The organism is Bartonella bennetti, assembly GCF_045945445.1.
Taxonomy (GTDB): Bacteria; Pseudomonadota; Alphaproteobacteria; order Rhizobiales; family Rhizobiaceae; genus Bartonella.
The window spans coordinates 1,260,001-1,375,061 of record NZ_CP174576.1 but is presented as its reverse complement, the minus strand read 5'-3'; the positions used below and the strand labels follow the sequence as shown (position 1 = coordinate 1,375,061).

The 115,061-nt window shown below is 38.9% G+C and carries 113 protein-coding genes, 2 tRNA genes, 1 other RNA gene and 2 pseudogenes (2 of these 118 only partly in view); 70 read left to right on the top strand and 48 right to left on the bottom strand.

The window, feature by feature from the left end; all coding sequences use genetic code 11:
• Both leuS and ACJTDF_RS06205 read left to right on the top strand, forming a co-directional pair.
• A protein-coding gene (gene leuS / locus ACJTDF_RS06210) for a leucine--tRNA ligase (RefSeq protein WP_407965421.1) crosses the window boundary here: on the top strand, positions 1-764 show its 3' end. It extends 1,861 nt beyond the left edge of the window; 764 of the gene's 2,625 nt are visible here — the last part of the coding sequence; its start codon lies off the left edge, out of view; the stop codon is at positions 762-764.
• On the top strand, positions 751-1,341 hold the full coding sequence (locus tag ACJTDF_RS06205) for a hypothetical protein (RefSeq protein ID WP_407965420.1): 591 nt from the start codon (positions 751-753) through the stop codon (positions 1,339-1,341). The genes leuS and ACJTDF_RS06205 overlap by 14 nt, the downstream gene beginning before the upstream one ends.
• Positions 1,342-1,524: 183 nt before the next feature.
• Here the strand turns inward: ACJTDF_RS06205 and fsa are convergent, their stop codons facing one another.
• Positions 1,525-2,178: a fructose-6-phosphate aldolase gene (gene fsa, locus ACJTDF_RS06200; RefSeq protein WP_407965419.1), complete on the bottom strand. Its 654-nt coding sequence runs from the start codon at positions 2,176-2,178 to the stop codon at positions 1,525-1,527.
• Positions 2,179-2,470: 292 nt separating this feature from the next.
• Between fsa and ACJTDF_RS06195 the strand changes: the two genes are divergently transcribed.
• The 9 genes from ACJTDF_RS06195 to ACJTDF_RS06155 all read left to right on the top strand — a co-directional run bounded on the left by ACJTDF_RS06195 (position 2,471) and on the right by ACJTDF_RS06155 (position 13,396).
• The gene (locus ACJTDF_RS06195; RefSeq protein ID WP_407965418.1) at positions 2,471-4,699 is read left to right on the top strand and encodes a primosomal protein N'; all 2,229 of its coding nucleotides are present in this window, start codon (positions 2,471-2,473) and stop codon (positions 4,697-4,699) included.
• 61 nt (positions 4,700-4,760) lie between these two features.
• A complete protein-coding gene (locus tag ACJTDF_RS06190) occupies positions 4,761-5,390 on the top strand; it encodes a hypothetical protein (protein ID WP_407965417.1) in 630 nt (209 codons plus the stop codon).
• 185 nt (positions 5,391-5,575) lie between these two features.
• Positions 5,576-6,160 carry an ATP synthase F1 subunit delta gene (gene atpH, locus ACJTDF_RS06185; protein ID WP_407965416.1) on the top strand — a complete coding sequence of 195 codons (585 nt, stop codon included), beginning with the start codon at positions 5,576-5,578 and terminating at the stop codon, positions 6,158-6,160.
• Positions 6,160-7,695: a F0F1 ATP synthase subunit alpha gene (gene atpA, locus ACJTDF_RS06180; protein ID WP_407965415.1), complete on the top strand. Its 1,536-nt coding sequence runs from the start codon at positions 6,160-6,162 to the stop codon at positions 7,693-7,695. The genes atpH and atpA overlap by 1 nt, the downstream gene beginning before the upstream one ends.
• A gap of 20 nt (positions 7,696-7,715) precedes the next feature.
• Entirely contained in the window at positions 7,716-8,627 is a 912-nt protein-coding gene (locus ACJTDF_RS06175; RefSeq protein WP_407965414.1) for a F0F1 ATP synthase subunit gamma, read from the top strand.
• Positions 8,628-8,646: 19 nt separating this feature from the next.
• A complete protein-coding gene (gene atpD / locus ACJTDF_RS06170; protein WP_407965413.1) occupies positions 8,647-10,239 on the top strand; it encodes a F0F1 ATP synthase subunit beta in 1,593 nt (530 codons plus the stop codon).
• Positions 10,240-10,286: 47 nt separating this feature from the next.
• Positions 10,287-10,703, top strand: coding sequence for an ATP synthase F1 subunit epsilon (atpC, locus tag ACJTDF_RS06165; RefSeq protein WP_407965412.1), 417 nt, complete (start codon positions 10,287-10,289; stop codon positions 10,701-10,703).
• A 23-nt stretch (positions 10,704-10,726) separates the two neighbouring features.
• Positions 10,727-12,385, top strand: coding sequence for an MFS transporter (locus ACJTDF_RS06160; RefSeq protein WP_407965411.1), 1,659 nt, complete (start codon positions 10,727-10,729; stop codon positions 12,383-12,385).
• Positions 12,386-12,391: 6 nt separating this feature from the next.
• A complete protein-coding gene (locus ACJTDF_RS06155; RefSeq protein WP_407965410.1) occupies positions 12,392-13,396 on the top strand; it encodes an HlyD family secretion protein in 1,005 nt (334 codons plus the stop codon).
• Positions 13,397-13,563: 167 nt separating this feature from the next.
• Here ACJTDF_RS06155 and ACJTDF_RS06150 read toward each other — a convergent pair whose 3' ends face one another.
• Complete coding sequence (locus ACJTDF_RS06150; RefSeq protein ID WP_407965409.1) at positions 13,564-13,851, bottom strand: hypothetical protein; 288 nt, start codon at positions 13,849-13,851, stop codon at positions 13,564-13,566.
• Between the two features lie 256 nt (positions 13,852-14,107).
• Here ACJTDF_RS06150 and ispG point away from each other — a divergent pair, with 256 nt between their 5' ends.
• Positions 14,108-15,346 carry a flavodoxin-dependent (E)-4-hydroxy-3-methylbut-2-enyl-diphosphate synthase gene (ispG, locus tag ACJTDF_RS06145; protein ID WP_407965408.1) on the top strand — a complete coding sequence of 413 codons (1,239 nt, stop codon included), beginning with the start codon at positions 14,108-14,110 and terminating at the stop codon, positions 15,344-15,346.
• 169 nt (positions 15,347-15,515) lie between these two features.
• On the opposite strand, the gene ACJTDF_RS06140 is transcribed toward ispG, so the two are convergent.
• A complete protein-coding gene (locus tag ACJTDF_RS06140; protein WP_407966234.1) occupies positions 15,516-16,418 on the bottom strand; it encodes a polyprenyl synthetase family protein in 903 nt (300 codons plus the stop codon).
• A gap of 118 nt (positions 16,419-16,536) precedes the next feature.
• Between ACJTDF_RS06140 and mtgA the strand changes: the two genes are divergently transcribed.
• The 3 genes from mtgA to ACJTDF_RS06125 all read left to right on the top strand — a co-directional run bounded on the left by mtgA (position 16,537) and on the right by ACJTDF_RS06125 (position 17,849).
• A complete protein-coding gene (gene mtgA, locus ACJTDF_RS06135) occupies positions 16,537-17,205 on the top strand; it encodes a monofunctional biosynthetic peptidoglycan transglycosylase (protein ID WP_407965407.1) in 669 nt (222 codons plus the stop codon).
• A gap of 163 nt (positions 17,206-17,368) precedes the next feature.
• Positions 17,369-17,548, top strand: coding sequence for a 50S ribosomal protein L32 (rpmF, locus tag ACJTDF_RS06130; RefSeq protein ID WP_035006774.1), 180 nt, complete (start codon positions 17,369-17,371; stop codon positions 17,546-17,548).
• A 97-nt stretch (positions 17,549-17,645) separates the two neighbouring features.
• Positions 17,646-17,849 carry a hypothetical protein gene (locus ACJTDF_RS06125; protein ID WP_407965406.1) on the top strand — a complete coding sequence of 68 codons (204 nt, stop codon included), beginning with the start codon at positions 17,646-17,648 and terminating at the stop codon, positions 17,847-17,849.
• 274 nt (positions 17,850-18,123) lie between these two features.
• Here ACJTDF_RS06125 and ACJTDF_RS06120 read toward each other — a convergent pair whose 3' ends face one another.
• From ACJTDF_RS06120 to ACJTDF_RS06110, 3 genes are all read right to left on the bottom strand, one after another.
• Positions 18,124-18,699 carry a CarD family transcriptional regulator gene (locus ACJTDF_RS06120; RefSeq protein ID WP_407965405.1) on the bottom strand — a complete coding sequence of 192 codons (576 nt, stop codon included), beginning with the start codon at positions 18,697-18,699 and terminating at the stop codon, positions 18,124-18,126.
• Between the two features lie 278 nt (positions 18,700-18,977).
• Entirely contained in the window at positions 18,978-19,316 is a 339-nt protein-coding gene (gene fdxA, locus ACJTDF_RS06115; RefSeq protein ID WP_407965404.1) for a ferredoxin FdxA, read from the bottom strand.
• A gap of 40 nt (positions 19,317-19,356) precedes the next feature.
• Positions 19,357-20,886 carry a hypothetical protein gene (locus ACJTDF_RS06110; protein ID WP_407965403.1) on the bottom strand — a complete coding sequence of 510 codons (1,530 nt, stop codon included), beginning with the start codon at positions 20,884-20,886 and terminating at the stop codon, positions 19,357-19,359.
• Positions 20,887-21,451: 565 nt separating this feature from the next.
• Between ACJTDF_RS06110 and ACJTDF_RS06105 the strand changes: the two genes are divergently transcribed.
• Positions 21,452-22,363, top strand: a complete 912-nt coding sequence (locus ACJTDF_RS06105) for an RNA polymerase factor sigma-32 (RefSeq protein ID WP_407965402.1) — start codon at positions 21,452-21,454, stop codon at positions 22,361-22,363.
• Between the two features lie 70 nt (positions 22,364-22,433).
• On the opposite strand, the gene ACJTDF_RS06100 is transcribed toward ACJTDF_RS06105, so the two are convergent.
• Positions 22,434-23,858, bottom strand: coding sequence for a M48 family metalloprotease (locus ACJTDF_RS06100; RefSeq protein ID WP_407965401.1), 1,425 nt, complete (start codon positions 23,856-23,858; stop codon positions 22,434-22,436).
• 228 nt (positions 23,859-24,086) lie between these two features.
• Between ACJTDF_RS06100 and ACJTDF_RS06095 the strand changes: the two genes are divergently transcribed.
• The 3 genes from ACJTDF_RS06095 (at position 24,087) to ACJTDF_RS06085 (ending at position 27,075) form a co-directional block, all read left to right on the top strand.
• Entirely contained in the window at positions 24,087-24,722 is a 636-nt protein-coding gene (locus ACJTDF_RS06095; RefSeq protein WP_407965400.1) for a thiamine diphosphokinase, read from the top strand.
• 128 nt (positions 24,723-24,850) lie between these two features.
• On the top strand, positions 24,851-25,243 hold the full coding sequence (locus tag ACJTDF_RS06090; RefSeq protein ID WP_407965399.1) for a hypothetical protein: 393 nt from the start codon (positions 24,851-24,853) through the stop codon (positions 25,241-25,243).
• Between the two features lie 8 nt (positions 25,244-25,251).
• Positions 25,252-27,075, top strand: coding sequence for an ABC-F family ATP-binding cassette domain-containing protein (locus ACJTDF_RS06085; RefSeq protein WP_407965398.1), 1,824 nt, complete (start codon positions 25,252-25,254; stop codon positions 27,073-27,075).
• Here the strand turns inward: ACJTDF_RS06085 and ACJTDF_RS06080 are convergent.
• The gene (locus ACJTDF_RS06080) at positions 27,072-27,329 is read right to left on the bottom strand and encodes a DUF2312 domain-containing protein (protein ID WP_078680721.1); all 258 of its coding nucleotides are present in this window, start codon (positions 27,327-27,329) and stop codon (positions 27,072-27,074) included. The two genes, ACJTDF_RS06085 and ACJTDF_RS06080, sit on opposite strands and share 4 nt — an antisense overlap.
• 297 nt (positions 27,330-27,626) lie before the next feature.
• Between ACJTDF_RS06080 and ACJTDF_RS06075 the strand changes: the two genes are divergently transcribed.
• Positions 27,627-28,181: a DUF1036 domain-containing protein gene (locus tag ACJTDF_RS06075; RefSeq protein ID WP_407965397.1), complete on the top strand. Its 555-nt coding sequence runs from the start codon at positions 27,627-27,629 to the stop codon at positions 28,179-28,181.
• 253 nt (positions 28,182-28,434) lie between these two features.
• On the opposite strand, the gene ACJTDF_RS06070 is transcribed toward ACJTDF_RS06075, so the two are convergent.
• Both ACJTDF_RS06070 and ACJTDF_RS06065 read right to left on the bottom strand, forming a co-directional pair.
• Positions 28,435-28,800 carry a cell division protein ZapA gene (locus ACJTDF_RS06070; RefSeq protein WP_407965396.1) on the bottom strand — a complete coding sequence of 122 codons (366 nt, stop codon included), beginning with the start codon at positions 28,798-28,800 and terminating at the stop codon, positions 28,435-28,437.
• Between the two features lie 12 nt (positions 28,801-28,812).
• Positions 28,813-29,088: a DUF4164 domain-containing protein gene (locus tag ACJTDF_RS06065; RefSeq protein WP_407965395.1), complete on the bottom strand. Its 276-nt coding sequence runs from the start codon at positions 29,086-29,088 to the stop codon at positions 28,813-28,815.
• A 310-nt stretch (positions 29,089-29,398) separates the two neighbouring features.
• Between ACJTDF_RS06065 and tkt the strand changes: the two genes are divergently transcribed.
• From tkt to ACJTDF_RS06045, 4 genes are all read left to right on the top strand, one after another.
• Complete coding sequence (tkt, locus tag ACJTDF_RS06060) at positions 29,399-31,405, top strand: transketolase (protein ID WP_407965394.1); 2,007 nt, start codon at positions 29,399-29,401, stop codon at positions 31,403-31,405.
• Positions 31,402-32,409, top strand: coding sequence for a type I glyceraldehyde-3-phosphate dehydrogenase (gap, locus tag ACJTDF_RS06055; RefSeq protein ID WP_407965393.1), 1,008 nt, complete (start codon positions 31,402-31,404; stop codon positions 32,407-32,409). Before tkt ends, gap begins: the two co-directional genes overlap by 4 nt.
• A 227-nt stretch (positions 32,410-32,636) precedes the next feature.
• On the top strand, positions 32,637-33,830 hold the full coding sequence (locus ACJTDF_RS06050; RefSeq protein ID WP_407965392.1) for a phosphoglycerate kinase: 1,194 nt from the start codon (positions 32,637-32,639) through the stop codon (positions 33,828-33,830).
• Positions 33,831-33,910: 80 nt separating this feature from the next.
• Entirely contained in the window at positions 33,911-34,942 is a 1,032-nt protein-coding gene (locus ACJTDF_RS06045; RefSeq protein WP_407965391.1) for a class I fructose-bisphosphate aldolase, read from the top strand.
• 274 nt (positions 34,943-35,216) lie between these two features.
• Here the strand turns inward: ACJTDF_RS06045 and tolB are convergent, their stop codons facing one another.
• From tolB to ACJTDF_RS05995, 10 genes are all read right to left on the bottom strand, one after another.
• Complete coding sequence (gene tolB / locus ACJTDF_RS06040; RefSeq protein WP_407965390.1) at positions 35,217-36,539, bottom strand: Tol-Pal system beta propeller repeat protein TolB; 1,323 nt, start codon at positions 36,537-36,539, stop codon at positions 35,217-35,219.
• Positions 36,540-36,580: 41 nt separating this feature from the next.
• Positions 36,581-37,732 carry a cell envelope biogenesis protein TolA gene (locus ACJTDF_RS06035; RefSeq protein ID WP_407965389.1) on the bottom strand — a complete coding sequence of 384 codons (1,152 nt, stop codon included), beginning with the start codon at positions 37,730-37,732 and terminating at the stop codon, positions 36,581-36,583.
• Positions 37,733-37,807: 75 nt separating this feature from the next.
• The gene (gene tolR, locus ACJTDF_RS06030) at positions 37,808-38,260 is read right to left on the bottom strand and encodes a protein TolR (protein ID WP_407965388.1); all 453 of its coding nucleotides are present in this window, start codon (positions 38,258-38,260) and stop codon (positions 37,808-37,810) included.
• An 11-nt stretch (positions 38,261-38,271) separates the two neighbouring features.
• A complete protein-coding gene (gene tolQ / locus ACJTDF_RS06025) occupies positions 38,272-38,985 on the bottom strand; it encodes a protein TolQ (protein ID WP_407965387.1) in 714 nt (237 codons plus the stop codon).
• A 186-nt stretch (positions 38,986-39,171) separates the two neighbouring features.
• A complete protein-coding gene (ybgC, locus tag ACJTDF_RS06020) occupies positions 39,172-39,609 on the bottom strand; it encodes a tol-pal system-associated acyl-CoA thioesterase (protein ID WP_407965386.1) in 438 nt (145 codons plus the stop codon).
• Positions 39,602-40,684 carry a Holliday junction branch migration DNA helicase RuvB gene (ruvB, locus tag ACJTDF_RS06015; protein ID WP_407965385.1) on the bottom strand — a complete coding sequence of 361 codons (1,083 nt, stop codon included), beginning with the start codon at positions 40,682-40,684 and terminating at the stop codon, positions 39,602-39,604. Before ruvB ends, ybgC begins: the two co-directional genes overlap by 8 nt.
• A complete protein-coding gene (gene ruvA / locus ACJTDF_RS06010) occupies positions 40,684-41,328 on the bottom strand; it encodes a Holliday junction branch migration protein RuvA (protein WP_407965384.1) in 645 nt (214 codons plus the stop codon). Before ruvA ends, ruvB begins: the two co-directional genes overlap by 1 nt.
• The gene (gene ruvC, locus ACJTDF_RS06005; protein ID WP_407965383.1) at positions 41,325-41,834 is read right to left on the bottom strand and encodes a crossover junction endodeoxyribonuclease RuvC; all 510 of its coding nucleotides are present in this window, start codon (positions 41,832-41,834) and stop codon (positions 41,325-41,327) included. Before ruvC ends, ruvA begins: the two co-directional genes overlap by 4 nt.
• Positions 41,835-42,054: 220 nt before the next feature.
• Positions 42,055-42,573 carry a DUF1465 family protein gene (locus ACJTDF_RS06000; protein WP_407966233.1) on the bottom strand — a complete coding sequence of 173 codons (519 nt, stop codon included), beginning with the start codon at positions 42,571-42,573 and terminating at the stop codon, positions 42,055-42,057.
• 191 nt (positions 42,574-42,764) lie between these two features.
• Complete coding sequence (locus ACJTDF_RS05995) at positions 42,765-43,874, bottom strand: OpgC family protein (RefSeq protein WP_407965382.1); 1,110 nt, start codon at positions 43,872-43,874, stop codon at positions 42,765-42,767.
• A gap of 123 nt (positions 43,875-43,997) precedes the next feature.
• Between ACJTDF_RS05995 and ACJTDF_RS05990 the strand changes: the two genes are divergently transcribed.
• From ACJTDF_RS05990 to ACJTDF_RS05975, 4 genes are all read left to right on the top strand, one after another.
• Positions 43,998-44,672 carry a thiamine phosphate synthase gene (locus tag ACJTDF_RS05990; RefSeq protein WP_407965381.1) on the top strand — a complete coding sequence of 225 codons (675 nt, stop codon included), beginning with the start codon at positions 43,998-44,000 and terminating at the stop codon, positions 44,670-44,672.
• Between the two features lie 5 nt (positions 44,673-44,677).
• The gene (locus ACJTDF_RS05985; RefSeq protein ID WP_407965380.1) at positions 44,678-45,730 is read left to right on the top strand and encodes a tetratricopeptide repeat protein; all 1,053 of its coding nucleotides are present in this window, start codon (positions 44,678-44,680) and stop codon (positions 45,728-45,730) included.
• Positions 45,731-45,863: 133 nt separating this feature from the next.
• Positions 45,864-46,436: an elongation factor P gene (gene efp / locus ACJTDF_RS05980; protein ID WP_249674557.1), complete on the top strand. Its 573-nt coding sequence runs from the start codon at positions 45,864-45,866 to the stop codon at positions 46,434-46,436.
• A gap of 18 nt (positions 46,437-46,454) precedes the next feature.
• Positions 46,455-47,246 (top strand): inositol monophosphatase family protein, encoded by a 792-nt coding sequence (locus tag ACJTDF_RS05975; RefSeq protein ID WP_407965379.1) that lies wholly within the window; start codon positions 46,455-46,457, stop codon positions 47,244-47,246.
• A 191-nt stretch (positions 47,247-47,437) separates the two neighbouring features.
• Here ACJTDF_RS05975 and ACJTDF_RS05970 read toward each other — a convergent pair whose 3' ends face one another.
• On the bottom strand, positions 47,438-49,285 hold the full coding sequence (locus ACJTDF_RS05970; protein ID WP_407965378.1) for an ABC transporter transmembrane domain-containing protein: 1,848 nt from the start codon (positions 49,283-49,285) through the stop codon (positions 47,438-47,440).
• Between the two features lie 188 nt (positions 49,286-49,473).
• Here ACJTDF_RS05970 and rpmE point away from each other — a divergent pair, with 188 nt between their 5' ends.
• A complete protein-coding gene (gene rpmE, locus ACJTDF_RS05965; protein WP_407965377.1) occupies positions 49,474-49,695 on the top strand; it encodes a 50S ribosomal protein L31 in 222 nt (73 codons plus the stop codon).
• Between the two features lie 453 nt (positions 49,696-50,148).
• Here rpmE and ACJTDF_RS05960 read toward each other — a convergent pair whose 3' ends face one another.
• Positions 50,149-50,895 (bottom strand): YebC/PmpR family DNA-binding transcriptional regulator, encoded by a 747-nt coding sequence (locus tag ACJTDF_RS05960; RefSeq protein ID WP_407965376.1) that lies wholly within the window; start codon positions 50,893-50,895, stop codon positions 50,149-50,151.
• Between the two features lie 335 nt (positions 50,896-51,230).
• On the opposite strand from ACJTDF_RS05960, the gene ACJTDF_RS05955 reads away from it, so the two are divergent.
• The 5 genes from ACJTDF_RS05955 to glmM all read left to right on the top strand — a co-directional run bounded on the left by ACJTDF_RS05955 (position 51,231) and on the right by glmM (position 59,082).
• Entirely contained in the window at positions 51,231-51,926 is a 696-nt protein-coding gene (locus tag ACJTDF_RS05955) for a DUF1013 domain-containing protein (RefSeq protein ID WP_407965375.1), read from the top strand.
• A 211-nt stretch (positions 51,927-52,137) separates the two neighbouring features.
• Positions 52,138-52,644 carry a peptidoglycan-associated lipoprotein Pal gene (gene pal, locus ACJTDF_RS05950; RefSeq protein WP_407965374.1) on the top strand — a complete coding sequence of 169 codons (507 nt, stop codon included), beginning with the start codon at positions 52,138-52,140 and terminating at the stop codon, positions 52,642-52,644.
• Positions 52,645-53,634: 990 nt separating this feature from the next.
• Positions 53,635-55,092: a tRNA lysidine(34) synthetase TilS gene (gene tilS / locus ACJTDF_RS05945; protein WP_407965373.1), complete on the top strand. Its 1,458-nt coding sequence runs from the start codon at positions 53,635-53,637 to the stop codon at positions 55,090-55,092.
• A gap of 153 nt (positions 55,093-55,245) precedes the next feature.
• Positions 55,246-57,336, top strand: a complete 2,091-nt coding sequence (ftsH, locus tag ACJTDF_RS05940) for an ATP-dependent zinc metalloprotease FtsH (RefSeq protein WP_407965372.1) — start codon at positions 55,246-55,248, stop codon at positions 57,334-57,336.
• A 384-nt stretch (positions 57,337-57,720) separates the two neighbouring features.
• Positions 57,721-59,082 (top strand): phosphoglucosamine mutase, encoded by a 1,362-nt coding sequence (gene glmM / locus ACJTDF_RS05935; protein WP_407965371.1) that lies wholly within the window; start codon positions 57,721-57,723, stop codon positions 59,080-59,082.
• A 669-nt stretch (positions 59,083-59,751) separates the two neighbouring features.
• Here the strand turns inward: glmM and ACJTDF_RS05930 are convergent.
• Together ACJTDF_RS05930 and ACJTDF_RS05925 are read right to left on the bottom strand one after the other, a co-directional pair.
• Positions 59,752-60,174, bottom strand: coding sequence for a hypothetical protein (locus ACJTDF_RS05930; protein ID WP_407965370.1), 423 nt, complete (start codon positions 60,172-60,174; stop codon positions 59,752-59,754).
• A 3-nt stretch (positions 60,175-60,177) separates the two neighbouring features.
• Positions 60,178-60,498, bottom strand: a complete 321-nt coding sequence (locus ACJTDF_RS05925) for a YqjD family protein (protein ID WP_407965369.1) — start codon at positions 60,496-60,498, stop codon at positions 60,178-60,180.
• Positions 60,499-60,728: 230 nt separating this feature from the next.
• Here ACJTDF_RS05925 and ACJTDF_RS05920 point away from each other — a divergent pair, with 230 nt between their 5' ends.
• The 4 genes from ACJTDF_RS05920 to ACJTDF_RS05905 all read left to right on the top strand — a co-directional run bounded on the left by ACJTDF_RS05920 (position 60,729) and on the right by ACJTDF_RS05905 (position 62,593).
• Positions 60,729-60,980: a hypothetical protein gene (locus tag ACJTDF_RS05920; protein WP_407965368.1), complete on the top strand. Its 252-nt coding sequence runs from the start codon at positions 60,729-60,731 to the stop codon at positions 60,978-60,980.
• A gap of 178 nt (positions 60,981-61,158) precedes the next feature.
• Positions 61,159-61,983 carry a tonB-system energizer ExbB gene (gene exbB, locus ACJTDF_RS05915; protein ID WP_407965367.1) on the top strand — a complete coding sequence of 275 codons (825 nt, stop codon included), beginning with the start codon at positions 61,159-61,161 and terminating at the stop codon, positions 61,981-61,983.
• Entirely contained in the window at positions 61,964-62,446 is a 483-nt protein-coding gene (locus tag ACJTDF_RS05910; RefSeq protein ID WP_407965366.1) for a biopolymer transporter ExbD, read from the top strand. Before exbB ends, ACJTDF_RS05910 begins: the two co-directional genes overlap by 20 nt.
• Positions 62,447-62,593 carry a hypothetical protein gene (locus tag ACJTDF_RS05905; RefSeq protein ID WP_407965365.1) on the top strand — a complete coding sequence of 49 codons (147 nt, stop codon included), beginning with the start codon at positions 62,447-62,449 and terminating at the stop codon, positions 62,591-62,593.
• A 52-nt stretch (positions 62,594-62,645) separates the two neighbouring features.
• On the opposite strand, the gene dut is transcribed toward ACJTDF_RS05905, so the two are convergent.
• The 4 genes from dut to ACJTDF_RS05885 form a co-directional block, all read right to left on the bottom strand.
• A complete protein-coding gene (dut, locus tag ACJTDF_RS05900; protein ID WP_407965364.1) occupies positions 62,646-63,197 on the bottom strand; it encodes a dUTP diphosphatase in 552 nt (183 codons plus the stop codon).
• Positions 63,198-63,303: 106 nt separating this feature from the next.
• Positions 63,304-64,110, bottom strand: a complete 807-nt coding sequence (locus ACJTDF_RS05895) for a hypothetical protein (RefSeq protein ID WP_407965363.1) — start codon at positions 64,108-64,110, stop codon at positions 63,304-63,306.
• A gap of 839 nt (positions 64,111-64,949) precedes the next feature.
• Positions 64,950-65,513 carry a disulfide bond formation protein B gene (locus ACJTDF_RS05890; protein WP_407965362.1) on the bottom strand — a complete coding sequence of 188 codons (564 nt, stop codon included), beginning with the start codon at positions 65,511-65,513 and terminating at the stop codon, positions 64,950-64,952.
• 12 nt (positions 65,514-65,525) lie between these two features.
• Positions 65,526-66,134, bottom strand: coding sequence for a YqaA family protein (locus tag ACJTDF_RS05885; protein WP_407965361.1), 609 nt, complete (start codon positions 66,132-66,134; stop codon positions 65,526-65,528).
• Between the two features lie 172 nt (positions 66,135-66,306).
• On the opposite strand from ACJTDF_RS05885, the gene ACJTDF_RS05880 reads away from it, so the two are divergent.
• A tRNA-Leu gene (locus ACJTDF_RS05880) sits at positions 66,307-66,391 on the top strand.
• Positions 66,392-66,804: 413 nt separating this feature from the next.
• On the opposite strand, the gene ACJTDF_RS05875 is transcribed toward ACJTDF_RS05880, so the two are convergent.
• The 3 genes from ACJTDF_RS05875 to ACJTDF_RS05865 all read right to left on the bottom strand — a co-directional run bounded on the left by ACJTDF_RS05875 (position 66,805) and on the right by ACJTDF_RS05865 (position 70,382).
• Positions 66,805-67,410, bottom strand: coding sequence for a hypothetical protein (locus ACJTDF_RS05875; protein ID WP_407965360.1), 606 nt, complete (start codon positions 67,408-67,410; stop codon positions 66,805-66,807).
• Positions 67,411-67,528: 118 nt separating this feature from the next.
• The gene (locus ACJTDF_RS05870) at positions 67,529-69,496 is read right to left on the bottom strand and encodes a toprim domain-containing protein (RefSeq protein WP_407965359.1); all 1,968 of its coding nucleotides are present in this window, start codon (positions 69,494-69,496) and stop codon (positions 67,529-67,531) included.
• A gap of 13 nt (positions 69,497-69,509) precedes the next feature.
• Positions 69,510-70,382, bottom strand: a complete 873-nt coding sequence (locus tag ACJTDF_RS05865; RefSeq protein WP_407965358.1) for a YdaU family protein — start codon at positions 70,380-70,382, stop codon at positions 69,510-69,512.
• Positions 70,383-70,838: 456 nt separating this feature from the next.
• On the opposite strand from ACJTDF_RS05865, the gene ACJTDF_RS05860 reads away from it, so the two are divergent.
• The 5 genes from ACJTDF_RS05860 (at position 70,839) to ACJTDF_RS05840 (ending at position 73,166) form a co-directional block, all read left to right on the top strand.
• Positions 70,839-71,159 (top strand): XRE family transcriptional regulator, encoded by a 321-nt coding sequence (locus ACJTDF_RS05860; protein ID WP_407965357.1) that lies wholly within the window; start codon positions 70,839-70,841, stop codon positions 71,157-71,159.
• A gap of 306 nt (positions 71,160-71,465) precedes the next feature.
• Entirely contained in the window at positions 71,466-71,852 is a 387-nt protein-coding gene (locus ACJTDF_RS05855) for a hypothetical protein (protein ID WP_407965356.1), read from the top strand.
• A 10-nt stretch (positions 71,853-71,862) separates the two neighbouring features.
• Positions 71,863-72,054 carry a hypothetical protein gene (locus tag ACJTDF_RS05850; RefSeq protein WP_407965355.1) on the top strand — a complete coding sequence of 64 codons (192 nt, stop codon included), beginning with the start codon at positions 71,863-71,865 and terminating at the stop codon, positions 72,052-72,054.
• A gap of 254 nt (positions 72,055-72,308) precedes the next feature.
• Positions 72,309-72,455 carry a hypothetical protein gene (locus tag ACJTDF_RS05845; protein WP_407965354.1) on the top strand — a complete coding sequence of 49 codons (147 nt, stop codon included), beginning with the start codon at positions 72,309-72,311 and terminating at the stop codon, positions 72,453-72,455.
• Between the two features lie 93 nt (positions 72,456-72,548).
• The gene (locus ACJTDF_RS05840) at positions 72,549-73,166 is read left to right on the top strand and encodes a lambda exonuclease family protein (protein WP_407965353.1); all 618 of its coding nucleotides are present in this window, start codon (positions 72,549-72,551) and stop codon (positions 73,164-73,166) included.
• A gap of 210 nt (positions 73,167-73,376) precedes the next feature.
• Here the strand turns inward: ACJTDF_RS05840 and ACJTDF_RS05835 are convergent.
• Positions 73,377-73,451: transfer RNA gene (locus ACJTDF_RS05835), tRNA-Thr, on the bottom strand.
• Between the two features lie 334 nt (positions 73,452-73,785).
• On the opposite strand from ACJTDF_RS05835, the gene ACJTDF_RS05830 reads away from it, so the two are divergent.
• Both ACJTDF_RS05830 and murA read left to right on the top strand, forming a co-directional pair.
• On the top strand, positions 73,786-73,938 hold the full coding sequence (locus ACJTDF_RS05830) for a hypothetical protein (protein WP_198934328.1): 153 nt from the start codon (positions 73,786-73,788) through the stop codon (positions 73,936-73,938).
• 175 nt (positions 73,939-74,113) lie between these two features.
• Entirely contained in the window at positions 74,114-75,406 is a 1,293-nt protein-coding gene (gene murA, locus ACJTDF_RS05825) for a UDP-N-acetylglucosamine 1-carboxyvinyltransferase (protein WP_407965352.1), read from the top strand.
• A gap of 586 nt (positions 75,407-75,992) precedes the next feature.
• Here murA and ACJTDF_RS05820 read toward each other — a convergent pair.
• From ACJTDF_RS05820 to ykgO, 5 genes are all read right to left on the bottom strand, one after another.
• A complete protein-coding gene (locus tag ACJTDF_RS05820; protein WP_407965351.1) occupies positions 75,993-76,862 on the bottom strand; it encodes a TIGR00282 family metallophosphoesterase in 870 nt (289 codons plus the stop codon).
• Between the two features lie 3 nt (positions 76,863-76,865).
• Positions 76,866-77,423 (bottom strand): 5-formyltetrahydrofolate cyclo-ligase, encoded by a 558-nt coding sequence (locus ACJTDF_RS05815; protein ID WP_407965350.1) that lies wholly within the window; start codon positions 77,421-77,423, stop codon positions 76,866-76,868.
• A gap of 123 nt (positions 77,424-77,546) precedes the next feature.
• Positions 77,547-77,707, bottom strand: a non-coding RNA gene (gene ssrS / locus ACJTDF_RS05810) — 6S RNA.
• A 62-nt stretch (positions 77,708-77,769) separates the two neighbouring features.
• Positions 77,770-78,624 carry a tetratricopeptide repeat protein gene (locus tag ACJTDF_RS05805; protein WP_407965349.1) on the bottom strand — a complete coding sequence of 285 codons (855 nt, stop codon included), beginning with the start codon at positions 78,622-78,624 and terminating at the stop codon, positions 77,770-77,772.
• Positions 78,624-78,749, bottom strand: coding sequence for a type B 50S ribosomal protein L36 (ykgO, locus tag ACJTDF_RS05800; RefSeq protein WP_013545486.1), 126 nt, complete (start codon positions 78,747-78,749; stop codon positions 78,624-78,626). Before ykgO ends, ACJTDF_RS05805 begins: the two co-directional genes overlap by 1 nt.
• 512 nt (positions 78,750-79,261) lie before the next feature.
• Here ykgO and ACJTDF_RS05795 point away from each other — a divergent pair.
• Both ACJTDF_RS05795 and ACJTDF_RS05790 read left to right on the top strand, forming a co-directional pair.
• Positions 79,262-79,378 (top strand): annotated as a pseudogene (locus tag ACJTDF_RS05795) (transcriptional regulator); the annotation flags it as partial.
• A complete protein-coding gene (locus ACJTDF_RS05790) occupies positions 79,374-79,499 on the top strand; it encodes a hypothetical protein (RefSeq protein ID WP_407965348.1) in 126 nt (41 codons plus the stop codon). The pseudogene ACJTDF_RS05795 and the gene ACJTDF_RS05790, both read left to right, overlap by 5 nt.
• On the opposite strand, the gene ACJTDF_RS05785 is transcribed toward ACJTDF_RS05790, so the two are convergent.
• The 5 genes from ACJTDF_RS05785 to purE all read right to left on the bottom strand — a co-directional run bounded on the left by ACJTDF_RS05785 (position 79,482) and on the right by purE (position 83,156).
• On the bottom strand, positions 79,482-79,760 hold the full coding sequence (locus tag ACJTDF_RS05785) for a hypothetical protein (RefSeq protein ID WP_407965347.1): 279 nt from the start codon (positions 79,758-79,760) through the stop codon (positions 79,482-79,484). The two genes, ACJTDF_RS05790 and ACJTDF_RS05785, sit on opposite strands and share 18 nt — an antisense overlap.
• 222 nt (positions 79,761-79,982) lie before the next feature.
• Positions 79,983-80,570 (bottom strand): EexN family lipoprotein, encoded by a 588-nt coding sequence (locus tag ACJTDF_RS05780; RefSeq protein WP_407965346.1) that lies wholly within the window; start codon positions 80,568-80,570, stop codon positions 79,983-79,985.
• A 94-nt stretch (positions 80,571-80,664) separates the two neighbouring features.
• Positions 80,665-80,928 carry an EexN family lipoprotein gene (locus tag ACJTDF_RS05775; RefSeq protein ID WP_407965345.1) on the bottom strand — a complete coding sequence of 88 codons (264 nt, stop codon included), beginning with the start codon at positions 80,926-80,928 and terminating at the stop codon, positions 80,665-80,667.
• A 506-nt stretch (positions 80,929-81,434) separates the two neighbouring features.
• Positions 81,435-82,550 carry a 5-(carboxyamino)imidazole ribonucleotide synthase gene (locus tag ACJTDF_RS05770; protein WP_407965344.1) on the bottom strand — a complete coding sequence of 372 codons (1,116 nt, stop codon included), beginning with the start codon at positions 82,548-82,550 and terminating at the stop codon, positions 81,435-81,437.
• A gap of 96 nt (positions 82,551-82,646) precedes the next feature.
• Complete coding sequence (gene purE / locus ACJTDF_RS05765; RefSeq protein WP_407965343.1) at positions 82,647-83,156, bottom strand: 5-(carboxyamino)imidazole ribonucleotide mutase; 510 nt, start codon at positions 83,154-83,156, stop codon at positions 82,647-82,649.
• 502 nt (positions 83,157-83,658) lie between these two features.
• Between purE and infA the strand changes: the two genes are divergently transcribed.
• The 18 genes and pseudogenes from infA (at position 83,659) to ACJTDF_RS05675 (ending at position 104,957) form a co-directional block, all read left to right on the top strand.
• On the top strand, positions 83,659-83,877 hold the full coding sequence (gene infA, locus ACJTDF_RS05760) for a translation initiation factor IF-1 (protein ID WP_013545481.1): 219 nt from the start codon (positions 83,659-83,661) through the stop codon (positions 83,875-83,877).
• Between the two features lie 236 nt (positions 83,878-84,113).
• Entirely contained in the window at positions 84,114-84,743 is a 630-nt protein-coding gene (locus ACJTDF_RS05755) for a Maf family nucleotide pyrophosphatase (RefSeq protein WP_407965342.1), read from the top strand.
• A 78-nt stretch (positions 84,744-84,821) separates the two neighbouring features.
• Positions 84,822-85,046: a DNA gyrase inhibitor YacG gene (gene yacG, locus ACJTDF_RS05750; protein WP_407965341.1), complete on the top strand. Its 225-nt coding sequence runs from the start codon at positions 84,822-84,824 to the stop codon at positions 85,044-85,046.
• A 735-nt stretch (positions 85,047-85,781) separates the two neighbouring features.
• Positions 85,782-88,373 (top strand): ATP-dependent chaperone ClpB, encoded by a 2,592-nt coding sequence (gene clpB / locus ACJTDF_RS05745; protein ID WP_407965340.1) that lies wholly within the window; start codon positions 85,782-85,784, stop codon positions 88,371-88,373.
• A gap of 1,067 nt (positions 88,374-89,440) precedes the next feature.
• Positions 89,441-89,749: a hypothetical protein gene (locus ACJTDF_RS05740; RefSeq protein WP_407966232.1), complete on the top strand. Its 309-nt coding sequence runs from the start codon at positions 89,441-89,443 to the stop codon at positions 89,747-89,749.
• A gap of 1,523 nt (positions 89,750-91,272) precedes the next feature.
• The gene (locus tag ACJTDF_RS05735; RefSeq protein WP_407965339.1) at positions 91,273-92,604 is read left to right on the top strand and encodes a PBSX family phage terminase large subunit; all 1,332 of its coding nucleotides are present in this window, start codon (positions 91,273-91,275) and stop codon (positions 92,602-92,604) included.
• Positions 92,589-94,424, top strand: a complete 1,836-nt coding sequence (locus ACJTDF_RS05730; RefSeq protein WP_407965338.1) for a portal protein — start codon at positions 92,589-92,591, stop codon at positions 94,422-94,424. Before ACJTDF_RS05735 ends, ACJTDF_RS05730 begins: the two co-directional genes overlap by 16 nt.
• 314 nt (positions 94,425-94,738) lie before the next feature.
• Positions 94,739-95,632, top strand: a complete 894-nt coding sequence (locus tag ACJTDF_RS05725; protein ID WP_407965337.1) for a hypothetical protein — start codon at positions 94,739-94,741, stop codon at positions 95,630-95,632.
• 128 nt (positions 95,633-95,760) lie between these two features.
• Complete coding sequence (locus ACJTDF_RS05720) at positions 95,761-96,891, top strand: N4-gp56 family major capsid protein (protein WP_407965336.1); 1,131 nt, start codon at positions 95,761-95,763, stop codon at positions 96,889-96,891.
• A 67-nt stretch (positions 96,892-96,958) separates the two neighbouring features.
• On the top strand, positions 96,959-97,675 hold the full coding sequence (locus ACJTDF_RS05715; RefSeq protein WP_407965335.1) for a hypothetical protein: 717 nt from the start codon (positions 96,959-96,961) through the stop codon (positions 97,673-97,675).
• On the top strand, positions 97,676-99,139 hold the full coding sequence (locus ACJTDF_RS05710) for a hypothetical protein (RefSeq protein ID WP_407965334.1): 1,464 nt from the start codon (positions 97,676-97,678) through the stop codon (positions 99,137-99,139).
• A gap of 427 nt (positions 99,140-99,566) precedes the next feature.
• Positions 99,567-100,043: pseudogene (locus ACJTDF_RS05705) on the top strand (hypothetical protein); the annotation flags it as partial.
• Positions 100,044-100,047: 4 nt separating this feature from the next.
• Positions 100,048-101,175, top strand: coding sequence for a tail fiber domain-containing protein (locus tag ACJTDF_RS05700; protein ID WP_407965333.1), 1,128 nt, complete (start codon positions 100,048-100,050; stop codon positions 101,173-101,175).
• Positions 101,176-101,180: 5 nt separating this feature from the next.
• Positions 101,181-102,170: a phage tail protein gene (locus ACJTDF_RS05695; protein ID WP_407965332.1), complete on the top strand. Its 990-nt coding sequence runs from the start codon at positions 101,181-101,183 to the stop codon at positions 102,168-102,170.
• A gap of 593 nt (positions 102,171-102,763) precedes the next feature.
• The gene (locus ACJTDF_RS05690; RefSeq protein ID WP_407965331.1) at positions 102,764-103,042 is read left to right on the top strand and encodes a hypothetical protein; all 279 of its coding nucleotides are present in this window, start codon (positions 102,764-102,766) and stop codon (positions 103,040-103,042) included.
• Between the two features lie 85 nt (positions 103,043-103,127).
• Entirely contained in the window at positions 103,128-103,787 is a 660-nt protein-coding gene (locus ACJTDF_RS05685) for a lysozyme (protein ID WP_407965330.1), read from the top strand.
• Positions 103,787-104,038, top strand: a complete 252-nt coding sequence (locus ACJTDF_RS05680) for a hypothetical protein (protein ID WP_407965329.1) — start codon at positions 103,787-103,789, stop codon at positions 104,036-104,038. Before ACJTDF_RS05685 ends, ACJTDF_RS05680 begins: the two co-directional genes overlap by 1 nt.
• 469 nt (positions 104,039-104,507) lie before the next feature.
• A complete protein-coding gene (locus ACJTDF_RS05675) occupies positions 104,508-104,957 on the top strand; it encodes a hypothetical protein (RefSeq protein WP_407965328.1) in 450 nt (149 codons plus the stop codon).
• Positions 104,958-105,186: 229 nt separating this feature from the next.
• Here the strand turns inward: ACJTDF_RS05675 and ACJTDF_RS05670 are convergent, their stop codons facing one another.
• A complete protein-coding gene (locus ACJTDF_RS05670; protein WP_407965327.1) occupies positions 105,187-106,110 on the bottom strand; it encodes a formate dehydrogenase accessory protein FdhE in 924 nt (307 codons plus the stop codon).
• A gap of 649 nt (positions 106,111-106,759) precedes the next feature.
• On the opposite strand from ACJTDF_RS05670, the gene ACJTDF_RS05665 reads away from it, so the two are divergent.
• Complete coding sequence (locus ACJTDF_RS05665; protein WP_407965326.1) at positions 106,760-107,494, top strand: DUF4167 domain-containing protein; 735 nt, start codon at positions 106,760-106,762, stop codon at positions 107,492-107,494.
• Positions 107,495-107,563: 69 nt separating this feature from the next.
• Here the strand turns inward: ACJTDF_RS05665 and ACJTDF_RS05660 are convergent, their stop codons facing one another.
• The 4 genes from ACJTDF_RS05660 to ACJTDF_RS05645 form a co-directional block, all read right to left on the bottom strand.
• Positions 107,564-107,971, bottom strand: coding sequence for a hypothetical protein (locus ACJTDF_RS05660; RefSeq protein WP_407965325.1), 408 nt, complete (start codon positions 107,969-107,971; stop codon positions 107,564-107,566).
• Between the two features lie 126 nt (positions 107,972-108,097).
• Positions 108,098-108,391 (bottom strand): hypothetical protein, encoded by a 294-nt coding sequence (locus ACJTDF_RS05655; RefSeq protein ID WP_407965324.1) that lies wholly within the window; start codon positions 108,389-108,391, stop codon positions 108,098-108,100.
• Positions 108,392-108,620: 229 nt separating this feature from the next.
• Positions 108,621-109,634 (bottom strand): sensor histidine kinase, encoded by a 1,014-nt coding sequence (locus ACJTDF_RS05650; RefSeq protein ID WP_407965323.1) that lies wholly within the window; start codon positions 109,632-109,634, stop codon positions 108,621-108,623.
• Between the two features lie 15 nt (positions 109,635-109,649).
• On the bottom strand, positions 109,650-110,444 hold the full coding sequence (locus ACJTDF_RS05645) for a response regulator (protein ID WP_407965322.1): 795 nt from the start codon (positions 110,442-110,444) through the stop codon (positions 109,650-109,652).
• Positions 110,445-110,607: 163 nt separating this feature from the next.
• On the opposite strand from ACJTDF_RS05645, the gene ACJTDF_RS05640 reads away from it, so the two are divergent.
• The 3 genes from ACJTDF_RS05640 to ACJTDF_RS05630 all read left to right on the top strand — a co-directional run bounded on the left by ACJTDF_RS05640 (position 110,608) and on the right by ACJTDF_RS05630 (position 113,013).
• Positions 110,608-110,823, top strand: coding sequence for a NepR family anti-sigma factor (locus ACJTDF_RS05640; RefSeq protein WP_407965321.1), 216 nt, complete (start codon positions 110,608-110,610; stop codon positions 110,821-110,823).
• Entirely contained in the window at positions 110,820-111,374 is a 555-nt protein-coding gene (locus tag ACJTDF_RS05635; RefSeq protein ID WP_249674852.1) for an RNA polymerase sigma factor, read from the top strand. The genes ACJTDF_RS05640 and ACJTDF_RS05635 overlap by 4 nt, the downstream gene beginning before the upstream one ends.
• Positions 111,375-111,594: 220 nt before the next feature.
• Positions 111,595-113,013, top strand: coding sequence for a sensor histidine kinase (locus ACJTDF_RS05630; protein ID WP_407965320.1), 1,419 nt, complete (start codon positions 111,595-111,597; stop codon positions 113,011-113,013).
• 281 nt (positions 113,014-113,294) lie between these two features.
• Here ACJTDF_RS05630 and ACJTDF_RS05625 read toward each other — a convergent pair whose 3' ends face one another.
• Positions 113,295-115,061, bottom strand: the 3' portion of a protein-coding gene (locus ACJTDF_RS05625; RefSeq protein WP_407965319.1) for a M23 family metallopeptidase. It continues 222 nt past the right edge of the window; the window shows 1,767 of its 1,989 coding nt (coding positions 223-1,989); its start codon lies off the right edge, out of view — the gene reads right to left on this strand; the stop codon is at positions 113,295-113,297.

Here is a 115,061-nt window from a genome sequence, read left to right as displayed (position 1 = left end):
ATCAAAGTGAAGTGATGATTGGTTCAATTGAAAAAATGTCAAAATCAAAAAAGAATGTCGTTGATCCTGATGATATTATTGCTTCCTATGGAGCGGATACTGTACGCTGGTTTATGTTGTCAGACTCTCCTCCTGAGCGTGATGTCATTTGGACGGAATCTGGAATTGAAGGTGCGCACCGTTTTGTGCAGCGTGTTTGGCGTTTAGTGGCTTTAAGTTCTCCGGTTTTAAAGGAGGTAAAGCCATGTGCAGGACAGCAAGGAGCTGCTTTAGAGCTTTCCAAAGCAGCCCATCGCACACTTTGTGCTGTAGAAGATGATTTAGAAAAACTTGCCTTTAATCGAGCTGTTGCACGCCTTTATGAATTATTGAATGTGATAGCTTCCTCTCTAAATAATATAGAAAATGCTGAAGATGAAATGAAGTCTGCACTGCGTCAAGCAGTGGATTTTTTCATTGCAATGATTGCCCCTATGATGCCTCATTTAGCAGAAGAATGTCATGCTGCTTTGGGCGGGAATACACTGATGTCGCAGTGTCCTTGGCCTTCTTATGATTCTGCATTAACGGTTGAAGAATATATTACTTTACCGGTGCAAATTAATGGTAAAAAGCGGGGTAATGTAACTCTTGCTGCGGTCGCTGATAATGTGGCAATTGAAGAAGCGGTTTGTGCTCTTGATTTTGTGCAAGCACACTTAGTTGGAAAATCTATTAAGAAAATGATTATTGTTCCAAAAAGGATTGTTAATGTCATTATTTAATGGATTTATTGCTGCTGTTTTTTCTTGTTTGTTTGCTTTTCTTAGTGGATGTACCATTGAACCACTTTATCGTCAGGTTTCACAGGGATCGACATCTACGATTTCTCTTTTGCACGTTGGAACATCAGAAAAGATTTCTAGAGGACTTTCTGAGAAATTTGCAGCTATTGTGATTGAAGAACCCTCTGATCATTTCAGTCAAATGGTGCGTAATCATTTATTGTTTCTTCTCTATGGGCGTGGAGGAAAGCCTTCCATGCCAATTTACCAATTGTCATTGCAAACATCGGTTTTTACACGAACATCTTTCGAAATAGACAGTGACCTGGAAGAGGATGGAATAGGATACCCTTCTGTTGGAACAATCGTGAGTAAAGCTTCTTATATTTTAAAAAATATGAAAAATGAACTTATTGCGAAAGGGACAGGAACAATGAGTGCTTCTTTTGATCGACTTCGTCAAGAATATGCAACAGTGCAAGCTGAAAAAAATGCGCAAAAACGCGTTGCAGAAGAATTGGCTGAACGCATTTTTATGTTGCTTGCAAAAGATCTTGCAAAAATTTCTCCTTTTTAAAAGCTCATATTCTTCGAATATTAAAATAAGTTGCATATTTTTATGAAGAAGTTTTGGACACGATATGGCTCAGTTAGAGTAAAATTTTATTTTATTAAATTTATATCTCTTATCCGTTTAAAAACATTTTAGTTGAGATGTTTGAAGAAGAAGTACACTATTTGTAGGGTTTTTAAATGCTTTTTAAGCGATATTTTGTCCCGTTTTTGCCCAGTCTGCCGCAAATGTCTCTAAGCCTTGGTCAGTTAGAGGATGTTTAACTAGATTTTTTAAGATTGCTGGGGGAATAGTTGCAACATCTGCACCACTCAATGCTGCTTCTTTAACATGATTGACAGAGCGGATGGAGGCAGCCAAAATTTGAGTCTTGAAATTATATTGGTCATAAAGAGTGCGAATTTCGTGGAGAAGTTCGATACCATTGTATCCACAATCATCGATTCTTCCGATAAAAGGTGAAATAAATGTTGCATGCGCTTTTGCAGCTAACAAAGCTTGATTAGCTGAAAAACAAAGGGTAAGGTTTGTTTTTAGCCCTTGTTCAGTGAGGGCTTTACAAGCTTTTAATCCATCAAGTGTTAAGGGGAGCTTGATGCAAATATTGTCAGCAATTTTTGCTAAAACAGCCGCTTCTTTCATCATATTATTGAAGTCAGTTGCAACAACTTCAGCGGACACTGGTCCGTTGACGAGAGCACAAATTTCTTTGATGGTTTCCAGAATATTACGTCCAGATTTGAGAATGAGAGAAGGATTGGTTGTGACACCATCGACCAATCCTAAATTTTGTAATTCTTGGATATCTTCTTTATGCGCACTATCCACAAAAAATTTCATTTCAAATCTCCTTGGGCTTTTAAAAGTTTGTTGTTTAATACTTCTCTTGGTTCTTCTTGTATATGTTATGCGCTATTCTTTATAGCAAAAGCAAGGGGCCGATTGATGGATAGAGGAGTGATACAAAACGTCTTTAGAAGAAGGCAAGTAAATGAAAAAAGTATATTATCACATTGTTTCATTCTGGGATAATTATTGTATTGGTTATATAAAGAACAGGTCAGAGAAAAAATAGGGTACAAGAATAGAAAAATACAAACAATAAGACCAAAGCACTATCGATAAAAAGGTGATGTCAATTGTGACAGAAATGCAAATTGTTTCGGTTGTGGTACCGATCCCAGTTTTTCAGGCTTATAGCTATGGGGTAGAGCCGCATATAGAGATAAAAGTTGGCTCTTTTGTGCGTGTTCCTGTTGCAGGACGCGAGATTTGTGGTTTTGTGGTTGCTATTGGTGAGCCGATATCTGAGGAAGAACAAAGGGAGAGTTTAAAGAGAGTAACCGATGTTCTTGTGGCGCGTGATAAATTGCGCTTTGTGACGCATGTTTTTGATTGTCCGCCATTAAAAGCTGAGATGATCGCATTTTTGCGTTTTTTCAGTCAGTATACTATGACGCCTTTCGGTCTTGTTGCAGGGTTGGTTTTACGTGTGCCGACAGCTTTAGATCCAGAAGAGAAGATGGTGGGGTTGCGTTATTGTGGAGGGAACGTAGAACGGTTAACACCAGCGCGATCGCGTGTTTTAGACTTGGCACGTGATGGAATGATTCGGACTCGTTCTGATCTTGCTCATGCCGCGAGAACTTCTCCTTCAGTGGTAGATCTTTTAAAATCACTTGGGGTTTTTGAAGAGGTTGTGGTTCCAGTACAGGCAGTGGTTGCTCTGCCTGATCCTGATTTTTGTCCACCTGTTTTAGAAGGAGCACAGAAATCGGCAGCAAATTTGTTGCGAGAAGGCGTTTTATCTTCTCAATTTCAGGTTTTTTTGCTTGATGGAGTCACGGGGTCTGGAAAAACAGAAGTCTATTTTGAGGCGGTTGCGCAAGCGCTAAGGGGCAACAAACAGGTTTTGATTTTATTGCCAGAAATTGCTTTAACACAGCAATTTTTAGACCGTTTTCATGCACGTTTTGGAGTTTCAGCAGCTGAATGGCATTCTGATTTAACACCACGTCGTCGTGAACGTGTATGGCGGCAAGTTGTAGAAGGAAAAGTGCGGGTTGTTGCAGGAGCACGTTCAGCGCTTTTTTTACCTTTTCTGGATCTTGGATTAATTGTCGTTGATGAAGAGCATGATGGTGCTTATAAACAAGAAGAACGTATTTTTTATCATGCCCGGGATATGGCTGTAGCGCGGGGATCTTTTGAGCGTTGTCCTGTTATTTTATCGTCAGCGACTCCTTCAATTGAAAGTCAGGTGAATGTTCTATGGGGGCGTTATCAGCGGGTGCATTTGCCTTCACGGTTTCAAGCAGTAGCGTTGCCGCATTTGCGCGTGATTGATATGCGTAAAGGGGGTGTAGAAAAAGGACGCTTTATTTCTTGTGTTCTTGAACAGGCTTTGAGAAAAACTTTAGAAAAGGGTGAGCAGGCGCTTTTGTTTCTCAATCGGCGTGGATATGCGCCTTTAACACTTTGTCGGGTGTGTGGACATCGCTTTCATTGTACGGATTGTTCGAGTTGGTTGGTTGAGCATCGTTTGCGAGGACAGCTTAAATGTCATCATTGTGGTTATTATGAGCCTCTTCCAGAAGCTTGTCCAGAATGTGGGACATTGGATCATTTAGTGGCTTGTGGGCCAGGGGTGGAAAGAATTGCCGAGGAAACACAGATACTTTTTCCACAGGCACGGTTGCTTATTCTATCTACTGATTTAAAAGGAAGAATTAGTCAATTACGACGAGAATTAGAAGCAATTGCAAGGGGGGATGTAGATATTGTTATTGGAACACAGTTAGTTGCTAAGGGGCATCATTTCCCTAGATTGTCTTTGGTTGGGGTGATTGATGCTGATTTGGGTCTTGCCAATGGTGATTTACGTGCAAGTGAACGCACTTTTCAGCTTTTGTCTCAAGTCACAGGGCGAGCCGGGCGTATGGGATTAGAAAGTTTAGGATTGTTGCAAACTTATCAACCAGATCATCCGGTTATAAAAGCTTTACTTTCACAACAGCGTGAGGATTTTTATGAGCGTGAGATTGCAATGCGCCAGCATGACGTTTTGCCTCCTTATGGACGATTTGCAGCTTTGATTGTTTCTTCGGAAAAACGTCAAGTTGCAGAAAATTATGCCCGTGCATTGCGCCGAGTTGCACCATCGGTGAAAGGTGTATCGGTGATGGGACCTGCAGAAGCACAGTTGGCACTTGTGCGGGGTCGTTATCGTTTTCGGCTGTTATTTCATGGGCAGCGCTCTTTTGATTTGCAAGGGTTTATTCGTGTCATCCTATCTCGTGCACCAAAGAAGCCTAGTTCGGTTCGGGTTCAGATTGATATTGATCCGCAAAGTTTTCTCTGAAAAGGCAATGAAAAGGCAAATAGAGACATTTGTTTGTTATAAAGCATATTTTAAAAGGGGAGTGGTTTTGAAAAAGATTGGATTTATAATTTTTATTTTTACCTGGTTTATCGGGACAGGAGCACAAGCATCGATTTCTGATGTGATTAAAAACAATGAAAAAAAGGAAATGCAAAGCATCGATGCGACTGTTTTTATTTTTACTTATCGCTTAATGAGAGAAGTGGAAAAAGTTTTTCAGCCAATCATTGCTTCTCCACAACAAGCAATGCGGTCTCTTTGTGGTTTTCCAGTTACGCATTCCCGTCAGTTGATTTATGCTTATGCAGTCTTTTATGATGATATAATTTTGCAAGATATTATGGCCTTTAATAAGTCATTGAATATTTATCATAGGACTGTTGTTGGACCATTGACAGCACAAATTTTGCGGCATTTACAAAATCATCGCAAATTGATGGAAAAAGCACGTATATTGGATCTTTCGGTAGATGTTGTGGAAGCTCTTTTGATGGATGAAAGTTTTAAAATGGATATTTTATTATCTAAAGTTGGAAAAGAAGTTTCCTCTTCAGTGTTCGATACATTTCATGAAGGGGATATGGAAAAATTAAATCAGGTATCAGCTAATATCAAAAATGGACTCAAAAAAAATTGTGTTCCTCATCCGTCAATTAAAAAGTCATTTTAGTTATTTTATCTAAAAATTTTCAAAAAGCATTGCTTTGTGGTGTTGCGAGTCGATGATGTCTATGCTAGAGATTGGGAAATTTTTTGTTCTGAGTTTCAAGAAAAAGATTTTTGGAATTTGAAATATGTGGTCCATTTTTTCTGATCAATATCAGAGAATCTCTTAAGGAAAAGAGGCGGTATTTCGTGTCAGATTCAGTTTCTCTTGTCCCATTGCCGCTAGTGAGCCAGCGTTATGCAAAGGCATTTTTTGATTTGGTTCAAGAAGCAGGTTGTATTGAACATGTTGAAAAGGAAGTGGCGTCTTTCTTGAATATTTTGGAGCAAAATGAAGATTTAAAATATTTTGTGCATAGTCCGTTTTTTTCAGTAAAAGAACAGAAGAAAGCATTAAATGCTCTTTGTGAAAGTATAGAGTTTGTTCATGGAGAGGCAGGCCGCATTTTTCGCAATTTTTTAGGTGTTATTGCAGCTAATCGTAGGCTTTTTGCATTACCCAGTATTTTACGTGCTTTTCAGCGTCATCTTGTTCTTTTCCGTAGAGAGTTTTTTGTGCAAATTATTTCTGCACATCCGTTAAATGCTTCTCAGAAAGAAATGTTGCGCACGGCATTGGAGAGTGTTGTCAGAGGAAAAATTATGTTACAACTTTCCGTTGATCCAACAATTCTTGGTGGTTTTATCATTCGTTTAGGGTCATGCCAAATTGATGCGTCCCTTATAACAAAATTATCTTCACTTAAGCTTTCATTGAAAAAAGAGGTCAGCTGATGGATATTAGACCGTCTGAAATTTCAAAAATCCTAAAGAAACAAATCAAAGACTTTGATCAAAAAGCTGAAGTTTCAGAAGTTGGTTGGGTTTTATCTGTGGGTGATGGAATTGCTCGCGTTTATGGTTTGGATAATGTCCAGGCAGGTGAAATGGTCGCGTTTTCCAATGGTGTGCAGGGAATGGCACTGAATTTGGAAACGGATAATGTTGGGATTGTGATTTTTGGATCAGATCGTGATATTCGTGAAGGCGATACCGTTAAACGGCTCGGGGCTATTGTGGATGTCCCTGTAGGACCTGCTTTGCTTGGTCGTGTTGTAGATGCACTAGGTAATCCCATTGATGGAAAAGGTCCTATTAAGGCAAAAGAGCGTCGTCGTGTTGATGTCAAGGCTCCTGGTATTATTCCACGTCAATCTGTGCATGAGCCAATGTCAACTGGATTAAAGGTTATTGATGCCTTAATTCCCATTGGACGTGGACAGCGTGAATTGGTGATTGGTGATCGTCAAACAGGAAAAACAGCGATTTTGCTCGATACATTTTTAAATCAGAAGCGTTTTCATGAAAATGCTACTGGGCAAGATCAAGACAAAATATATTGTATCTATGTGGCAATCGGTCAAAAACGTTCAACGGTTGCGCAATTTGTTAAAATTTTGGAAGAACGTGGAGCACTTGACTATTCAATTATTGTTGCAGCTACAGCGTCTGATCCTGCTCCGATGCAATTTATTGCTCCCCTTGCTGGTTGTGCAATGGGAGAATATTTTCGTGATAATGGTCAACATGCGTTGATTGGTTATGATGATCTTTCCAAACAGGCTGTTGCTTATCGTCAAATGTCTCTTTTGTTGCGTCGTCCTCCTGGTCGTGAAGCTTATCCAGGAGATGTTTTTTATCTGCACTCTCGTCTTTTGGAGCGGGCTGCAAAGCTTAATGCTGATAATGGTTCTGGATCTTTAACAGCACTGCCAGTGATTGAAACACAAGCCAATGATGTCTCTGCTTATATTCCAACCAATGTGATTTCGATTACCGATGGTCAGATTTTTCTGGAAACAAATTTATTCTATCAAGGGATTCGCCCTGCAGTGAATGTTGGTCTTTCTGTTTCACGTGTTGGTTCTGCTGCCCAAATTAAGGCAATGAAGCAAGTTGCTGGTTCTATCAAGGGTGAATTAGCTCAATATCGAGAAATGGCAGCTTTTGCGCAATTTGGTTCAGATTTAGATGCGTCAACGCAGCATCTTTTAAATCGTGGCGCACGTTTGACAGAGCTTTTAAAGCAGCTACAATTCTCACCACTTAAAGTAGAAGAACAAGTTGTTGTTATTTTTGCTGGTGTAAATGGTTATCTTGATTCATTAGCTGTTTCTGATGTTGGGCGATTTGAACAAGGGCTTTTAACACTCCTACGCAGTCATCATGAAGAGCTCTTAAATGCGATCGCTGAACAGAAACAAATAACGGATCAAATTAAAACTCAAATGGTTGTTGTTCTTGATAATTATGCAAAGAATTTTTCTTAATTGATTGGTGGAATGCGTAAATGGCGTCGCTAAAGGATCTTAGAGACCGTATTGCCTCGGTTAAGGCAACGCAGAAGATTACCAAAGCTATGCAAATGGTTGCAGCAGCGAAGTTGCACCGTGCGCAAGAAGCAGCTAAATCTGCGCGACCTTATGCTCAGCATATGGCTACTCTTTTAGCGCATGTGTCTGCTGATCTTGATCCAGTGGACGCGCCGCCTTTAATGTGCGGTACAGGGCGAGATGATAAGCATCTTTTGGTTGTTTGTACAGCTGAACGTGGTTTGTGTGGTGCTTTTAATACGCAGATTGTTCGTCGTGCACGTGAACATATTAATGGCCTTCTTTCTGCAGGTAAAACGGTTAAAATTTTAACTGTTGGAAAAAAGGGAGCAGATATTTTACTTCGTGATTTTAAAGCTCTGATGATTGATCATATTGATTTGCGCTCTGTGAAACAGATCAGTTTTGCAGAAGCAGCTAAAGTAAGTCAGTGTATTATTGATCTTTTCAATGAAGGAGTGTTTGATGTTTGTACGCTTTTTTATTCTGAATTTGTATCAGTCGTTAATCAGTGTCCAAAGGCTATCAATTTAATTCCAGTAGATACTCAAAAGGAGTTTTCTGATGAGATTGGTGGTATTCCAAAAGGAAAAAAAAGTGAGATTGTACAATCGGCTGTTTATGATTATGAACCGGATGCAGTTTCTCTCGTGGATGAACTTGTTTCGCGTAATCTCTCTATACAAGTCTTCCATGCTTTGCTTGAAAATGTTGCAGGTGAAATGGGCGCAAAAATGAGCGCTATGGATAATGCATCACGTAATGCCGGTGAAATGATTAATAAATTGACTGTAAGCTATAATCGTCAGCGTCAGGCACAGATTACAACGGAATTGATTGAAATTATTGCGGGCGCTGAAGCGCTTTAAAGTGAGAAGGTAAAGATTAATGATGAAAGCAGAAACGTCCAAAAAAAGAGCAGCAAAAGGTGAAGAAAAAAAATCAGTTGCTCGTTCAGGCGTAAAAAAGATTTCCTCAGCAAAGTCGGCAAAAGGTAGCCAAAAATCTTCTAGTTTTGCGGATGTTGATTCTAAGACTATTCGTTCAAAGGGATCTGTTGGTGAAATTAGGCAAGTTATAGGAGCTGTTGTTGATGTGCATTTTGAAGGAGAATTACCTAATATTCTTAATGCGTTGGAAACAGAAAATTTGGGAAATCGACTTGTTCTAGAAGTCGCTCAACATTTGGGTGAAAATACAGTTCGTACCATTGCGATGGATACAACAGAGGGTCTTGTTCGTGGTCAAAAGGTTTATGATACGGGGGCGCAAATTTGTGTGCCTGTTGGAGAAGCAACTCTAGGTCGTATTATGAATGTGATTGGGGAACCTGTTGACGAATTTGGGCCAATTATGGCGACTAAAAAACGTTCAATTCATCAAGAAGCTCCTACATATATAGAACAATCAACCGAATCAGAAATTCTTGTTACAGGAATTAAAGTGATTGATTTACTCGCACCTTATTCTAAGGGAGGAAAGGTTGGTTTGTTTGGAGGAGCTGGTGTCGGTAAGACCGTTTTAATTATGGAGCTTATCAACAATATCGCAAAAGCACATGGAGGTTATTCAGTGTTTGCTGGTGTAGGAGAGCGTACACGTGAAGGGAATGATTTATATTATGAAATGATTGAAAGCCGTGTGAATGTGGATCCGAGAGAACATGATTCAACTGCAGGCTCAAAATGTGCACTTGTTTATGGACAGATGAATGAGCCACCAGGGGCACGTGCACGTGTAGCGCTTTCAGGTTTGACGATTGCAGAAAGTTTTCGTGATGAAGGGCAAGATGTGCTTTTCTTTGTGGATAATATTTTTCGTTTTACACAAGCTGGTGCGGAAGTTTCAGCTCTTTTGGGACGTATTCCTTCTGCTGTGGGGTATCAACCAACCTTGGCCACGGATATGGGAGCTTTGCAAGAACGTATTACAAGTACCAAAACGGGCTCTATCACGTCTGTTCAAGCTATTTATGTTCCCGCTGATGATTTAACTGATCCAGCGCCTGCTACGTCTTTTGCGCATTTAGATGCCACAACTGTTCTTTCTCGTTCAATCGCGGAGAAGGGAATTTATCCAGCAGTTGATCCACTCGATTCTTTTTCGCGAATGCTGGATCCATTGATCGTGGGTGAAGAGCATTATGCTGTTGCTTGTCAGGTTCAAAGTATTTTGCAACGTTATAAATCTTTGCAGGATATTATCGCTATCCTTGGTATGGATGAATTATCTGAAGAAGATAAATTGTTGGTCGCGCGGGCGCGTAAAATTGAGCGTTTTCTTTCGCAACCTTTCCATGTAGCGGAAGCTTTTACTGGTGCTCCTGGAAAGTTGGTTTCTTTAGAAGAAACTATTGAGGGATTTAAAGGGTTATGTGCTGGCGAGTATGATGATTTACCAGAAGCAGCTTTTTACATGGTTGGTTCGATTGATGAAGCAATTGAAAAAGGAAAACGTTTGATTGCAGAAGCTTCTTCATAAGAGGTGCTCTGTAATGAATGTTTGTCTTAGAAAGACAAGGTATTCCCGTGGAAAATAAAAGAACAGAATCTTTCTTGTTTGAGCTTGTATCGCCTGAAAAACTTGTCTTTTCAGAAAAAGTGATGTCTGTTGTTCTGCCTTCAGTATCGGGATATTTAACGGTTATGGCTAATCATGCTCCTTTAGTGGTGAACCTTGCTCCAGGTGTTATTAGGGTTATATCTTCCTCGGGAGAAAAGGTCTTTGCTCTTTTGGGAGGGGTTGCAGACATTACATCTTTAGGATGCTCTCTTTTGGCTGAAACCGTTGTTGCCGTTAATCATTTATCTCTTCATGATCTTGAGCAGCGCATGGCAGAAGTTCGAGTCATGCTGGAAGAAAATTCAAGCGGTAACACTCATCATAAAGTGGAAGAGTTATTTCAAAAACTAACATCTGTGGATGGTGCCTCAACAGTAGCATAATGAGAAATGTGGGGATAGAAAAGATGCCTAACGAGGGGAATGATGCGGTATCTGCCGTAGAAGTTGGGCCTTCCCCTCATCCAGATGCTGTTTTTGCCGGACCTTTGCCAAAATGCTTCACTTATATTTTTGCTTCTTTTATTTTACAATGGGCTTATGGTTTAGGCGCCAATATGGTTCAATCCAATATTATCGAGCTTACAGGAGATTTCAACACAACGCTTATTGAAACTACATGGTTGGTCGCTGCTTATATGGCACCCAATGTAAGTATTACAATCATGTTGATTAAGATTCGTTATCAATTTGGCTTACGGAATTTTGCTGAACTATCGATTCTTGGATTTGTTGTAGTGTGTGTTTTACACTTGTTTGTTACGGATTTACGTTCGGCTTTGATTATTCGTTTTTTCGCTGGTATCGCTGCTGCACCAATGGCTTCGCTAGCCTTTCTCTATATGATGGAGGCTTTTGCACCGTCAAAGAAATATACTATTGGTCTCAGTTTAAATTATATGAATGCGGCTTTAGCAGTCCCTTTGTCTCGTTTGATTTCACCAAATCTTCTTGAAAATGGCGGTTTTTCTAGCCTTTCAGCAATGGAAATGGGGCTTGTTTTGATCGCTTTAGGATGTATTTTTTCTCTTCCACTTACGCCAATTGTTTACGACAAGGTGATTAAGAAATTAGATTGGGTAAGTTATAGTTTGATTGCGCTTGGACTTGGTTTAAATGCTATCGTGATGTCTATTGGCAAATGGTATTGGTGGACTGAAACGCTATGGATTGGTTGGGCTCTTGCACTTGCGGTTTTTTCTTTGACGATTGCCATTATAATTGAGCTGAATAGAGCAACTCCGTTGGTTGATTTACGTTGGCTTTTTAGCAAAGAAATGATCCAGGTTGTTTTGGTTTTATTGGTGTTTCGAATTCTTTTATTAGAGCAATCAATTTTAGCTGCAGACTTTTTTAATCTTTTTGGTTTGTTGAATCGTGATATGGCTCCTATGTATCTTGCAGTTACTTTCGGTACCTTTTTAGGGGGTGGTATTTGTGTATTTTTTTTACGAATGGGTCGTGAAGATTATTTTTATCTTTTATCTTTGGGCGGTTTAGCACTGGGATCTTATTTAGATAGTCATGTGAGCCAGTTAACCCGTCCGGTGGATATGATTGTAAGTCAAGGATTGATCGGTTTTGGTTATGCTCTTTTTTTGCCTCCTGCTTTATGTAATGGTTTTGTTAAAGCGAGTGCGCGAGGACCTAATTATGTTTTGAGTTTTATTGCGATTTTTTTATTGGCACAAGTTACAGGAGGACTTGTAAGTGCAGCTCTTTTTGGCAGTTTGCAATTTTTTTTCGCGTGTCGTCATTTTGAAGATTTAACACAAGAAATTATAACGACAAGCACACTTGTTTTCGATAAGATAAGTAATTTATCTTCTCCTTATAGGGCTTTAGTGTCTGATAGTTTGGAGGGTGGGAAAACGATACTAAATCTAACGGATCAGTTGAAATTGACAGCAAATATTTTGGCTTATAATGATGTTTTTCGGCTTTATTGTTATATGTCAATGGTTGTTTTAATTATTTTTCTTCTCAAAATATTTTATAAATCATATTTTTATGAGAATTTTATGATGCTTTTCAAAAGTAAAAGTATGATCAGTAAGAGTGAGTAAAAAGGAATGATCAAATTTTTGCGATCAAAATCAACAATTGTTGCATTCTTATCTGGCATGATGGGCATTGTATTGATTTTATGGGCTTGGCAATTGCCGCCATTTGTGAGCACCCTTCAAAAAACGGATAATGCTTTGATTAAGGGAAATATTACTCTGATAAGTCCGCAAATTTCTGGTATAGTGACACGGGTTTATGTTCAAGATTATCAAAAGGTTGAAAAGGGAATGGTTTTATTTGAACTGGATGACACCCTTTTCCGGCGCCAGCTTGTGCAGGCACAAGCAATTCTTGAGGCAAAAAAGGCAAAACTCGCGAGCGTTTTATTACAGCTTCACCTTTTAGAAAAGGAAATTAATACGCTAAGAACTGAAATGTTTCATTCTCAAAAATTATCTAAGAATGAATTGTCTCACCCTAAGAATTTAAATTCTCAAAAAGCTTTGCCATTATCTTCTGCTTCTCCACATTTATCAGAAACATTTGAAACAAAAAGCCAGTTGCAGAAGAAATTGGAATTTGAACGACAAGGTTTGCAATCAGATATTGCGGGAGCGAAGGCGGGTGTTGAAGTAGCCGAGCTGAATTTAGCGCACACTAAAATTATCTCTCCTACTGTAGGACATATTGGATCGGTTGGCGTACAAGTAGGACAATATGTAGTGCCTGGTATGCGGTTGGTTGCTGTTGTTTCTGAGGATATTTGGATTATTGCTCATTATAAGGAAACACAGATTGCTGATATGCGTATTGGACAGCCTGTTGTTTTTTATGCTGATGCTTTAAACAATCAAAAATTAACAGGCCGTGTGGTACGTTTTGCTCCTGCAACGCGATCAGAATTTTCATTATTAGGGGCAGAGACTGCAAATGGTAATTTTATCAAAATTGCGCAACGCATCTCTATTCGTATTGCCATAGATCAAGGACAGGAGGGAATTAAGAAACTTATTCCTGGAATGTCGGTAGTTACGTATGTTGATACAGCATCGCACCATTCTAGGGATTGAAATGTTCTTTTTATTTTGCGATCAGCGGATTTTTAGTATGGTTTTTTGTTTTCAAGAATGGTGTAGGATTTTTATCTTATTTCAAGAGAAGATGACAGAATGCTGATTTTGGGTAGGTGGTAAAAAATGATTCAATGAATCATGGAAAAAGCGGTATTGGTGCGTTGTTAGTTTTTGCGCATAAGAAAATAGCTGGTTAAGACGAGTCCAGCAGTTAATAAGAGAGTTTTTTTAGGGTTGTCTTTTGCCTTCTTTTTTAACTCTTCGGCATGGTTGTTGATGTGGTAAAGAGCGTGGTCTCCTTTTAGTTTCCATTTTTTCAGCATTTTGGAGATGCTATCGAAACGATAGTTCTGAAGGGGCTGACGGTTGATGGTTATGAGCTCCTCTTGTAATTGCGCAATGCGTTTTTTGATTTTATCATTTTTTTTGCAAGGGCTTTGAAATATATACATGGGTTTACTCCTTCTTATTTTTAATGTTTTATAATAAATGTGTAAGATGGGAATTGTCTGTGGAGTTTGGTATAATGGATTGAAAATTGAAAGGTTGCATTTTTCTTTCTTAGCTTCTGTTGATTATTGATTTTTGATGTTTAAAAATAGAGACTCTTGAAAAAATTTTCTAATCAATTCATTCTTTTGAATTGTGCTATGGTGAATATGACCATAAGGCTAAATAAGCTCAGGTTTTGAAAGTTTTGAGGAGCTGATGGATGTAGCGCATTATTTATCTAAACCTTTAGAGCGTCACCGGTCTGTTGCTGTTGCAGTTGGTGATGTTATGATTGGGGGCGAGAATCCAATTGTTATTCAGTCTATGACGAATACGGATACGGCTGATGTTGATGCAACGGTCGCTCAAGTTGCTGCTCTTTGGCGTGCAGGATCTCAATTGGTTCGAATAACTGTTGATCGGAATGAAGCGGCAGCGGCTGTTCCTAAGATACGAGAGCGGTTGGAACGGTTGGGTATTTTTGTGCCATTGGTAGGGGATTTTCATTATATTGGTCATACGCTTTTAGCTGATCATCCTGCATGTGCAGAAGCGCTTTCAAAATATCGCATTAATCCTGGCAATGTTGGTTTTGGTGCAAAAAAGGATAAGCAATTTATTCAAATTATTCAGATGGCATGCCATTATCGTAAACCTATACGGATTGGGGTGAATTGGGGATCACTAGATCATGTGTTATTAACACGGCTTATGGATGAAAATGCTCAGCAGGAAAAGCCTTTGTCTGTTACTGAAGTTATTCGGGAGGCTGTCGTTCAATCGGCACTTCATTCAGCTCTTTTGGCTGAAGAGACTGGTTTAGGACGGGAATACATTATTCTCTCTGTTAAAATGAGTGATGTACAAGATCTCATTGCTGTTTATACCATGTTGGCAAAACGGTGTAATTATGCTCTTCATCTCGGGTTGACAGAGGCCGGTATGGGGACAAAGGGAATTGTTGCTTCTTCTGTGGCTTTGGGAATTTTATTACAGCAAGGAATTGGTGATACAATTCGTATTTCATTAACACCTGAACCAGGCGGTGATCGAACGCGAGAAGTAAAAGTGTGTCAAGAACTTTTGCAAGTTATGGGGTTTCGGCAATTTGTTCCTGTGGTTGCTGCGTGTCCAGGATGTGGTCGGACAACTTCGACGTTTTTTCAACAGTTAGCGCAAAAAATCGAAGCAGATTTGTGCAAAAATATGCCGGTTTGGCGTAATAAATATCCTGGTGTTGAAGGTTTAAAAGTTGCTGTCATGGGGTGTATTGTCAATGGACCAGGGGAATCAAAACATGCCGATATTGGAATTTCATTACCTGGGGTGGGGGAAAATCCAGCAGCTCCTGTTTTTATTGATGGGAAGAAAGTAAAGACTTTGCGCGGTCCTCATATTGCCGAAGAATTTGAAGCGATTTTAGGAGAGTATATTCACACACGTTTTGGGGTATAATTGATACAAGAGGGTTATGTTGTTCTCTCTGCTTTGTTCTCTATATTGCTGAGATATTTAAGGAAATTGTAGAAGAATGTATTGATGCCCATTTTGTATGAGTGATACAAAAGAATTATTTCATTCTACCTGTTTTTATTTTATTTATTCCCCAGAAGAATGGGAAGTTTTAATTTTTACGTGTTGCAATAAACTGTGCTGCTTGTTTCAATGGGATCGCTTTAGCCCCGAAAGGAAGAAGAAGTTCTTCTGCTTTTATGATGAGTTCATCTCGCTTTTTTTTAACTTCGTCAAGACCATAAAGATTGATGAGTGTTGCTTTATTGGCTCTTTGATCTTTTCCTACAGTTTTTCCAAGGATTTTTGTATGAGAAGTAAGGTCAAGAAGGTCATCTGTCAATTGAAAAGCTAAGCCGATCTGTGTTCCAAAAGAGGCAAGTTTATCGGTTAATGTTTTGGAAGCTTGACCCATAATAGCACCTGCTTGACAGGCAAAACGTATAAGAGCAGCTGTTTTCATTTGTTGTAAAGTGATCGTCGCACTTTCATTTTGTGGTTTTTTTTCAGCTTCTAAATCGAGCATTTGTCCACCGATCATGCCACCAAGGCCTGCAGCTTGCGTGAGAGCTGTAATCAGATCAATTTTTGTTTTTGGAGAAAAGGAACAGGCTTTGTGGGCAATGATTTCAAAGGCAAAAGTGAGGAGTGCATTACCTGCTAAAATTGCGGTGCCTTCATCAAAAGCTATGTGGACAGTGGGTTTGCCACGTCGGAGTATATCATTATCCAGAGCAGGAAGATCATCATGAATGAGTGAATAACAGTGAAGACATTCCAATGCTACGCCAATATCAAGAGAGTGTTCAGGAGGGATATCAAAAAGAGCCGCACTTTGAATAACCAAGAAAGGACGCAAGCGTTTGCCACCATTCAAAACACCATGGCGCATGGCATTGATGAGGATTTCAGGTCGGGTAATTTCATCATTTTGGGCTTTATGACTTAGAAGTATGTCGAGTCGCTTCTCAACATTATGAGCGTGTTTTGCAAGAAGAGTCGTGAATTCATGCATCATTTCTTCCTTTCTTCTTTGCAAAATGGTAAGGTTCTTTTTATGATAAAAAAATGAAGAATAAAACGGTTATTTTCATGCCCTTAAATTTTGTAAAAAAATAAAAAGAGAGGAAAAGGTGGCGATAAGGGTAATGCGTTATGTGATCAGTTTTCTTGTGTTTTTATTTTTGTGTCCAGTTATTTTGTTGTTGATTTATCGTTTGGATTTTGTTCGCCCTGTTTCTACTTTAATGATGCGTGATTGGGTGAGTGACAAAAGATATAAGCGTGAATGGGTTGCACTTCCTGATATTGCATTTTCAGTGCCGGCTGGAGTTATTATGTCCGAAGATGGGCGATTTTGTCATCATTCTGGTGTTGATTGGGCTATGTTGATCGATATCCTAAGAACGGATTCAAAATCTTTGCGCGGAGGATCAACAATCAACATGCAAATGATCAAAAATCTTTTCTTATGGCCTAATAGATCTTATATCCGCAAGATTATTGAAATTCCTTATTCTATTATGGCCGATATTATTTTATCAAAAAAACGAATTATAGAAATTTATTTAAATATTGCAGAATGGGGACCTGGAATTTATGGAATAGAAGCTGCGGCTTTTTATTACTTTCAGAAGTCTGCACGAAATTTATCTGTGCAACAAGCTGCAGCTCTTGTGGCAAGTTTACCCAATCCTTATTGGCGCAATCCATATCAACCAATCGATAATTTTTTGGCTTTAACCCGTCTTATTGAAAAACGAATTCATTTTTCACGTGCTTATACACACTGTGTTCATTGAAGAATAGTTAGAATTATTGAAAAGAAAAACAAAAAATTATATGAAAGTCTAGTCAAAAGATTATAATCAGTGTATAAAGAAATAAAATTTTATTCTATTATTGGCAGAAGTTGTCGTTTTCAGCGTTAGTGCTTCTGTGTTGATGAGTGTGGAGTATCCTTTTATGGCTGTACCTAAACGAAAAACTTCTCCATCGAAACGAGGTATGCGCCGTTCGGCTGATGCCCTTAAAGCACCTACTTATATTGAGGATAAAAGTTCCGGTGAGTTGCGTCGCCCTCATCATATTGATTTGAAAACAGGAATGTATCGTGGGCGTTCAGTTTTGCCTGCTAAAGAATAAGCTATATAACAGATATCAAATAAGTTTATTGTTACAGATTTGGATTTAGTAAGCAAAAAAACCTTTTCTATACTTTTATAGTTGGCTGCTTTTTCTTTTGATAAAGAGGGCTTTTGGGGGAGAGCTTTTTGTTGTTGTAGCAATTATACTTAATAAAAGTTCCGGTGAGTTGCGTCGCTCTCATCATATTGATTTGAAAATAGATATGTATCGTGGGCGTCCAATTTTACCTGTTAAAAGAATAAATTGTTTATCAGATGCCAATAATCAAATTGATTATAAATTCTGGAATTTGGGTTAAATGAAGGGGAGGCTTTTTCATAATTGATATGATTAACTGCTTTTATGATAAAAGCCTTTGTTGTGCTTATAATTTATTCTATAAAGCAATAATCTCTCTAAAAGAAAGAGATTATTGCGTGCACGCGAAGTTGATATGTTAAAAAAACTTCTCGGCTTGCAATAAAGATTTTTTTATAAACCTAAAGAATCAAAGCTTGCGGAACAGGTCAATTAATAACTAAGAGCTGATTTTTGCTAGTTTATTCTGTTATAATGCAAAATTTTGCGGTAGATTACGCAGCGTAAACAGCGTTGCTCCCTTCATCAATTTCGTTTTTAAATTCGCATTTTGATTTTTTAGTCAGGTATTTTTCTATTAAGTTTATGGCTTCCATTTCGGTAAGGCTATTGATAACAGCAATTTCACGGGCCATGCGATCGAGAGCAATGGTGTAGAGTTGGCGCTCTGAATAAGATTGCTCAGGTTGTAGATCTGAGCGGAAAAGATCGCGAACCACTTCAGCAATAGAAATGATATCTCCTGAATTAATTTTAGTATCATATTCTTGAGCTCGTCGTGACCACATCGTGCGTTTAATTCGTGCTCTTCCTTGAAGGATTTTAAAAGCACGATTCACAGAATCAACTGTAGATAATTTGCGCATTCCAGTAGAAAGGGCTTTTGCAACAGGTACCTTTACATCCATTTTATCTTTAGCGAAGTGGATTACAAAAAGTTTTAATTTATGTCCTGCAACTTCTTGTTCTTCAATCGCTATAATCTGACCTACTCCATGGGTAGGATAAACGATATACTCAGAGGTTGAAAAATCTTTAGCACTAGAAGAGGTATTGCGAGGGGGTGCCATATTTTAATTTACTCCCTTTGTGACCAATAATGATATTGGCAAACAAATTAAATGCTTTAAAGCTAAATATCTTTGAACTGACCGTTGAAGCTAAGTACTTTAAGATTAAATCAAAAATACTTTAGTAAAAAAAGCAAAAAAAATACTTAGCAAAATAACCATATTAAAACTTTGTTAACATAAAAATTCAAAAGAATCAATCATTTCTCTTAAGAATTTTGTGTGCATATTAAATGATTTAAACTTTTGGAAAGATCTCTTGTTCATAAAACGAGGTATTATTCACCACTTCCCGGATTTTCTGAAAAATACTTTTCTAATTTATTGGGAACACCATCCATTTCTTTTGCTTGGGGGAGTGGATCTTTTTTTGTCATTAAATTAGGCCACTTATTTGCATAGTCTAGATTGAGTTCCAGCCATTTTTCTAGTCCTGGTTCAGTATCTGGTTTAATGGCTTCAGCTGGGCATTCTGGCTCGCAGACACCACAATCGATACATTCATCAGGGTGAATAACAAGCATATTCTCGCCTTCATAAAAACAGTCAACAGGACAAACTTCAACGCAATCAGTATATTTGCACTGAATGCAATTGTCAGTCACAACATAAGTCAAGATCAAACTCCATTTTCCGTTTTAGGATCTTTAAAAGGGTTTATAAGCGTGCATCCTTATCACGTTTAAGTTGATCACGGAGAACAGCCAATTTGGCAAAAGGTGAATTGGAATCATGATTTTGTGTTCGCAATGATTTCTTGTGTAAGGAAGCAGTTTTCTTTTTATTATACTTATAAGAATGTTGAGCTTTTAAAGGTTTTTCTTGAGAGGTGTTATAGTGTGCATTGCTTCCTTGTGTGGAAGTTTTTTTGTGCTGCTCTTGCCGTTTTTGTTTGGAATTATCACGGTTCCGATAATGTTGCGTTTGTTGAGAATGATAACGCCACAATAAAACAGTTTTCTTTTCTGCTGTATTTTGCATGTGTTTGACAAGATCCCCAACAGGCTCAGCTTTTGGTAAACAATCTGTGGCACAGGAGTATTGTTCAAGAGAAGAAGTCGTTTTTATTTCTGCTTGGTGTGTGTTGGATTGTTGTATTGTTTTCCAGAGATCACCGACACATTCTGCTTCAGCAAACAATGCCGTTGTTATTGAGGTATTATGAGAAGAGTGTTCGTGGGAAAGATTGTTTGTAGGCACCGAATTATCATAACGATGCGACCGATAACCAAGTCCTTTAAGAATTTCGTTCATATCAGTCTCATTGGCACCAAGATTAGACATCATCGCTGGAGTGATAAAAAAACTTTTACCATCATAGGCGCCATCTGGTTTTGGTTCTAATCCTGGTTTCCAATGCAGTGTAGGGCGAATAAGATTGGCAAGACGTTCTAGGATATCAATACGTACAGCACGTTTTCCTAGAATTTGATAACCAGCTAAACGATAAAGTGTTGGGTTATGAGTCGGGTCAGCAACAAATGAGGTTCGTCCGTTGTTCAAAGCGGCTAATATTTCATTTAACCCGGTTTGATCACTGTCTTTATTTTTGAGACACCAAAGGAGTATGAGTGCTTGAATTGGTTCTGGTTTGAGCATTCCCATAACATAGATATTAAAAGCACCGAAGCGAATGCCCAGCTGACGAAGATTTCTCCGTGCTTCTTGGTCAAGATTTTTAACTATTTGGGCGACACGACGGCGGGGTAAAATGCCTAAAGAATTGAAAAGTTGTGAAGCAAATTGAGCTGTTGAATCTGTCAAATTATCAGCATTGCGTAAATCTAAGAGGGGCTTTAAAGTTGTTTCAAAATGAAAGATTACAAAACGCTCTAATCGTGCAATCACTTGGTCACGAGATTCGCCTGTTAATTCTACATCCGCTAAGAGAAGAACTTTGGGTTTTAAAATATCTGTTGTTGCAATTAGTTGTCCGACAGGTTGACCAATCCAGCGAATAATTCCGTCAGAACTGAGTGTAAAATCCCCATTAGCGGCAGCACAAAAACGTGTTGCACGTTTCGTAAAGGCAGCAATCAAAATTTCGTTATCGAGACTATTTTGTTCATCAGTTTCTTTATCTGTATTGCCTTTATTGATATAAAAACGAAACCCTTCAAATCTGCCACTTCCACTTTTTTCAATAAGAACATCATCTTTTTGAATAATTTTGCTCTCCATGATCATCTTCTTTCTCAAAGTTTTATGGGGTAAAGGTTGTTCTTGATAATATTATTTAGCACTCTTTTGGGCATTTTAGCATGTTTATTGTACTTGCTTCAATGTGTTCTTAGTCTCTTTTTGCAGGTATTTAAATTTTGGAGATTTTATTTCATTTTTGAAATTTTCTTATCAATATACCATACAACTTTTAATTGTAATTATAGGGGTTAACTTTAAAGTTAAACTTTTATTTCACAGTTAAAGTGAGTGATAGAAGACACTCATTTCTATTTTATTTATCCCTTTTGATCTATTTCATTTATCCTTTTTGGTTTTTTTCTTTTTATTTGATTGCGTTGTTAAAAAACAAGCATTTTCAGGCATTTTATATGTAAAAACCTCTGTGTAAAGAAATAAATTTTATTTTTTATAATAAGTTTTGGGGTCAAAGTAAAAAAACAATTGCGATTATAAAAATACACGTTAAAGTAGTTTTTTATAAAGTAAACAACTTTAGAGTTTGTTAGGGCGAATAATGATGTCGTTGTCAAAACAACTTAAAAAATAATTTTAATCGCAAGGAATTATTATGAGTAGTCATTCACATGTTGTGTATAAAAGCAGTAAAAATTCTAATGATATTGATACAAGTTTAGGACGTAATATGATGCGTTCTGCAATGCGGGCGCCATATCTTGAACGAAAAAAAGAGCATGATTTAGCACTGCGATGGAAAGACAAACGTGATGATGATGCTATGCATCAGATTGCAGCTGCTCATATGCGTTTGGTTATTTCAATTGCTAGTCGTTTTAAACGTTTTAAAATGCCCTTAGGGGATTTAGTTCAAGAAGGATATGTTGGGCTCTTAGAAGCGGCTGCACGTTTTGATCCTGATCGTGAGGTGCGTTTTTCAACCTATGCAACTTGGTGGATAAGGGCTTCTATTCAAGATTATATTTTACGGAATTGGTCAATTGTTCGAGGAGGAACGAGTTCTTCGCAAAAAGCACTCTTCTTTAATCTTCGGCGTTTGCGCGCTAAATTAGCGCAAGATGATAATACTTTGACCAAACAAGAAATTTTTTCTGCTATTTCTGAAAAGCTTGGGGTTTCAGTGACTGATGTTGAAAAAATGGATTTCCGTTTTTCTGGGACGGATAATTCATTAAGTCTTTCTATTTCTGAGAGTGGTGAAACACCAATTGCTAAAATGGATTCTTTAATAGATGATCATCCTCTTCCTGATGCTGTGATTGAGCAAGTAATTGATGGACAGCGGCGGTCACAATGGCTTTATGAGGCTTTAAAAATCCTCAATGAACGAGAACTCGAAATTATTCGTTTCCGCCGCTTAAATGAAGAGGGTGCAACCTTAGAAGTACTCGGTGAAAAATTGGGGATTTCAAAAGAACGTGTACGCCAAATTGAAGCGCGGGCTTTGCAAAAGCTTCGTTGTGCTTTGTTAACAGTGAATTCTGCAGAAGTTTATCAAGTATAAGTATGGATTCTTCTTTGAAAAAATCGAAAAGATCATTGTTTAATGAGGAGGAAAAATATATTTTATGTATTCATTCAGAAATGATTTTAACACGTGATCCTTCAAGAAGAGCTTGCGTTGGTGAAAGCCCATTAATCAAGCGAAAGAGTTTTTCTTTGTGTGGTGTATCTTGCATTTTATCTGAAAGGCTTAAAACTGTGTCTTTATGTTGAACAGAGACAATACGGATTCTTAAAGGGGGTAATTTTCTCAGCTCTTGAGAGGAAAGGAAGTGAAAACTTTGGGCTGTATTTTTGGCGATAGCTTCAAAATTTTTGGAATGATGAGGGGCTGCTGTTAGAAAGCGGAAAACACGATTTTTGATGGGAATAACAGCTATATAAAATTGCCATTGTTCGTTAGTTGCATAGGCATGGGCTGCAGGTAAGCCTTGAATTGTTATGGGATGGACAGAGGCTTCATCAAGTCCAGCTACCCAACCGCTTTTCAAGTAATCACTTGCAGATATGTTCGTGGGAAAAGGGATGGCATCAAAACGAATTGCAATTTTATCGGGACCACTTGCAATGACAGCTGGGGAAGAATTGTTTATGGTAAAATTGGTTGGGACAGAGAAAGTGATGCCCCATTTTGGATGAACAAATTTATTTTCTCTGATATATCCTGTATCAGAGTTGCCACCAAAGATCATGTTATCGATGCCATTAAGAAAGGTATCGCGATCAGTATTTTTAGTTTGAGGATCAGATGCGCTTATTTTACGGGCTTTATTGATAGCAAGGCGAATTCGTTGCGGGGTTGTAGGATGATGTGCTAAAAAGTCTAATGAATCATTTGTAGCTCCCGAGATGTTGCGAAAAGCTTGATAGGCTTCCATTGATTGCAAAAAGCGTGGAAAAGCGAATGAATCATATCCAGCGCGATGAAGCATTTCAATTCCAATGGCGTCAGCTTCAAGTTCCTGATCCCTTGAAAATTGAGCTAGAGTTTGTTGATTTTTTACAGTGTTGTCCGATTTTCCTTCAGAGGGTAATTTAACATGTGAGGAAGCGCTATTCATGTGTTTTAATTCTACTTTTTTTTGTAAGCGCAAGATACCATGATTAGCTGTAATATGTGCTATTTCATGTGCTAAGACAGCCGCAACTTCTGAAGAGTCATTAGCGAGTGCTAACATTCCACGGGTTACATAAATATAACCACCGGGTAAAGCAAATGCATTCACATGGGCTGAGTTTAAAATTGTGACATGATAGGTTTGATTGGGGTTATGTGAAACGGCAACGAGTTTTCCTATAATTTTTGCTAACATACGCTCAAGTTTTGGATTATTATATTCATCGCCATAGGTTTTTAAGATGCGGGGATGTTGTGCAGCACCCAATGTAGCATAAACGTCGTTGTTGCTGGAATCAGCAGTTTTTATAGGGAAGTCTGAAGGATGTAAGCGATTATTCCATTTAAATTTTGTTTGGCACGCTACAAGGAAAAGCAAGAAGCTTACGAGAAATATTCTATAAATTATATGGTAGGAAAAGAAATTTTTTTGAAAAAATCTAAACCCTCGAATCATTGCTTTTCTCATTTTTTATTATTTTAGCTTTAAGATTTTGTATGCATTTTATACTTAAGAATTTTTATAAAGGATTCTTTAGATGTCTTCATGATTATAATCTATAGCAGTAATATATTAAAGGGCGTTTTATAAAAGGCGTAATATAGCATGAAAACATTTACAATATTGTTAAATGGGGACATTTGCATTACTCAACGTTTGCGTGACCAAATTTATGATAGTCGCATAATTGCTGCTGATGGTGGGATACGTCATGCTGAAGCATTATGTGTTGTGCCTGAATTATGGTTAGGGGATTTTGATTCTTCTGATCAAGATTTACTGCAGAAATATAGTCATATTACACAGGAATTTTTCCCTCCTGAGAAGGATGCAACTGATAGTGCATTGGCTTGTGAGCGTGCTTTGCAGGAAGGTGCTCAACGACTTATTTTATGCGGTGCTTTTGGAGGAGAGAGAAGTGATCATGTTTTGTCTCATATGACTCAAGCAATTGCAATGGCAGAGAAAGGTATTTCAGTGTTATTAACCAGTGGTTATGAAGAAGGATGGCCAATTATACCACAATCTTTTTCTTGTGATTTGCCGAATGGGTGTCTTTTTAGTATTATTGGATTTTCTGATTTACAGGGTTTAACGATGTCAGGGGTTAAGTGGCCATTATTAGATAAAAATGTGTCTTTTGGGTCTTCTCTAACACTCTCTAACCATATTTGTGGAACTTTTTGTTGTCATTTGTGTTCTGGTAAAGCTATATTATTGGCGTCTGTACCTGTGTCTTAGAGTTTTTTGTATGTATAAAGTGAAATGAAAAGATAGAAGCAGGAAAAGTAAGGGGACTATATAATAGTATAACGTGATTTTAATCTTTAAAGTAGAGAAAGAAAAAGTAGAGAAAGAAAGGGTTTAATATGTTAAAACCAGTTTTAACAATGGCAGTTATTGCAGTTGTTGGGTTAAGTTCGACGGCGTGTACAGTTTCTGAACGAAAAATTTCAGAATACGGTGTTGGTGGTGCTGCATTAGGCGCTTTAGCAGGTTCAGCAATTGGTGGTGGAACACTTGGATCAGTAACGACAGGTGCAGCTGTTGGTGCTATTGCAGGAACAGTAACAGGTGTTGCTGCAGTTCAGAAAAAAAATCAAAAGAAAAGGTTACATCAGAGAGTAATTCAACAGTCTGGTTTATGCACCTATAGTGATGGAAAAGGTTATGTGTATAAAGCACCTTGTGCTTCTCAGACGCCACAATTGTGCACTTATACTGATCAAAGAGGGAAACGTTATCAGGCCCCTTGCCATTAATAATTTGAATGGCTATCCCACTTCTGCGGCTTGATCGTATTTTCTTAACCTTTGGAGGACATCCTTTACTCAATCAGGTGAGTTTATCAGTTGGTCAAGGTGAGCGTATAGCTCTTGTGGGCCGTAATGGGTGTGGAAAATCGACACTTTTAAAAATTGCTGCCGGATTATTAGAACCGAGTGGAGGCGAAGTTTTTCGCCACCCTCTGGCGACGCTATATTATGTGTCGCAAAATCCTGATTTTTCAGGATTTGATGATGTTAACGCTTATATACAAGCTGGTTTAAATGAGACCCATGATAGACAATGGGTGAAAACTCTTTTGGGCAATTTTGGTTTTTCGGGTACAGAAAATGGAGAAACGCTTTCTGGAGGAGAAAAACGCCGTCTCTCATTATTACAAGCAATTGCAGTGCAACCAGATATTTTATTGTTGGATGAACCGACCAATCATCTTGATTTACCAACGATTGAGTGGCTGGAGGGAATGTTATGTTCTTTACGGTCAGCGATTGTGGTTATTTCGCATGATCGGAGGTTTTTGGAAACGGTGACGCGCTCAACAGTTTGGATTGATAGGGGCACAGCTAAAAGGGTTGAAAAGCCTTTTTCTGAATTTGAAAAGTGGCGTGATAAAGTCCTCGAGGAGGAAGCACGTGATCAGCATAAATTGAACCGTCAGATTGAACGAGAAGAACAATGGTTGCGTTATGGAGTTACTGCACGACGCAAGCGCAATGTACGGCGGTTGGGAGCGTTAAAGGACTTGCGTCAGCGTTCTCAGAATTATAAAGGGCCTCTAGGAAATGCATCGTTTGAGGCATCTAAAAATCAAGAATCTGGGCAACTTGTGTTGGAAGCTAGGAAGATTTCAAAGTCTTATGGTGATCGTATCCTTGTTAAGGATTTTTCATGGCGCCTTCAACGGGGGGATAGAGTAGGCTTAGTTGGTCGAAACGGTGTTGGAAAAACAACATTGCTTTCTGTTTTGATAGGGCAGGAAGCTGCAGATCATGGAATCATAAAGCGGGGATATAATTTATCGATAGCTCTACTTGATCAACAGCGTACTGTCAATGAAGAAGAAACATTAGCGCAGTATTTAACGGGAGGCAGAGGGGATACTCTTTTGATTAATGGGCAGGAGAAACATGTTGTTTCTTATATGAAAGATTTTTTGTTTTTACCAGAACAAGCACGCACACCGTTGAAGGAATTATCAGGCGGTGAAAGAGCCCGTTTAATGTTGGCACGTCTTTTATCCCAGCCTGCAAATTTTTTAATTTTAGATGAACCTACCAATGATCTTGATATGGAAACCCTTGATCTTTTGCAAGAATTTATTGCTGATTTTCCTGGAACAGTTTTGTTAGTAAGTCACGATAGAGATTTTTTAGATCGAACTGTATCTCATATATTGGCGCCTCAGGGAGATGGCCACTGGGTTTTATATGCTGGGGGGTATAGTGATATGGAGGTGCAAATAAAAAAAGCTGCACTTTCTTTGCGTAAAGAGTCGCAAAAATTAACAACTTTGGGGCAGAAAAAACAACCATTATTGCGTACAAAAACAGCACCACGTAAACTATCCTATAAACAAACATATGCTTTGGAAAAATTACCAGAACAGATTGCTGCTTTGCAGAATGAAATCAAGAAAATTGAAGATTCTCTTACTGATCCAGCGCTTTATTGTTGTGATAAAAATCGTTTTGAAGATTTAACCGTAGCACTGGAAGAGAAGAAAAAACTCTGTGCGCAAAAAGAGGAAGAATGGCTAGAACTTGAACTTTTACGTGAAGAAATAGAACAAAAGCGTATCACCGATTAAGTCATGCCCAAGGCATTTTTATAAAGCTGGATTATTGCTTCTTCTTCAATTCGTTCATGATCTTCTTTCTTGCGGAGTCTTATGATGCTACGGACTGCTTTACTGTCAAAACCAGATCCTTTAAGCTCCGTATACACATCTTTGATGTCATCAGAAATTGTTTTTTTTTCTTCTTCTAACCGTTCAATCCGTTCGATAAAACTACGCAATTGATTGACGGATATAGCTTGTGTAGTATCAAGCACATCGCTCATCGCATTCTCTCCGAATATATCGTTTGTTGGACTTTTAATAATAAACTATTATTGGAGATGCCTTAAGAAGGGGTAGAGAGTCAAGCTCTACATTCTTTTTTACACATTGACTTTAATTTTTTTGTATAAACGAGCTGTTTACGTTGATGAAAGATATCAGGAAGTGGAAAAAGATGGAAAGAACTATATAGGGCGCTATAATTGTGAAAAAAGAGAAAAAATGGATATTTTATTTTAAATATTTACCTTGTGAAATTGAACTTCTGAATTTTAAAATGACTACAAGGAGCAAGAGCTGTGTTAAAAGCGCTTAGAATTTTATTCTTAAATATTCTTTTTTTGTTCTCTGCTTTTGAGTGTGCAAAAGCTGATTTTCGAGTTTGTAATACAACGCAAGAGTCTGTTGGTATCGCTATTGGCTATCGTACGGTTTCAAATTGGGTGAGTGAAGGTTGGTGGATTATTCCAACAACAGAGTGTAAAACTTTGATCGATGGCCCCCTTGAATCACGATTTTATTATTTATATGTCGAAAACACTCGAAAAAAAGGGAGTGGGATAGGGAAAGTTATGATGTGTGTGCAAGATAGTCAATTTACGATTGAAGGAATTCATAATTGTTTTGTAAGAGGGTTTCAAAGGGTTGAGTTTGAAGAGATTGATACCGGTGATCAAACCAATTGGATGGTGCAGTTAACCGATGAGCCTGTATTGCACGATTCAATTGCACCCAAATCCGCCTCTATATCTAAGGTTCCATCTACACCCATATTTGCACCTTCTGCTAAGCCTCTTTCTATACCTAACTCTGTTTCTGCTCCTACATTTGTGCCTTCAAAATCGTCGTCATAAAATATATCATTGCATAAAGTGGAAATCGTTTCTCCTCTTGAGGATATTTTGGGCACTCTTAATCTTAATGAGTGATAAATTTTTTAAAGCTGGGATAAAAGCTTGATTCTTAATGTAAGAGAGTGTTGAAGGAAGCAAAGACTTTTCTCTTGGTCGAGAGGGGAGGTTCACTGGATCCCCCTTGTTCTTACTGTGTTCCTTGTTTATGTGCTGGCGCAGTTCTTTAAAGATCAGGACAAGCGTTATTTTATCTTTATTCCTGTAGAGAAGTCTTCTCTTTATTTTCTTTGAGCAATTGATGGGTGATCTTTTCAATTCTTTTCGTTGTTTCTATGACAATTTTATCCATCATGCGGTCTCTTGTCTCATTTTTTTGGAGAAGAGCTTTATAACTTTCTTGTAGTTTTTTATTTTCTCGTTTTATTTCTTCCATTTCATCCATGATCATAATACCAGCCATAAGGGAGAGACGCTGATCACCAATTTCACCAAAGTTTTTTTTAAGATGTACAATATATTGATCCAATTTAGCAGCGAGCTGAGTGAGGTACTCTTCTTGCCCTGCATCACAGGCCATACGATAAATTTTGCCATCAATTGTGACAGAAACGGTTTCCATTTGTTTAAACCTTTATCGATCAATCACAATACGAATTGTTTCCATAACTTTAATCAGTCGTTTGGAAATATCTTTATTGACTAGGGTCAACCGTTCTGTGTGCGCTTCGGCTTTATCAAGTTCTTGAGCAAGACGACTACGATCAGCATTCATTCGTTGAATTTCCTCTTCCCATTCGTTATTTTTGTCAATAATAGTATTGTGATTGATAACAGCGACTTCTAAATTTCTGAGTGCTTTTTCCAATTGTTCTAGAGCTTGTGGTAAAATAACAGTCTCTTGGTTCATAATGAGTGTATTCCTTAACAGTCATTTATGCAAAAACGAATCACTTATATTTTTTTGTATCTTCTTCATTTTTAAAGATATAGGCTATTTTAGCAAGCAAAGCAGAAGATTGATGTGAATTAAAGGCTGGATTATTTGACATTATAGGCAGAAGTGTGGTGTGCATAAGGGTTATAGAGAAAGATGATATTTTTGTTTATATGAGGTAGAGGTGCAGAGTGTACGCATATTTTAATAATTAACGGCATAAGAACGGCATAAAGAATGATTAAAATAAGAGTAAGTTTTACAAAAAAGTGGTCTATCATTTATGACAAATAACGAAAAACAAAATCAAATGGCTCATGCTATTCGTTTTCTTGCTATTGATGCAATTGAAGCAGCCAATTCTGGTCATCCGGGTTTACCAATGGGAGCTGCGGATATTGTTACTGTTCTTTACACAAAATTTTTAGCCTATGATCCCCAAAATCCGCGTTGGCCTAACCGCGATCGCTTTGTCTTATCAGCAGGGCATGGTTCAATGTTGCTGTATGCTGTATTGTATCTTTCTGGTTATGAGGATGTTTCTTGTGAGGATTTGCGCAATTTTCGCCAAATAGGATCTAAACTCGCTGGTCATCCAGAATATGGGCATGTCGCTGGGGTTGAAACAACGACTGGCCCTCTTGGCCAAGGGCTTGCTAATGCTGTGGGAATGGCACTGGGAGAACGCTTACTTAATGCCCGTTTTGGGGAGTTGATTTGCCATTATACTTACGCTCTCGTAGGCGATGGGTGTTTAATGGAAGGGATTTCTCAAGAGGCGATAAGCTTAGCAGGACATTTAAAACTCAATAAGCTGATTGTGTTTTGGGATGATAACGATATTTCGATCGATGGGGCTATTTCATTAACCGATAGTACAGATCAAATGGCGCGTTTTAAAGCATCTGGCTGGAATACTATCAAAGTGAATGGGCACAACCAAACTGCTTTAATGCGGGCTATTGAGGCTGCACAAGCTTCTGATAAACCAACGTTAATTGCCTGTAAAACAACGATTGGTTTTGGAGCGCCTAATAAAGGAGGAACGAATAAGGTTCATGGGTCTCCTTTGGGAGCAAAAGAAATTGATGCAACCCGTAAAGCTTTGCAGTGGGAAGAAGAACCATTCGTCGTTCCAGCTGATATTCTTGATAGTTGGCGTTTGGCTGGTTTGAATGCTGCAAAAAAACGAAAAAAATGGGAAGAGAAATTACTTGCTTTATCTGTTTCAGAGCGGGCTGAGTTTGATCGATTGATGCGGGGGGATCTCATTGGAAATTTTGAGAATGTTATTGATGATTATAAACAAAAATTAGTTGTTGATCGCCCTGTTGTTGCAACTCGTAAAGCCTCTGAAATGGCGCTGGAAGTTATCAATGAGGTTGTTGAGGAAACAATTGGTGGTTCTGCTGATCTCACGGGATCTAATAATACAAAAACAAGTCAGATGAAAGCTATCTCTGCAGATGATTTTTCGGGCCGCTACCTCCATTATGGAATTCGTGAACATGCTATGAGTGCGATGATGAATGGTCTTGCGCTTTATGGTGGCTTCATTCCTTATGGTGGAACCTTTTTATGTTTTTCAGACTATATGCGCCCTGCAATGCGTTTGTCATCTCTTATGGGATTACGGGTTATTTATGTAATGACCCATGATTCAATTGGTTTGGGTGAGGATGGTCCTACCCATCAGCCGATAGAGCATTTAGCAACATTACGTGCGCTTCCGAATCATTTTGTTTTCCGGCCGGCAGATGCTGTTGAAACACTCGAATGTTGGCAATTGGCTTTAAAGGCAAAAAAGACACCTTCTACTTTGGCTTTAAGTCGGCAAAATTTACCTCTTGTACGTCAAGAATATACAAAAGAAAATCTCTGTATGTTTGGGGCATATGAATTATTAACAGCCAGTGATGATGCTCAAGTTACACTATTTGCTTCTGGTTCAGAGGTGCATGTTGTTGTCAAAGCACACGCTGTTTTAGAAGAAAGTGGGATTCCAACACGGGTGGTTTCTGTCCCTTGTTTTGAATTATTTGCACAACAATCTGCCGCATATCAAAAAGCATTAATTGGTGAGGCTCCAATTAAAATTGCCGTTGAAGCAGCTGTTCAGCAAGGGTGGGAGCGCTTTATTGGCTGTGACGGAGTATTTATTGGAATGAAGGGATTTGGTGTAAGTGGACCAAGTGATGCCCTCTATAACCACTTCGGTATTACCTATGAAGCTGTTGTGGCGATCGTTAAAGAAAAGCTTGAAAAGATTAATAAGGAAGTAATGATATGAGTGTTCGCGTTGCAATTAATGGATTTGGACGGATTGGACGTAATATTTTACGAGCCATCGTTGAAAAAAAACGCCAAGATATTCAGATTGTGGCCCTTAATGATTTAGGGTCAGTGGAAACAAATGCTCACTTATTGCGCTACGATTCAGTTCATGGGCGTTTTCCTGCTCCTGTTAAGGTTGTGGGGGATAGTTTAGATGTTGGGTGTGGTGCAATTAAAGTTATTGCTGAACGTGATCCGACAAAATTACCGTGGAAGTCTTTAGATATTGATATCGTTCTTGAATGTACAGGGCTTTTTACAGCGCGTGATAAGGCATGTCTTCATTTAGAGGCAGGGGCAAAGCGTGTTTTGGTTTCTGCACCTTCTGAAGGGGCTGATTTAACCGTGGTATATGGAGTCAATCATCAGGCGTTGAGCAAAGAGCACCGTGTTGTTTCTAATGCTTCTTGTACAACGAATTGCTTAGCTCCCGTTGCACAAGTACTTCATAAAGCAATTGGAATCGAAAAAGGGTTTATGACAACGATTCATTCCTATACCGGGGATCAACCTGTTTTAGATACAATGCATAAGGACCTTTATCGTGCGCGTGCAGCAGCTCTTTCTATGATTCCTACATCAACAGGGGCTGCTAAAGCAGTGGGGCTGGTTTTGCCAGAATTAAATGGTTTGTTAGATGGAGTATCGATTCGGGTTCCAACACCGAATGTTTCTGTTGTGGATTTGACGTTTACTGCTAAGCGTTCTACGACTGTTGAAGAAATTAATACGGCTATTCGTACAGCTGCTAAAGGGTATCTAAAAGGGATTTTGGATTATACAGAAGAGAAACTTGTCAGCAGTGACTTTAATCATGATCCACATTCAGCAATTTTTCAGAATGATCAAACTAAAGTGATTGATGGGAAATTGTGTCGCATTTTAGTTTGGTACGACAATGAGTGGGGTTTTTCAAACCGGATGAGTGATACTGCTGTAGCTTTTGCCAAGACATTGTGAAAGAAGGATTTTTGATCCTTTTTATGTCCCATAAAATAAAGAGGGTGTTTTGGAAAAAAGAAATCTGATGTTTTTTAAGAGCATCAAAAAATATTTTAAAGCAAGAAAAATGGTGAAAAAGTGCTATGAAGGTTTTGAAAATATAAAGAACTGATGACAGTGAGTTAACAGTGTCCGTCGAAGGGAAGAAGAGTGTTTTCAAGGATAAAGAAGAAGAGAAAATAGGGATGAAATTTCAGACACTCGATGATGTTGATGTAACAGGAAAACGCGTACTGGTGCGGGTGGATTTCAATGTTCCAATATTGAAGGGGCAAGTGTGCGATGCAACACGGATTGAACGCCATAAAGACACAATTGTCGAACTTCAAAAGCGTGGGGCTAAGGTTATTATCCTGTCTCATTGTGGTCGTCCCAAAGGACAATTTGTTCCAGAATTTACAGTGCGTCCCGTCATTGAGGCCCTCGAAAAAATCACAGAACAGCCGGTTTTGTTTGCAAGTGATTGTATAGGAGATGTCGCTCAGAGCGCAGTGGATACAGTGCAGGAGGGGCAAATTCTTTTGCTTGAAAATGTGCGGTTTTATCCGGGAGAAGAAAAAAATGATCGTTCTTTTGCTAAAGCTTTAGCGCACAATGGGGACCTTTATGTGAATGACGCTTTTTCTGTTTCTCATCGTGCTCATGCTTCAATAGAAGGGATTACACATTTGTTACCTTCTTACGCAGGGAGGGCATTGCAGAAAGAATTGCAAGCCTTAGAGAAGGGGCTTGATTGTCCAACGCATCCAGTAATAGCAGTTGTTGGAGGGGCTAAGGTTTCTAGTAAGCTTTTTGTTCTTAATCATTTGGTTGAAAAGGTTGATTATTTGGTTATTGGCGGTGGTATGGCCAATAGTTTTCTAGCAGCACAAGGTGTTTCTGTTGGTAAATCATTGTGCGAAAAAACGCTGATGGCAACAATAAAAGAAATCATTGAAAAAGCACATAAGAATCACTGTACACTCCTTTTACCTTTGGATGTCATTGTTGGATTTCATTTTGAAAAAGAAACACCACATCAGTGTTATGCTCTTGAGGAAATTCCTGAGGAAGGAATGATTTTGGATATTGGTCCTCGTTCTCTTGCGCATATTCAAGCAGCAATTGATAAGGCAAAAACTCTTGTCTGGAATGGTCCGCTTGGCGTTTTTGAAATGTCTCCCTTTGATCAGGGAACGGTGGCGGTAGCACGGTATGTCGCAAAACGCAGTCAGCAGGGACAATTGGTATCCATTGCTGGAGGCGGAGATACAGTTTTTGCGTTGAATCATGCAGGTGTTGCCAATGATTTTACCTATCTTTCAACGGCAGGTGGGGCGTTTTTAGAATGGATGGAAGGGAAAGGTCTTCCTGGGATTCTTGCTCTTCAGCATGTGTGAAGGGAAAAAGCATCCAATGACTTTGGCAAATGTGCTAGTCAGTCATTGATTTTAGAGCGTAGAAAAAAGAGGAGCTTTATATGAGTGAGCGTCTTGAAGATATTGCAGCATCTCTGGTTCGTCCGGGAAAAGGCATTTTAGCAGCCGATGAAAGTACAGCAACGATTGGAAAACGGTTCGAATCCATTGGTGTAGAATCTACCGAAGATAATCGTCGGGCTTATCGTGAAATGTTGTTTTCAGCAAAAGAAGCAATGGAAATGGCTATTTCTGGTGTGATTTTATTTGATGAAACTATTCGTCAAAAAGCATCAACAGGGCAAATGTTAACAGATCTCATTCGTAATACTGGTGCTGTGCCAGGCATTAAAGTTGATACAGGTGCTAAGCCTTTGTCTGCTTTTCCTCAGGAGACAATTACAGAAGGATTGGATGGTCTGCGTGAGCGGTTGAAGGATTATTATGCCTTGGGCGCGCGTTTTGCTAAGTGGCGTGCGGTAATTGCAATTGATGCACACTCTTTGCCAACAAAAGGTGCAATCAATCAAAATGCTCAAGCTTTGGCGCGCTATGCTGCTTTATGTCAGGAAGTTGGTCTCGTACCAATTGTGGAGCCTGAAGTGTTGATGGATGGTCAGTCGCGTCAGCATTCAATTGCTCGCTGTTTTGAAGTAACACAAACAGTTTTAAAAAGAGTCTTTGAAGAATTATTTCAAGCACGTGTTATTTTGGAAGGCATGATTTTAAAACCTAATATGGTTATTGATGGCAAAGACGCACGCAAGGCTTCCGTTGATGAAGTCGCTGAAAAAACAATTCGTGTCCTTAAACAAACTGTTCCTGCTGCTGTTCCGGGGATTGCTTTTCTTTCTGGAGGGCAATCTGATGAAGAAGCAACAGCGCATTTGTCTGCCATGAATAGTTTAGGTTTCTTACCTTGGAAATTGACTTTTTCTTATGGACGTGCATTACAAGCTGCAGCTTTGAAAGCATGGGACGGAAAAACTGAACAGAGTGCTGCGGCACAAAAGGCTTTTTATCATCGCGCGCGAATGAACCATTTGGCGGCTTTAGGACAGTGGACAAAAGAACAAGAACAGTCTTGTGTATAAATCAAAAATAAAAAAACAGATTGTACATTTTCTTCAACCCCTGTCTGTTATGATGGAAATGATAGACAGGGATCTTTGATGCATAAAGCTTTTTTCTTCTTCTCAAGAGATTTACTCTTCAGCAAATAACGTTCTTCGGAGTCTGGGCAGTATTGATCGGGAGAATTTATTTGACCGAAACACCCTTAATATAGCCCTGTTGAGTATGAAGAAGAGGGTGCAGACTATAAGAGTAGTCTTGAGAGTTTAAAAGAGAAGAGTATCTTTATCCTTTTTATTGTGTGTTGAGTAGAGGAGACCATGCCGGATCAGAGGCATCATTTGGGGTACGCAAGAGGCGTTCATTGCGTCCGGTAATATCAATTGTGTAAATTTTTGAGCCTTCTCCTGGATTTTGACGAAAGAACATGAGTACTCGGCCATTGGGAGCCCATGTAGGACCTTCATTATGGAAACCTGTTGTTAAAATCCGCTCGCCTTTTCCATCAGGATGCATCACACCAATGGAAAATTGACCCTGAAATTGTTTTGTGAACGCGATATAATCCCCGCGCGGAGACCAAATAGGAGTGGAATAGCTTCCTTCATTAGAAGAAATACGTTGGAGATCACTGCCGTCTACGTTCATTGTATAAATTTGTGGTTTTCCACTACGATCAGAAGAAAAAACAATTTTAGTGCCATCTGGTGAATAAGAGGCTGACGTATCGATAGCTTTGGTTGCTGTTAAACGGGTCATTTGCCGTGTGCGTAAATCCATCGTATATAAATTGGCACTTCCATCGTTTTGTAACAAACTCATAATAACCTTTTGTCCATTAGGAGAAAAGCGGGGGGCAATGGTCATGTTATCAAAGGTTCCGATCAATTCTCTTTGTCCTATTTCCATTTGATGAAGGTAAACATGAGGCGTTTTGTTTTTATCATAAGCCATATAAGTGATTTCTTGTCGCTTAGGAGAAAAGCGTGGCGTAAGGACAAGCTCATTGCCCTCAGAAAGATAGATTAAATTTGCTCCATCTTGATCCATCATCGCTAAACGTTTGATACGGGCATTATGGGGTCCTGTTTCATCAATAAATACAATGCGGGTATCAAAATAGCCCTTTTCACCTGTCATTTTGCTATAGATTTCATCTGCAATCATATGTGCAACACGGCGCCAGCGTTCCGTTGCTGTATAAAAGCGTTGTCCTTTGATTTGTCGTTTCCCGACAACATCCCATAAACGGAACTCAACTTTAAGCCGTCCATCTGTTTCTCTGTAAACTTTTCCTGTGACTAACCCTTGGGCGTTTATTTTTTTCCAATCAGAAAAGTTTGGTTGTTTATCGGGATTAGGAGATATTTCAGGAAAAGAAGATTTTTGTAAGGGGAAAAAAAGTCCTGATCTTTCCAGATCTGCTGCAATGACAGCAGCAATTTTTATGCCTAATGAATCGTGAGAAAGAAAATCCGCAACGGCAATGGGGATGGGGTTAAAATCAGCTTTTGCAATCGTGCCTTTCAGTTGTGCATATGAAGATGAAAAACCGAAAAACCATAAATATACAATGAAAAAAAACAAGGAAGAAATTGTACGTTTTATCACAGTCATATGGTATTCATCCTTTCTTTGATATAGAAAAAACTGTTGTTTTATGGTGTTGTTTCTTGAAAAGGATCAACATTAAAATCAAAACCTTGCCCCCATAAATTATATTGATCACGGGGAAGATTTTCATAGGGTTGGCATGAAAAAACAGCAGCATAAACTTGTTGTGTCATGATGGTCAGCTGACTTTCTTCACCTTTCAGAGGATCAATCTTTGGTTCGCCTATCACATTTCCGTTATTATTTAAACGAAATTGTAAACGCACGACAGGGCGGTTGCTCAAATTACCCCCAATAGCAACAAGTTTGAGCTTTTGTTGAATACAGGTTCCTACAATATTAACCAGTGTTTGCGCTTTTTTTGCGGAGTCACCAATATTTTTTCGCGCACCTAGAGCTTCTGGTTTGTTGGAACGTTTTGCACCACCCCCTTGGGTGCGTGCACGATTAATAAGATGTGTTTCTTCCATTGCCAAAATATCTTCAATCGTTTGTTCTCCTTTGGAAGGAGATTTTTGTGCCTTTGCAAAATGAGAAGGTTCAACTGGCTTTTCCTTTGGTTTGAAAGATGGCAAAGGAATATTGTCTGGAAGCGTCATTGTTGGTGTCGATTCATGAGGTTTTTCCTGAGTAAGTTCTTCTAGCGTTTTCTGAAGAGGATCTTCGGGTTCTATTTGTTCTAAAGCTGTCGGAGGAACTATTTGGTCTGTTGATTCTGATTTTTGGGGCGGTATTTTCATTTCATTCTTTATGAGTTCTGACTCTGTATGAAGGAAGGCTTCTGTTTCTGTCTTTGTAAATTTTTCTGTTTTCAGGGATGATTCAGGGATGTCCGATGCCTCTTGTTGTCCAAAAGAAGAAGGTGTTGCATCCATATGTTGCAATTTTTCTTTTGGCTGAAAGGGAGCTTGAAGATCCATCATTCCTTCACCAAAATGATGAGCATCTTCTTTTTCTTTTGGTTGTGTTGTTGGTTTGGGAGCAGAGTCTTCAAGAGGGGGAGCATTTGATGAGCCCTCTTGGAAAGCGAGCTCTTGGTCAAGAGAAGATAAAGTAATCGGAGCGATTTCTAAGCTTTGTTGCATAAAAGAAGAAGAGGGAGTGAAGTGTATTATTCCCCAGCTGAAAAGAATAAAGTGCAGTGCAAATGATAAAACCAAACTTTTCTTCATGCCGTGATGAGAGCCTTTTTCCATTTGTATGCCTTGCTGTTTTGTTTTTTACTCTTGCAGGGAGTTTTGAGATATATGATGCAACAGTTTATGGAGAATTTATTGTCCGAGACTGGCTAAAGCAACCTGCGAAAAACCTGCTTTTTGAATATGCGCTAAAAGTTGCAAAACTTGTTGATATTCAACAGTTTTAGCGGCACGGACAAAAATACGTTTGTTCTTTTTCGTAGGATCCTCGGCTAATAAGGCCTTGAGATGGTCAATCAAAGCTTCTTTTGTGTCATAGTAGTTTTGATTGATGGCTAAACGCCCTTGGGCATCAAGTGAAACGGTTAAGGGTGTACTGTCCATTTGCACGGGTCCTGCTTGGCTATGAGGAAGATCAAGAGGAACACCATTGACCAAAAGAGGAGCGGATACCATAAAAATAATCAATAAAACTAAAATAACATCGACAAAAGGTGTGACGTTAATCTCGCTCATTAAAGGAGTGCGCGAACGGCACCGTCTACGCGTACTTGTGTGAGCAGAAGAAGCAACAGATAATCCCATAACACACCTCTTTATAAGGATGAATTGCTGGATGTTGTTTCATCAATTCGTCGTGACACAATTGTCGAAAATTCATCAGCAAAATTTTCTATTTTGGCTATAATCTGTGCACTTTCACTTGTCAATTTGTTGTAAGCAATAACAGCAGGAATGGCTGCAAACAAACCAATTGCAGTGGCTAAAAGTGCTTCTGCAATGCCCGGAGCTACGATCGCTAGCGAGGTGTTTTGAGAGGCAGAAATAGAAAGAAATGAATTCATAATTCCAACAACAGTTCCAAATAAACCAATGAAGGGACCTGCCGATCCGAGAGTTGCTAAAAAACCTAATCGTGATTCTATTTTTACACTTTCACGCCCTAAGGTTAAATCCATCGCCTTATCAATTCTAGACTGGAGGTTTAAGGATGTGGGCGATCCTTTTGAGAGTGACTTTTTCCATTCCGTCATTGCGGCGAGGAAAACAATTGATATACTGTTGCTCCGTTGACTATTATAGGTGGCATAAAGGTCTTCCAAAGATTGTCCTGACCAAAAATTTCGCTCAAAATGGTGGATATTACGTCGTATTTGACGATAAGAAATGAACTTATCAAAAATAATAGCCCAGCTCCATATAGAAGCAACAATCAACCCAATCATAACAGCCTTTACAATCCAATTGGCTTGCATAAATAGGCTTAATATTCCTATTGTTTCTGGACTTGCAAATTCTACTTGTGCCATGATCTTTTAACCTCTTCAATGAAAGATTTATTCCTTTACAGTCCATTACAGCATATTGTTTTATAGTTTCTAAATTTGTCAAAATAAAATTGAGTTTTTTACAAAAATGTCTAATGTTTCAAAAGTTTCTTTATTCTCTTTCAAGAGCATTTTATCTTTTAAGCGCTTCTGTTCCAATATCGCTTTTTAAAAAGCAGAGGAGAAGAGATTTTTGGGTAAACGGCGTGGTTTTGCTTCTTGATTAATGAGAGCAATTTCAACTTTTGCTTTAATTAAGATAATTTCATTACGCAAAATGATCTGATTCATGAAAAAGCGCGCCCCTTGAACGTGTTGTAAGGATGTTTTGATGGTTAAAAGATCATCAAGGGTGGCTGGTTTGGAAAAGGTAATGTCCATATGACGGACGACGAAAAATAATTTCTCACCTTGGCTATCCGAGATTAATTCATTGTTGCTCAATCCCATATCACGGAGAAATTCTGAACGTCCTCTTTCTAAAAATTCAAGATAACGTGCGTGGTAGACAACACCAGAAAAATCAGTATCAGCCACATAAATTCGTGCTTGAAGATCATGAGAAAAGGAAGAAGGTGATTGAGTAAAGGATGTGGTTTTATTCATTTTCTGGCTCCCAGAAAGAAGACTGAGAATCAGTCCCCGATGATGAAGAAACCTTTTTTATTGACTCTGCCGTTGTAGGGGGACAAAGTTTTAAATGTGTCCAAGCTTTTTCTGTTAAAATCCTCCCACGCGCTGTTCGTTGAATAAAACCTTGTTGAAGCAAATAAGGTTCAATAATATCTTCAATTGCATCACGGGGTTCTGAAAGAGCGGCAGCAATTGTTTCAATACCAACGGGTCCTCCTAAAAAAGTTTGAGCAATGAGGACGAGATAACGGCGGTCTAAAGGATCAAGGCCAAGATGATCAACTTCAAGACGTGAAAGAGCTTCATCAGCAATTGTATGATCAATTTTTTCAGCTTTTTTGACTAAAGCAAAATCACAGACACGTCGTAAAAGACGCCCTGCAATTCTAGGGGTTCCACGGGAACGGCGCGCAATTTCATGAGCGCCATCATCATTGATTTGAACTGAAAAAAGACGGGCGTTGCGCTGAACAATGTATTCTAATTCTTCTATGGTATAAAAATTTAACCGGATGGGAATGCCAAAACGATCCCGTAAAGGAGTGGTCAGTAATCCTAAACGCGTTGTCGCTGCAACTAAGGTGAATTTGGCTAAGTCAATTTTGACTGAACGAGCCGCAGGACCTTCACCAATGATAAGATCAAGTTGATAATCTTCCATGGCCGGATACAGAATCTCTTCGATAGCCGGATTTAAACGATGAATTTCATCAATAAAAAGAACATCTCGCTCTTCCAGATTGGTTAAAAGAGCAGCTAAATCACCCGCCTTGGCAATGACAGGTCCTGAGGTTGAACGAAAATTAACGCCTAATTCCTTTGCCATAATTTGCGAAAGTGTTGTTTTTCCTAAACCAGGAGGTCCAACAAAGAGGACATGATCTAAAGCTTCATGTCGTGTTCGCGCTGCTTCAATAAAGATTTTTAAATTCGCACGGGCAGCTTCTTGACCAATAAAGTCATCTAGGGTTTGGGGTCTTAAGGAGCGATCCGGATCGTTAGGAAGGGGAATAGCTCCAAGAAGGCGCTGAGGATCATCTTTATGCATTATCCATTGTTCCCTTGATTTTGTGAGGAAAGAAGTCTGAGGCTATGACGAACAAGGAGTGCTGAGGAAACCGTTTCCCCTTTAAGAGCAGAAAGGGCTGAAGCCAAAGCAGTGGCTGCTTTGTCATGATCAAAACCAAGCTTGATGAGAGCTAAAAGAGCATCATGAGTTGGTTGATGCTTCTCTTCTGAAGAAAAGTTCAAAGAAGAGGACAAAGCAGGATTCTTATTGTCTTCTTTAGAAAGAAGAGTTTTGCTTTTGAGTTCGCTTACAATTCTTTCACTGACTTTTTTGCCAACACCTGGAGCACGACTGATCATCGCAATATCGTTGAGGGTAATTGCTTGGCTGAGGTCACTAACTGATAAAGATCCTAAAATTGCCAACGCAACTTTTGCACCAACACCCGGGACATTCTGCAAAAGGCAAAACCATTCTTGTTCAGACTTTGTTGCAAAGCCAAAAAGACGAATCGCTTCTTCACGTACATGGGTTTCGATGAATAAGCTAAGACTTTCACCTATGGCTGGTAAAGAAGAATGAAGGCGGTTAGGGATAAAAATAATATATCCGACACCCTGCACATCGAGAATAATGTGATCATCAAAAATATGTTCAAGAATGCCTTTGAGTTTCCCAATCATGCGCTTGCCTTTAGACGGTAAGAGGAACTCGTACGGTGAGCGCTATGGCAAATTGCAAGGGCTAGGGCATCTGCTGCATCACTGCTGTCAAATTCAGCGCGGGGGAGAAGAATTTTCACCATCATGTGAATTTGCTCTTTCTCTCCATGTCCAACACCAATAACTGATTTTTTGACTTTATTAGGGGCGTATTCGGAAATGGGAAGACCTTCTTGAGCAGGAACAAGGAGTGCAATAGCACGGGCTTGACCAAGTTTTAAAGTGGCAGCAGCATCTTTATTGACAAAAACATGCTCAACAGCTGCTTCATGGGGCATAAACTGATGTACAACTTTTGAAAGTCCTTCATAAAGTTGGCATAATCTAGAAGCGAGGTCATTTTGAGCATTAGAGTGAAGTGTTCCCGACGCTACAAAATGGAGATGATTGCCACATAGGTCAATAACTCCCCATCCTGTACGTCGAAGTCCAGGATCAATCCCTATGATGCGAATCGTCTCTACCATAAAATTCAGTTTATTTGATTTCTCAGTATTTTAATAGATGGATACAACGAATAGAATAAAAGAAGGAAATATAAAGTAAAGAAAGTTCAAAGATATCTAAAAACACAGATAAAAATATAACTTGAAAAAGAAAAAAATAGTTTTCTCTTCTTAAAAACTTTTATGGATATGGAGAAAAAAGTGGAAGGAAAAGTCTTATAGATAATTAAGGCAAAAGTGCTTAGAGGCGCTGAAAAGCCGTTTTAAGCAATTGAAGCTGTTTGTTTACTGGATTGTTTTGAGATACAGTCTGTAAAGAAGTGTGTTTTTTATCATAGTTCATATGCCGCATTCTTTTTTCCAATCGAAGCGAACGCTGTACAAAGTGACGAAAAACTTCTGGTAATTCTTTCCAGTGTGCAGATTTGGATTCAAGTGATGGGGTGTGCAGGGAAACTTTTGCAATCTCTTTTTGAATTTGTTCTGATGACATTTCCCCTTCACGTTCAGCTCGAATCAGTAAAAGCTGAGAAGCAATTTGCATCAAACGCGTACTCAAATACATTGCTTCTTTCCCATAAATTTCAGAGAGTTCTATTGAAAGATCATGTGCAGCTAAGCGGCCTTCTGTATCAATATAATTTGCTGTCTCTTCAATCAGGATCATTGTTTCTTCATAAAGACGATTAAACACATTATCAAAGGCATTGTGCTTAATCATGACAATGGCCTGATTTTGTGGACGCTCATGTACGTTCACCACCACTATACTCCAAAACCAAAACAATCTTGGGAACATTTAAAAAATAACAAGATAGAAATTTCTTTTTTAAAATGCCCCTTCAAGAACAATGAATACCTTTTTTAGCATTATTGTGCAATGTTCTTTTTATGCTAAGGTTAATAAACTTGGAGGAGAAGGACGGCCATGTTTTTTCTTTACGGTGAAGTCTAATGCCTACTTTTGTTTTCATAATAATAAGCAATAATAAATTGAAGACTGATACCACTCATGATCAAAAAAGTGTCCAATATAAATGTACTGTTCATTGCCGTTTTTAAAATCTGTCCACACATAGCGAAGAGAGTTCCAGTTACAAAAACAGGTAAGCTCTGTTTCCCTAAAATCGCTAAGGGATGTTGTGTTGAGACGTGAAGCTTTCGGTGCAACCAAGGGAAACAAACGAGCAAAGAAGATAAGGAAAGAATATGTAACAGACGTGGAAGGCTTAAAAAAGTTTTATTGAAATCAATCAAAGGAGAAGACCAACTAAGCCAACCGAAACTTCCCCACCAGTGTAAGCGTACCCATAACAGGGAAAGAACAAGATAGATTACAGAGAATGTCAAGAGAAGACGGCGAAAGGGAAGCGATTTCTTCTCTTTGAGGAAGAGAGTTATTGTGAGGCCAATGATAAAGAGAAATTGCCATGAAAGAGGATTTAAAAACCACTGTCCTTTAAGAGGATAAGAAGGGGGGGCAATTCTATAAAGGCCACAGAAAACATAAAGAATGAAGGAGGTGAAAAGCAGAAGACCCTTATGTCGACAGCTCAAATAAAGTGCAAAAGGCGCGAAAATCATTAAAACGACGTAAAGTGAAAGAATGTTATTATAGCCAAGTTGATGACCAAAGCTCAAGATACTAAAAAATGCCAGAAAAGGATCTGTAAAAAATAATCCTACGTTATTCATAGAGGTGAATTTTTCTAAATTCCACAGGGAAAAAGCTCCTCCAAAAAGACCTAAGGTAACAAAAGTAGTAAAGAGATATGCTTTATAAAGACGAAAAGCTTTCCGCCAAAGTTTGCCAATCAGAGCAGAGAAAGCCAGTTTATACCAACGTGCGTGAAAGCTAAGTCCCAGTGAAACTCCTGAAAGAAGGACAAATATTTCTGCTGAATCAGAAAAACCAAAGTTTTTATGAGTGAGATATTCATAGAATGTACCAGGAATATGGTTGATGAAAATTGTCAATAGCGCTAAAGAACGGCAAACATCAATCCGTGTATCACGGAAAGTATGCGAACTATGATGAGAGGAAGCTCTGAAAGGTGTCATGAAGGGGCTCTTAGAGATATCGAAAAATGTCTCTTTTAAAAAAAATAGTCTATTTTTAAAAGAGTATGGCCATAAAATGTTTTTTAATTTTGAGCTGTGCAGTACAATGTTGAAAGATGCAGGATGACAAAACAAAAAAGTGAGCCAATTGCGCAATGTCTTTGCCCTCAGTTGATTTTAACAGTGGATGTCCGTCGCACACTCAATCCTGTTTTATTTCGTCAGATTTTGCAAACGCAATCTTTTGCTTGCGTTATTTTGTATGATTCGCAAGGGGAAAAAATGGGAGAAGAGCATTTGCAAAAGAGTGCGCAGCTCTACGTTTATGATATTCAGCACAATGGTGCAGCTTTGATTATTGCTGAGCAAAGCCGCGTCGTTGGCCGGATCGGGGCTGATGGTTTGCATGTAGAAGACCATTTCAATATTTCCAAAATTGTTGAAAACTTGAAAAAAGAACAGAAAATAATTGGTTGTGGAAATTTTCAAAATCGTCATTCTGCGATGGTTATCGCTGAAGCAGGGGCTGATTATCTTCTCTTTGGAAAATTAGGTGCTGATAAAAAACCTCGTGCGCATCCCCGAAATGTTCAATTAGCACAATGGTGGGCAGAGATTATGAAAACTCCCGCCATTATTCAAGCGGGGAGTGAATATGCGTTTTTTGATGAAGCTTTGGCAACAGCTTGTGAATTTATTGCCGTGGAAGAAATGATTTTTATGCATGAGGATCCTTTGAGGGTGCTTGATATGATGAAAGAAAAATGTCAAAACGCTTCTCTAAATACGGAGAGGTGAAAGTCATGAGTAGATTTTACGGGGTATTGATTCTGAGAGTAATCGCATGTGTGATGGCTTTTGTAAGCTCTACACAAGCGCAACAAGGAGAGCAGAGTGTAAATATCTCTCAAAATGTCGAAAATACTCAAGAGACTCAAAAAAATGTGTCGCCTTTACAAGTCGGTCAATATGATGAAGCCTATGATTATTACACCCAAGGCTATTATGTAAAAGCTTTTCGTGCAGCTCTCATGCGTGCCAAACAAAATGATCCGATTGCTCAAACTTTGATAGGGCGAATGTATATGGAAGGATATGTCGGGCCTGTTGATGGTAAACAAGCTGTTTTGTGGTTTAAGCACGCTGCAAATCAAGGAGACCCACAAGCACAGCTCCGCTATGGTTTGATGTTGTTTGATGGAACTTTCATCGAAAAAAATATAAATCTTGCCGAAGAATTCGTTCGAAAAGCGATGAATTCTGGCGTGAGAGAGGCTTATTTTTATTCTGGGCAAATTCACCTTTATAAAGCAATGCGCGAAAAAGAAGAAGCCGGCGAGGATAGTGTAAAAGAGGTTGATGTAAAAAATAAAGAAAATGAGAGCATAGAACAGGCTTTAATATGGTTCTTAAAAGGGGCTTCTCTTGGAGATCCTGAAGCAGCTTTCGCTGCTGCAAAAATTCTTTCTGTAGGAACTTTAACAATGCCAAAAAATGATGGTAATGCGCGCAGACTTTTGGAAGCTGCAGCACAAAATAAACATTTAATGGCTCAGGTTATTTTGGCACAATGGTTGCTGCAGGGACGTGGAGGAGAAAGCGATTTTCAACGTGCTTTTGATTTGCTTTTAGACAATGCGAATAAAAATATTGTAGTTGCACAGGTTAGTTTGGCAAGGCTTTATCGCGATGGAGTGGGGACATCCGAGGATCCCATTACGGCTGCTGCGTGGTATTTGATTGCAAAAAGCCAAAAAGCCAAAATTTCCGATCTTGAAACGATGATCGAGGGCATGGATGAGACTCAGTTGCAGAAAGCAATGCAGCAAGCAAAAAAACTGATTTATAGGCTTTAGAAGGTCTTTAAACCAAAATTTAAAGTTTTATAGTGGTATAAAATATTAATAGATTCAATAACACAATAGCTTTGATTTTTTGAAAAAATAAAATAAGAGCTCTCCTCTGTAATCATCAAATTGGAGATGAATAATGAAAATCAATGGGAATGAAATTCGACCTGGAAATGTGATTGAACATCAAGGAGGTTTATGGGTCGTTGTGAAATGTAATGCCGTTAAGCCAGGGAAAGGGGGCGCATTTAATCAGGTTGAAATGAAAAATGTGATCGATGGTACAAAACTGAATGAACGATTTCGTGCCGCTGAAACCGTTGAAAGAGTGCGACTCGAACAAAAAGATTTTACTTTCCTTTATCAGCAGGGGGATGTTTTGGTCTTTATGGATTCACTTTCCTATGAGCAGCTCGAATTGCAAAAAGATTTTGTGGGTGATCGCGCTGCTTTTTTAAAAGATGGTATGACCGTAACTGTTGAGCTCTATCAAGAAAAACCAATTGGGATATCACTGCCTGATCAGGTTACTATAACCATTGCTGAAGCTGATCCTGCAATCAAAGGGCAAACAGTGACGTCTTCTTATAAGCCTGCTATTCTTGAAAATGGGATTCGTATTCTTGTTCCTCCTTTCATTAATTCAGGAGAGCGTATCGTTGTGGATACAAATGAGTTGATTTATTTGCGTCGTGCAAATGAAAAGGGATAAAAAATAAAAGGATAAGAGATGGCTCATTCTGCAATCATGCATATTATGGTGCAGGCCGCTATAAAAGCAGGCCGTTCTTTGGTGCGTGATTATGGTGAAGTTCAAAATCTACAAGTTTCTTTGAAAGGCCCAGGAGATTATGTAAGCCGAGCAGATTATAAAGCTGAGAAAATCATTTTTACTGAATTGAGCAAAGCAAGACCAAAATTTGGGTTTCTGATGGAAGAGTCTCAGGAAATTATCGGAGAAGATTCTCAGCATCGTTTCATTATTGATCCTTTAGATGGAACAACAAATTTTTTGCATGGTCTTCCTTTTTTTGCTGTTTCAATTGCTTTAGAACGTCAAGCGCAGATCGTCGCTGGTGTTATTTATAATCCTATTCTTGATGAGCTCTTTACTGCTGAACGTGGTTGTGGGGCTTTTCTCAATGATCGGCGTTGTCGTGTGGCAGCACGGCGCCAATTGGAACATTGTATCATTGCGACAGGATTACCCCATTTGGGGCGTTCAAATCACGGAGACTACTTGGGAGAATTACGCAATGTAATGGCTGAAGTTTCTGGAATTCGGCGTTTCGGAGCTGCTTCTCTTGATTTAGCTTATGTCGCTACTGGAAGAGTCGATGGCTTTTGGGAAGATAATCTCCAAATTTGGGATATGGCCGCTGGACTTTTGATGGTTCGTGAAGCAGGTGGATTTGTCAGCGATAAAGACGGAGGACAAGATATTTTTGATAAAAAAAATATTATTGCTGGTAATGAAATTATTCACACTGAATTACGAAAAATCCTCAAAAAAGAAGTGTGATTTAAAGAACAAACTTTTTATAGAGAAAAGCAGTTTTTACCGAGAAAAAGAGAAGCGAGGCTTTGTTAAAAGTAAGTGTCTGGCGAGAAAATGGCGGTGGTTTACTTTCTTCGTTTAAGTGTCGAGCAACGGTATTTGATGGGAAGCACAAATCAGTTGGCACATATTGTTCAGATTTGATGCTTTAGGCTTCATTCTTTTGAGGATTTTCTTTTTTTATTTTTATGAGGTTCATTCGGTTTAATTTTTTGTGAAGTTTGTTCAGGTGAAAATTGGAGTTTAGCTAAACGCGCATAAATTCCATTTTGCTCAATCAGTTGCGTGTGAGTTCCTTCTTCAATAATAGAGCCTTGATCCATTACAAGAATACGATCTGCTTTTAACACCGTTGCTAAGCGGTGAGCAATGACTAAAGTTGTGCGATTTTTCATGAGTTCGTCTAAGGCTTTTTGCACCAACTTTTCATTCGTTGCATCTAAGGCTGATGTTGCTTCATCCAATAACAGGAGAGGGGCATTTTTCAAGATCGCTCGCGCAAGACCAATGCGTTGTTTTTGTCCTCCTGAAAGCATGATGCCTCCTTCTCCTACTTGAGTTTCAAAGCCCTGTGGTAAGGAGTCGATAAATTCAGATGCATTGGCTGCTTGGGCCGCAGCAATGATTTGTTCTTGATGAGGATTGTGAGCCCCAAAGGCTATGTTCTCGCGAACTGTTCCCTCAAAAATATCGATTTCTTGAGGAACGTAGGAAATCGAAGAACGTAAGTCATGAAGGGAAAGGCGGTTAATGTCAACGCCGTCAAACTGGATACGACCACTGATAGGATCATAAAAACGAAGAATAAGAGAAAAAAGGGTACTTTTCCCTGCACCCGAAGGGCCAACAAAAGCAACAGTTTCTCCTGCTTTGATGGAAAAAGATAAATCACGCAAAATCTTTTTTTCTGGTCTGGAAGGGTAGGTGAAATGAACACGATCAAAAATAAGAGACCCTTGAATGGGAAGGGTGCGTGATAAAGGAGATGCAGGCGTTGTAATGGTGGGTTTCTTTTGCAATAATTCAACAAGACGTTCTGCCGCTCCTGCTGCTTGCACTAATTCTGCGCCAATTTCCGATAATTGTGCAAATGTTGTTGCTGCAAAAACCGCATAGAGAACAAATTGGCCAAGCGTTCCCCCTGTCATGGTTCCGTGTAAAACATCCTGTGACCCAATCCACAAAATTGCGACAACGCTACTAAAAACCAGAAAAATCGCAAAGCCAGTGAAACAAGAACGAAGAATCACAGAAGTGCGGGCTGTTTGAAAAACGCGTTCAATCAGCATTGAAAAACGCTCAGAGATATCTTTTTCAGCTGTAAAAGCTTGGACCGTGCGAATGGCACTCACCTGTTCCGAGGCTAACGCATTGGCTTCTGCTAGGCGGTCTTGCGTTGTGCGTGTGCGTGTGCGCACTTTGCGTCCAAAAACAATCAAGGGAATGGCAATCAAGGGAATGGAAAGCAAAACCAATAAGGAGAGCTTAGTGTTTGTGATGACCATCATGACAATGGCTCCAATCACAACAATAAGATGACGCAACGCTGTAGAGGCTGTCGATCCTACCGCTAATTTTATTTGGGTTGTATCTGTTAAAAGACGTGAAATAATTTCTCCTGAATGGGAATAATCAAAAAAATCAGGAGAAAGGTGCAAAATATGTTGAAAAACATCACGCCGTAAATCAGCAATGAATCGTTCACCCAGTGTGATGACACAATAGTAACGGATGGCTGAAGCCAGAGCAAGCAGTAAAGCTAAGATAAATAAAATACCAAAGTAGAAATTCATTTTTCCATGGCTTGAAGCCGAAAAACCGTGATCAAGCATTTGACGAATAGCAACAGGCAAAGCAAGAGTAACACAAGCCGCAACCAATAAAGAGAGAACAGCGCAAATTATAAGCCAATTGTAACGTTTTATATAAGGGCTAAAAGCAGAAAAAGAATGTTTTATTTTGAAAGGATGCTTGGATTTTTCTGAGAGATTCAGGAATTTCATGGGGTTTTGCGTCTTTATTGGGTTAATGATAAAATTTAAATAGGTTCAAATATTTTGGACACTTGTTTTTTGATACGTGCTCAGCTATTGAAATTTTAATTTAACGAGTGTATCAAAAAGACAAAGAGAGCGCACTTAAAAAATACATAAAGTGCTATTTCGTTGCGTGGAAATAGAAAGTTTGTCGTATGAAAGCTAATATTCACCCTGATTATCATGTGATTAATGTTGTGATGACTGATGGAACCCAGTATACAACCCGTTCAACATGGGGCAAAGAAGGGGATACCCTGAATTTGGATATCGATCCAATAAGCCATCCAGCATGGACTGGAGGGTCGCAAACATTGGTTGATCGTGGTGGGCGTGTTTCTAAGTTTAAGAATCGCTTTGGGGGCCTTGGCTTTTAAAATTTCCAATTATCTGAAGCATAAAAAGGCATGAACTTTTCAAGAGCTCTGTTTTTGTTTGCAAAGAAAAAGGAAGCGCTTAATCTCTTCAGTCAAAAGAGAAGGCTTTATGGTGGAAAAAGCTCTATGATGAAAAGAGAAGCATAAAAGGTCTTTGAAAAATCGCAAAAATAAGAAAAAGACAAAGAGTCCTCATCCCTAAACTCAAGAAAAGTCCTAGATCAAAGGAAAAATTGCTAAAAAATTCTATGTATGAAAAACGAATATAAAAAAGCAGTGCTGTTTTCAAGCAATAAAGCAGAAAAGTCTTTCTGCACTTAAAAAGATTAAATAAAAATTCTTTCTTAACGGTCAAACTTCTTTTTAAAACAGAATGTTTGCACAGGATGGTTGCTCTTTTTTTCTTTTTGTTTTGCTTATGAAATTTTTGTTAACCAAGAGCAGAATAAAGAATTATGCCGACAGTTTTGCTAAAATTTCATCACTGACATCAAAATTAGCATAAACATTCTGCACATCATCATCTTCTTCTAAGGTTGAGATCAAACGTAAAACAGAAAGCGCTTTTTCTTCATCAACTGGTGCGAGGGTAGTTGCTTTCCAAATGGTTTTAATGGATTCTGCTTCGCCAAGTGTGTTTTCAAGAATCTTCGAAACTTCACCAATATCTTCAAAGGCACAAAAAATGTGGTGACCTGTTTCTTCCGATTGTACGTCTTCAGCCCCTGCTTCAATGGCTGCTTCCATAATGGTGTCAGCGGTTCCAGATTCAAGTTTATAGATAATTTCACCAATGCGATTAAACATAAAGCCAACGGAACCTGTTTCTCCTAAGGCGCCTCCTGATTTTGTGAAAGCAGCACGGACATTTGAAGCAGTACGATTGCGGTTATCGGTTAAGGCTTCAACAATAACAGCTACACCGCCAGGGCCATATCCCTCATAGCGCACTTCATCATAATTTTCAGCATCACCCCCTGAAGCTTTTTTAATCGCTCGTTCAATATTATCTTTTGGCATTGATTGAGCTTTTGCATTTTGAACTGCGAGTCTTAAACGCGGATTCATTGTTGGGTCAGGAGAGCCTTGTTTGGCTGCGACCGTGATTTCACGTGCAAGTTTGGAAAATATTTTTGAACGCATCGCATCTTGACGTCCTTTACGGTGCATAATATTTTTAAATTGTGAATGGCCTGCCATGGCTTACCTTTTTGTTGGATGATCAAACACTTTCTTTTTGTGGGATAAATCTACCATAAAAAAGAACAAAGAGATTAAAGAAAATCTTTATAAAAAAATTCTTCTCAAAGGTAAAGACATTCTGATCATGATTGTTATGTATGAGAGAGATCTCTTGTCGTGAGCCAAAAATCAGGATATAAAGATCATGATTTCATGGTTATTAAGTGATTTGTTTTGTGTGTCATCTTGTTAGAAGGGGTGAAAATCTTCTATTAAAAGGTTATAGTACTTCAAAGTTTCAGAGTGGGCAGTAACCTGCCTCAAAAAGAGGTCGATAAAAGGATATAATAAATATGTCAATGCAACTTTTGATGCCCAAAGCAACAGCTGTTTGGTTAGTCGATAATACAGCGCTTTCTTTTGATCAGATTGCCGAGTTTTGTCAATTACATGTGTTAGAGGTCAAAGCAATTGCTGATGGTGAAGCAGCACACGGAATTAGAGGTTTGGATCCTATTAGTTCTGGTCAGTTAACACGGAGTGAGATCGCACGTGTCGAAGCAGATCCAAAAGCGCGATTAAAAATTTCTGCATCAAAAGTACAGGTTCCTCAAACGAAGCGCAAAGGTGCACGCTATATTCCTTTATCTCGGCGTCAAGATCGTCCCAATGGGATCTTATGGTTGATTCTCAATCATCCTGAATTAAAAGATGCGCAAATCGCACGATTGATTGGCACAACTAAAGGAACTATTGAGCAAATTCGTAACAGAACCCATTGGAATAGTAATAATTTAGTTCCTCTGGATCCCGTAGGCTTAGGGTTATGTTCGCAAATTGATTTGGATTTTGAATTGCAACGGGCAGCAAAAAATCTTCCTCTGCCTATGGAGGGAGACAAAACTTTACTCCCGACATCAGTGACAGAGAATGCTACTCTTGATGAGAGTGAATTTGAAAAAACTTTTGATAAGAATCTCGATGCTGATACGGTGTTTGCTAAACTCAATGCTTTGCAAAAAAAATCTCAAGAAGAGGGACAAGAATAAAAAATGAGCAAAGCTGTAAAAGGAAAGCAGAAAATCTTAGAAAAGCTGAAGAGAGAGACTGGAAAGAAAAATGAGCGAAAAGCTCAGTAAAAAATATACCAAATATGGAAGAAGAAAGAGAAAATAAAAGAGGGCAAGCTTTTATTTCGAAAAGATTATAAAAAGTAAGGCATGATATTTATGATAATGGTAAAATAAGGAGAACTGGTTTATGAATTCTCTTCGAAATGTTATCCACTATCCACTCGCGGTAGTCTTTTGTTTGTTGTTAACTTTAATTGGTTGTGGCAAAAAGAATATTGACACAACAAACTCTCTCAGTAATTCTGGTTTCAATAATGTACAGGCGGGTTCGTCACAAGACTTCACTGTTAATGTTGGGGATCGCATTTTTTTTAGTTTGGATTCCTCTTCTATTGAATCCGATGCCGAATATGTTTTAGCACGTCAAGCAGAATGGTTGCTTCGTTATCCGCACTATTTTATTACAATTGAAGGCCATGCCGATGAACGCGGAACGCGTGAGTACAATCTAGCTCTTGGACAACGTCGTGCTGTTGCGGTGCGTGATTATCTCATTTCTTTGGGTGTATCTTCCCAGCGAATGAATACGGTCTCTTACGGAAAAGAAAGACCTGTGGCGATTTGTGATAATATCTCTTGTTGGAACCAAAATCGACGTGCTGTTTTAGTCGTTAATAATACGAGAAGTCATTAAAAGACAGATAAAGGGCTAAAAGAGACCAGTAAGTGGGCCAGTAAGTGGGGATGAGTAAAGGAATACAGTGCCGGGGAAGAATACAAGAGAGAAGTAAATATAGGCAAAAACAGAAAGGGAACAACAGAGTGGAAAGTTTTCTCTTCATTTGAGTTCTATTTATGCGCTTTTTTGTACAATATTTGAAAAATTCTTTTCTTCCCTTTTCCTTCAGATAAAAAAATATTCTATGCTTTTTCAAAGCAAAAAGTCTATCAGTGTGTTTGCGCATAACAGCATAATAAAAAGGAAAAAAGCATTTTTTATCAACAAGTTTATCAACAAGAAAGTTCTTTATTGTATCCATAATCCCTTATGTATAGGATTCTCGGTAGGTGTATCAGTTTTTAAAACTGTAAAGAAAGTCGATGTGGGAGGGGATTAAAGAGAATGTGACGGTCAGATAATGATCCACGGAATGATTTTCTAGGGAAAATAATCAAAAAGCAATTATAAATAATACGGGAAGTCATTGGAGACAGCCCTAAGGCAAAGAGGCGCATTTTTTCTACAATGCTGTGGAGGGTTTCTGTTCCATATGCTATATAATAATCGCTGTGACTGAAGATTTTCATTTTTATCTTGAGGATAAAAGAATTTATACGCCATTCATTTAGACGCCATCATTTAAGGAAGTGTTCTGAATTCAATTCTTTAAGAGATGCAACGTGAGTGTTCTGTTGTAGCAACTTGGGGTATTTTTGTAGCTCTTTGGGTATTCTGTTGAAGCTATAGAGTGATAAAAAGAGTTTTACAAAGCGCTATCCTCTTTCATGTAGGGTTGAGAAGTCAAAATATTTTATGATTCTGAGATTTTACTGATCTTAACGAGGTATATAATGGATTGATCAAAAGAGTAAAGTTCATGATACCTTGGAGATAAATCAAAAGAGACTAAAATATTGGAGGTGTTTGTGTCAGTGCTTTCAATGAGGAGTGAAGTCGTTCTCAGTGTCCATTAAATTAGCAAAAAATCTTTTTAAAAAAACAGACTTTGCTCATTGTCAGAAATTGATTCTAGGGGTTTCTGGAGGGGGTGATTCATTAGCTTTATTGTTTTTGGTCAAAGAGCATTTAAAAACATTGCCCATTGCTCCAGAGGTGATTGTTGTAACAATTGATCATCAATTACGTGAAGAATCAGCATATGAAGCAGAAAATGTTGCAAAAATTTGCCATGCCTTTCAGATAAAACATATCATTGTACGATGGGAAGGCAAAAAACCAAAAACAAAAATAAGCGAAAAAGCGCGTATTGCGCGGTATGATTTGCTGTTCAAAGAAGCACAAAAACAAGGTGCAACACTGATTATGACAGGGCATACGCTCAATGATCAGGCTGAAACTTATCAAATGCGTGTTCAACGGAGTCAAAAGAAAACAGAAGCGGCTCAACACGAAACTCCAGAAATGCCATGGAAAGATAGGGAAAAGGATAAGGCGCCTGCAAATGAAGAAATGGAGATATCAAAAGAAAATAGTCACAAAAGGTTGGCCCAAAAGGACGAAGAAAGATATGAGCGCGGTTTATCTTGTATGCCAAGGGAAGCTTTGTTGTATGGCAAAGTGCGTTTGATTCGCCCATTACTTGGGGTTAGGCGTAAAACGTTGCGTGCTTATTTGTCTTTGCGGGGATCAACATGGATTGATGACCCAACAAATGAAGATTTAAAATTTGAACGTGTGCGTGTGCGTCATTTTCTTCATCAAAAAAAGCTTACGGAAATCGCTCAAAAAGTTCATAAAGCTGCAGTGCACCGTCGGGTACAAGCGCAAAAGGTTGCAGATTTGATCTTAGCCTTGGATATCACTGTGGAGTATGGGCACTGTTTTATCGGAAAGCCCCCTTGCTTTTTACAGCAACATCATGCTTTTCCCTTTGTTGTTGGGCTTTTTATTGTTTTAATGGGGGGAAGCTCATATTTGCTGTCTTCTCAAAAGTTGGCTACTCTGGATCAAAAATTATGTTTACATGATCTGGAAAAAAAACGGTTTACTCTGGCTGGGGCGGTTATTGAATATAGCCGAAAAGGACTTGCTATATGGCGCGAAGCACGTCATATTCAAAAAGCAATTATTGCTCCGGGAGAAACTTTTATATGGGATCAGCGCTATCAAATTATTAATCATGATACAACGGCCATATGCGTGGGGCCTGCGGATTTACTTCATCTGAAAGATTGTCTCAATCAAGGTAAAGGTGATCTCGAAGTTCCCCATTTTCCTTCTTTGCAAACGTTGGTGATGATTTCTAATGAAAAAGGAGTTGATATTCCAGAATTGACACATCATTTTTATTGTCAACGCAATATTATAATCAAACGCATTATGGCGCCGTTTCATTGGTTGGTGTCACAAGAAGATGCACCGATTGTCGATGTTGTAGGATCTTTCTTCAATTTTAATTGAGTAAAAAATTAAGATTTAAAGAAAAAAGGGGAAAAGACGAGGAAAAATCATTTTAAAAGATAATAAATAGTTCTTATATCTTGGCAAGGAAGAAACAAGATTATATGTTGAACGCGACTCTTAAGAATCTCTATTTAAATAAATGGGCTTAATATGAATTCCAATTATCGCTCCCTTTTGATTTGGGGGATCATCGCTGTTGTTTTAATTGTGTTATTTTCTCTTTTTAATGGAGATAGCCAGCGCTCTGGAAATACCGAAATATCTTATTCTGAGTTTTTACAGAAAGTTGAGAATGGCGAGCTTAAAGCTGTAACTATTCAAGGGCAAAAGTTAGTAGGAAAGACTGTAGATCAGAGAGCGATCTCAACCTATGCACCAAGAGATCCAGGGTTGGTGCAAAAATTGGAAAACAAAAAAGTCAATGTTAAAGCTATTCCAGAAAGTTCTGGAAATAATATCTTTCTTAATTTACTCTTTTCGTTGCTTCCCGTTATTATTATCGTTGGGGCGTGGATTTTCTTTATGCGACAGATGCAAAATGGATCACGCGGCGCTATGGGTTTTGGGAAGTCAAAAGCAAAATTGCTTACAGAAGCGCATGGAAGAGTCACCTTTCAAGATGTTGCTGGTGTTGAAGAGGCTAAGCAGGATTTACAAGAAATTGTCGATTTCTTACGGGAGCCACAAAAATTTCAGCGTTTAGGTGGACGTATTCCACGCGGTGTTTTGCTCGTGGGGCCTCCAGGGACAGGGAAAACTTTGCTTGCTCGTTCTGTTGCAGGGGAAGCTAATGTGCCCTTCTTTACTATTTCTGGGTCGGATTTTGTGGAAATGTTCGTGGGGGTTGGAGCAAGCCGTGTTCGTGATATGTTTGAACAAGCCAAAAAAAATGCCCCTTGTATTATCTTTATCGATGAAATTGATGCTGTAGGGCGTCATCGTGGTGCAGGATTGGGCGGAGGAAATGATGAACGCGAGCAAACATTAAATCAGCTACTGGTTGAAATGGATGGGTTTGAACCCAATGAAAGCATTATTTTAATTGCTGCAACAAACCGTCCTGATGTACTCGATCCTGCTTTGTTAAGACCTGGGCGGTTCGATAGACAGGTCGTTGTTCCAAATCCTGATGTATCCGGACGGGAACAAATTTTAAAAGTGCATGTGCGGAATGTGCCTCTGGCTCCTAATGTTGATCTGAAAATATTAGCAAGGGGAACACCAGGATTTTCCGGAGCTGATTTGATGAATCTTGTCAATGAAGCCGCTTTAATGGCTGCAAGCCGTAATAAAAGAGTGGTGACAATGCAAGAGTTCGAAGACGCCAAAGATAAAGTGATGATGGGAGCTGAACGTCGTTCAACTGCTATGACACAAGAGGAAAAAGAACTCACAGCCTATCATGAAGCAGGGCATGCTATTGTAGCTTTGAGTGTTCCCGTTGCTGACCCCGTTCATAAAGCAACAATTGTGCCAAGGGGAAGAGCTCTGGGCATGGTCATGCAATTGCCAGAAGGGGACCGTTATTCTATGAGTTATCGTTGGATGGTTTCACGTTTGGCTATCATGATGGGGGGAAGAGTTGCCGAAGAGTTGAAATTTGGAAAAGAAAATATCACCTCTGGAGCAGCATCTGATATTGAACAAGCAACAAAGTTAGCACGAGCAATGATCACACGATGGGGATTTTCCGATATTCTCGGAAATGTTGCTTATGGCGATAATCAAGATGAGGTTTTTTTAGGGCATTCCGTCGCAAGAACACAAAATATCTCTGAAGAGACAGCCCGTATGATCGATGCTGAAGTGCGTAAGCTGATTGATGATGCTTACAAAAGTGCAACAAAAATTTTGAAAGAAAAAAAGAAACAGTGGTGGGCTATTGCTCAAGGTTTGTTGGAATATGAAACATTAACAGGCCAAGAAATTAATGATATCATTAAAGGCAAACCTCCTGTTCGCTCACAAGCAAGTGAGAAGCAAAGTTCGCGATCTTCAGTTGTGCCTAAAGTAGGGAAAAAAGGAAAGAAAAATACTCTCAGTCTTGAAAAAGAGAGTCAGACTCACAAGGGCGAGACCAGTGATGCTGAAACAAAATCACAAAGCAAAAAAAATAAAACTGAAGCAAATAAATCTGATAAAGCTGAAACAGGAAATATCTCTGCAAATAAAGAAAAAGCTACAGAAAAGTCTCATACTTCTGAACGAAAGAAAAAACAAACTCCTGCTAATGATGCTTAGTCAAAACACATCATTATTAAAGCTCTATGAATCATAATTCCAAAAATCTATTAAAATTCTTCAGAGAATTTTAAGGGCAGGAAGAATATCGTTTAGAAGAATAAAAGGTATGAGGTTGGGTTTAAAAAAATCAGTGAGGAAAAAAGAGAAGCGTTGCGAAGGAGGATGCAGTAAAAGCTGGAAGAAAATTAAGATTTTTGAGAGATAAAATTATTAAGGGAGAGTATAGAACTCTTAAGAGCTCATTCATAATGATATATCTTCAGTAGAATGGGAAAAGGTTCTCTTGATAAGAGATTTTCTTCTTTATTTTAAAAATAATCAAAACGTAAAAATTGCAGTATGTGGGAGCTGTAAGAGAAGTATCTATGTAAAAGGAAAAAAATGGCACGAAAATATTTCGGTACAGATGGAATTCGAGGGAAAGCCAATCTTTTTCCTATGACACCAGATTTTGCTATGAAAATAGGAATGGCAGTGGGTGTTCTCTTTCGCACAAAAGAACAGTCACATCGCGTGGTCATTGGAAAAGACACACGTTTATCTGGTTATATGTTAGAAAATGCTTTGGTTTCAGGATTAACTGCTGCTGGAATGGATGCTTTCTTATTAGGACCGGTGCCAACCCCTGCTGTTGCTATGTTATGCCGTTCATTACGTGCTGATTTGGGCGTGATGATTTCCGCTTCGCATAATCCCTTTTATGATAATGGTATTAAACTTTTTGGTCCCGATGGTTTTAAACTGTCCGATGAAATAGAAATAAAAATTGAACAATTGGTTGAGACAGACCTTTTACACTCTTTAGCAGAATCTTCAGAAATCGGTCGTGCTAAACGTGTGGAAGGGGATATTTATCGTTATATCGAATATGCTAAACGAACTTTGCCACGCGATGTACGATTGGATTCTTTGCGTATCGTTGTGGATTGTGCCAATGGCGCCACTTATAAAGCAGCGCCACGCGCATTATGGGAATTAGGAGCAGAAGTCTTTGCAATTAATAATGAGCCAACAGGCTTTAATATTAATCAGAAATGTGGATCAACGGATCTCACGTCTTTAAAAAGAAAAGTGCATGAAGTACGTGCCGATGTTGGAATTGCTCTTGATGGTGATGGTGATCGGGTGATCATGGTTGATGAAAAAGCTCAAATTATCGATGGGGATCAAATCATTGCTGTTATTGCTGAGCATTGGTATAAAACGCAACGGTTGCAGAATAATGGAGTGGTTACAACCATTATGTCAAATCTAGGGCTTGAGCGTTTCTTAAACAGCAAAGGATTGGAGCTCATTCGTACAAATGTCGGAGATCGCTACGTTGTAGATGCTATGTGTCAAAAAGGATACAATGTGGGTGGAGAGTCTTCTGGGCATATCGTCTTAAGTGATTTTGGAACAACCGGTGATGGATTGGTTGCTGCCTTGCAAATACTTGCTTGTATGCAGCAAAATCAGGTTTCTATGAGCCACTTATGTCAGCGTTTTGAAAGTGTCCCACAAATTTTAAAAAATATAGCAATTAAAAATAAAAATATATTGCAGAAATCTAAGGTCAAAACTGCAATCGATTGCGCACAGAAACGTTTAGGAAAAGATGCACGATTGGTGGTTCGTTCCTCGGGAACTGAACCATTAATTCGCATAATGGCTGAAGGCGACAATCAAAAAGTCATTGAAGAGATTGTTGCAGAGATCAGCGATGTTCTTGTGCAGCATGATGGCACTAAAGCAGTGCAGTGAAAAGAGCGGAAAACTTTTGAGACAAGAGTGTGCTTTGTTCTGTTTATTGCTGTAAATTCTTATACACAAGGCCATAAATTTGTGCACAATGCCGTCAATTTATGTGAGAGGTGGGAAAAAACTTATCCTTTTGCTTGTGTGTTTATCTTTTGCAGAGAGAAATCTCTCATTCTTTTTATATGAGTAAGAGAGGCTATAGCTATTCTATCAATTCTCTTCTTATGATGAGCAAAGGAAGATATGAAAATGTAAAATCATTCAATAAAAATGCTTTATTGTTATAGGTATTGAATATGGAAAGAATTTTAGAATACTCCATTGGAGAAACAGATATTCTTGTGGTGAAAGAGAATTCTCTTGTTGTCTTTGAAAAAAATGATCTATCAAAAACAGTGATATGCTTGTGGACAAAGTTTGTTGTGTGATAACAAGCCGAAGAGAATGTATCGTTGGTCCTAAAGAAAATGTTCTATTTGTTGGATGGATCTTATTCTAGTTACAGAAAATATTAAAGTGATTACAGGTCGAGTATTTCTGAAAGCAAAGGGTCCGTTTGTCAAAAAGGATTCAGCTTGAAAAGAATTCCTTTCGAAGAGGGTTTTGGGTGAAGAGCAAGCATTTTTTGGATGTGCGAAAAGCACCCCCCCTTCTTTCTAAGGGAGGTCTTTTTTATTTTTTTTTCCAAAGAAAATAAGTCATAAGCCCGAGAAGAGGCCCCCCTAATTTAACAAGAGGAAAATGTTTGTTTAAGAGCGTAAGGCTGGAAAGGGCCGAAGTTGTTATAAGCTCATGACGCTGTTTTTCCCACTGCTTCTGGTGATTGTGACGATAAGACGATTTTAAAAGCTTGCAAAGAACAGCGCTGAGTCCTGCAACAAAAAGCCATATAAAAAATAATGTACTTGCTGCTGCAAGAGGAGACATCACCAAACATAATGCAAGAAAACCTATGATGCATAAAAAGATCAGAGCTATAAATAATGCAATTCCAATAATCCCATAGCAAAATGTTTGGATTTGGATTTTCTTGACAGTGCTTTGGATCCCTCCACCAACAAGGTGGCTCAAAAGGGGTGCGATCACTTTATACATTGGTTAACGGCGCAACAAGTGAGAAAGAATAAAACCAATTCCTGTCGCAATGAGAAGAGCTTTGCCAGGATGATCACGAACATGTTGGTTGACCGTTTTTTCTAGATCATTATACTTGCTTTTCGCTTGTGATAGGAGTTCTTCACTATTTTCCTTTGCTGAACTGTAAAGTTGTTCGGCTTTGTTTTTTGCTTCATTCATTTTGTTGGAACCAAAGTCACTCACGGTTGAGGTGATGCTTGCGATTTCATTACGTAATTGATCCAGCTGTTTTTTTAGTTTTTTTTCTGTATCTGTTTTGTTGTTTGTTTTATTATTTGCCATAATCATTGTTCTTTCTATTGACTTATATTGTACAGAGTATTGATATTATTTGACTGAAATAAAAATCTAATAGTCATGTTTTGTAACGTCATAAAATCTTCTTGGTTCCCTGGTCTATTAAGGAAGAGTCTTTTTAGGCATCATTCTAAGAAAAATGGGGGAGAGGTGTTTCTTAAAAAACTTTAAAGAAGAGTTCTCTGCAAAAACAAGATATATCTTCGATACATGGAATGATGCCAGTGGGAATGATGCCAGTGGGAATGATGCCAGTGGGAATGATGCCAGTGGGAATGATGCCAGTGGGAATGATGCCAGTGGGAATGATGCCAGTGGGAATGATGCCAGCGGGAATGATGCCAGTGGGAATGATGCCAGTGGGAATGATGCCAGTGGGAATGATGCCAGTGGGAATGATGTCAGCGGGAATGATAATGCGAGATTTTCTTTATAAGAGAGAAAAAAGAAATATAAATGATATCTAAAAAATCTTCTTGATAATAAAAAAGATTAATCGTAAGTAATAAAAAAATAATGATTTGTTTTTTTTCAGATTTATACATTAAAAAAAAGAGTATAAAAATTAGTCAAAGAGTATAAAGAGTAGTCAAGAAGTATAAAAGGGGAAATAAAAAATTTAAATATAAGGGTTGGGAATATAATATGACATCTCCTACAGTTCCTTTAGAAAACGATACTAGTGCATTATCAATGCATGATTTTTCTCCTTTTTCAATGTTTATGGCTGCTGATTGGGTTGTAAAAGCTGTTATTATACTTCTATTGTTGGCTTCTCTTCTTTCCTGGACAATTGCTTTTGTCAAGATTGTTGAACTCACTGTTGCAAAATATAAAGCACGGCGCGCTCTTCAATTAACGAATAACGCTCAAACACTTACGGAACTCATAGCAAACTTTAAAGAGATTAAAGGAACTTCTGTCTTCTTTTTGGAAGAAACACTCAAAGAAATACATCTGTCGTCACAACAGTCTCATCTTATGAAATCCGAAGATTTACACAAAAATAAAGGCAAAGTTTTTTCTTATGATATCCTTTCTTGTGGACAGATCGATGGAGTGAAAGAACGCATTCATTCACTTTTATCACGCTCTTTGTTCGCTGCAACGCGGCGTATTGCTTGCGGAAGTGCTATTCTTGCAACGATTGGATCTGTGGCGCCCTTTGTTGGTCTTTTTGCAACCGTTTGGGGAATTATGAATTCCTTTATTGGAATCGCAAAGTCCCAAACAACACGGCTGGATGTGGTTGCACCCGGAATTGCTGAAGCTTTGCTGGCAACAGCTATAGGGCTTTTTGTAGCAATTCCTGCTGTTATTATCTATAATGGTTTTATACGTGTTCTCAATGGATATCGAAATGATTTAGCCGATATCGCAGCAGCGATCGAAAGGCTTGTAAGTCGTGAATTCGATAGGCAACAACAGAACAAAAATTATCAGTTTAGCTATGAAAACAGATCAGTATGATAATTGGGAAAACAATGAAGAAGGCATCTATAGCGAGATTAATGTTACGCCTTTCATTGATGTAATATTAGTGCTGTTGATTGTGTTTATGGTTGCTGCGCCTGTGGCAACATCGGTTCTTCCTGTTCAGTTGCCTACTCTTACTCATACTCAAGTCCCTGTTGTTCCTCAGACTGATGAGCCCATTTATATTACCTTACAAAAGGATCATGCTCTTTATGTTGGGGAAAATCACACCAGCAAAACAGAGTTGATTCATCTTTTGTTGCAGAAAACGCAGCGTAATTTCGAAACAAAGATCTTAATTCGAGCAGATAGCGAAATCGATTATGGAGTTGTTGTAGATCTCCTTAATCAAATCCGAATGGCTGGATATACCAAAATCGGTCTTGTAGGGCTCCATAAAGCTGCAACAATTGCTTCTCATCACAGGGTAAGTGAATCTCTCGAAGAGGATGATTGAATGCATTCTAGGATGCTTGTTTGTTCTAGAATGTATGCTCGGCATTGCGCTGGGATGCTTGGGAGTGTGGAGCCTATCTCTGAGGATTCTGAGGGATCTAAGGCAGAGGGAATCGCAGAGGGAGTTTTTGTATCGGTCTCTCTGTAGAGGCGTGTGAGGGCAAGAGTGTTGCCCTGAAAAAAAAAGAGGAGTGCGTGCGTTATTCTTGTCCTGTTGAGCCAAAACCTCCCGTGCCGCGATCGTTCGGCATGGTTTGGAAAGAAGCAGAGAGGGACTCTTCTTGAGTAGGATCAAATTCACAAACATTAACCTGGATAACTGGGGCAATGACCGTTTGTGCAATGCGCATCCCACGATGGATGGGGAAGTTTTCTTGCCCTAAATTAATCAGAAGGACTTTGACTTCACCACGGTAATCACTATCAATCGTTCCGGGAGTGTTTAGGCAAGTGATGCCATGCTTTAAAGCAAGGCCAGATCGTGGACGGATTTGTGCTTCGTACCCTGGAAGAAGGTGAAAGATAAAACCTGTTGGTATGAGAATACGCTGTCCTGGGATGAGATTCACAATTTCTTCTGGGGCAAGAGCAGCCCGCAAATCAAGACCTGCAGATCCGGCCGTTGCATAATGGGGAAGGTCAAGCCCCTGTCCGTGATCAAGGCGTTGAATCCGAAGAGGAAGTTTTTGTACAAGGTGAGAAAAAGTGTCTTTTTGAGCAGTCCGAGGAGGGGTGCTTGAAGAATGAGGCATGGCAAGGAATTCCCAAAAAATAAATCAAGTTCATATCCTAACAAAAGCCTTTTTACAAAACAAGCAAATATGGTTTTGTTCAATAAAGAGATCCCATGTTTTTGGATCAGATTGTGCCAATAAAAACCCCTGTCGCAAAAACTAAAATGCCACCCAGGATAATCTGAAGAGAAGCACGTCGTAAGGGAATCGACATGAATTTATTTTGGATCCAAACAATAGCCCCTAACTCAAAAAATACAATAATGAACGCAATAAATGTCGCTAAGAAAAAAGAGTCAATTAAATAAGGAATCGTATGCCCTAAACCACCAAGCATTGTCATCAGACCGCAAGCAATCCCTCTTTTTATAGGCGAGCCACGGCCCGATAATTTACCATCATCGTGAAGAGCTTCTGTAAGTCCCATCGAAAGACCAGCACCAATAGAAGCCGAAAGACCCACTAAAAAAGTTTTGTATGTATCACCCGTCGCAAAAGCGGCTGCAAAAATAGGGGCAAGAGTGGAAATCGAACCATCCATTAACCCAGCAAGGCCGGGTTGAACCCACGTTAAAAGAGTTCTCTTTTGATGAGGAGTAAGGGGGGATTGATCTGTTTCTACAGAAGGTTGAGAGGGAGACTGAGCAGGAGAAAAAGATGAAAAAGCGGGGCTTTCAGGCGATGAACCTAAGGTTCCTGCATTGATATGGCATGAAAGGTTAAGTAATTGCTGGTGATGTTGGAGCTCATTGTGACTCATGGTAGCAAGAATTAAAGCTTGAGTGGGACAAGACGATTGTAACGCTTTTGCATACTTTAAATATAATGCGGCATGGTCCTTTTTTAATTGGGTCGCATGAGCAACAATTTCTTGTGCTGTGCAAGAAGAACAGACCTTCTGAGGTGTAGATGAAAAGAAGTGCTTAGACATTGGACTCATATAATTAGTTTTAGAATTATTCTAAAATATAAAAAGAAAATAATGAAAATCAATTCAAAAACTTTATTATTGAAGTAAAATTTTTGTAGAGGGAAATTTCCTTTGTAGAAAAAACGAGGATAAGTCGGTAGAGAAACCCCATAAGATATCTTATAGGATGAAAATCTTTTTTGCGGAATGGACACTCTTGGAGACGCTTTCTGTTGGAGGAAAAGTGGACTCTTAAAACGTTCAGGGACGAGCGTCAGGGGCGAGCATCAAGGGCGAATGTCAGGGGCGAGCATCAAGGGCGAATGTCAGGGGTGAGCGTCAAGGGCGAATGTCAGGGGCGAGCATCAAGGGCGAATGTCAGGGGTGAGCGTCAAGGGCGAATGTCAGGGGCGAGCATCAAGGGCGAATGTCAGGGGTGAGCGTCAAGGGCGAATGTCAGGGGCGAGCATCAAGGGCGAATGTCAGGGGTGAGCGTCAAGGGCGAATGTCAGGGGCGAGCATCAAGGGCGAATGTCAGGGGTGAGCGTCAAGGGCGAATGTCAGGGGCGAGCGTCAGGGGCGAATGTCAGGGGTGAGCATCAAGGACGAGCGTCAGGGGCGAATGTCAGAAGAAGAGCATTTTCTATCTGATCTATTTTGTGATGAAAAAAGGTAGCAAAAAATGCATGAAGGAAGTGTCATCTATAGCCCTTTTTTTCTTATTGATTGTAATGATGCAGGATAATGAAGAGCTGATGGAAAAAAGATTGTTCTAAGGAAAAATTTTCTCGGGTGGTGAACAGAAGAACGATGAAAAGGGGAGGATTTTGTTTGTATAAGGTGCTTTTTCCTTTGTATTTTTATGGTTTTTGATGTTTCGTGAGAATTCCTTTTGAAGCAACAAAGAAGCTGATAAACATTAAAAACGAACTAGCAACAGCATTCCATCCAGCAAAGGAAAGAAACAAAAAATATCCGGATGCTTGATTACAAGAGGGAGAGTGAAAAGCGTTTAATTGATTTAAAAGTTGAGAGGCCTCTTTTATGATCATGGGAGAGGAGGAACTACAATTGTTCGGAGCATCCCAAAAGCGATATTCAGCACCTGCGTGGTAGATTGCTAAGATAAAGCTGATAACCATGAATATAAAAATACCCCAGAATAAAGAGCGTATCCAAGCAGAGAAGGGGAAAAATCGTGTTGATAAGGCAGCAATGCTCAAAAATATAAGAGAGCCATAATAAGGCAAGCGTTCAATGACGCACAATTTACAGGGAAGAATGCCAACAATATATTCAAAGACAAGGGCAATACTAATGGGAATCAATAAAAATATGGCGAGAATAAAAATCCATAATTTTTGCTCTTCACTCTTTAGTGTACAGTAAAGATGTTGGGTCAAAGAACAGGGGAAAAAGGTCATTGCGTGCGTGTCTTAAAGAGAAAAATATGATTTGAGAAAAAAAGCGTATAACCCATAAATGAATAAAAGTAAAAGAAAACTAAGCGGCATAAACCATTTAAAGTGATGGGACAGCCAGTGGGTTGCTTGAGAGCCAAAACGTTGAATAAGCCAAGCAAAAAGATAAAAACGTGTCCCACGGGAAAGGATACAGAGAAGAATAAAAAGCCAAAGATTAAAATGAGTAACACCTGCAAGAAGGGTGGTAATCTTGATGGGAGGAAGATGGGTGAGACCCGAAATAGTCAGTAAAACTGCTAAAAATTCTTGAGTCGTATCATTGTATAATATTTGAAAATTTTCATATTGATTGGTAAATTCTAAAAGAGGTTTGACAATTACATCAGAGGCGAAATAACCAAGACACCACCCAACAATACCCCCCAAAACAGAAAAAAATGTTGCAATAAAAGCATAGAAATACGCCTTTTGAGGACGGACAAGCGCAATGGGAATATACAAAACATCCGCTGGAATAAAAAAAATAAAGCTTTCAATAAACGCAATAAAACCAAGCCAATAAGGCGCTGTACGGCGCTTTGCCAGTGAAATTGTCCAAAGCTTTACCGTGTTTAAGATCATTATTTCTTCCGAAAATTCAAAGAGGCAAAGAAGATCAAGAAGATCTCAGAAAGCCTGAATGAGACAAAAAACAGTCAATTTTTGCAAAAAAAAAGTCTAGTGTTGACGAATCTTCTATTCCTTATATAGTGCAAAAAAAAAGGGAACAAGTGTGTTCCTTATCAGATGTCGTGCGGGTGTGGTGGAATTGGTAGACGCGCCAGACTCAAAATCTGGTTCCGAGAGGAGTGTCGGTTCGAGTCCGACCACCCGCACCATTTTATTTCATCTTCTCTTCTTTTAATTATAAGATCTTTTTATTTCTCAATATAGCAACACAGTTTGTGAAGGGAAAATATTTCCCCACTCTTTTTGGTGCTTATGCAAATCCTCTTTGAAAGATTTTTGTGGAAAGCCTCTTTGAGGAAAAGTCTCTGCGGAGATAGATCAATTCAGAGATAGGCCGATGCGTCCAAAAGAGTTTTTTGTAAAAAAGAGCGTGCTATCCTATACAGAGAAAGTGAGGATAGGAAAAACAAAAAGTAAACGAAAAGAGACGAGAAGAAGGACAAGGGTAGGTGCAAGGACAAGGGTAGGTGCCAAGGATAGGGGCAGGAGGAATGAATGGGAAATCGAAGGTGGTTTTATGGGATGATGATGAAAGATATGCCGAATGCTTTTTTTTAAGAAGTTAAGATATCTTTGTGCGATTTGCATAGCCCCAGTGGACAGCGAGCAAATCTAAGCAGTCGCGTAAATGATCAGCAAGAGAATTTTGCTTGCGTTTGGAGGGACTTAATTCTTTAAATGCTTGATCATAACCAACCACTTGTTCAACCAATCGGTACCCAAGAATACCTAAGTGAATTTTGACTGCTTGTAATTGTTTGAGAGCATTTGTTTGGGCTTCTATTGGGTGAATATATCTCTGACTATTGTCCACTTTTTGAGCGGTCAAATCAAGACTCATTTGTGTATCACCTTGGCATTGACGCCAATAAACATAAAAGCGTTCCGCTGCTTTGTATTGTGCTTGGTTGATGTGTCCTTTCTTATATAAAAGGGCAATGGGACGGCTATGGGCATCGATAAGAGCAAGAGTAGTGCGTGGGTTTTGTGCGCTAATTGGAGATGTGGGTTGAAAAGAAGGATTACTCGTTTCAATGATCACTTCTCGGGCTTTTAAGTGACCAATAGGTTTCTTTGGGTAGAGGGAGGATATGGAGGGAGAGGAGGAGGAAGATTTGTGTCTTTTGGTGGAGGTCAGTGTGGGATTTGTTTTTTGTGAATGGGTCATGATGTTTCCTTATGAAAAGGGTGGATCTTATTATTGAGAGGAAAAGGACTGAAATAAAGGCTCCTAAGTGGTGGGGATGTTGGAGGATTGAAGGAATGCGCGCTGGTTGAGGGTTTATTTAAAGAGAATTATTCTTTTGTATTGAAGGATCTTTCTGGGTAGAGGGAGGATATGGAGGGGAAAAAGAAGGAGATTCTTGTGGAAGAGGAGGGGGAGAAAAACGGTGCATTGTGGGAGAGACAAGGGGGCTTTGATTTGATTCCAAAGTGCTCTTTGGGTTCTGTTCAATATAGCGTCGAGGAGTTAATGGAGCAGAAGAAGAACAACGGTAACGGTAAGTTTTAGGGTCAAACCAGAGCCCAATTTTTCCTTCAAAATCGCCAGAGCGTTGTTTGGCTATATTGATAATAACACCTGGGCGTTGCGCTAAGTGCGCTTTTTCCTCTGGTTGATGGGTAGAAAAAATTTTATCTTCTAAAGAACGATTCCGCCAAATGGTGATGATGTTAAAAGCATTGGCACCAATTTCTGAGGCGCCTTTAATGTCTTCTGTGCTCGGAACATCTTTTTCTAAACTACTTTTGCGTGTATGGGCTACAAGATGAATGTGGACAGCGTTTAAAACTGCCCAATCAACTATTTTATAAACAGCCTGTTCTTGTTTTGCATAGTCATCGGAGGAGATCCCAAGGCGCATCAAACTGTCAATAATAAACTGGTCACAGCCATATTTGGCACGGCAATAGTCAAAAATATCTAAGAGAGCATCAACGCTCGATTTCCCTACATGCTCGTACAAAATGAGACCTGTATCTAAAAAACGAAGAACGCGTTCAATCATTTCTTTCGTTGGTTGGTCCGTTCCCCCAGTTTGTTTCGTTAAACGACGCAAAGATTGCTCTCCTTTCATTTCAAGAGAAGCTAAGCAAAGACGGCTTTTTTGCGCAATCCAATGGGGAATGCAATCCGATAAAAGTTGGCTTTTGCCAGCGCCACTCGCTCCACACCAAAGTGTTAATTCTGCAGGGCGGAAATAAAGTTTATCATTCAGCTTCGAATAGGGAACCGTATAACCAAGATGCTGTTTTTCAGGAGGATAAAATAAGTTTACAACTTGCTCCTTATAATCCAAAACATGACGTAATCCCTTGGGCGTAAAACTTTGAGCTTGTAAAAAAGCTTCGTGGATGACGGAAGCGTCAATCCCTGCTTGTAAACACGCATTCGCATCTTTGTCAGGAAGGCGGACGCGATAACAGCGATGGCGACCAAGGCGATGAGCAATCTCAAAAGCTGCTTCTTCCCCCGGGGTATCCATATCCGTGGCTAGAAAAATGGTTTCAAAAGATTCTAAACGATCAAATTCATTCTCAATCCAATTTTGTTTGCCTCCTTTCCCACCGCCAAAGGGAACCGAAACAGCTGGATATCCATAGGCTGCTAAAGAAAGCGCATCAATCTCTCCTTCGGTGATAACAAGTGTTCGATCCGTCGAAGCACAGTCTTTGAAGGACAAAGCTTGCCAGCCGAATAAAATCGGTTCACACTGAGAGGCCGTTGGTTTAGCTGTTGCACTATCTTCGGCTAAGCGCTCTTTCACTAAGGCAAGAGTGCCATCCGGCTTATAAAAAGGAAAAATAATCTTATTGCCCTCTTCTCCAATTCGGTATCGTTGTAAAATCTCAAGTGGAATGCGACGCTCTTCGTGCAAATATGTTTTAACCCGTTGTTGCGGAATATTGGCTTTCGGAAGAGGAGGAGCGCGATAGTGATGACGGGGCGCCATAAAAGGCTTTGGACGAGAAAGATTGAGATAAGCGCGTGCTTCATCAAGCGCTTCAGAAAGACTGATCCCTTTAACGCTACACCATAGGTCAAGAAGATCTCCACCGTTCCCTTCAGCAAAATCATACCAAAGCCCCGCTTTATTGCCGCTTAAGCTGATCGATAGGCTTTGTCCCGCTTCGCCACGAATATTGCCAACAACCCAGGAATTGCCCCGTTTTTTTCCTTGTGGAAGAAGCATTTCTGCTATAGAGCTTGCTTGGGCGGTAAGTCTTTGTTTAATTTCAAAAAGTGTGCTCATTTTAATAAACTTGTTAAGAAACTTGATAATTGATAAGGCTGCTATAAAGGGTTTCTTCCTGGGCATTGTTTAAGGCAGTTGCAGAGCGTGCCGAAAAAGCAACAGACGACAAAACAGAAAGGCGTTTATCATTTTCTTGTAAACGCTCAATTTCACGGCGGTACCAATTACGCCAAGTGGCTGACCAATCAACTTTTTTTGCCTCTTTGCCGCTCTTTGCTTGCCAATAATCACGAAACTTTTTTTCTTGCCAAAGTGCTTGTTCTTCGCTGAGACCTTCTGAAATTGCTGTTGTAATGTCAGCACGCCACTCAGAGGGAAGACGAGATCCCTTGATTTCTTCTTTCGGGGAAGAAATGTCACAAAAAGAGGTAGAAGAAACAACCGAAGAAGATTTCTTTTGTGAAACACCATGAGGTGTTTCTTTTTCTTCTGACTTCTGAGCTTCTGAGTTACGTTCAGCATCCAAAGGAGAAGCGTTGAGCAGATGTTGAAATTGTTCTTTGATTTTCTTGCGTTTTTTTGCTGAAGAGCGTCCAGCAAAAGATTTTTGCTCAAGCAATTTTGCTCGTTCATGAAAAACAATTTCACAACGTGTGTTCCAAAGCCCACTGGCTAAGTGTAATATTTTCCCCTCCGTTATTAACATCTCTAAAACGCCTTCAAAAGTTCTCTTGTCACAACCACAAAGACGCGCTAAACGTTCGCTTGATAAGTCTAACGGACGCCCTCGCGCATACATTTCATTCAGTAGAATTGTGTAAATACCAATTTCATGCGCTCGCATTCCACGGACTCCACCAAGGAAATCATTCTGGTACCAACAAACATAAGGAAGTACCGATGATTCATAATGAGGCGTTTCTGAGTGTAGAACTTGTTTCATGATGCAATAAACTTTCTTTTTTAGTCTGATATGAAGCGGTAAAAAGCGAAAAATATATTTTTATATCTCTCTAAAAGTGCGTCGGTAAAATTTACTATTTTGTAAAGTGTTTCTGTTTCGTTTTTGTTTTGTTTCGCTTTATTCTGGTAGAGGATCATTTTTTTGTGTATTTCCTTAAAATTGACTCATCAATTATGCAGGATTTAGAGAGTTGCAATTTTACAATTTGAGGTTGTATAAAGGATAGAAATTTAAGAAGGAAAAATAACAATTACGGGTTTTTGAGAAATGACTGTTTAATTCTCTTACTCTGGTGTGATGTGTTGTTTTTGGATAAAAAAATGACGAATCCTCCAAATAAGTGAAAATTTTTGTTAATTTTATCCTCTTTAGAAGATAAAGCAAGTCAATTTTATTACAAACAGATTTTTTTAAGGTAGGCTATAAGGTGAGGCTATGAATATTGATGGTTGGCGTCAAAGATTGCAGGAAGCACTTCAAAAAAGTGGACGATCAAAACGGTCTATCTCAATTGCTGCAGGGAAAGGAGCTGGGTATTTACATTCAATTCTTTCTGAAGGAAAAGAGCCAACGATTGAATCTCTCTATCATGTCTGTCACGCAATTAATGTCAGTATGAGTTATATTCTCTACGGTCAAGGGACAATGCCTGAAGATCAAGAATTTATTGATCTTGTTTTGCAGGTTTCTCCTGAGGAGCGGAAGGCCATTTTGACCCTTTTGCGTCGATCACCCGACGGAGACAAAACAAAATAGCCTGTTGTGTTTTTGGGTCAAGTTTTTTCCAAGATTGCAGTAGTTTAAAATCACTCATTTCAGCTCCCCCGTCTGTTGAAAATATATGGATTCAAAATAATTAGAAACAATGCAGAGCAAAATGGGAACAAGATAACAATAGTTTTCGTTCTTGTTTTCATTTGAGCATTGTCAAAAGTCATAATATATCTTTTATTAGAGATAAAATAATTGACATATCTTCCATAGAGGATATAAGACTAACGCTATATTTGATCATGTCAAGACAGAGGTTAGCTTTATCAACTGCCTAAGGGAGAAATATTCATGAAAAATATTCCATTCGTTAAAGAGGATGAACTTCTTATCATTCTTTGTGAAGATGAAATCAGTGATGCTTATGATGGCCCTCTTGAACAAGAAGAAGTACTCGAGCTGATCGATAAATATGATGATGTGATCCGACTTTTACGGCTCGATTTAAGGTCATTGCATGCCGATGATGTAAGCGAACAAATCGCCGAATTATATATGAATATGAAGATGGACGACAGCTATGATAAGGATGAACAAGTGTCTCCTCTCATTTTTAATAGCGATGCTTATCATGCTTATTTAGATCAAAAAATTGCTCAAGAATACGAAGACAATCTCTATGGGTCTTATGAAAAACAGCATCGTTTGCGCTGGTCTGATGTGTTGAATGGATATTGAGGGGAAAATAATGAAAAGTTATCTCAAAACACTTTCTTATGGGTTGCCACTCTATTATGTTGAAAGCGCAGAAAATATCATCAAATTGGAACCACAACAAAAAAATGCCTGTGCTTTTACTTCACAATATGAAGCAGAGGCCGTGGCGCAGAAATTAGCGCTTCAGCATCAGCGTTATGATTTTTATATCGCGCAAAGATAGGGGTGTGTTTCCTCATTTCTTTATTTTTCATGATCGTACAAAATTAATTTCAGGAAATAAAAAACTGTAAGCAAAAAGAAAAAGTGAATGCTTTTTCGCTGTATGAGTCCAACTGCACTTGTGGTTGGGTGAAGGACTGGAGTTGAGTCTTTGTTGGGGAGGCCAGTGTGTGAGGCTTATTCGTTGTGTGCATCCAACTGTGTTTATGGTTGGGAGAAGGACTGGAGTTGAGTCTTTGTTGGGGAGGCCAGTGTGTGAGGCTTATTCGTTGTGTGCATCCAACTGTGTTTATGGTTGGGAGAAAGACTGGAGTTGAGTCTTTGTTGGGGAGGCCAGTGTGTGAGGCTTATTCGTTGTGTGCATCCAACTGTGTTTATGGTTGGGAGAAGGACTGGAGTTGAGTCTTTGTTGGGGAGGCCAGTGTGTGAGGCTGAGTGTTCAAAAGAAAGATCTTCAAAGAGAGACAAGAGTGATAAAAGGGGAGAATATTTAAAATGCCAACCATTATTGATTGTGTTCAAGGAACAGATGAATGGCGCCAAGCACGTAATGGGTTGATTACTGCTTCTTTGTTCGAGATGGTTCTCGCACAAAAACAAGATGGAAAAAAAACCCAAAAATATACCTCTGTAATGATGAGGCTTGCTGGGGAAAGAATAACGGGAAAGTCTGTTGAAGAGGGAATAACCTTGCCTATGCGGCGCGGAATAGAATTAGAACCACAGGCACGTCAGTTATATGGAACTCTTACACAGACAGAACCTGAATGCGTTGGTTTCATTTTGGCAGAGGATCGTCTGAAAGGAGCTTCTCCAGATGGTTTGATCGGGAAAAATGGGATGTTGGAAATCAAAACAAAAAAACCTGAAGTTTTAATCCCTTATTATACGCAACGGAATTTTCCTCTTGAACATAAAGCACAATGTCAAGGAGGATTATGGATTGCACAACGCGAGTGGATTGATTTAATGCTCTATTGGCCAGATATGCCCCCTTTGATTAAACGTGCTTATCGCGATGAGGCTTATATTCGAAAGCTCGAAATAGAAATTAACCGATTTAATGAGGCTTTGGCAGTGATGGTACATCGTCTTCAAACAATCTCTTTGTAAAGCAGAAGGGAAAAGGGTATTGCAAAACCAAAAGAGCTGGAAAAGCAAAAGCAATGAATTCCAGAGAAAATCTCAGGGAAGACGTAAGGTGCAAACGTGAGGAAAAAGGCAGAAAAAATAAAAGAAATGAGTCCGCATGCATAAAATAAAAAGAAGAACTTCTGCGTGAATAAAGAAAGCACTGTGAAAAAAGAGGTGTTCTTGCAAATATGGTGCTGCGAGAGAGGATTGAACTCTCGACCTCTCCCTTACCAAGGGAGTGCTCTGCCACTGAGCTACCGCAGCACTTTGAGTCGCAATACTTTAAATTACAATACTTTGAATCGCAGTACTTTAAATCCCAGTACTTTAAATCCCAGTACTTTAAATCCCAGTACTTTAAATCCCAGTACTTTAAATCCCAGTACTTTAAATCTTTGTGCCGCCTTGTGCCATATTGTTGCAAAATAGGCAAGAGAGCATTGATCTATTCTTGCAAGTCAGTCTATCTTATGTCATGACAAAGAAGATGCTATAAAAAAAGGTGATATAAGAAGAAAAAGATAAAGAGGCGGACAAGAGTGTGCGCTTAATGCGCTTCGAGTTATCAAAAAGGTGAAATTGTTCAAAAAAATGTGTCATGACACAAATGGATCAACAAAAACAAGACAATAATAAAAAATGCAAAGATGAGAAAAAAAAGCAACGCCAAGAAAGGCTAGCTCAGCAGTTGCGCGCTAATTTAAAACGTCGAAAAGAACAAAATCGAAAGCGATTTCAGGATAATTCTTAAAAAAAGACTTCCGATTAAGGTATTTTTACGGCATTTTTGCAACCAAATCTCTTAATGATTCGTTTCAAAGTCATAGAAAAAGACGTCTCAAGGTATTCACCTGTTTCAAAAGGAAACTTTGCGAAGGATCCTTTTTAAGGGAGACTCTGGGCGTGGGTAAAAAGGGTCAAACATTATGGATTCTATTCATATTATTGGTGGAAATCCTCTTAATGGTGTTATTTCTATTTCAGGAGCTAAAAATGCTGCACTTCCTCTTATGGTCGCAGCATTGCTTACTGAAGAGGCACTTACTTTGAATAATATTCCGCATCTCGTTGATGTTGAACTCTTGTTGAGAATTCTTAATCATCATGGGGTTGGGTATGCTGTAGAGGGACGAAAATCACATCAAGAAAGTCAATATTCAAGGACAATTCACTTTACAGCAAAAAAAATAACAACAATACACGCTCCTTACGAATTGGTGACAAAAATGCGCGCAAGCTTTTGGGTCATCGGTCCGCTGCTTGCACGATGTCGGGAAGCTTATGTTTCGTTACCTGGAGGATGCGCCATTGGAACAAGGCCTGTTGATTTTATTCTCGAAGGTCTCAAAAGTCTAGGCGCGCAAATCGTTATCGAACAGGGGTATGTGCATGCTAAAGCACCAGAAGGTCTTCAAGGAGGGCGGTATCGATTCCCTAAAGTAACCGTTGGGGGAACACACGTGCTCTTAATGGCAGCCGTCATGGCAAAAGGAACAACTATTCTTGATAATGTTGCTTGTGAACCAGAAGTTACAAATCTTATTCAAGCACTAAAAGCTATGGGAGCGCGCATCTCTGGAGAAGGAACACAAACCCTTACTATTCACGGAGTGGAAAAACTTCATGGTGCAAAAGTTCAAGTGATTGCAGATCGAATCGAAGCAGGAACTTATGCCATGGCTGTCGCAATGATCGGGGGAGAAGTCTTTCTGAAAAATGCAAATCCTCATCATCTCGTCGAAGTTCTCGAATGCCTAAAAAAAACAGGGCTCGAAATCGAAATAAAACCAGATGGGATCAATGTAAGACGAAATCCAGAGCGGAAAATTATCCCAGTGGATATCAAAACAGGTCCTTTTCCAGCTTTTCCAACAGATCTACAAGCACAATTCATGGCTCTTATGACACGAGCACAGGGAAATGCCCATATCACCGAAACAATTTTCGAAAATCGTTTTATGCATGTACAGGAATTAATCCGTTTGGGAGCACAAATTACGCTCAATGGACAGACAGCTCTTGTTCGGGGGACAGAGTATTTGCAAGGGGCACAAGTAATGGCAACAGATTTGCGCGCTTCTGTCTCTCTTGTTATTGCTGCACTTGCTGCACAGGGAAAAACAGTCGTTAATCGCGTTTATCATCTCGATCGAGGCTTTGAACGGTTGGAAGAAAAGTTGGCGCAATGTGGTGCAACCATTCAACGTGTAACAGGCTAAGAAAATACGTCACTGCTTATTAAAGACTGTTCCTTAAGAACAGATCCTGAGAAGATTCCTAAAGAATGAACTCTAAAGGCCCCTTAAAAGAAAAAAGCTCTAAAGGGACAAAAGGGGAAGCAAATGGCATCTAGTGTGCTAAAAAATGGAGTATGGGGGCGGGCGTTTCATCAAGAGGAATCTTTTGTCGACAATGCTTTGGAAAAGCTGAAGAGAAATAAAACAGTAGGTCATTTTTAAAACCAAGGTTCTTTCATGATTTTAAGCAAACAGTGAATAAATGGGGAAAAAGAGAAAGGATTGGGCAAGAGTGAGGTGACATTCATGAATTCCGAAGGGATGTCCGTCTTGCAGAGGTTTACAAAGAGCGGGCAGGCTCTGAGCGGGATGGCTCCGAGGGAAGTGGTTCCGAGCGGGATGGCTCCAAGGGAAGTGGTTCCGAGCGGGATGGCTCCAAGGGAGGTGGCTCCGAGGGAAGTGGTTCCGAGGGAGGTGGCTTCGAGCGGGGTGGTTCCGAGCGGGATGGCTTCGAGGGAAGTGGTTACGAGCAGGATGGCTTCGAGGGAGGTGGCTTCGAGCGGGGTGGTTACGAGGAGCTAAGCTCCGAAAGGGGCAAAGGGCCCCAAAAATCTGGAGTTTCAGGCTTTAAATGAGGGCCAATGCGGACAGCTGAAACTTTTTCAGCAAGGCCAGTGCGGTCAGAAAGCTCAACTGCTAAACCACAAAGTGTTGCTGGTCCTGTTGCAGGCTCATAAAATTTAAACTTTTTCTTATAAAGAAAACGGTAGAGAGGTTCTTCTTTATCCATTCCTAAAGAGGAATTATAATCACCGCACATTCCTGCATCTGATAAGTAAGCGCTTCCTCCCTCTAAAATTTGTGCATCGGCCGTTGGGATATGTGTATGGGTGCCGACAATAACACTAACACGTCCATCAAGAAAATGGCCAAAACACTGTTTCTCACTCGTCGCTTCCGCATGAAAGTCAAAAATAATTGCGTCCGCTTGTTCACGCAGAGGACACGCAGCAATAATCTTATCGGCAGTGTGAAAAGGGTCATCAACTGTGCAGGGCATAAAAACAGTGCCCATCACATTTGCAATAAGAACACGAGCGCCATTCTTCGCTGTCCATATACCAGAACCTTTCCCAGGAGTGCTTTCAACAAAATTCGCTGGACGTAAAAAACGATCGCTATAAGAGGCATAGCTCAAAGCCTCTTTACATTTAAATGCGTGATTGCCCGTTGTGACAACATCGGCACCCACAGCTAAAAGATCTTGATAAACTGTTTGCGTAATACCAAAACCATTGGAGGCATTTTCACCGTTAACAACAACAAAATCAAGGTGCCAATGTTCAATCAAACAAGGAAGAAGCTGGGACACAACTCTACATCCCGTTTGCCCAACAATATCACCTAAAAATAAAAAGCGCATAAGCGTTTTAATCATAATTTAAAAAGCAAGAAAACCCTTTTCTGTAAAAATACCCTGTAAAAGAAGATCATCTGTTCTCGGAGGAATGAAATCAACTTCTTGGCACGAAAAACCAAAACCAAGTAAATGTACAGGATGACCTTGGGTGTGAAAATATTCAACTATCCGGTCATAGTAGCCTGCTCCATATCCAAGTCGATGACCTTGACGATCAAAAGCAGAAAGAGGAACAAAAATAAAATGCGGCAAAACAACAGCCTGTTTAGAGCTAGGGCAAAGAATGCCAAAATGCATCCGCTCTAATTCACTTTCATGTGAAAAACGACGAAAAACCATTGTCGTATAATCACAAACTGCTGGTAAAGCTAAATGCCCCCCTCGTGATGTGATAAAATCAAACAAAGGACGAGGGTCAATCTCCGAACGAGTGGGCCAATAACCAGCAAAAATAATCCCTGAAAAATCATTCACTTTCTTGTCAAGATAATCCGCTGCATGGGAACAGGCGCGATGCGAAAAAATATGGCGGTCCTGTAATGATAAATGGTCTCTTTGTGATAAACCCCACTGGCGCAAAGAATTGCGAACCAATAAAGAGGAAGAGTTGCTTTGGGAGAAGTGTGTCATCATTAATCAGGGGGGGGGTAATAAGTGCATAAATTAGACCAAACAATATCCAAAGCATAAACAAATACAAAAAGGTGAACCACAACAACCGACGGAAAAGGTTGATTCCGAGTGCCTAGTCTACTAGGTGGGCACCGTGTGAAAAAGCCCACGAGCTCTTTCAGGGACAGCTCCCTTGGAAATCAATAAGGCCTCAGGAATGTTTTATTTCCTGTCAAGAAGCGCAGAACACCTTCAGGCATTATAGAATAGTTTCTGCTTCTCGGCTAGACAAAAAATTATTTATAATAAATTTTTAAACTTCTTGATCTAATTGTTGCGATACAAGAAAATCAAGATGCCGATGAAGAAACTGCATTTGCGGATAAAAAGAAAGAGCCGTTTCATACGCTTTTATCGCAAGATGTGGGCGATCCGTCTCTTCCATAATAATGCCAAGCTCAAGAAAGGCTATGTAATGTCGAGGTTCAAGCCTGAGAGCATGGGATAAATCAAACATCGCAAGCTTAAAATCACTCAATTGAATATGAATCCAAGCCCGTCTTACCCAAGGCTCAGCATAGGTCGGAGCAAGAGAAATCACAGAATCAATCCTATCAAGAGCAGAACCATAATCCAATGCTATAATGCTTTGTTCTGCCCAGGTCATCAAAAGGTCAATAGTTTCACTGCCCGAGCGTGACCATAAACGCTGAAGCTGACGACTGAGATTTTTCGCTTCCTTAGCATTAGAACAGTATTTCAATTCTTTGAGAAGGCGTACAATCTCTTGCTCTTTACGATCACTCGCAAGAGACTGATGTGAGTGAGGCTGTAATGCATAATCGTCAAGAAGAATTGCACCCGAGCGAGAGCTTGATGTGCCAGAACTGTCAGACTGAGTCGAAGGAGAATCAGGAATGAGATCCTCTAGAGGCAAAAGAGATTGTGGAGAAGGTGCTTCTTCAAACGGTATAGAAGGAGCTCTTTGCCCATAACTGGGAGAAAGAAAAAAAAGACTGCTGAAAAATAAAATAAAAAAACTCTGCTGTCTTAAAGAGCTTGAAAAGAAAAAAACATCTTTTAAAAAAATGATAAGCCTTAAACAAATATAACAAATCAATGCCCACACAAAAACAGCAGAAACTCGAAATCTGTTTTTTAAACTCATTATCCCTGACGGGCTCTAAAACGTGGATTCGTTTTGTTCAAAATATAAATGCGACCTTTACGGCGAACCAACCGATTATTACGGTGACGTTCTTTGAGTGCTTTGAGCGAATTTTTAATTTTCATCATCATCACCGTTTACATAGACTCTGAGCAAAATGTTATTCTCTTAAGAGAAGAAGACTATGCTCTTGAGACATAAGACACTACAAAATATCCCTCACCTTTGTTGTAAAAAATATTCCTTGTTGTAAAAAACACTGAAACTTCTCAACATAATGGGGAAGTGAAAACTCTGAGTTTGTAACAGGAAGTCCTTTTTTTGTCAAGTATACTTTCCCCTATTTGTATGCTCTATACGGCGAAAGAGTAGTCTTTTAGAATTGTTGAGAGAAGAAGAAGGTTTTAAAAATGGGGAAAGTGAGAGGTCACTTAACTTCATTGAAAATACATTCGCTCTTTTTTGAAAATCTTTTTCATCATTAAAAGAAAAATACAAAGCCTTTTTTAACGTTTGACCTCTTCTCCACCTTAAAAACGAGGTTTTGGAGGATACAGAATAAAAACATCCCGTACAGGTTTATTTTACTGCAATAAAAACAGAAAATAATAAAATCATCCCGAAAGGGATGATCATAATGAAGACCAAAATAAAAATATTGGGTTTAATTGTTTAAAATACACGTAAAAAACAAGGATTAACGCAAGAGCAGTTAGCCGCTACATCAGAGGTTGGTGTACGATTTATACGTGATTGAGAAAAAGGCAAAGAATCTCGTCAAGTTGGAAAGTCTTTTTGAACAAAATGCTTTTGCCTTACTTAAAGTTGTTGGTGGAGACTGTGTTGGAGCTCTCGCTTTATATCCACATGGGTAAGTTCCAAATTTGCCAACTTTGATGATATAGAAATCCTTTATACCTCTCGGCAGCTTCAAAAACATGTGCAGGAGCATGTTTGATCATATTATCCCATATGTTTTGATCGAAAGTCGTTCCTGGTATGATATTTGCAATAGCACTAGGGAGATCATGGAAAAATATATTTTTTACCCAAATGTTATAGTTATCAGCTTGTATCGTGAGTGTAACAATGATGGCCAGTTTAGCCGCTGTCGCTATAAATTCCCATAAAGGCATAGAAAAGAAGAGCACCCATAGACAACATTATAACCAATAAATGCACTGTAGATTGTACAAGAATAAGGATAATGGAGCGGATAAAGCTTTTGAAAGATTAGTCATTAGCTTTATCCATTATTGTTACAATGGGCTCCATCAAACTCTTATCGATATCGGTGAGTACCTGTAGATCTTCTAGTGCCAGTGTGTGCTCATTTTATCCAATATCTATCAATATGATCATTTCTGATCTAGTTGATTTTCCAAATCATTCTCTACTCTTTCTTGTTGTTTTTTAATTATAGCTCTTATTCTAGCTTCGTTTGCAGCTTCCTCTTCTTTGGTTGCAGCTTCCTCTTCTTTGGTTGCAGCTTCCTCTTCTTTGGTTGCAGCTTCCTCTTCTTTGGTTGCAGCTTCCTCTTCTTTGGTTGCAGCTTCCTCTTCTTTGGTTACAGCTTCCTCTTCTTTAGGTGCAGCTTCCTCTTCTTTGGTTACAGCTTCCTCTTCTTTAGGTGCAGCTTCCTCTGCTTTGGTTGCAGCTTCCTCTTCTTTAGTTACAGCTTTTTCTTCTTTTTGTTTTTTCTCAAGTTCTTCTAGATATTGACGGCGTTCCTCTTGAGCTTTTTTTCTACGTTCTGTCGCAAGTTCGTGATCCGCCAATCGTGCATTTTGACAATTCTTAGAACTCTCTGTGAAGCCACACTTAGCAATCCATTCTTTTAATAATTCTTCATCTTGCTTAAAATTTTCTACGCTGTAGGTTTTTTCGCAACCAGCAACGAGTATTCCAGCGCAAAGAACGAGTGCTGTGATAATGATTTTATTCATGATTAAATTCCTTTTTTGTTTTACACTTTAATGACCACGTAGTTGTTTCGAGGCTATTGTCTCTTTCTTCCTTCGTTTGCATTTTAATTATCTCTTAAAATTCTCTTCCTTCATCTGTAGAAACAGGTGGTGTTCCGAAAAATCTTTCATTTTCTGCTTGTAGTACATTTTGACAATTTTTAGAGGACAAAGATGGTTGAGTGGTTATTCCTGAAGGGTAGCATTTCAACCCCCACTCTTCCCTTAATTTATCGTTTTGCTTGAATTCTTCAACGCTGTAGATTTTTTCACAACCAGATATGAATAATGTGGCAGATATGAATAATGTGGCCATACAGAACAAAATAAACTGTTTCATTTTTCCCCTTTTTAAATATCATTTGTTTCCCTAAATGGGATTTTGGTTAGCATTGTTAGTGGAATAGTATAAGAAGAATTCAAGACAGAGATCGTATGAGTCTGTCATAAAAGAAAAAGGACCAATGTTTTTTTGCCTATTTGTATTTTGCTCACTGACTTCCCCCCTTTTAAATTTTTTATGTTTGACTGTTTTAAGGTATACAAAAAATGAGAAAGGACACAAGTCATTTTTTTATAAAATCTTCGATATCTGTTTGATATTCACTGGATAAATCTCTGTTTTGTCAGAAGATGATTTTGTTTGATATTTTGTATGAGAGCTACAGAGTGATTTCTTATGAAAAAGAGAGCTGGATTAATCCAATATTAATGATGCAGTTTTGGGGTGAGGAAGTGCAGAAGAGAGCACTTTGGAGCAAGAGGGCATCGTTATAGGAGAAGAGAGGGAAGGTGAAGAAGTGCTCTCTTCCTTTATTTAAGAAAATCTGCTGAGGGCTTTGGATTTTATTCTTTTGCTTGAGAAGATTTTGTTGCTGGTCCCGTTAAGTGAATAACATGACCCATTTTGCGTTTTGGTTTGACAAGAGTTTTGCCATATAAATGGACGGATGTTGATTTTTGCTGTAAAAAACTTTGGCAATCTTTCAAATTCAGCCCAAGAAGATTTGTCATTTCACAATTGCTATGGCGTGAGGTGTCCCCTAAAGGAAGAGCGCAAATAGCACGGATATGCTGTTCAAATTGTGAAGTAATGCATGCTTTTTGCGTCCAATGACCCGAATTATGCACACGAGGCGCTAATTCGTTAACCAAAAGACTTCCATCGGCTAAAACAAAAAATTCAATACAAAGAACACCAACATAATCAAGAATATCCATAATCTGAGCGTTAATCTCTTGTGCTGTTTTTTGGAGCAGTGGTGAAGCGCGTGAAGGCACAAATGTTTTATAAAGAATGCCGCTCTTATGCTGATTTTCACAGCAATCATAAAAAGCATGCTCTTTTTGAGGATTTGATGCCGATATAACAGATATTTCAAACACAAAAGGGACAATCTCTTCTAAAATGAGAGGTTGATGATCAAGGGCAATTAAAGCTTTATCGATGATTTCTTCACTCGGATGGTGAAGACCAATTTGATGTTTGCCATCATAACCAAAACAGCGCGTCTTCAAAAGACCACTCCCCCCTAAGGCCGATAAACCCTCAATAAGAGAATTTCGGTCATGAACTGCATACCATTTAGCCGTTCGAATCCCATGATCGTTCAGAAATTTTTTCTCAAGAACGCGGTCTTGTGAAATCTTCAAAATCTGAGAAGAAGGATAAAGATAACTTTTTTGTTCAATATACTCTGCTGTTTGCAAAGGCAGATGTTCAAACTCATAGCTTATTACATTGCAAACAGAAAGAAGATGTGTTAACGCCGCTTCATCCTCATACGAAGCAAGAATATGCTCCGTGCTAATTTGAGATGCAGGACAATCAATCTCAGGACTCAGAACAACTATCTTAAAACCCAATTCCGCTGCTGCAAGCCCTAACATCCGCGCTAATTGACCGCCTCCAAGAAGGCCAATAGTTTTGTCAGAATATAAGTCTTCAAAAGAATAAGACATCTTTATTTTCCATCATTGGAGTTGTTGCTGCGTGAGTTGTTCGTTTTTTATGCTGCTGCTGTAAATGCTGTAAAACATTTGGATAAAACATCATCATTATAAGATATCTTCACTTTCCATCGTTGGAGTTATTGCTACGTTGGCTGTTTGTTCTGCGCGCCAGTGCTGTAAACGTTCGGATAAAACATCATCGTAAACCGCAAGGACTGCTGCAGATAAAAGAGCAGCATTAATTGCTCCTGCTTTGCCGATTGCTAAAGTGCCAACCGGTACGCCTGCCGGCATTTGTACAATCGAAAGCAAAGAATCTTGACCCGATAAAGCTTGAGAGTGAATCGGAACGCCAAAAACAGGTAAAGGTGTAAGAGAGGCCAACATACCAGGAAGATGCGCTGCTCCTCCAGCGCCAGCAATCAAAACTTTAAAACCAGAAGCTTTTGCGTCTTTTGCAAATTGGTAAAGCCGTTCAGGTGTGCGATGCGCCGAAATGATCTGTGTGAGATGAGAAATGCCAAGGTGAGTTAAAATATCTGAGCTATGGCGCATGGTATGCCAATCAGATTGGCTGCCCATTAAAAGTGCTACGTCATACAATTTTTCAGCCATTTAATCTCCTTTTTCATTTTGCAAGAGGCTTAGTTCTCTAGCAATGGGCACTTTGTGTATTCTCAAAGGGCGATTCAATCACTTTTAAAAGTTTTATCGCTTTTTTGCAAAGTTAATTAATAGATTTTTATTCTCTTTAAGAAGAGAAAATAAATTTTTAAGTTCAATTTTTAAGAAAAAAAAGATAAAGAAAGAAGACTATCAATAAAAAACCATAGAATAATGGTCTTATTAAGAAGAAAAGTGAAGAACAGAAATCACAGTTAAAGCACAGTTATTATCTCAGGACTGGCTTTTGTTTCGTCATGAAAAGTGATCATATGAAATTAAGTGAAAATGAGGAGAAGAAAAAATAAAAATACTCTCACTAACAGTGTATAAAGAAAATTTCTTTTTCTCTCTTAAATCCCTGTTCACAAAATCAAAAAAATAAGATATGGAAAAAGAACGATAACTTATTATATAAAATCAACGACATACGCTAAAAAGGAAATCAATCTTTATGTCTAAAGAAGAAGTGCTGGAGTTTTCTGGAATTGTTACAGAACTTTTACCAAATGCAATGTTTCGCGTAAAATTAGAAAATGATCATGAAATTATTGCTCATACCGCTGGAAGAATGCGCAAAAATCGTATTCGTGTCTTGGTCGGTGATAAAATTATGGTGGAAATGACCCCTTATGATTTATCAAAAGGACGAATTACATATCGTTATAAATAATCATTAAAAGGAAAATTCTGTCTCAAAAATCAATCAATATTCCTCACGTTAGCCAACTTTGCTGCACAATGAAATTCTGTAAAAAATTTAAGTTAAGAAATGTGAAATTCTTTAAGTGATCAAGTGATGAGGCACAAAAGAAAAAATATAGAGGTGCGAAAAATAAAAAATTTACATAAAGCGGGGATGTTGGGACAAAAGTGCATGCGCTCAAGATTGGTGAAAGGGGTTCTATCATGGATATCAATTTGGTTCTTGCTTCTGCTTCTCCGCGCCGTTTAATGCTTCTCGCACAAATAGGAATTGATCCGGAATTTGTTTATGCAACCAATATTGATGAAACGCCAAAATCAAGAGAGCATCCGGCAAATTTGGCAAAGCGTTTAGCAAAAACAAAAGCCCTCGCAGCACAGGAAAATTGGTTAAGAGATCAGAAAAATAATCCCAAAAAATATTTAATTTTAGCCGCAGATACAGTGGTGGCAGTGGGGCGTGTCATTTTTCCTAAAGCAGAGGGAGAAGAGGAAGCATACGAATGTTTGCGTTTCCTTTCAGGGAGAGCCCATAAGGTATATAGTGCTGTGTGCCTCTTGAATGAACACGGAAAAATAAAGAGCAAATTGGTTGAAAGTTCTGTGCGGTTTAAACGGTTAACTAAAATAATGATGGAGGCCTATATGGCTTCTGGAGAATGGGAAGGAAAAGCCGGGGGATACGCCATTCAAGGAAAAGCAGGGGCTTTTGTGACAAATATAACGGGCTCTTACTCCAATGTCGTGGGACTCCCTTTAGCTGAAACAATGGATCTCTTAATGGCTTATCAGTATCCATTGCTTAATCATTGGAGCAAAAATTGTTGTGGATAAGACAAAACGGGCGAAAATTTAATGGGTAAAGGCAAAAGAAAACAAAAATTTGCAGAAAAAAAGGCGCCTTGAAAAACAATGAAACAGCGAAAAAAAGACGGAAAAAAAGCAGAAATATATCAGCTGTCATTACAAAAAAATAATCTGCGTCCATCACGCCCTTGTCCAGAATGTGGAAAAATGTCTCAGCAGGATTCTTATCCTTTTTGTTCAGCACGGTGTCGTGCAATCGATCTAAACCGTTGGCTTTCTGGAGCGTATATTTTGCCTCCCCCACCTCAAAAAACCGATGAGGAAGAGTGAACGAAAATGAGAATATTTCAAAAGGGAAAATGATCACCCTTATGCTACCCTTGTGCTCCCACTATATTTGTGGCTAAAATTAAAGGCTTTTAGAATTTTTAACGGATCGCTTTACTCCTATCAGAGCATGAATGCTTTATATAAGCGCTATGTGCGTTAATTTTCTCAAAAATATAAGTCAGTGTTCTGTTTGTTCTTTTATTTTCTTCCTTTATCCGTACCAAAACAACAACGGGACGAACGCGCTTGATATCAGGCTAAGAGTATCGGGTAAAAACGTTTAAAGTATTACATAATGCGCTTTTTTATGCTTGTTATATCCAGCTTGGATGTCGGTGAAACGAGTCTTATGCTTGCGATATATTCAGAATAAAACAGAAAGAGAGAAAAGGAGATATTCCAGTATAATTTTTTCTTTAATCTAGTGTTATGGTGCTCTTGAAAAATAATTGTAAGGGCATGCATGAGGAAGGCTCTGTGGGAAGGAATATGGGGGGATGTTGAGAGGAGCTATGGGAGAGGAACCATGAAGGGGAAAAGGATTTTCTTTTCAGAAGAGATTTTGTTTTCCTCTTGCTATAGCAAGAGGATGTTCCCATATTTCTTTATTATTAAAATAAATTATTGTTTATGGGTGCGTAGAAGATCGTTAAGGCGCTTGAAAAGAAGTGCTCAGCGGTAAAGTGTAAGCTCGTAAAGACGAAGAGTCTGTAACGGCAAAGAGAAAGAAAAAAAATGAATTTGGAAAAATATAGCGAACGGCTTCAAGGTTTTTTACAAGCAGCGCAAAGCAGTGCTCTTTCTTCTGATCATCAACAGTTTATGCCTGAACATTTCTTGAAAGTGCTTTTAGAAGATAGTCAAGGGTTGGCAGTTTCTTTGATCCAAAAGGCAGGAGGCAATTTGCCAGCTATTCAAAAAGAGCTCAAAGAAGCTCTCGATGCTTTGCCAAAAGTACAAGGCGGAAATGGACAGCTTTATATGTCTCAGCCTTTAGCAAAAGTTTTTACAAAAGCAGAAGAAATCGCCCAAAAAGAAGGTGATCAATTTGTAACAGTAGAACGCGCTCTACAAGCTTTGCTCCTCGAAAAAAATGCAAAAACAGCCGATATTTTGACAACAGGAGGAGTAACAGCTCAGGCTCTTGATCAGGCCATCAAGACAATGCGAAAAGGAAAGGTGGCAACAAGTCGTCATGCTGAAAGCCAATATGAAGCGTTGGAAAAATATGCACGTGATTTGACAAAAGAAGCACGAGAGGGAAAACTCGATCCTGTGATTGGACGAGAAGAAGAAATTAGAAGAACTGTTCAAGTTTTATCGCGACGGACCAAAAATAATCCCGTGTTAATAGGAGAACCAGGAGTTGGAAAGACCGCTATTGTTGAAGGATTAGCTCTCCGCATTGTCAATGGTGATGTTCCCGAAACATTGCGGGATAAACAACTCTATGCTCTCGATATGGGAGCGCTTATCGCCGGGGCAAAATATCGAGGCGAGTTTGAAGAACGTTTGAAAGCTGTGCTCACAGACATTCAAGCCGAAAATGGACAAATTATTCTTTTCATCGATGAATTGCATAATCTCGTAGGAGCTGGAAAATCAGATGGGCCTATGGATGCTTCCAATTTGCTCAAACCCGCTCTTGCCCGCGGTGAGCTCCATTGCGTAGGAGCAACAACGCTCGATGAATATCGAAAATATGTCGAAAAAGATGCCGCTTTAGCGCGACGTTTTCAACCCGTCTTTGTGCCTGAGCCAACTGTAGAAGACAGTATCTCTATCTTGCGCGGAATCAAAGAAAAATACGAACAACATCACAAAGTGCGTTTGGCCGATAGTGCTTTGATTGCCGCTGCACGGTTGTCTCATCGCTATATTGCAGATCGTTTTTTGCCCGATAAAGCAATCGATTTGATCGATGAAGCGGCCGCACGTTTGCGAATGCAGGTCGATTCAAAACCAGAAGAACTCGATGCAATCGATCGACGCATCATGCAGTTGAAAATCGAACAGGAAGCTTTAAAAACAGAAGTCGATTCCGCAGCAAAAGAACGCTTGCAAATTGTTCAAGCTGAACTCGAAACATTGGAAAAAAACTCAGCGAAAATGACACAAGCTTGGCAGGCCGAAAAACAAAAATTAGGTTATGCTGCTGATCTGAAAAAACAACTCGAAGAAGCACGAAATGCTTTGGCTATTGCACAGAGAAATGGACAGTTCCAACGCGCTGGTGAACTCGCCTATAGCGTCATTCCTGAACTCGAAAAACAACTCAATGTTGCCGAAAATGATGATCAACAAAATAATCTCGTCGAAGAAATCGTTACGGCCGAACATATTGCACGAATCGTTTCACGATGGACAGGAATCCCCGTCGATCGAATGCTCGAAGGTGAACGAGAAAAATTATTGCGCATGGAAGACGAAATCGGGAAACGAGTAGTAGGTCAGGTTGAAGCTGTCCATGCTATCGCACGCGCTGTACGACGCGCACGCGCCGGATTGCAAGATCCTAATCGTCCTATCGGGTCCTTTATGTTCTTAGGGCCAACAGGTGTTGGAAAAACTGAACTCACAAAAGCACTCGCTGCTTTTCTTTTTCAAGATGCTCAGGCTATGTTGCGGATTGATATGTCCGAATATATGGAAAAACACGCCGGAGCACGTTTGATCGGTGCGCCCCCAGGATATATCGGATATGAAGAGGGAGGTCTCCTTACTGAAGCTGTCAGACGGAGACCCTATCAGGTCATTCTGTTTGACGAAATTGAAAAAGCGCATCCCGATATTTTTAATCTGCTTCTTCAAGTGCTTGATGAAGGACGCTTGACAGATAGTCAAGGACGAACCGTCGATTTTAGAAATACCGTCCTCGTTATGACTTCTAATCTCGGTGCAGAAATTTTGACCGCATTGCCAGAAGGGCAAATAACACATCAAGCAAGAGATGAAGTGATGCAAGTGGTAAAAGCTGCTTTCCGACCAGAATTTCTTAATCGTGTCGATGAGATTATTCTCTTTCAAAGATTACAGCGGAAAGATATCGAAGCAATCGTCGATCTTCAAATCCAACACTTACAAAGTTTACTCAATGAACGCAAAATTACCTTGCAGATTACACCAGAAGCGCGAACATTGCTTGCCCATAAAGGCTATGATCCCCTCTATGGGGCGCGGCCGTTAAAACGAATGATGCAAAGAGAAATTCAAGATCCCCTCGCAGAAAGCATTTTAAAGGGTACAGTTCATGATAACACAACCGTGACAATTACAAAGGAAGGAGAGCAATTGATCTTTTCATCTGAAACAGAAAGCGAAAAATAAACACTTGAAAGGGTAAAATGACAGAGAAATAAAATAAAACTTGACAAGGTGAATCTAAACAGCTATCATAAAGCCATAATCAGAATTCCGTATTTATTTATTTAAGTGTTCTATGTTGGTTGTATGAAATCAGCAGGAGTTTTTGTGCGGGTTTATAATTTTTCTGGCAATTTAAGCTGATTAAGAAATGATATTTGGGGAGATTTTCATCCTGTTCTTTTAAAGAAGATCTTGAAACTCTTGAATGTCATTCATTATTTTCTTTGTAAGATTTCTACGCTTTCTTAAGAATAAAGTGTGGGTGGTGGAGGCTCTTGTTTCATTTTACTCAATACGTTGAGGAACATAGCTATAATTTGAATAGATCGTGCATTTTTGAAAATCTGAGAATCTTTGTTTTTTATTGACCATCCTTTTGGGTCGTTCTCTTTTTTTTCAAACAGAGAGAATTTCCTTATCCTATCAAGGTGGTTTCTTTTCATATGCAAAACTTTAAAGTATACAAACTTTAAAGTTTGTTAAAAAAACATTTTTATCATATGTCATTATCACTTATTTAATGCACGATCTATTCAAATTATAGCTATGTTCCTCAACGTATTGAGTAAAATGAAACAAGAACTTCCACCACTCATACTTTATTCTTAGGAGAGCGTACAAATCTTACAAAGAAAATAATGAATGACATTCAAGAGTTTCAAGATCTTCTTAAAAAAATAGGAGGAAAATCTATCGTTATTCAAAGGCATTCCTTAAGAATGCATTTCTTAAGAAAAAAATACAATCTCTTCATGCACAAGACAAACTTCTTTCTCTTAAGAAAAACCTTCTTCCCATAGAACAGGTCTACTTCTCTAAATAAAGAGCTCTGTTCCATTGGCTCTTCTATCGCATTGAACTTTATGAAAGGCTAAAATTTGCTTAATTACTTTTTTTACTGCCCAGTCTCCGCAGAGCAATACAGCCTCCCACACTGTCCTTGAGGATATTGAGTCATTGGTCGTGTCTGGTGAAAATGTTTTTTTCAACAAATTTTAAAGTTTTGCATACGAAAAGGAAACGCCTTGATTTTAAAAGATAATTCTCTCTGTTTGAAAAAAAGAGGACGACCAAAAAGAACGGTGAATAAAACAACAAAGATTTTCAAAAAAGCCCTTCTTACCGCAGCTGAACAGGCAGGTAATCAGTATGGTCATGATGGATTGGTCTCTTATTTTTGTTATCATGCGATCAATAATCCTGTTCCTTTCTTTTCTTTATTAGCAAAAGTTTTGCCTTTGCACGTGACAGGAGAAGATGAGGGAAAGGCCAAGGTCATTTCGCGTGTTGAGATTGTACCGATGCTCTCCGATGAGACAATGAGTGATAAGCTTTAAAAGGTTTTTCATGGGAATGAGACGTCAAAATATTAGAAAAAGGGTTTTTCGAAACCCTGTAAACCAATATTTTGGCATAATCAGATGCTGTAATCGAAGACAGTATAAATATTAATGGTAGAAAATGAAGAAAGGAACATCATCAACAACAGCAAAAAGGCAATGAAAAAGCAGAAGAGGAATTCAATATTGAATGAAAGACTAAACCAAAAATAACGCAAAAATTACCCAAACCATTCTCTTTTAATAATTTTGGGAGAAGTGAATGCAAATCCTTCTCTTCAGAGATGGTTGTGAGATGCTCTGTGTTTTGATTTTTTGGACATGTGTTAAAAAAGAAGTTTTTATGTCTGGGCAGAGTGAATGCATCAGTAAAAATGAATAAAAGAGCGTAGAGAGTTTTTTGACAGGCCATAAACGAATTCTCTGTTTAGAGAATGGTTTGGGTAATTTTTGCGTTATTTTTGGTTTAGTCTTTCATTCAATATTGAATTCCTCTTCTGCTTTTTCATTGCCTTTTTGCTGTTGTTGTTGATGTTCCTTTCTTCATTTTCTACCATTAATATTTATACTGTCTTCGATTACAGCATCTGATTATGCCAGCACCACTATGGATGTTTCTATTTTATCTTCCTGATTGTGTTGAGCAATGGAATTATCTTCTTTAAGAGTGGTTTTCTTTTCCATGCTGTAGAGGATTTATGGATCGATAGTTATAGAGAGAGGGAGGGGGTCTAGCACTTTTTTCTTGTGTAATTTATCCTTTTTCAAAAGGATTGGACTTCGTTGAGATTGTACCGATGATTTCTAATATCGGTGAATCTAAATGATCCAATAATGTCTTGAATACTCGGGATTTATTTTGACATACTTAACCTTTGTTTACAAAAACAATGATAAATACAAGCCGAAGAAGTTGACAAGAAATAAAGAACGCAGAAAAATGCAAAACAAACAGCTCATAAATGACGATTTAGAGATTACCTAAACCATACTCTATTCCCTGATTTTTAAGGAATATATGTCTTCTTTTCAGCGATTGATGAAGGTGATGTATGTTTTCAGGCCTTTTATGCTTGAATGTATCCATAAGAGCATATAAATGCGAAGAATTTTTTAAGAAATCGTGAGTGATTTATATTTTAGGGTATGGCTTAGGTAATCTCTAAATCGTCATTCATGAGCTGTTTGTTTTGCATTTTTCTGCGTTCTTTATTTCTTATCAGCTTCTTCGGCTTGCATTTATCATTGTTTTTGTAAACAAAGGTTAAGTATGTCAAATAAACCTTGAGTATTCAAGACATTATTGGATCTTAATTCTTTGTGTTAAGGAATGGAATTTTATTCTTAAGGGTAACTATTGTTATGGATTATGTTTTATGATTTTTGGATCAAGAGTCTTATGGACAAGGATTTCGCAGAGAGCAGATATCTATTTTGAAAAGTATACTCTTTGAAGAGGATCATAGAGTGTTCCATAATAAGAGAGAGTTCTGTCGGTTAACAGGGATTTATAGTGCACAATGACAACCGCTCAGATTGCCTTGATTCCAAAACTCATTCCTATTTTTACCGGAAAAGCTGATGTTCGTGCTGCTTGGGGAGGAAGGGGATCAGGAAAAACACGCTCCTTCGCTTTGATGACAGCTGTGATCGGTTATCATCACGGAAAAGCTGGAGAACGAGGTGTTATCCTCTGTGCGAGGCAATTCCAAAATTCATTGGCTGAAAGTTCTCTCGAAGAAATTAAACGTGCTATCGAATCCTATTCCTTTTTAAGCGACTATTATGAAATTGGGGATAAATATATCAGATCAAAAGATGGCTGTATCGTATATGCTTTTGCTGGTCTTGACCGCAATATCGCTAGTGTTAAATCTATGGGACGCATTCTGCTCTGTTGGGTGGATGAGGCAGAACCTGTGACCGATGCCGCTTGGCAAGTCCTGATTCCAACGCTAAGAGAAGAGGGAAAAGAGTGGCATTCCGAATTATGGGTGACATGGAACCCCTGCCGAGAAAATGCTGCCGTTGAAAAACGATTCCGTTTTACCAAAGATCCTAATATCAAAGGCGTTGAAATCAATTGGCGTGATAATCCAAAATTTCCTGCAAAACTTAATCGCGATCGAACAGCTGATTTAGAACAAAGACCTGAACAATATCAACATATTTGGGAAGGGGAGTATCTGCAGGCAATGCAAGGAGCTTATTACCAAAGATTACTGCTTGAAGCGGAGCAGGAAGGGCGTATTACTACAGTGCCACGTGATCCTCTGATTCAGGTTAAAATCTTTTGGGATATCGGTGGAACGGGGGCTAAAGCCGATGCAACGGCTCTGTGGGTGGCTCAATTTGTTGGACGCGAAATTCGTGTTCTCGATTATTATGAAGCACAAGGACAACCCTTATCAGAGCATATCGGATGGATTTGTCACAAAGGCTATGAAAAAGCACTGATGGTTCTGCCCCATGATGGAGCTACAAAAGATCGTGTTTATAATGTCAGTTTTGAAAGTGCACTCCAACAGGCTGGTTTTCGTACCCAAATTATTCCTAATCAAGGTGTCGGTGCTGTCAAAATGCGCATCGAAGCTGTAAGACGATTATTCCCCGCTATATGGTTTAATCGAGAGACAACAATGGCTGGGCGAAAAGCCCTTGCCTGGTATCACGAAAAACGCGATGAACAACGTAATATAGGTTTGGGAGCTGAACACGATTGGGCAAGTCATGGGGCCGATAGCTTTGGACTGTTATGCCTGGCCTATGAACAACCCAGTGCTCAAAAAAAACGAGATGTTTATCGGTCGCGTTTTTCTTCTTCTTCTACAACATCATGGATGGCTTTTTAATGAATATGCAGAATGCTTCTTTTCATTCAATTGAAACCCTCGAACATCAGGCGCTCTTTCAAAAGCTTGTTAAGTGGTATCAAGAGGATATTGTTCATGTCGAGCAATGGCGAAAAAATGCTCAAGAAGATTACGATTTTTACAATGGGCGACAGTGGAATGAACAAGATCTTGCTGTCTTGCGGGAACAAAACAGACCCGTCATGACATTTAATCGTGTTGCGCCTTTGATTAATGCCGTCGTTGGAACCGAACGCAACAATAAACGCCATGTTCAATTTATTCCGCGACAAGAAGGTGCCGCTATTGCTAATCAAATCCTCACTGGAGCGGCAGAATGGTTTCGCGATGAGGCTCATGGTGAATATGAGGACTCCGATGCTTTTCAAGACACCGTTATTTGTGGTATGGGATGGACCGATACGCGGCTCGATTATGAAGAAGATCCTAGAGGGAAACCCGTCATTGCTCGGCTCGATCCTATGAAGATGGTTTGGGATACAAGCGCCGTGAAGCCTAATCTTATTGATGCTCAGCGGATTTGGTATATCGATGAAAAACCACTGGAAGTAGCGCAAGAAATGTTCCCCAATGTGCATTGGAGTGAGCTTAATGCAGATTGGGTGCAACAGCAAACGGGAGGGAGTGCCCATAGCCATGGTGACGATTACCAAAATGAAAGCCTCGATGGTGGTGAGAGCATTCTGCAAAGCCCTAAAATGGTCACACTGGCTGAATGCCGATGGTTTGAACGCGAAGTCATCTATAAGGTCCTTAATCCTCAAACGGGCCGCTTTATTGAGTATTCTGAACAGGATTTTCAACAGATCAAAAAAGAATTTTCACCATTGCCCGCAACAAGAATGACAAAAAAAGTTGTTAAGCGTGCTTTCTTGGGGAAAAAATTGCTCGAGGCACCCGATAGACCATTGGTGCCTTCTAACCAATTGGGATGGGAATGTATTACTGGGACATTCGATAAATTAAGTCGACAATTTTATGGAATCGTTCGTCCAACCAAAGATCCTCAACGTTGGGCTAATAAATATTTTAGTCAAGTTATGCACTTGCTCAACAGTCAATCTAAAGGTGGGGTTATGGCAGAGCGGGATGCTTTCGATGATGATCGACAAGCCGCAGAAAGCTGGGCAAGAGCCGATAGTATTACCTGGCTAAAAAATGGTGCTGTGGCCGCTGGAAGAATACAACCAAAACCCGTTGCGCAGTTTCCAAATGGCTTTTTTCAACTCTTTAATGAAGCAAAAGGAGCTATTTCTCAGGTGACAGGATTGTCTCCTGAATTTGTTGGAACACGCTCAGTCAATCAACCAGGTATACTCGAAGAACAACGTCGGCAATCTTCACTCAATCTTTTGGCTGCCTTCTTTGATGGGTTACGTCGCTATCGACAACGACAAGGGAAAATAATTCTCTATCTTATCCAAAATTATCTCTCTGATGGCCGCTTGATCCGTATTGCTGGAGAAGACAATGCTAAATATGTGCCCCTTACACGGGAAATGGTGACAAGTTTAGAATATGATATTGTAGTAGACGATGCGCCAACAAGCACGAATGAAAAAGAACGGACATTTTCTGTGATTATGCAATTGCTGCCGCTTATGCAACAATTTGCAACACCAGAGATTATGCTTGATTTTCTGCACTATTCACCTTTACCTGCGTCGCTTATCCATAAAATTGCACTTAAAGCACAGCAGAACAGTCAAGTGCTCAATGAGCAACAAGGGCTCCAACAACTCCCAGAAGGAGCAGAAGGTGTACGAGTTGCACAAGTTCTACAGGGTCTTGTGGGGTGATTTTACTGTATGCGTTCTCTGTGTGAGAGAGGGGCGTTTATTCAATATATATATATATATATACGAAGGAAGAATGTTCAGAGTTATGCATCTCTTGCTTGGGGCATAAGGGATTCATCCAAGGGAGGATGAAGAGACTTTGATCTCAGAAGGATCGTTAGAAGGAGCGTTTTTTCAAGAAATGACAGGTGAGTATGAGATTTGAGGATCGAGAAGTCGAGCCTGCTCTGTAGGTTTTTAGGATAATTTTACTGTATGCGTTCTCTGCGTGAGAGAGGGGCGTTTTATTGTTTTAAGCAAAGAAGGAAAGCACAATGAACGAAGAAACTTTAACATTAGAAGAACAGCACATATGGGAAAAGCATTCTTTGCAAAAGACAGATGATAGTGTGGAAGGGGACACTGGGAGAGAAGAAGGAGGCAATGTCCTTGCAGAAGAGGACGATGAAAATGAAACAGTTTCGCTAGCGCAGGAGAGTGGAGGTGATCAAAAGGAACAGTCTCAGAGTGGAGAGCAAATGCAAGCACCACCAGATCCACAAAAAGACTTTATGGGCTATCTTCAATGGCTTGGACAGATCCTGCAAAATAAACAGGAAACATCAGAGATTCAACAGCCTGCTTCGCAGGTGCAGGAGCCTTCAGAAGCAGAGCGGTTGCAGTCTTTTTTTCATCAGTCTGTGGAGACTGTCAAAAAAACACATAGCGATTTTAATCAAGCTGCTGATTTTGTTTATGAAATGCGTGCAAAACAATTGGCTGCTTGTGCTTCTCTTTATCCTGAACTAACAGATCCGAAAGTTATTGACGCTATGATTGGGGATGAATTGAAAAGGATCGTGCAAGATTGTAGAGAAAAGAATAAGAACCCTGCCGAGGTGATTTATACAATCGCACAGACTATTGGCTATACAACACCACAAAATCATAAAGGTGAAACTATACAAGACTGTCAAGGCGAAATTATACAAGGGATGAAGGGAACTGAGGAAACAAAAAACTTACAGGCAAGTGTATGGGGGGAAAAAGATGTGCAGGAAAGGCAAAATTCTGCTCGTACCCTTGCAGCTTATAATGGTTTGAGCCCCAGTGGGCCAATTTCTTTGGATTTTCTCGATAAGATGTCTGAGACGGAATTTAATGTTTGGATCGATAATCCAAAAAATAAAGTCGCTTTTAACCATTTAATGAGTGGGGGAGGGCTTTAAAAAGAGGAACAATACTAAAAAAATAAGACACTAAAAAAGAATTCTTTGTTCTGAGTATCAGAACAGAAAAAAATAAACACCCGGTATAAGACCGGTTTTTTTATATTAAAAATTGTGAGGGGGGAAAAATGGCTGTAACTCGCATCGGACTTAATCATCCACTGGCTGTACGCACATGGTCGAAATTACTTAATCAAGAAGTCTCAAAAGCAATTTCTATTGCACCACTTATTGGAAGAGATTCCAATAGTATTATCCAATTGAAAGATGAAACCAGTAAAGCTCATGGAGATTCTATTAGCTTTGGTTTGCGCGTCCATTTGTTTGGTGAGGGAGTTACTGAAGGACAAGAACTTGCAGGAAAAGAAGAAGATTTACAATTCCTTAGTGATCGCTTGGTCATTAATGAACTTTCTCATGCTGTCCGTGTTAAAAATGAAGGCACAATCGATCAGCAGAGAACTTTACATAATTTACGGACAGAAGCCAAAAATGCACTTGTTGATTGGTATGCAGATCGTTTGAGTCTGATGTTCTTTCTTCATGTATGTGGGTTTACAGCCGATAACATCAATTTTGAAGGAAGAGCCATAACGCTGAGACCTGTGCATTACGGATTTAATAAACCAACTGAACCAAGCGATAAACGGATATTGCGTCCTAATGGAAAAACAAAAGATTCAGATCTTAAATCAGGCGATATCTTTACTCTTAAGCTGATTGATAAAGCTGTAGAACGCGCTAAACTTGCTAATCCAAAAATTAGACCTGTGCGTGTCGATGGAGAAAATGTTTATGTGCTTTATCTCCATCCAACACAAGTTACACAATTGAGAACGAATACAGAGCCAGGGCAATGGCTCGATATCACTAAGGCAGTTTACAATGGAAGCCGCGTGAAAAATCCCATCTATAATGGATCATTGGGCATGTATAATGGGGTCATCTTACGAGAAGCAGCGCATATCACAGAGGGCGTAGGCTCGTTGACTGACGATCCTAAGGCGATAACTATGATCCCTCATGTGCGTCGTGCCGTTTTACTAGGGGCACAAAGTGCTGTTATCGCTTTCGGTAAAGATCGGGGCGCTACACGCTATAAATTGGTGGAAGAGCTCTTTGACTATGAACGTGAATTTGGTGTTGCTGCAAAAACAATTATTGGCATGAAAAAAACACGCTTCAGTTCGGGAAGTGATTCTCAAGGAGCTCAGGATTTCGGAACCATTGTAATTTCAACATATGCTGTATCTTCTTAAAAAAATTATAAAATTCCCTCCCGGTGTTTAGATCTTTGGGAGGGAACAAAATAAAAAGGAAGCACTCATGCCTATTCCTGGATCTTCTTTAACAAAATCTTCTGCTAAATCTTATTCGTTTGTGTCAAAATTCTCCGATCATGCCAAAACATTTGGGCAAATGATGGCGCTGATTCAAGATGAAATCGATGATACAACAGCCGAATATTCTGTTCAAATTCAAGATTCTATTTTAACCGCTCTTCGCTTATGTGCACAGGAACCCTTTTTCTTCAATAAAATGGGGGAAATGCGCTTCAAAACACAAAGCGGAAAAACATGGTATGGATATGAAGATACCGCTTTTCTTGAGACAGCAATGGTTATTGAGTCTTTGCTCCTTGAGCAAAAAGAAGCAAGGCCAATACCCCTTCTTTATAAATCGGTAAAAAAAGCCCAAAAAGAATATAAAAATCATTCAGCTCAAGGAACACCCGTATTCTATACTTTTTTGGATCAAAAAATCGGACTCTTCCCAACACCTGAGACTGTTGAAACTGTTCGTCTCTTTTGGAGATCAGCACACTTTTCCGATATTCTCACTCTACAAGATGAGAATCCTTGGTTTGTTTATGCTTTCGATCTGATTAAAGCACGGGCAAAATATGAACTCTATAAAAATATTCTCAAAGATACTGAATATGCCGCTATTGCGTTTAACGATTTTCAAGAACAGCTCCAACTCTTGCGTTACGAAACATCGCGTCGCGAAGGATGCTCCAATATTCTTTCAACGGGGTTTTAAATGGCTTTTTTTTCTCTTGCGGATTATCGTCCCGATGTTGCTCATATCAATAGTCTTTTTACCGATGAGCTTGTCAATGTGCTTCCTGCAGATGGATCTTATATTCCAATGCCAAGTTTTAGTGCATTCTCAGAGCCTTGTCCGGGGACTATTTTAGGTGCCATCGCTGTCAAAACAAAAAATGGTGTATCGATTATTGCTGGAACAGAGAAAAAAATCTATCAGCTCAATAATACAACTTTGCAGTGGAAAGATATTACGCATAAAGATAAATCTTATTTTGCTAATGTTGACGCACCTTGGTCTTTTGCTTTGTTTGGCGATTATGTCATTGCTGTTAATGCTAACGATAAGCCTCAAGTGATTGATATTAATCAAGATGAAAATTTTAGAGATTTAGGTGGGAATCCTCCACAAGCAGGAATTGTCCGCGTTTGGGGCGATTTCGTTTGTCTCATGAAATTATCCGAACATCCACGACGTGTCCATTGGTCTGGCTTGAATGATGCGGAGTTCTGGACTGTAGGGAAAAAAAGCTGCGATTATCAAGATTTTCCCGATGGAGGATATGTTCAAGGAGCAACAGAAACAACGAATCCATTGATCTTTATGCGTTCTGCAATTTATGCTGGCTCTTTTATCCCTGGATCTAAAATTATTTTCAGTTTTCAGAAAATACATGATAAACGCGGTGCAAAAAACGCTGAATCAATTGTTTGTCGGGGGGATCTAGCTTTCTTTGCCGATGAGGGAGGTTTTTACCAAATCACTACTGATGGGCGGATCTCTCCGATCGGATTCGAAAAAGTAGATCGAACCATGGCGGCAAAAACCTCAGAAAATCAATTGTCTACTCTGAGTGCCGCAATCGATGGCGTGTATAACCGTGTTTATTGGATTATCGATGCCGATGAAACGATTCAAGAACGGATTTTGCTGATCTATGATTGGGGACTGCAAAAGTGGACGAAAGCAACCGTAAATATCAAAATGATCTTACCCATTTTTCTGGCCGGATATACCTTAGAAGGGCTTGATAGGGTTTCAGAAAGCCTCGATGATTTACCTTTTTCTCTCGATAGTAAAGTGTGGCAAAATGAAACACCAATCCTGGGAGCCTTCGATCATGAAGGAAGGCTTGGATCATTTTCTGGATCCCCTATGGCTTGTGTGATAACCTCACAAGAAATGGGGCAGACAAATGGTATGGTTACCAGGGTGAAAAATATTATGCCCCAGGTGAATAGTAATACATTTTATTTGTCGATTGGTATGCGTTTTCGTCAAGCCTTTGAAGAAGAAACTGTTTGGTTGCCAGAAAGACAACCTTCTACACATACGGGACAAATTCATTCTCGTGCTAGAGCGCGGTTTTATCGTTTTAAGCTTCGGATACCGGAAGGGGTCAATTGGTCTCACGTGACTGGCTTCAATGTCGAGTTGAAGCCTGCCGGCATGCGTTGAGCATGCCAAACCATAAGATTAATGTGATGCGTTGAGCATGCCAAAGGCATAGCTCATGCGTGGAGGGTTCTAAGACACAAAACTAGAGTGCTCTGAGAATGCCTAGGATAAAGATTAATGCGGATGAACATGCCTGGGGGTAAGAGGCTGATGTAGTGAGTTATTGACCAAGGTTATAAGAGTGAAGAAGAGCAATAGAGCGTGACAATAGGATTGCCCCTGCTGTTTTTTGGTGATGTGTGGAGTGTAGTAGGGCAGATTTAATGACAGGATTATGCTCTTATGCACAAGAGAATGCTATAGATAAACGGCGAGATATTTTATGGGGATAAGATATGTGTTGAGTATAGCAGCAAAGAGACTTTTGGCGGGAGCAAAGTCAAGAAGCTGGGGTGCTATACGCTGGAAGAAAAAAGCTAAAATCGTAATACAACGTTCAAATAATAAAGGCTCAGATAATGAAGGCTTAGATAATGAAAGTTTGTATTCTCTCCATTGTACGCATCAGTGGCCTTGGAAAAAAATGGCTCTCTATCGAGAGGCTATTAATGCGGCTATGCGGAAATATGCTCAACGGTTTCCTCATGATGTGTGTTTAAAGCATGTAGCTAAAGAGATCATTGGTGGGCAGGTGCAGCTGTGGTTGATCTTAAAAAATAGAACTGAATTTAGTGCTTTTGGGATAACCAAAATTGAAAAAACGCATGATGGAAAAAAACGTGTTGTTATTTTAGACCTTGCTGGTCAGGGAGGGATCAAACTGGTTTCGTTGATTGATCAACTCGAACAATGGGCACGGACTATCAAGGTTGATGAAATTTTGACACTGGGAAGATCTGGGTGGGCAAAAATGCTTGTTCATCACGGATACGCTATCAATCTTATTCATTATAGAAAGGTTTTAACGCATGAGCAGACGGACAAGTCCTCAAGTTCAAACAACGACACAAACAAATGCTCCACCCTCGTGGGCAGAAGATATTTTAAAACAGGCAACCTCTGAAGCTCTCAATTTGTATAATAAAGGCAGTGGGGGAAATGGTTATCAAAATGTCTATCAAGGAGAACGACATGCCGATTTAAGTGAGACAACACAAAATGCTCTTAAGGGTTTAGAAAGTGCAGCCAATCAATATAATAATTCAGTACTTAATGAGTGGCTCAAAGAACCCACAAAAAGTGCACAAAATCTCTCTAGTATGGCAGCTGGAAATTGGATGGGCAATAATAGCAAATTTAATGATGCCCTTAGCAATGCGCTGAATAAAACATCCGATATTGTCAATCAGTCTATAGCAGGAGCAGGCCGTTATGGCTCTGGGGCTCATACCGGTGTGCTTACCGATGAATTGGGAGCTTTAGCAACTCAGGCAACCGCACAACAATATAATCAAGATGTTAATCATATGCTCAACGCTAATCAGATGATTGATCGTTCGATGCAAAATCAGGTGAATGCGGCTAATAATTTCTATCAAGGACAAAGCAATGCTCAAAGTAATGCTTTAAAAGGGGGAATGGTACAAGACGCAAATAAGCAGCATGCTTTGGATGTAGAGCAAGAAAAATGGTTTGAACAGGATAATCAAGCCTGGAATCAATTGGAAAGATTGTTGCAAATTGGAACCAAAGCAGCCGGTAATTATGGAACAAAAACAGGGGAATCCACGACTATGCCTGCAATTACAAAGGATCCCTTGCGTGATGCACAGCGCGTGCTTGGCTTGTTGAATGGCATTATCGGTCTTTCCGATGTAAACGTTAAAGAAAATATCGTTCTTGTAGGGGAAAAAAAAGGCTATCCTCTTTATGAATTTAATTATAAAGGAAATTCGCAACGCTATCGCGGGGTTCTTGCTCAAGATCTCATTCGTTTGAATCCTGAAGCCGTTTATATGAATATAAAAACACATTTATTACATGTGAATTATAACAAGCTCGGTTTTGGATTAGAAAAAATCAAAAAACCAAAGAAAAAATTCTTTGCCTTTCTTTCTTCTTTCTTTTCTTGGATGTGGTTTGCAAAAAAAGGATAAATCCTATGAGCTCAATTTATGATTGGTCACTTATCGCGGCTGAGAATGCTCGTGCCGATGAAATAATTAACTGGGCTGAAGGGCAACCTCCAAGCTCAGTGAATGATAGTGCTCGCGCAATGATGCAACGTGTCAAAGAGTATTTATCCGATATCGGGGGAACAGTTGAGGTTAAATTCACTATCACTGCTGAAGAGAAAGAAGAAAGTGAGAAAAAAACCTCTATTCATTTGACAACTAAGGCTCCTTATGCAGCTTATCAAAATGGGATTGTGCTCCGATTTAAAGCTCAAGAAACGAATGTCGGGCCAACAAGTGTTGTTTTAAATCAATTGCCTTCTCAGTCAATTTATAAGGGAACACAGGAGGGTCTCCAGCTTTTGACCGGTGGGGAGATGCAAAAGGAAGGGCTTTATGAACTTATCTATTATTCGGAAATCGGTGAAAAAAAAGAAGAAGGGTGGTATTTAACAAATCCAGCCGTCATTCTGCCTAAAGTCAGTGTTTTTCCTTCAGGCTTTATTGCTTGTTTTGCAATGGAAAAAATTTCGGACGGATGGCTATTGTGTGATGGTAAAGCCTATGCACGGGAGGAATATGCAAGTCTTTTTGAGGCTATTGGAGAAGTGTGGGGAAAAGGAGATGGCACAACAACCTTTAATGTTCCCGATTTTCGCGGCATGTTTTTACGGGGATTGGATAGTGGAAAAGGAATTGATAAAGATCGTGTTTTAGGAAGCACGCAAAAAGACTCTTTTAAATCCCATACCCATACAGGAAAAACAGACAAAGCAGGAAAACATGATCACGCATATACAGGATTAGAATCGCTCAATGATGCACTAGGAGGAGGAGGACTTATCAGACATAGATATAACAGAACACACTATACAAGCGATTCAGGAGAGCATACTCACAAAATAACCCTCGATGAAACAGGGGGAGATGAAACACGTCCTAAGAATATGGCTGTTATTTATGCCATTAAGGTATAAAATCTTTCTGTGCTAAAACATGTAGAGGATCTCTGCTCTCCTCCAGAGAAGGAAAAAAATATCGGTTGCAATCGCTTGAAAAACACTACAATGGAAGAAGAAAAAAGAGGCCCTTTCTATCAAGGTTTTCTTCCTGCCAAAGACTCTTTTCGTAAGGGCTCCCTTTTTTGTTATTCTTTCTTCGTAGGATAAGGAAGAAGCATCCATGTCTCCACAATCATTACCGTAGAGGCAGAAGAGAAAATTGTGCAAAAGATTAAGAGATCCTGCCTTTTTAAATGAGGAATTGGCTTGGTTTTTTTCTTTCATGAAGAGGGTGTTTTTGCAAAGATAATTTGCGAAGATAATTTGCGGGGATAAAATGTTTTCCATCGATAAAAAATAATTTTTCGTCTTACATTTTCTATTCTTCCAATGAATTCTTGCAAGAAGAACGAGGATTTCATCAGAAGTGTTTTGTTTATAAAATTATTACAAAGAGAAGCTCTGAGAGTTGTTCAATAATGGGAGAAAGACAGAGTAATTTATTGGTGAAAATAGAGGAAATTTTTTTATAGCATATCAATAAATACAAAAATAAAGGAGAAAATAAAATGGCACTATTTCCATTTTCAATCGCTGATATTGATGATCCTAGCCATATTCGTGTTGTTCTTTATGCAAGTGGAAGAATGGGACATGCTCCTTTGAATGCATTGTTGAAGCAAATCCTTCAAGAAGGAAAGCGTGAAGATAAAAAACACCAAAAAAACTACACACACCTTTTACAGCGTATTACAGCTTTGGAAGAACAATTGACAACAGGAATAAAAGATCATAGCTTTTCGCTAGAAAAAGCGGGACGATTTTCAAAAATGAAGAAAATTAAATGAGCACTTAATTATCTGCTTAAGAATGTATAACTGGGGGAAATTATTGATTTTAATCACCCTATAGGCGGTTTATGGAATCAGGAAAATGCGGGAAATATCAAAAGAGGGGCTTGCACTCATTAAACAATGGGAAGGATTACATTTAAAGGCTTATCAAGATGTTGTTGGCGTGTGGACAATTGGATATGGTCATACAGAAAAAGCAGGAAAACCTGTTGTGCAAGATGGCATGGAGATTACACATATTGAAGCAGACACTATACTTCGACAAGATTTGAAACAATTTGAGCAAACTGTGGAACGGGAAGTGACTCAGTTCTTAACCGATGAACAATTTGCAGCTCTTGTATCATTTTGTTATAATATAGGAACAGAGGCATTTTGTAATTCTACGCTCTTAAAGAAGCTGAATAAAGGAGACTATGAAGCCGTACCGGCCGAATTGCAAAAATGGATAAAAGCAGGAGGAAAACGTGTGCAGGGGCTGGTGCATCGACGTGCAGCTGAGGCCGGGTTATGGGCTAAAGGGGCTTATGTTTCTTCTAATTATCAAAAGGTCGAAACAACGAAGAGTATGCCTTTTTTCAAAGCAGAAGTTTTTGCACCATTGATTGCTTCTTTTTCAGGTCTTACAGGATTTGTTACAGGACATGGGCCTGTACAGTGGGCTCTGGCCGGTATTATGATTGTGGTCGTGATTGTGGGTGTTATCTTGTATATTGATACGGTAAGGAAAGAACGATAGTGATTTTTTTATTTCGATGGGGTTTTGTAATTCTTTTAGTCATTGTCATTGCTTTGAGTAGCTTTTTTTATGGACGTTCTTTTGAACGGACAAGATCCTTGATGCAAGCGATATCAGCGCTGCAAAATCGTGAGAAAATTAATGCTGAAACTTTTGCTCTTTCCCCTTTTAGCCTCTGTCGTGCTCTTGGAGGGATGCCAAAAGAATGTGCCGTTCTCTTGCATAGGATGGAAAAAACCTCCGATCGTTAACAAACCAGCGCATTTAGTTCAAACAGAACCTTTGTTATCACGCTGGATTGTGGAAACAGACCGCTTTGGAAAAAAGCAGAAATGCTGGTGAACACAAAATGAAGAAAATCTGATCTTCAAAAGAAAGCTGAGTAGCTAGAATGAAAAAGAGACAGGTGTATAGCGATACAAATATTGAGTCACTCTATTCTCTATTTATTGATTTCATTGAGATATAAGTATGACGGTGTGTGTTCTTAATTGATGATACTCACGAAAAATTTTGCAACTGTAATGAAGAAAGAGAGATAAAAAGCAAGATGAGTTTATTGTAAAGAAAGATTTTAGCCTTGGAAAAACAGCAAGATTGATTTCTTAAAACGAACGAAAGATTGCTTTTTGATGTAAGACAATTGATAATAGCTTTTTGGTCCTATTCAATTTTTTTCAAGCATGATTTTTTCTTGGTAGAGTAAAGGATACGCTGTTTATGGAAAAAAGACTCCGCGCAAGGCGAAAATCCTATCGTAAAAAATTATATAAAAAAATTACTTTTTTTTGTATCGTTCTTTTTTGTGTATTGACTTTTTATTTTGTGGTGAAAACAATTATCAGCCACTTTTTTTTCAAACAAGAGGTCGTGCAAGAAAAACCTGTTAAATTAGTTATCCCAACATTTGATTTTCGTGTTTATTGTAAAGAAATTGCTGCTTTAGCTGTGCCCGATATGGTGCAACAAGTTTATCAGCGTTGTTTTAGTCTAGAAAGTGAGGCTTTTTTTACAATTCGCAAAATGTGGGAAGATTCTTCCGATGATGCTAAGAAAAAATGTATAAAAATTATTCGTCCAGGAGATGGAAATTATTTTTTGCTTCGTGATTGTCTTCTAGGTGAGCAAGAAAAAAGTGAGGGGAATAGCCAAGAGCATCATCGTTTTTAAGATCTTCCCTTTTAAATTTCTTGACATTTATGTGAAGCAGAAACTTTACTCAAAAGTATCAAGTGTTTCTCGGTACCAGAATGTTTCTTCCAATGATGTGAATCCTCTTCTTAGAAGGAGAGGAATTGTAGGGAATAAGATTCTTACTGAAATCGCTCAATTTGTATTGTTATGCTCTCTCTCAGATCTCTTTTCATTTCTATAATCTTTCTGCCTTGTTTATAGTGTGCTATTCGTTCTTAGCGCTTACTCTGTATTCTGCTAGAAAAGGATTAAAAGCTCCCAGTTTTAAAGGCAGAGAGGATTGTGAGAGGTGATCGAGTGTATAGGCAATATCATCCGCAAAAACGTCCAAAGATGGGTTTTTGTGTTGATCAAGTTGGTTGCAAGAACGCTGACAGATCTGGCATGTTTCAACAAGAATAGCCTCTGAACTTTTGTTAAGATTAGAAGAAGAAATGCTTTGAGTGGATTCGCAAAAGGTGCATTGAAGAAGTGGATAATGCCATAAGGTGCCGCAATAAAGACAAGAGCAAAATCGTGTGTCTTCTTCTTTTAATCCTTTATCAACAACAATACTGGCTGTATGTGTCCCTCTACAGGCAGGGCACACATTCTGTTGTTGTATCTTTATGATTTGAGGATTAAGCTGTGAAGCAGCCAGGGAATAAATAATTTGTAAAACACCAGTGATAAAAAGATGTTCTCCCACTTGTTGTGGTGGAATTTCACAATTAAGTATATTGCTTCCCCAGAGGCGCCATTGATCTTCTTGAAGACGCATTGTGCTTAAAGCTTCTTTTTGTTTTGTAGGGATTATATCAGTTGACATATTGTTTAAAAAATCATGCACAATGCTTTCATAAAAGCCCAATTCTAATATCTTTGATCGATCAATAAAGGGAGTGGAAATGGTGCTAAAACGAGCAAGTGCACTAGAAAAATCTTTAAATCGTTTGACGGATTGTTGTTGGATTGTGCAAAAATGAGCTAAAAAGAGAAGAGTGTCTTTAGCAGAGTGAGTGGCAGCTAAAGATGTAAAGCGCTGGGCGCGTTTTGTAAACAAAGCTTTACTATTAGGAAATTTTATAATAAATGGGGTGTGCATTGTAGAAGAAGTGTCTAATCCTTCTGAATCTTTTTGTTGTAGCATGTGATGTCCCTCTTTTGTATTTTACTTATAATCTCTCTTTACTTATAAAAAGCTTACGATTACCATTTTAAAATCACTTTAATTTATTTTTCTGTGAGAAATGGAACTTTTTTCTACTTTTAGGGATTGTTGGTACGAACTTTTTGAACGAGATTGATTAACTCGAAAGTATGAAGAATGGAATATTTTTCGGAAGGGGAGAATGTCTTTTGACTGATGTGTGTTTCATAATGTTAAAGAATGAAGCAGCGTTTATATGCGAAAAAATGGATTTAAAAAGAGAGCATATTCTTTTAAATCCACAATAGATCTGTGTATATTTGCACTTTTGTGTTGTTTTTCGACAATATAATGATTTTTTTTAATGAAATTATGATTTATTTGAAAAAAACACTTGGCATTTTCTGTGAACATCTCTAGGTTTCTGCTTGTCAGCGGAGAGATAGAGAATTTTGGGGTTAAGTATTCCGTACTATTTTTTTTGTGATATTTCAAAATATATACTTTTTATTAAGAAACCAAGGGATGTCGTTTAAGTTAAGTGAAACGGGGATGGTTCAATAACTAAATTTTGGAAGTGATCAGCATTATTAAAAGTAATGCAGTGAGAGAGAATTTAAAGAGAAATACAATCCAAAAAGGGATAAATATGAGGCCACAGCAGAATAGACGCGTACGCAGTCGCAATAACAATGGCAATAATAATAATAATAATAATAATAATCGTCGCGGCCCTAATCCGTTGTCTCGTAATTATGAAAGCAACGGGCCAGATATTAAAATTCGTGGAAATGCTCAGCAGGTCGCTGATAAATACATGAGTCTTGCACGTGACGCGCAAGGAGCGGGTGATCGTATTATGTCTGAGAATTATTTGCAGCATGCTGAACATTATTTGCGTATTATTTTAGCAGCTACTGATCAAATGTCTTACTCTCATAAACGTGATGAAAATAACGAGCAGGAATGCGAAGAAACAAGCGCTGAAGAAAATACAAGAGAAGACAATAACAATGAGAGATCATCATTGCAAGAACAGTCATCAAAAAATGGTATTGGGCGAAAAAAACAAGGAAAAGAGAAGTACACATCTGATGCATTAAATGAGAATTTTCAAGCCGATAAAGCTGAACAGCAAGAGCAACAAACTGTTGAAGAAGGAGCTGAAGCTCCCAAACAACCCCGCCGTCTTTCGCGTCGTCGTAAAATACGTGTTTCAGAAACATTATCCTCTAAACAATCAACAGTTGTTTCAGATGTTGCTGAAGAAATGATGACATCAGCAGAAAAAATTGTGCCTTTGCCTTTGTTAAACGAAAAGGAGCAAAAAAAAACACGTCGGCGTCAGATAATGTCTTCTTCTTCAGCGGAAGAAAATACTTAAACATTTAAGATGTTTATTCATTTTAGAAGGTGATATTATTATTACTCTTTGATTGATTATAAAGAAGAGCTAAGAGCCGTTGTTTTTCTCTGTAATGTTGATAGAAAAAACCGAAAGAAGCTCACCGGTATGGTAATTATAAATCATAAATTTTGTTTGTCCTTCTGGGGTTAAGAGTCTCAAGACAATGTTCTGTTGAAAGAGGCTTTGCGATAAAATTTGCGTTTTTGGCGGCAAAGACAAAATATGATGAGGCACTGAAGAAGATAAGGGCTGGGTCAATTTTCCTGTTGTCTCAGGTTTGATGATTTTATAAATTACTCCAGCAAAGACAGCAAGAATTAACAAAAGTGTGATGGTGATGGAAATGATCATCAAACGCATCAATTTTTTTCTCACTCTTTCCACGGCAGGATCTAATGGTATGTTTTGCGGAAGAATGCAGGGCTCACTATACTGAGCTTCGGAATTATACATTGTTTATGTCTCACTATTATTGAGTGCTGTTATTGAGTTTTTGCAAATCAAACCAAATGTATACTTTTAATTATTTTCATTCAATGGGAAGATCCTTGTAGGAGAGAATAGTTTTGCACATTTTAGTTATAATGCTGTGCGCACGGTATCATCAGTATTTTGTTTTTTCAGGAAAAAATTGCCTTTGTTTGTTACAGACCAGATAAGGGTTACTTCTTTTTGTCGTTTATTGGCAGAGATATTCGTGCATTGAGCGAAGATTTGTTCTCCATAAGAGGTAAATTTTTTAATTAAAGGCATAATTTTTTGCTCACATACTTGTATGGTAGGATAAATTTTAACCATGGTGTTATTGGAATAACAACTGTTAAAATCATCTGTGCACGAAACCAGTAGAAGAACAGCAATAACAGGATTCATATGATACTTATCCTAAAAATATAGATCGTTAAGAAGTTGTCTGAGAGGTGGATCCTCTAGATTCTAAATAATCTCAAAGGATTTTCGTTCCAGAAGAATACTCTATCTCGCTGTCGTAGGAGGAGAAGAAAAGCAAAAGCATTAGGCTTCGATAAGCTAGGGATGTAAATCTCCTGTTGCTCGGAGCACTTTATTCTTAGCCGCGATGCTCGGATCGCTTTATTCTTGTCTAAGACAAAATATCGAAATAATTGTTAGAAACAGATAAACAATAAACCATTTTTTCTTCTGTTAATTTTAAAAAAGCTGAACCATCAACTGCAATGGGAACAATTTTGTCTAAAACGGTATTTCCAAAACAGGCTTTCTTATGTGCAGGAAGAAAGATTTTCTTTTTAAATTCTTCACTCCATGTGATAAAAAGTTCTGTTTTTCCTTGGGTTATTGCGTTGACTGTGCAAGTAATAGAAACAGTCCCCTCTTCTTGTGATAAAGCACCAAAAGAGAGAGAATTAATAATTAATTCATGAAAAGCTAATCCAATATGCAAAACTGCGTTTGGGAAAAGATAAGGATCTATACCCTTAATGGAAAAACGCTCTTTTTCTTTCACTAAATAGTTTAAAATTTGTGTTTGTACCAATTCATGAAATTGAGCACCACGCCAGTCAGAGTCGGTAATCAGATCTTGAGAATGGGAAAGAGAATGAAGACGTCCCTGAAATTTTCGTAAGAAGGTTTGCAGTGATTCTGTATAACGGGCAGTTTGGGTTGCAATACTTTGGATGATTGCTAAAAGATTTTTAGAGCGATGGCTTACTTCCCGCAGTAATATTTTAAGTACTTGTTCGCGACGACGTAGACCTGAAATATCGACGCCCGTGGTGATGATACCGATGATTTTTCCGTTTTCATTCCGATGACAATCAATAGAAAATTTATACCAAATGGTTTGTTTGGACATATCTTCAAATCGTGCTTCAATAGTTTGTGTTTTGCCTGTTGATAAAACTTGCAGTTTGATGGTTTCCATATTATCCGCAAGATCAATTGAGAAAAAATCGCTGTCACGACATCCAACCCGCCATTTTGCTTGCAAAAGTTGAGGCAGGTTTTCTGCCCATAAATAGATCAGATTTGTTGTTTGATATAAAACGCAAATATCAGCGCCACGGATTGCTTGCATTAAAGCGCTGAGATGTGATCTATCTATGGATGTGGTAGAAACAGGGGGAACGAACATAATCATTACCTTCTGTTAGGCGGCTTTAGACGCATTCTCTTGAAAAAATAAAGCTTGTGAGATAAGGGCTTTGACCATATCAGGATTAAAGGGTTTGGTGACCAAAAAAGTTGGTTCCGGACGCTCTCCAGTGAGCAATCTTTCAGGAAAAGCTGTAATAAAGATTACAGGGATACAATCATTTTTTAAAATATCGTTGACTGCATCAATACCAGAACTGTTATCAGCTAATTGAATATCAGCTAAAATGAGGCGTGGTTTTTTCTGATGATACATGACAACAGCTTCATCATGTGTTCGTGCAATTCCTATCACTTTATGTCCAAGGCTTTCCACCATTTGCTCAATATCCATGGCAATCAGAGGTTCATCCTCAATAATCATTACTTGTGTCGCAATTTGTTGAGAAATATCAAAGGAGGCTTGGTTGAGGAGCTCATGAAACTTTTGTGTATTAATTTTCATGATTTCTCCTGCTTCACTTTCATTAAATCCTTCAACAGCAATGAGCAAGAAGGCTTGTCGTGCACGAGGAGTGAGATAGGATAATTGAGCGCTGGCTTTTTGTTCAAAACCAAATTGTGGCAATGGTTCAGCAATATTGGGTGTAGTTTGATCAAAAAGATGACAGAAGAGTTGATAAGTTCCAATGCGATCACTGGAGGTTTGGGGGAAAATCGAAAAATCAACAATGAGTGCTTCTAACATAGCAGCAACATAAGCATCACCAGAAGTTTGGCTCCCTGTGATGGATCGGGCAAAACGTCTAAGATAAGGAAGGTGAGGGGCGATGCGTTGTGATAGGGACATGATTTATAACTCCTTCAGCTTGTGAAAGCACTTTATTTTTTCAAAATCCCTTTTGGATAAAAAAGTTCCTGCTTTCAGTATGGAACTTTTTAGGAGGGACTATATTTACAACTTTAAAGAGTAAAATATTCTTTTACTACTATATGGGTTAAGAGGCTAAAAAATGAACAACTTTGGTGAAAAAAATCTCACCGATTATTTTACGTTTGAAGATGATCTTCTTGGCGCAAATAGTGAAATAGCACTGAAATTGCGTCAATTTTATATGCAAATTCAAGAAGAACCACTTCCCTTACATTTGTTGGAACTTTTGGACAAATTAGAACAGGCAGAAAAAGATAGTCTTCATTCTGAAGAAAAAAGGTTTGATCTCTTATGACACATAGCTCAAAAGATTTTAAACAAGAATTGCTTTTCGTTTTACCAGCTTTGCGTGCTTTTGCTGTTTCTTTAAGTGGCAAGCATGATAAAGCCGAGGATTTGGTACAAGATACCCTTATGAAGGCATGGGCTAAGCAAGACAGTTTTGAAATGGGAACTAATATAAAGGCGTGGCTTTTTACGATTTTGCGCAATGAATTTTATAGTCAAATGCGGAAAAGAGGAAGAGAAGTGCAAGATAGTGATGGTGTTTTCACTCAAAATATGGCTGTTCATCCTTCCCAATACGGGATGCTTGATTTGCATGACTTTAAAAAAGCCTTAAACACATTATCAGCTGAACAAAGAGAAGCAATCATTTTAATTGGTGCATCTGGTTTTTCTTATGAAGATGCAGCAGCTATTTGTAATTGCGCTGTTGGAACGGTTAAAAGCCGTGTAAGTCGTGCACGCAATCGTTTGCAGAAGCTCCTCGAAGTTGATGGTGATACTGATTATGGTCCGGATCTTTATTCGGCTGGAAGTATCTTATGTTCTTTTAGTGATTAGGAGAACGAATAATGATGGATGAGAACATAGTTTTATTCTTGTTATAGCTATAGAGGAATAAAAATTGTGGGAATGTACAGAGCCTTTTGTCTAGTCTTTTAGGGACAAGAGAAAAAACGAGGATATGGAAAATAATTATCTTTCTTCACTCTTAAAGCAATAAAATAATTTTTCTCTAAATTGAAGAGTTCTGATTTTTGGGTTCATTGATGGTAAGTATATGATAACAAAGGCAAATTTGTCTTCTAAAATACCCATTTCTGGTTCAACAACATCACGTTGGCGGTGGGGAGCAATTATTGTTTCTCTTTTTATGGCTCTTTTGGCTTCGACCTTTATTATTTTGTTATCTAACGCTGTTGATCAGGAAATCTCACAGTTGGATACAAGCTCAGAATTGCGTGAACAAGCAGATTTAGCACTTATTAGTTTAATCGATATGGCTGCAGCAAACCGAAACTATGAAAAAAGCCATCGAGCGGAAGATAAAATCCGCTTTGAGAAAGCAGTTCTTCATCTCGATGATATTCTCAATTATATTGCCCTTCTTGTTCATTCTCATTCGCAATGGTATACGTGGTTTACAGCTTTTAAAAAAGAGATTAAAGCGCGTACAGCAATCATGAAGGAACATATGATTGCTCTTGATGCATCTTCTGATCAGTCTGTTCATTTCTCAGATTTTCCTGAAATTAAGACGGATCAAGTCGCGAGTTTGGTTCAATTAATGACCAATTTTATCGATGGCGATGATATTGAACGACAAAAAAAACGTGAAGATATAGCACTCATGCGTGCTGCTTTGACTTTAGCCGCAATTGTTTCTGTTGTGAGTACTTTTATTTCTGCCTATTTTGTGATTAACCGTTTTCGATGCGATATTCGATCTTTAAAAACCTATCAGTTACTTCTTCATAGCGAGAATGCAGCTCTTGAAGCGCGTGTGAAGGAACGGACACAGGAATTGGAAAAGGCTCGTAATTATGCCGAAAAAGAACGATGTCGTGTTGAAATGTTGTTACAGGATGCTAGTCACCGCATTGGCAATTCTCTTGGTACGGTTTCTTCTTTGCTTGGTTTGCAATTAAATCGAAGCAAGAATGAAGAGGTTCGTTCTGTTTTGGGAGCAGCACGAGATCGCATCCAAACAATATCAGCAGCGCATCGTCGTTTGCGTTTGAGTGATGATATGGAAACAACATTATTGGCAGATTTTCTCAATTTAGTTGTGCATGATGTTGAATTGGCTATACCATTTGAATTACGCGAAAATATCACTATTCATACGGATTTCAAAGATTGTCGATTATCTTCAAGAGATGCTACAACGCTTGGAATTATTCTTGGTGAATTGCTTACAAATGCTTTAAAGCATGCTTTTCCTGATAAACGTCGTGGGAATATTTATATTTTTTGTGGGCCTCAGAATAATGGAAAAATGGCACTAGTCGTTGAAGATGATGGTGTAGGGATGTGCAGTCAAAATGCAGAGCTAAAAACAGGACTCGGTCGTTTAGTTATAGAACAGCTTTGTATGCAATTTGGTGAGAAAGCATTGTTCAAAACATCAGATTTAGGAGGAACAAAAGTTATAATTCCTTTGCCAAAAATCATAGAAAATCGTTCAAAATGTTTTTAATACTTTCTTTTAAAAGAAATATAGAGAAGCATACCATAATTTTCATTCATAAAAGCACTTAAATTTCCTATCCAATTGGGATAATGCAGGAGAATTCACCATGATCGATAGGCTTGTGATGAATTCTTGGATCTTTGTAGCAAAAGATGAACTGAGATCCTTTAAAGGAATATCCCTATAATATTTTCTTTGTTCGATATTTTTAAACTTCATCTTTGATTTGAATGATTGAGAGATTTCCTCTAGTAGAAAAGTACCAGCTTGCCTGATATATGGATAAATTAAGATGCATTTTCTGGCTGTGTTACGCTTTGTATTAAGGAATCAATATTTTTCTTTTCTTTCAAAAATGCTTGTAGATCTTTGTCTTTTAAAGATTTGCTGTCAGGAAAACGAATACGCATAGGATCAACTTTTTTACCATTAACAATAATTTCAAAATGACAGTGAGGTCCGGTTGCAAGACCCGTCGATCCAACATATCCAATAATTTGTCCTTGTCTTATTTTGACACCTGGCTTAATATCAGGAGCATAACTATTTTGATGTGAATAACTACTGACATAGCCATTAGCATGTTTAATTTCTGTATGGTTACCATAACCGCTTACGACTCCAACTTTTGTTACCACACCATCTCCAACAGCAATAATAGGCGATCCTTTTGGTGCTACCCAATCAACACCTGTGTGCATGCGCACATAGCCTAAAATAGGGTGCTTTCGTAGACCAAAAGGCGAACCGAAAATGCCATTAGGGATCGGCTTTCTAAGCAAAAAAGGTTTTGAACTTTTGCCTTCTGAGTCATAATAATCGGCATTCCCATCTGTGGATTGATAATGGTAATATTTATAAGTAACATTTCCAAAGGTCGCGCTTATATAACGGATTTCAGGATCTCCATTGGTAGAAGAGGAGGGAGTTTGCAGTTGCGTACCATTTTTTATGCTCTTACTGTTTTTTTCAGTATATTGTTTAGGAAGAGCATAAAATATTTCGAGCTGATCGGTTGGTGTGATGCGGCTTTTCATATCAATATTCATTGCGAGCAAATGAATAAGGTGCTGTGAAAGAGACTGCGACATATTATGACTGAGAACAGCTTGATAGATTGCATCATAAACCGTTGGTAATTGTGCCGTATTAACATAAGAATGAGGTTGACCATTTTGAAATGCAGCTTTAAGCGCATGTGACATTTCTGGTTCTGTACTTGCAACAAATTGGTTGTCATCATTAAGGGCAATTGTCAGAATATGATTCATTTCTTGGTAAATACTTGCCCGAACAAGATGATCTTCTTCACCGTGTTGTGTAACAATTCCGATACGTAAAAGACTTCCTGCTTTGAGTGTATTTGAACGGTTCAATTCAGCTAATATTTGTGCAATTTTCTCCACTTGTTCTTGTGGATAGTCGGATTTTTGAAGTACTCCTGAGATTGTTTGCTTTTTATGAATGGGAATAATATCTTCAGCATAGTTTTTGGACAGATCAATTCGACGGTTGTGTGCTGTAATAGTGACATTTTCTTGGACAAGGCGCACATTAGGAATCTTCGGTATTTTAAGAGAAGATGTTGAAACATCGAGTTGTGCGGGGTCTAAAAAAGGAAGAAGTGAAAGCTTCTCATTATTTTTATCCAAAGCAAATCCGGATTTTTGTACTTCTTTTTGTACTTCATCAGCAGTAAGTATATCAGTTTCATCAAAGTGCGTCTGCTCAATAATGAAATCACGGCTGCGTAAAGTCATTTTTGTTTCAATTTTTGCTCCATAAATTTGTCCTCTTTCGAGAGTTTGAGAAATTTGATTGTTCGAATCATGGGAAAAAATGCTTAAAGCATCAAAAGGCGGATAGGTATATTTATTATGGCGTTCTTCGGCTAAGGCCATTCGGATCCATTCAAAATTCTGAGCCTCAACGACTTTTTCATCTCCCTTTTTTTGAAGCGTAGATAATTCAAATTGTCTTTTTTTATCAAAGCTTTGACGGGCATGTGTGGGAGCAATACGATCCCCTTTTTTGTCATAGTCTTCAAGAGAGTG

Bases quoted from the DNA above. Each gene is read 5' to 3' on its own strand.
- ACJTDF_RS06205 (WP_407965420.1), top strand. From the start codon at position 751: ATGTCATTATTTAATGGATTTATTGCTGCTGTTTTTTCTTGTTTGTTT.
- fsa (WP_407965419.1), bottom strand. From the start codon at position 2,178: ATGAAATTTTTTGTGGATAGTGCGCATAAAGAAGATATCCAAGAATTA.
- ACJTDF_RS06195 (WP_407965418.1), top strand. From the start codon at position 2,471: ATGTCAATTGTGACAGAAATGCAAATTGTTTCGGTTGTGGTACCGATC.
- atpA (WP_407965415.1), top strand. From the start codon at position 6,160: ATGGATATTAGACCGTCTGAAATTTCAAAAATCCTAAAGAAACAAATC.
- ACJTDF_RS06175 (WP_407965414.1), top strand. From the start codon at position 7,716: ATGGCGTCGCTAAAGGATCTTAGAGACCGTATTGCCTCGGTTAAGGCA.
- atpD (WP_407965413.1), top strand. From the start codon at position 8,647: ATGATGAAAGCAGAAACGTCCAAAAAAAGAGCAGCAAAAGGTGAAGAA.
- ACJTDF_RS06160 (WP_407965411.1), top strand. From the start codon at position 10,727: ATGCCTAACGAGGGGAATGATGCGGTATCTGCCGTAGAAGTTGGGCCT.
- ACJTDF_RS06155 (WP_407965410.1), top strand. From the start codon at position 12,392: ATGATCAAATTTTTGCGATCAAAATCAACAATTGTTGCATTCTTATCT.
- ACJTDF_RS06150 (WP_407965409.1), bottom strand. From the start codon at position 13,851: ATGTATATATTTCAAAGCCCTTGCAAAAAAAATGATAAAATCAAAAAA.
- ispG (WP_407965408.1), top strand. From the start codon at position 14,108: ATGGATGTAGCGCATTATTTATCTAAACCTTTAGAGCGTCACCGGTCT.
- ACJTDF_RS06140 (WP_407966234.1), bottom strand. From the start codon at position 16,418: ATGCATGAATTCACGACTCTTCTTGCAAAACACGCTCATAATGTTGAG.
- rpmF (WP_035006774.1), top strand. From the start codon at position 17,369: ATGGCTGTACCTAAACGAAAAACTTCTCCATCGAAACGAGGTATGCGC.
- ACJTDF_RS06120 (WP_407965405.1), bottom strand. From the start codon at position 18,699: ATGGCACCCCCTCGCAATACCTCTTCTAGTGCTAAAGATTTTTCAACC.
- ACJTDF_RS06110 (WP_407965403.1), bottom strand. From the start codon at position 20,886: ATGATCATGGAGAGCAAAATTATTCAAAAAGATGATGTTCTTATTGAA.
- ACJTDF_RS06105 (WP_407965402.1), top strand. From the start codon at position 21,452: ATGAGTAGTCATTCACATGTTGTGTATAAAAGCAGTAAAAATTCTAAT.
- ACJTDF_RS06095 (WP_407965400.1), top strand. From the start codon at position 24,087: ATGAAAACATTTACAATATTGTTAAATGGGGACATTTGCATTACTCAA.
- ACJTDF_RS06090 (WP_407965399.1), top strand. From the start codon at position 24,851: ATGTTAAAACCAGTTTTAACAATGGCAGTTATTGCAGTTGTTGGGTTA.
- ACJTDF_RS06085 (WP_407965398.1), top strand. From the start codon at position 25,252: ATGGCTATCCCACTTCTGCGGCTTGATCGTATTTTCTTAACCTTTGGA.
- ACJTDF_RS06080 (WP_078680721.1), bottom strand. From the start codon at position 27,329: ATGAGCGATGTGCTTGATACTACACAAGCTATATCCGTCAATCAATTG.
- ACJTDF_RS06070 (WP_407965396.1), bottom strand. From the start codon at position 28,800: ATGGAAACCGTTTCTGTCACAATTGATGGCAAAATTTATCGTATGGCC.
- ACJTDF_RS06065 (WP_407965395.1), bottom strand. From the start codon at position 29,088: ATGAACCAAGAGACTGTTATTTTACCACAAGCTCTAGAACAATTGGAA.
- tkt (WP_407965394.1), top strand. From the start codon at position 29,399: ATGACAAATAACGAAAAACAAAATCAAATGGCTCATGCTATTCGTTTT.
- gap (WP_407965393.1), top strand. From the start codon at position 31,402: ATGAGTGTTCGCGTTGCAATTAATGGATTTGGACGGATTGGACGTAAT.
- ACJTDF_RS06050 (WP_407965392.1), top strand. From the start codon at position 32,637: ATGAAATTTCAGACACTCGATGATGTTGATGTAACAGGAAAACGCGTA.
- ACJTDF_RS06045 (WP_407965391.1), top strand. From the start codon at position 33,911: ATGAGTGAGCGTCTTGAAGATATTGCAGCATCTCTGGTTCGTCCGGGA.
- tolB (WP_407965390.1), bottom strand. From the start codon at position 36,539: ATGACTGTGATAAAACGTACAATTTCTTCCTTGTTTTTTTTCATTGTA.
- ACJTDF_RS06035 (WP_407965389.1), bottom strand. From the start codon at position 37,732: ATGGAAAAAGGCTCTCATCACGGCATGAAGAAAAGTTTGGTTTTATCA.
- tolR (WP_407965388.1), bottom strand. From the start codon at position 38,260: ATGGGATTATCTGTTGCTTCTTCTGCTCACACAAGTACGCGTAGACGG.
- tolQ (WP_407965387.1), bottom strand. From the start codon at position 38,985: ATGGCACAAGTAGAATTTGCAAGTCCAGAAACAATAGGAATATTAAGC.
- ybgC (WP_407965386.1), bottom strand. From the start codon at position 39,609: ATGAATAAAACCACATCCTTTACTCAATCACCTTCTTCCTTTTCTCAT.
- ruvB (WP_407965385.1), bottom strand. From the start codon at position 40,684: ATGCATAAAGATGATCCTCAGCGCCTTCTTGGAGCTATTCCCCTTCCT.
- ruvA (WP_407965384.1), bottom strand. From the start codon at position 41,328: ATGATTGGGAAACTCAAAGGCATTCTTGAACATATTTTTGATGATCAC.
- ruvC (WP_407965383.1), bottom strand. From the start codon at position 41,834: ATGGTAGAGACGATTCGCATCATAGGGATTGATCCTGGACTTCGACGT.
- ACJTDF_RS05995 (WP_407965382.1), bottom strand. From the start codon at position 43,874: ATGACACCTTTCAGAGCTTCCTCTCATCATAGTTCGCATACTTTCCGT.
- ACJTDF_RS05990 (WP_407965381.1), top strand. From the start codon at position 43,998: ATGACAAAACAAAAAAGTGAGCCAATTGCGCAATGTCTTTGCCCTCAG.
- ACJTDF_RS05985 (WP_407965380.1), top strand. From the start codon at position 44,678: ATGAGTAGATTTTACGGGGTATTGATTCTGAGAGTAATCGCATGTGTG.
- efp (WP_249674557.1), top strand. From the start codon at position 45,864: ATGAAAATCAATGGGAATGAAATTCGACCTGGAAATGTGATTGAACAT.
- ACJTDF_RS05975 (WP_407965379.1), top strand. From the start codon at position 46,455: ATGGCTCATTCTGCAATCATGCATATTATGGTGCAGGCCGCTATAAAA.
- ACJTDF_RS05970 (WP_407965378.1), bottom strand. From the start codon at position 49,285: ATGAAATTCCTGAATCTCTCAGAAAAATCCAAGCATCCTTTCAAAATA.
- rpmE (WP_407965377.1), top strand. From the start codon at position 49,474: ATGAAAGCTAATATTCACCCTGATTATCATGTGATTAATGTTGTGATG.
- ACJTDF_RS05960 (WP_407965376.1), bottom strand. From the start codon at position 50,895: ATGGCAGGCCATTCACAATTTAAAAATATTATGCACCGTAAAGGACGT.
- ACJTDF_RS05955 (WP_407965375.1), top strand. From the start codon at position 51,231: ATGTCAATGCAACTTTTGATGCCCAAAGCAACAGCTGTTTGGTTAGTC.
- pal (WP_407965374.1), top strand. From the start codon at position 52,138: ATGAATTCTCTTCGAAATGTTATCCACTATCCACTCGCGGTAGTCTTT.
- ftsH (WP_407965372.1), top strand. From the start codon at position 55,246: ATGAATTCCAATTATCGCTCCCTTTTGATTTGGGGGATCATCGCTGTT.
- glmM (WP_407965371.1), top strand. From the start codon at position 57,721: ATGGCACGAAAATATTTCGGTACAGATGGAATTCGAGGGAAAGCCAAT.
- ACJTDF_RS05930 (WP_407965370.1), bottom strand. From the start codon at position 60,174: ATGTATAAAGTGATCGCACCCCTTTTGAGCCACCTTGTTGGTGGAGGG.
- ACJTDF_RS05925 (WP_407965369.1), bottom strand. From the start codon at position 60,498: ATGGCAAATAATAAAACAAACAACAAAACAGATACAGAAAAAAAACTA.
- ACJTDF_RS05920 (WP_407965368.1), top strand. From the start codon at position 60,729: ATGATGCCAGTGGGAATGATGCCAGTGGGAATGATGCCAGTGGGAATG.
- exbB (WP_407965367.1), top strand. From the start codon at position 61,159: ATGACATCTCCTACAGTTCCTTTAGAAAACGATACTAGTGCATTATCA.
- ACJTDF_RS05910 (WP_407965366.1), top strand. From the start codon at position 61,964: ATGAAAACAGATCAGTATGATAATTGGGAAAACAATGAAGAAGGCATC.
- ACJTDF_RS05905 (WP_407965365.1), top strand. From the start codon at position 62,447: ATGCATTCTAGGATGCTTGTTTGTTCTAGAATGTATGCTCGGCATTGC.
- dut (WP_407965364.1), bottom strand. From the start codon at position 63,197: ATGCCTCATTCTTCAAGCACCCCTCCTCGGACTGCTCAAAAAGACACT.
- ACJTDF_RS05895 (WP_407965363.1), bottom strand. From the start codon at position 64,110: ATGTCTAAGCACTTCTTTTCATCTACACCTCAGAAGGTCTGTTCTTCT.
- ACJTDF_RS05890 (WP_407965362.1), bottom strand. From the start codon at position 65,513: ATGACCTTTTTCCCCTGTTCTTTGACCCAACATCTTTACTGTACACTA.
- ACJTDF_RS05885 (WP_407965361.1), bottom strand. From the start codon at position 66,134: ATGATCTTAAACACGGTAAAGCTTTGGACAATTTCACTGGCAAAGCGC.
- ACJTDF_RS05875 (WP_407965360.1), bottom strand. From the start codon at position 67,410: ATGACCCATTCACAAAAAACAAATCCCACACTGACCTCCACCAAAAGA.
- ACJTDF_RS05870 (WP_407965359.1), bottom strand. From the start codon at position 69,496: ATGAGCACACTTTTTGAAATTAAACAAAGACTTACCGCCCAAGCAAGC.
- ACJTDF_RS05865 (WP_407965358.1), bottom strand. From the start codon at position 70,382: ATGAAACAAGTTCTACACTCAGAAACGCCTCATTATGAATCATCGGTA.
- ACJTDF_RS05860 (WP_407965357.1), top strand. From the start codon at position 70,839: ATGAATATTGATGGTTGGCGTCAAAGATTGCAGGAAGCACTTCAAAAA.
- ACJTDF_RS05855 (WP_407965356.1), top strand. From the start codon at position 71,466: ATGAAAAATATTCCATTCGTTAAAGAGGATGAACTTCTTATCATTCTT.
- ACJTDF_RS05850 (WP_407965355.1), top strand. From the start codon at position 71,863: ATGAAAAGTTATCTCAAAACACTTTCTTATGGGTTGCCACTCTATTAT.
- ACJTDF_RS05840 (WP_407965353.1), top strand. From the start codon at position 72,549: ATGCCAACCATTATTGATTGTGTTCAAGGAACAGATGAATGGCGCCAA.
- ACJTDF_RS05830 (WP_198934328.1), top strand. From the start codon at position 73,786: ATGACACAAATGGATCAACAAAAACAAGACAATAATAAAAAATGCAAA.
- murA (WP_407965352.1), top strand. From the start codon at position 74,114: ATGGATTCTATTCATATTATTGGTGGAAATCCTCTTAATGGTGTTATT.
- ACJTDF_RS05820 (WP_407965351.1), bottom strand. From the start codon at position 76,862: ATGATTAAAACGCTTATGCGCTTTTTATTTTTAGGTGATATTGTTGGG.
- ACJTDF_RS05805 (WP_407965349.1), bottom strand. From the start codon at position 78,624: ATGAGTTTAAAAAACAGATTTCGAGTTTCTGCTGTTTTTGTGTGGGCA.
- ykgO (WP_013545486.1), bottom strand. From the start codon at position 78,749: ATGAAAATTAAAAATTCGCTCAAAGCACTCAAAGAACGTCACCGTAAT.
- ACJTDF_RS05785 (WP_407965347.1), bottom strand. From the start codon at position 79,760: ATGCCTTTATGGGAATTTATAGCGACAGCGGCTAAACTGGCCATCATT.
- ACJTDF_RS05780 (WP_407965346.1), bottom strand. From the start codon at position 80,570: ATGAATAAAATCATTATCACAGCACTCGTTCTTTGCGCTGGAATACTC.
- ACJTDF_RS05775 (WP_407965345.1), bottom strand. From the start codon at position 80,928: ATGAAACAGTTTATTTTGTTCTGTATGGCCACATTATTCATATCTGCC.
- ACJTDF_RS05770 (WP_407965344.1), bottom strand. From the start codon at position 82,550: ATGTCTTATTCTTTTGAAGACTTATATTCTGACAAAACTATTGGCCTT.
- purE (WP_407965343.1), bottom strand. From the start codon at position 83,156: ATGGCTGAAAAATTGTATGACGTAGCACTTTTAATGGGCAGCCAATCT.
- infA (WP_013545481.1), top strand. From the start codon at position 83,659: ATGTCTAAAGAAGAAGTGCTGGAGTTTTCTGGAATTGTTACAGAACTT.
- ACJTDF_RS05755 (WP_407965342.1), top strand. From the start codon at position 84,114: ATGGATATCAATTTGGTTCTTGCTTCTGCTTCTCCGCGCCGTTTAATG.
- yacG (WP_407965341.1), top strand. From the start codon at position 84,822: ATGAAACAGCGAAAAAAAGACGGAAAAAAAGCAGAAATATATCAGCTG.
- clpB (WP_407965340.1), top strand. From the start codon at position 85,782: ATGAATTTGGAAAAATATAGCGAACGGCTTCAAGGTTTTTTACAAGCA.
- ACJTDF_RS05735 (WP_407965339.1), top strand. From the start codon at position 91,273: ATGACAACCGCTCAGATTGCCTTGATTCCAAAACTCATTCCTATTTTT.
- ACJTDF_RS05730 (WP_407965338.1), top strand. From the start codon at position 92,589: ATGGATGGCTTTTTAATGAATATGCAGAATGCTTCTTTTCATTCAATT.
- ACJTDF_RS05725 (WP_407965337.1), top strand. From the start codon at position 94,739: ATGAACGAAGAAACTTTAACATTAGAAGAACAGCACATATGGGAAAAG.
- ACJTDF_RS05720 (WP_407965336.1), top strand. From the start codon at position 95,761: ATGGCTGTAACTCGCATCGGACTTAATCATCCACTGGCTGTACGCACA.
- ACJTDF_RS05715 (WP_407965335.1), top strand. From the start codon at position 96,959: ATGCCTATTCCTGGATCTTCTTTAACAAAATCTTCTGCTAAATCTTAT.
- ACJTDF_RS05710 (WP_407965334.1), top strand. From the start codon at position 97,676: ATGGCTTTTTTTTCTCTTGCGGATTATCGTCCCGATGTTGCTCATATC.
- ACJTDF_RS05700 (WP_407965333.1), top strand. From the start codon at position 100,048: ATGAGCAGACGGACAAGTCCTCAAGTTCAAACAACGACACAAACAAAT.
- ACJTDF_RS05695 (WP_407965332.1), top strand. From the start codon at position 101,181: ATGAGCTCAATTTATGATTGGTCACTTATCGCGGCTGAGAATGCTCGT.
- ACJTDF_RS05690 (WP_407965331.1), top strand. From the start codon at position 102,764: ATGGCACTATTTCCATTTTCAATCGCTGATATTGATGATCCTAGCCAT.
- ACJTDF_RS05685 (WP_407965330.1), top strand. From the start codon at position 103,128: ATGCGGGAAATATCAAAAGAGGGGCTTGCACTCATTAAACAATGGGAA.
- ACJTDF_RS05675 (WP_407965328.1), top strand. From the start codon at position 104,508: ATGGAAAAAAGACTCCGCGCAAGGCGAAAATCCTATCGTAAAAAATTA.
- ACJTDF_RS05670 (WP_407965327.1), bottom strand. From the start codon at position 106,110: ATGCTACAACAAAAAGATTCAGAAGGATTAGACACTTCTTCTACAATG.
- ACJTDF_RS05665 (WP_407965326.1), top strand. From the start codon at position 106,760: ATGAGGCCACAGCAGAATAGACGCGTACGCAGTCGCAATAACAATGGC.
- ACJTDF_RS05660 (WP_407965325.1), bottom strand. From the start codon at position 107,971: ATGTATAATTCCGAAGCTCAGTATAGTGAGCCCTGCATTCTTCCGCAA.
- ACJTDF_RS05655 (WP_407965324.1), bottom strand. From the start codon at position 108,391: ATGAATCCTGTTATTGCTGTTCTTCTACTGGTTTCGTGCACAGATGAT.
- ACJTDF_RS05650 (WP_407965323.1), bottom strand. From the start codon at position 109,634: ATGTTCGTTCCCCCTGTTTCTACCACATCCATAGATAGATCACATCTC.
- ACJTDF_RS05645 (WP_407965322.1), bottom strand. From the start codon at position 110,444: ATGTCCCTATCACAACGCATCGCCCCTCACCTTCCTTATCTTAGACGT.
- ACJTDF_RS05640 (WP_407965321.1), top strand. From the start codon at position 110,608: ATGAACAACTTTGGTGAAAAAAATCTCACCGATTATTTTACGTTTGAA.
- ACJTDF_RS05635 (WP_249674852.1), top strand. From the start codon at position 110,820: ATGACACATAGCTCAAAAGATTTTAAACAAGAATTGCTTTTCGTTTTA.
- ACJTDF_RS05630 (WP_407965320.1), top strand. From the start codon at position 111,595: ATGATAACAAAGGCAAATTTGTCTTCTAAAATACCCATTTCTGGTTCA.